Genomic DNA, 109,849 nt, shown 5'->3' with positions numbered 1-109,849 from the left:
GCCGGCTCGTCGGCCGTGGTCAGGTCGAGGTAGCCCTCCTCGCGCAGGGCGACGATGACGTCGTCGAGGGCGTCCTCGATCGTCCGGCCCGTGGTGTCGACCCGCACGCTCGCGTCGTCCGGCTCCTCGTAGGGGGAGGAGATGCCGGTGAACTCCGGGATCTCGCCGGCGCGGGCCTTGGCGTAGAGGCCCTTGCGGTCGCGGCGCTCGCACTCCTCGAGCGGGGTCGCGACGTGGACGAGGAAGAAGGCGCCGCCGGCGTCGTCGACCATCTGACGGACCTGGGCGCGGGTCTCGGCGAACGGCGCGATCGGGCTGCAGACCGCGAGCCCGCGGTGGCGCGAGATCTCCGCGGCGACCCAGCCGATCCGGCGGATGTTGGTCTCGCGGTCCTCCTTGGAGAAGGTCAGGCCCTTCGAGAGGTGGCGGCGGACCACGTCGCCGTCGAGGGAGGTGACCGGGCGGTCGGTCTCCTCGAGGATCCGGTCCATCAGCGCGCGGGCGAGCGTCGACTTGCCGCTGCCGGAGAGGCCGGTGAAGAAGAGGACCAGGCCCTGCTCGTCGGGGGCGGGGCGGTCGGCGTCGACGATGGCGGCGATCTCGGGTCCGAGCTCGCCGGTGCCCTCGGTCAGGGCGTGGACCGGGTCGCCGGCGGCGTACGTCGCGACGACGCGGACGCCGAGCTCGTGGTCGGCCTCGGGGTCGTCGTGGGCGGCGAGCGGGACTGCGACGACCGCGGCGTCCGGCAGCTGGACGGCGGCGGCGAGGCTCGCGCGGAGCAGGGCCGTCGGGGTCAGCTCGGCGGTGCCGTGGCCGGTCAGTGCGAGCAGCACGAGCGGACCGAGCCCGCGCAGCTCGTCGAGCTGGGTCGTGTCGAGCGCGTCGACGACCGGGACGAACGTGCGCCCAGCGTGGTGCTCGCGCACCTGGGCGGGGGAGAGGTGGAGCCGGCGAAACGCGCCGTACTGGTGGTGGGTCAGGACCTCGACCTCGCCCGTCGCCGTGGTGAGGCGCGCGAGCGGCAGTCCCTCGGGGTCGACCAGCTCGACGACCTCCTCGCCGGCGATGTCGGAGGGAAGCGTCAGCGTCACCGGGCTGCCGGGCTCGCCGAACCGCGTCGTCGGGGCGAGGGCGCCGGTCGTGAGCAGCTCGAGGTCGTCGAGCTCGCGCGGGGTGGGGCAGTGTTGAGGCACGGGCACGGCGTCATCCTGCCACCGTGATCGGGCTCTCGGAGCGGTGGCTAGGGTCGGGCCCATGCGTCCCGTCGTCGCCGAGATCGTCCGCTCCGGGTTCGTCGAGGGCCGTCACTACGGCTCCCTCGTCGCCCTCCGCTCCGACGCGAGCGTCGACTGGTCGGTCGGTGACGTCACCTCGCCGGTCCTGCCGCGGTCGTGCAACAAGCCGCTCCAGGCGCTCGCGATGGTCGAGCTCGGGCTCGACCTGAAGCCGGAGCTGCTGGCGCTGGCCTGCGCCTCCCACAGCGGGGAGTCGTTCCACGTCGAGGGGGCCCGCGCGATCCTCGAGTCGGTGGGGCTCTCCGACGACGCGCTCCAGACGCCGCCGGACTACCCGCTCGACGACGCGGCTCGGGACTCGCTGCTGCGTGAGGGCGGCTCACGGCAGTCGATCCTCATGAACTGCTCCGGCAAGCACACCGCGATGCTTGCGACCTGCGTCATCAACGGCTGGGACACCGCGACCTACCGCTCGCCCGACCACCCGCTCCAGGTCGCCATCGCCTCGTCCTTCGCGTCGATGACCGGCGAGCCGGTGTCGCACGTGGCCGTGGACGGATGCGGGGCGCCGCTGCTCTCCACCTCGCTCGTCGGGTTGGCGCGCGCGTTCTCCCGGCTCGCCCTCGGGCGCGACGGCTCCGACCAGCCGTCCGACCACGCGGCCCGCATCGCCGACGCGATCCGCTCCCACCCGGCGTACGTCTCGGGGAGCCGGCGCGACGAGCGCGAGCTCCTCACCGCGATCCCCGGCTCGATCGGCAAGGCCGGCGCGGAGTCCTGCTATGCCATCGCCCTGCCCGACGGGCGGGCGTTCGCGACCAAGACCGACGACGGCGCGGCTCGCGTCCGGCCCGTCCTCATGGCGGCGGCGCTCCAGCGGTCGGGCGTGCTCGACGAGCCCGGGGTCGACGCCGACGCCGTGCGGCGTACGGGGCACGTCGCGCTGCTCGGTGGCGGGGAGCCGGTGGGGGAGATCCGCGCGGCGTTCTGACGCGAGTGTGAACAGGTTCACGCTTGCTGTGCTTGCAATCTGCTAACTCCAGCTAGCACACTGGAGACATGGCCAAGAGCAACGTCACCAACGTCGGCAAGAAGGTCACCAAGACCGTCGACGGTCTCGGTGACTACCTCAAGGAGCAGCGCACCGCCGCGCGGCTCTCGCTGAGGCAGCTCGCCGAGCAGGCCGGGGTCTCCAACCCCTACCTGAGCCAGATCGAGCGAGGCCTGCGCAAGCCCTCGGCCGAGGTCCTCCAGCAGATCGCGAAGGCGCTGCGGATCTCCGCCGACCAGCTCTACGTCCGGGCAGGGATCGTCAGCCCGGAGCCGACCGGGGGCTCCCCGGAGCGGTCCGTCGAGCTGGCCGTCCTGCACGACCCCCGCCTCAACGAGCGCCAGAAGCAGTCCCTCCTCGACGTCTACGCGTCGTTCTTGGCCCTCAACCAGTCGTCCACAGAGAAGGAGTGAGCCACATGGCCACCACGTTCGACACCCTCAAGACCCAGGCCTCCAAGCCGCTGTACGCCGGCGTCGGCGTCACCGACCGCGTCGTCGAGGTCGTCCGCGACGTCGTCACCGAGGCCCAGAAGACCGCGCAGAAGCGCTACGCCGAGGTCCAGAAGTCGGTCCAGAAGATCGACCTCGAGCCCAAGGCCCTCCGCGACCAGGCGACCACCGTCGTCAACTCGCGCGTCGACGCGATCAGCAAGGACGCCAAGGCCCGCCGTACGGCCGTCGAGAAGCGCGTCGCCGAGCTCCAGGCCGAGGCCCTCGCCCTGCCGGGCAAGGTCCAGGCCCAGGTCACCGACACCTACGGCGACTTCGTCGTCCGCGGCGAGGGCCTCGTGACCCGGATCCGCAAGCAGGAGTCGACCCAGGCGACCAAGACGGCCGCCAAGACGACCACCACCAAGGCCAAGACCACGACGACCCAGGCGAAGAAGGCCACCAAGAAGACCGCCTCCACCGCCAAGAAGTCGGCCTCGACCGCGAAGAAGACCGCGGCGAAGAAGTCGGCCCCGGCCAAGTCCAGCGCCAAGGCGACCGCCACCGCGGCCAAGAAGACCGCGGAGAACGCGACCGCCGCTGCCGCGGACGCCGCCGAGAAGGTCGGCGACTGACGCACGCCCCTCGAGACCCCCGAGCCGCTCTGCGGTTCGGGGGTCTCGTGCGTCCTGCCGCTGCTAGGTTGCCGCTGCGGCCGACCGGCCGCACCACAACCACATCACGGGGGAACCTTTGATCTCGTCTGCTCGCACGAGCCGCTTCGTCGCGCTCGCCGCCGCCACCGTCCTCGGCCTCTCGGTCGCCACCGCCGCCCCGGCCTCCGCCGACTCCCGCACGATCAAGGACGGGAAGGGCGACACCTGGAACATCGCCTCCGAGACCCCGAAGAAGGCGAGCGGTCATCCGGAGGGAGACCTCCGCAAGGTCACCTTCAACCACACGGCCCGCAAGGTCGTCATCACGGCCCGGATGCAGAACCTGAAGAAGTCCGGTGAGGGCGTCGGCGTCTACATGAACATCGACACGCCCGACGACACCAGCTACGGCGCCGACCTCATCGGCACCCCCGACAACTGGCGTGGCGAGGCGAGCGTCTACGGCTCCGCCAGCGAGTGCTCGCCGACCGGGTCGCTGAACTACAAGAAGGACGTCGCCAAGCTCTCGATCCCGCGGTCCTGCCTGGGCCGGCCGGACTGGGTCCGCTTCCAGCTCGCGGGCGCCTTCGCGAAGAGTGAGAACAAGATCTTCTACGACGACGCCACCGGCAAGAAGGTCGAGTTCGCCTTCACCCGCCGGGTCGCGCGGGGCTGATCGTCTCGTCGGCACGCGTCCACGGGTCGGCTACCGTGGACGCGTGCCGAACGTGTTCCAGATCGAGGGGACGATCATGCTGGTCGTCTCCCTCATCGTGATGGCGGTCAAGATCTTCTCGCTCGTGACCGCCCTGATGTTCAGCCCTGAGCACTATCGCGCGGCGGACAAGCTGACCAAGCAGGCGTGGGTCGCGATCCTCGGCCTCGGCGTGCTCGCCGCGATCCTGATGCCCTACAGCCCGCTCGGCCTGCTCAACCTCGCGTTCCTGATCGCGGCGTTCGTCTACCTCGCCGACGTGCGGCCGGCGCTCAAGGGGCTCTACCAGCGCTGACGCCCGAGCTCACTGCCCCTTGGCGGCGTAGCCCTGCTCGACGGCCTCCTTGTGGGGGCGCCACCAGTCCTCGTGGTCGCGATACCAGCCGATGGTCTGTTCGAGGCCGCTCTCGAAGTCCTCGTAGCTCGGGCGCCAGCCGAGCTCCTCGCGGAGCTTCGTCGAGTCGATCGCGTAGCGGAGGTCGTGGCCGGCGCGGTCGGTGACGTGGTCGAAGTCGTCCTCGGCGCGGCCCAGCAGCCGCAGCACCATCCGGACGACGTCGAGGTTGTTCTTCTCGCCGTCCGCGCCGATCAGGTAGGTCTCGCCGGCGCGGCCGCGTTCGAGGATCGCCAGGACGGCCGAGGAGTGGTCCTCGACGTGGATCCAGTCGCGGACGTTCTCGCCGGTGCCGTAGAGCTTCACCCGGCCGCCCATCAGCAGGTTGGTGACCTGGCGGGGGATGAACTTCTCCACGTGCTGCCACGGGCCGTAGTTGTTCGAGCAGTTCGAGATCGTGGCGTGGACGCCGAAGCTCCTCACCCACGCCCGGACGAGGTGGTCGGAGCCGGCCTTGCTGGCCGAGTAGGGCGAGCTCGGGCGGTAGGGGGTCTCCTCGGTGAACCGCTGGGGGGCGTCGAGCTCGAGGTCGCCGTAGACCTCGTCGGTCGAGACGTGGTGGAGCCGGACCCCGTGGCGGCGTACGGCCTCGAGGAGGGTGAAGGTCCCGACCAGGTTGGTCCGGATGAACGGGCTCGGGTCGTCGAGGGAGTTGTCGTTGTGGGACTCGGCGGCGAAGTGGACGACCGCGTCGACCCCGGAGACCAGCCGGTCGACGACCTCCGGGTCGGCGACGTCGCCGACGACGAGCTCGCAGCGCGCCGGATCGGCCTCCGCGAGGGAGGCCTCGCTCGCGGCGTAGGTCAGCTTGTCGAGGACCGTGACGCGGGCGTCGGTGTGGGTGAGCAAGTGGTGGACGAAGTTGGCGCCGATGAAGCCGGCGCCGCCGGTGACCAGGACGTGCTGCATGCCGGGGAGTCTAGGGAGGCCCTAGGGTCGTCGCATGCGCGGCATCATCCTGGCCGGGGGGACCGGCACGAGGCTCCACCCGATCACGCGGGGCGTGAGCAAGCAGCTGGTCCCGGTCTACGACAAGCCGATGATCTACTACCCGCTCTCGACGCTGATGCTGGCCGGCATCCGGGAGATCCTGGTCATCACCACGCCCCACGAGGCCCACCAGTTCGAGCGGCTGCTCGGTGACGGCTCGGCGCTCGGGCTCACGATCACCTACGCGGTCCAGGAGAAGCCGGAGGGTCTCGCCCAGGCGTTCCTCATCGGTGAGGACCACATCGGCGACGAGGCGGTCGCGCTGATCCTCGGCGACAACATCTTCTACGGCACCGGGCTCGGCCAGCACCTGCGGCGCTTCCGCGACCTCGACGGAGCGGCCGTCTTCGGCTATCGCGTCAGCGACCCCACGGCGTACGGCGTCGTCGAGTTCGACGAGGAGGGGACGGCGATCTCGCTGGAGGAGAAGCCGGAGAAGCCGAGGAGCAAGTACGCCGTCCCGGGGCTCTACTTCTACGGTCCCGACGTCGTCGAGCGGGCCCGGGCGCTGAAGCCGTCTGCCCGCGGCGAGCTCGAGATCACCGACCTCAACAAGACCTACCTCGCTGAGGGCCGGCTCAAGGTCGAGATGCTGCCGCGGGGCTCGGCCTGGCTCGACACCGGGACCTTCGACGACCTCAACGACGCCAGCGACTTCGTCCGCACCGTCGAGAGCCGGCAGGGACTCAAGATCAGCTGCCCCGAGGAGATCGCGTGGCGGCTTGGGTTCATCGACGACGACCAGCTCAGGACGGTCGCGAAGGAGCTCGAGAAGAGCGGCTACGGCGACTACCTGCTGGAGCTGCTCGAGCCCTGACCTGTGTCAGTAGGCGCCGTCGGAGCCGAGCACGGCCTTCGCGGTCTTCGCCAGGATCGAGATGTCCTGGAGCATCGACCAGTTGTCGACGTAGTAGACGTCGAGCCGCACGGTCTCGGCCCAGCTCAGGTTGGAGCGACCGGAGACCTGCCAGAGACCGGTGAGGCCCGGGCGGACGCGGAGCCGCCGCGCCGCGGTCACGTCGTAGGTCGCGACCTCGCTCGGGAGCGCTGGCCGAGGGCCGACCAGGCTCATGTCGCCCTTGAGGACGTTGAACAGCTGGGGCAGCTCGTCGACCGAGAACCGGCGCAGCCAGCGGCCGGGGCCGGTGATGCGCGGGTCGTCCTTCATCTTGAACAGGCCCTCGTCATGACCGGTCTCCTCGTGGAGCGCCGCGAGCCGGGCCTCGGCGTCGACGACCATCGTCCGGAACTTCAGGCAGTCGAAGGTCGACCCGCCCTGGCCGACGCGCTGCTGGCGGAACATCACCGGACCGCGGTCGTGGAGCTTGACCCGGAGCGTCGCGAGGACCAGCAGCGGCAGCGCGCAGAGGATCAGGAGCGAGGAGCCGACGATGTCGAAGCCGCGCTTCATCTGGCTCAGCGCCTGGAGGCTGCGGGGCTTGCCGAGGTGGATCAGCGGCAGGCCGCCGACCGGGCGGACCCGCACCCGCTCGCTGGAGATGTCGGTGACGCTCGGGGCGACCACGACGTGGACGTCGTGGTGCTCGAGCTCCCACATGACCGCGCGCATGTGGCTGTTGGAGGCGACGCCCCCGTCGGCGAAGAAGACCAGGTCGGCGCCGAGCGCCGGCGCCATCGACGCCGCGTCGTCGAGGTTGCCGACGACCGGCACGCCGTGGGGCGTCTCGACGGTCAGGTCGTGGGCCGGCGTGAGGGCACCCAGCACCTCATAGCCCAGCCAGGTCTCGCGCTGGAGGACCGAGGCGATGCCGTCGATGGCCGGCACGTTGCCGACGATGACGACCTTGCGGCGGAAGTGGCCCTGGCGGCGGGCGCGCTGGACGACCCGGCGCAGCACCCAGCGCTCGACCATCAGCAGCGGCAGGCCGATGAGGAAGGAGTAGACGAAGAAGCCACGGGAGAGGGGGTACTGCGCGAGGTAGCAGGCGATGCCGACCGCACCGGCGGCGTAGACCGTCGCGTTGAGGACCCGCTTGAACTCGTCGACGCCGGCCCCGAAGACCTCGATGTGGTGGCCCCCGCGCATCGCGATGATCGCGACCCACAGCACGCCCATCAGCGGCATCACGAGCCCGACCGAGCCGAGCGAAGCGGGCTCGTCGAAGAGGAAGCGGGTCTCGCGGAGCTGGGCCGCCGCCATCATCGCCAGGGTCACGACCCCGAGGTCGAAGGAGACAGCGGCGAAGGGCAGGACCTTCAGCATCCGTCGGAGGAACCCGACTCCGTCGCCGGTGGGGGTCGCCTGCCCCGAGGTGGTGTCCGGCTGCGAGATGTGGTTGGTGAGCGACATACCTGTTTCTGGATCCCCCGTACGTGTCAGTGGTCTGGTCATCCCTGACAACGAGAGTTGTATCCCGAAGGTGGGACAAACGGGGGTAAAAATTTCAAGATGTAACAAAACTCGCGATTTCAGGCGGGCGTCACACGATCGAAAGGTCGTGTTCCACCATCATCGCGACGAGCTGGGAGAAATCTACCGTGGGCCGCCACCCCAGGACCCGCTCGGCCTTGCTCGCGTCACCGACCACCCGGTCGACCTCGGCGGGCCGCATGAAGCGCTTGTCCTGGCGCACGTAGGGCGTCCAGTCCTCGATCCCGACGTGGCCGAAGGCAAGGTCGAGGAAGTCGCGGATCGAGTGGCTCCGCCCCGTCGCGACGACGTAGTCGTCGGGGAGGTCCTGCTGGAGCATCAGCCACATCGCCTCGACGTAGTCGCCCGCGAACCCCCAGTCGCGCTCGACGTCGATGTTGCCGAGCGTGAGGTGGTCCTGGAGACCGGCGTGGATCCGGGCGACGCCCTGGCTGATCTTCCTGGTCACGAACTCCGGGCCGCGCCGCGGCGACTCGTGGTTGAAGAGGATCCCGGTGCTGGCGTGCATGCCGTAGGACTCGCGGTAGTTGATCGTCATGTAGTGGGCGAAGACCTTCGCCACGCCGTACGGCGACCGCGGCCACAGGAGCGTGCGCTCGTCCTGGACCGCGGCCTGGGCCTTGCCGAACATCTCCGAGCTCGACGCCTGGTAGACCCGGATCCGGCCGGGGTCGGACTCGGTGTGGAGCCGGACCGCCTCGAGCAGGTTGAGCGCCCCCATCCCGGTCACCGAGCTCGTCTCGTGGGCGTTGTCGAAGCTGTAGGAGACCGAGCTCAGCGCGCCGAGGTTGTAGACCTCGTCCGGCTCGCAGCGGCGCAGGGTGCGCATCAGGCTGGCGAGGTCGGTGAGGTCGCCGCGGTGGAGGTGGGACTCCTCGACGAGCCCGTCGAGCTCGCCGGTCGCCTCACCGCGGGGGCTGACGAGCCCGTGCACGGCGTAGCCCTTCGCCAGCAGGAACTCCGTCAGGTAGAGGCCGTCCTGGCCGGTGATGCCGGTGATGAGGGCTGTGCGCACCGGCTGAGTCTAGGGTGGCTCCCCGTGAAGGTTCTCGTGAGTGGTGGTGCCGGCTACATCGGGTCGCACACGGTCGTGAAGCTGGTCGAGGCCGGCCACGACGTGGTGATCGTCGACGACTTCAGCAACGCGGTCCCCGCGGTGCTCGGGCGCCTCGAGGCGCTGACCGGCAGGGCGATCGAGTGCCACTCCTTCGACCTCTGCGACCACGACAAGACCGAGCACCTCTTCGCGACGACCGACTTCGACGCGGTCATCCACTTCGCCGGCTACAAGGCCGTCGGCGAGAGCGTCGCGAAGCCGCTCGACTACTACGAGAACAACCTCGGCTCGACCTTCTCGCTGCTCCGCGCGATGGAGAAGTACGACGTCGACAAGCTCGTCTTCTCCTCCAGCGCGACCGTCTACGGCACCGACCAGGCGGGCGCGACCGAGGACCGGCCGACCTTCGCGACCAACCCCTACGGCTGGACGAAGGTCATGCAGGAGCAGATCCTTCGCGACGTCGCGGCCGCCTCGCCGCAGCTGCGGTTCGCGCTGCTGCGCTACTTCAACCCGGTCGGCGCCCACCCCAGCGGCACCATCGGCGAGGACCCGTCGGGCATCCCCAACAACCTGATGCCGTTCATCGCCCAGGTCGCGGTCGGCAAGCGGGAGAAGCTCTCGGTCTTCGGCGACGACTACGACACCGTCGACGGCACCGGCGTCCGCGACTACATCCACGTCGAGGACCTCGCCGCCGGCCACGTCGCCGCGCTCGAGAAGCTCGCCACCACCGATGTCGCGGTCAACATCTGGAACCTCGGCTCCGGCCGGGGTACGTCGGTGCTCGAGCTGCTCCACGCCTTCGAGAAGGCCGTGGGCCACGAGCTCCCCTACGAGGTCGTCGCCCGCCGCCCCGGCGACGTCGCGACGTCGTACGCCGACCCGGCGAAGGCCAACGAGGAGCTCGGCTGGAAGACGGTCAAGACCGTCGAGGAGATGTGCGCCGACACCTGGCGCTGGCAGTCGCAGAACCCCAACGGCTTCTCCGACTGATCATGCGGTTCACCGAGCACGAGATGACGGTGGCGGTCAGGGCGGCGGCCCAGACGGTCGCGTCGGGCAAGCGGAAGCGGGCCGACTGGGACCAGCTCGACGCGATGCAGCGCTATCACGTCCTCGAGGCGGTCGGGGGCCAGGTGCTGCCCGTCCTGCTCGCGCTGCCGGACGTCGAGGTCGAGGCCGGGACCCGGCCGACCTTCACGACCGCGCAGGTCGCCGCGGCGGTCGAGTCGTCGCTGCCGGCCGGCCCCGGTGGCCGGATCCGCCGCAAGGCCGCGCTCGCCGCCCGGACCGCGCTGGTCCTGCAGGCGCTGGCGGCTCTCCCCATCCGGAACGACCCCGACGCGCTGACCCACGGTGACTAGGGTCGCGCCATGAGTGACTTCCCTCCCGGCGCGATCGTCTCCGTCCTCGGCGGCACCGGCCCCCAGGGCCGCGGCCTCGCCCGCCGGTTCGCCGCCGCCGGGATTCCGGTCGTCATCGGCTCGCGCTCCGCCGACCGGGCCTCCGACGTCGCGACCGCTCTTGCGGAAGAGGTGGGCGGCACCGTCTCGGGCGCCGACAACGCCACCGCCGCCGGGCAGGGCGACGTCGTGGTGGTCGCCGTCCCGTGGGACGGCCACGCCGACCTGCTCCGCGACCTGAATGGCCAGCTCGCCGGCAAGGTCGTCGTCGACTGCGTCAACCCGCTCGGCTTCGACAAGCAGGGCGCCTACGCGCTGCCGGTCGAGGAGGGGAGCGCGGCGATGCAGGCTCGCGCGATCCTGTCCGAGTCGACCGTCGTCGGCGCCTTCCACCACGTCAGCGCCGTGCTCCTCGAGGACCCGACCGTGGTCGAGATCGACACCGACGTCCTCGTCCTCGGCGACGACCGCGAGGCGACCGACCTCGTCCAGGCGCTCGCCAGCAGCATCCCCGGCGTCCGGGGCGTGTACGGCGGCCGGTTGCGCAACTGCCACCAGGTCGAGGCGCTGACCGCCAACCTGATCAGCGTCAACCGCCGCTACAGGGCCCACGCCGGGATCCGGGTCACCGACCTGTGACCACCCTGGTCGTCGTCCGGCACGCGAAGTCCGACTGGTCCGGGTCGCACGCCGACCGCGACCGGCCGCTCGCGCCGCGCGGGCGCCGCCAGGCCGCCGAGGCGGGTCGCTGGCTCGCCGCCCACGGACCGGCCCTGTCGCTGGCCGTCGTGTCGCCGGCGGAGCGCGCGCGGGCCACCTGGGGCCTGGTGTCCGCCGAGCTGGCCGCGCCGCCGGAGGTCCGGGTCGAGGAGGCGGCGTACACCTTCGACGGTTCCGCTCTACACACGCTCGTCGCGGGAGTCGAGGCGTCGTGCTTCGCGCTGGTCGGGCACAACCCGGCGGTCGAGGAGCTGGTCCTCCTGCTCACGGGTCACGCCCGGCCGATGCCGACGTCCAGCCTCGCGGTCATCGACGTCGATGCCGGGACGCTGCTCGCCCACGGACGGCCGCCGTCGTGAACGTCCGACCGCGGACCGAGCGGGACCTGCCGGCGCTGGTCGAGGTCCTCGCCGCGCAGCGGGACGAGGCGCGCTATCCGCTGCGCTGGCCGCTGCCCTTCCCGACCGAGGACTTCATCCGCCGGACCAGCGACCTCGAGGCGTGGGTCGCGGAGGTCGACGGCCGGGTCGTGGGCCACGTCGCGGTCCAGGCCGTCGACGACGTCTTCTCGCCCGGCGACCTCGGGCGGGCGTGGTCGGCGGGCCACGGCCGGCCGGTGGCCGAGCTCGGGATCATGGGCACCCTCTTCGTCGACCCCGCCGTCCGCGGCCGTGGCGTCGGACGCGCGCTCCACGACGCGTCGGTCGGCTGGCTGCGCTCACGCGATCTCGCGCCCTGCCTCGACGTCGTCCCCGTCCACGCCGCCGCCCTCGTGATGTACGAGCGACTCGGCTGGACCGAGGTGGCACGCGTACGCCCGCCGTGGCTGCCCGACGCCGAGCCCGACGTCGTCGCGATGGTGCTGCTCAGCTGAGGTCACCCGCCCGTTCGTCGTACCCGACATGAGCGTCGTGAATCGTGCGGATCGCGACGCTCATGTCGGGTACGACGCTCAGCCGCGAGCCGCTCAGCTGACCTCGAGCAGGTCCATCGCCCGGAGCACGGTCGCGACGTGGTCGATCTCGTGGATCCGCAGCAGGTGGACGCCGCCGAGCGCGGCGAGGACCGCGAAGAAGCCCTCCGCCTTGCGGAACTGGTCCTCGAAGATGTCGAGGTTGTGGGGCAGGACGCTGGCGGCGGGTACGCCGAGCGCGCGGAGCCGGAAGGTCTGGGTGATGACGCGCGTCTGGAGCCGGGTGCGGTCGAGGCTCGCGAGATTCTGGTAGCTGAAGCCCATCCCGGGGTCGACGACCACCTTCGTGACCCCGAGCGAGCGCGCGTGGTCGAGCCGCTCGGTGAAGTGGTCGACGAGGAACGGGGCGAGGTCGGTGTCACGGGGGAGCTCCTCGGCCTCCCGCACGTTGGCCGCCGTACCGAAGCACATCAGCAGCGTCGCGTCGTGCTCGGCGACCGAGGCGAGCATCTCGTCCTCGTCCTCGCGGCCGGTCAGGTTCACGACCTTCGCGCCGGCCTCGAGGGCCGCCTTCACGACCAGCGGGCGGTAGGTCTCGACGCTGACGACGGTGTGGGGCGCGAGCCCCTCGATGACGGGGACGAGCTGGTCGACCTGGCGCTGGGCATCGACCCGGCCGGCGTCGTCGTTGCTGGCCTCGGCGCCGACGTCGATCATCGCGGCGCCCTGGGCGGCCTGCACCAGCCCCTTGCGGACCGCCGCCTCGGTCGACGCCGCGATGCTCTCGCGGTAGGTCGAGTCCTTCGACAGGTTGACCACGCCCATGAGCGTCACGGACCCGTCGCCGACCACGACGTCGTCGCTCACCCGGACCGGCTCGACCGGCCGCGCCAGGTCGTCGGCGTACTGCTCGTGGAGCTCGGCGAGGGCCGCGAGGGTGATCACCTGATCGAGTCTAGAGAGGCGACCGTTAGCGTTTGCCCATGCGAGTGCTCGTCGGACCCGACGTATCCCTGCCCGAGCTGTACGCCGCCCCGGAAACCCCGTGGCTGCGCGTCAACATGGTCTCCACCGTCGACGGCGCCGCCACCGGCGAGAACGGGACCAGCCGCTCCATCAACAACGCGGCCGACCGGAAGGTCTTCAACCTGCTCCGGTCGCAGGCCGACGTGCTCGTCGTGGGCGCCGGGACGCTGCGCGACGAGGAGTACGGCCACAACGAGCTGCCGATCGTCGCGGTCAGCCGCAGCGGCAAGGTCCCGCCGACCCTGGCTGACAGCGAGCCCGGCAAGCTGCTCCTCGCCACGACGCGGAACGCGGAGGGCCTCGACAAGGCCCGCGAGCTGCTCGGCGAGGACAACGTCCTCGTCCTCGGCTCCCACCGCGTCGACCTCGCCGCGCTGCGAAAGGCGCTGGTCGAGCGCGGGCTGACCCGGATCCTCTCCGAGGGCGGGCCCCACCTGCTGCGGGACCTGCTCGACCAGGGCTGCGCCGACGAGGTCTGCATCACGACCGTCCCGCGCATGATCGGCGGCGGCAACCCGCGCATCAGCGACGGACCGCCCATCGACGCCCACCTCACCCTCCACTCGATGGTGGAGGAGGAGGGGACGCTGATGGCGCGCTGGCTCGTCAGCCGCTGAGCGACTCCAGCAGGGCCTTGTTGAAGGCCGGGATGTCGTCGGGGTTGCGGCTGGTGATGAGGTTGCCGTCGACGACGACCTCCTCGTCGACCCACTGGCCGCCGGCGTTGCGGATGTCGGTCTGCAGGCTCGGCCACGACGTCAGCCGCTTGCCGTCGAGCACGCCGGCCTCGACGAGCGTCCACGGGGCGTGGCAGATCGCCGCGACCGGCTTGCCGGACTCGACGAACGCCTTGATGAAGGCGACCGCGGCGTCGTCCATCCGCAGCGCATCGGGGTTGGCGACGCCGCCGGGCAGCACCAGCGCGTCGTAGTCGGCGACGTCGGCGTCCTTGACGACGACGTCGACCTTGCGGGTCTCGGCCTGGTCGAGGTGGTCGAAGAGCTGCACCTCGCCGGGCTCGGGGGAGAGCAGCTCGGCGGTGTGGCCGGCGTCGGACACGGCAGCCCACGGGTCGGTCAGCTCGACCCGCTCGATGCCCTCGGAAGCGGTCAGGAAAGCGATCTTGGTGGTCATGCCCTCGACGCTACGAGCCACCCGAAAGGACCATCACCACCCCTGTGGATGACGCCCGGCGGCGTACGCCGGGACGAGGCAGGGTGGCGGCGTGGTCGACCTCAGCCAGCCCTTCACCTCGCGCATGGTGTGCGACGTGCTGGCCTGGTCGACCGTCCGCGGGCCGCGCTTCCGCCGTCTGCTGCCCGGCGTCTATGTCGCTTCGGACGTCGCCGTGACGCCTGAGCTCATGGCCCGCGCGGCCCTGCTGGCGGTGCCCGCCACGGCCTGGCTGTCGCACACCACCTCGGCGTCGCTCCAGGGCATCCCGGTGCCCACCGACCCGCGGCTGCACGTGTCGGTCCCGACAGCGGGCGACCGTCGGCTGAAGGGGACGCTCAAGCTCCACGTGCGTCCGACTCCGCTCACGACGACCGCGCGGGGATTGCGCGTGAGTGCCGGCGCCGATCTCTTCCTCGAGCTCGCGGAGGTCCTCGGCCTGGTCGACCTCGTGGTCGCGGGCGACGCGATGGTCCGGGCGCGGATGGTCAGGCCCGAGCAGCTCCTGCGCGCGGCCGCGGCCGTCCGCGGCGAGGTCGGCTCCCACGTCCGACGGGCGGCGTCCCTGGTGCGGGCCCGGGTCGACTCGCCGATGGAGACCCGGCTGCGACTCCTGATCGTCCTCGCTGGACTACCCGAGCCGGAGGTCAACCCGGTGGTGGGCGACGGTCGCTTCACCACCCGCCTCGACCTCGCCTATCCGGGTCTCCGTCTGGTCATCGAGTACGACGGGCAGCAGCACCGCGCCGACGACCTCAACCAGTGGGACCGCGACAACGAGCGGCTCGCCTGGTTCGCCGACCACGACTGGGAGCTGCTGCCCGTGGTGGCCCGCGGCATCTACCGCCGGCCCGGGGAGACCCTGACCCGGGTGTGCGACGCGATCCGCCGCCGCGGTGGCGTCGTACCCGCGCTCAACCCGGGGTGGCAGCTCTACTTCCCGGGCACGGGGTGAGAGCCAGCATTGGTCACCATGACCGATTCTGGCTGCTGCTCGGCCCCGTGACAGCCAGATCCGGTCACGGTGACCGGTTCTGGCGGCGGTGCACCGGGTCAAAGCGCGGCGAGGTGGTCGAGGACGGCCTCCCAGGCCTCGGCGCGGGCGAGGCCGGTCGCCTGAAGGTCCTCCCCGGCGGCCCGACCGGCTCCCCCCGCCCCGGGGACGGCGAGACCGATCTCGTGGCCGACGCCCTCGAAGGACAGCAGCGTGGGCGCGGGCTCGCCGCGGTAGGCCAGCTGCGTGGCGATGTCGTCGGCCTGGGAGCACGCTGGCCACAGCCGGTCGGCCGCACCGCACACGAGCAGGATCGGGCCGTCGACGTCCCACACGTCGATGACGGCGTCGCCCGGCTCGTACCACCACTCCCGTCGCGTCATCGCCCACGGCACCGGTTCGCCGTCCCACAGCCAGGCTGGGTCGGTGATGTCGGTGGGCGACCCGACCGCGACGCCGTTGGGGGCGAACGCGATCGCGCCGTCGGCGTACGCCGGGGAGAGCGACGCGACCAGCAGGGCCGCCTCGCTGCCCCGAGACGCCGTAGGGCACGACCCGGTCGGGGTCGACGCCCCGCCGTCGCCCGGTCCACTCCAGCGCGCGCTCGAAATACTCGATCGGGATGTCGGCCAGCCGCCGGGAGATGCCGGGGGCGTCGAAGTAGGCCAAGGAGAGCGCGGGGTAGCCGTGGGAGGCGAGCAGCTGCGCCTCGCCGTCCATCGTTCGCCCGCCCTCCGAGCCGCCGAACAGCACGACCGCGGGACGTTCCACGCTCGTGTCGGACGGGAAGAAATAGCGCCCCGAGAGGCCGTCGAGGACCGGCCAGAGACGGCGCTGCCTCACGTCGGGGGTCCGCAGCAGCCAGACCTGCTCCAGCTCCTCGACCACGTCACCGGCCACCGACACCGTGACCGTGACCCGATCCATCCCGTCGCCGAGCGGCAGCTGCCAGAGCAGACCGAAGCCCGAGGCCTCGGAGTAGGACGACCCGTCGGCCGGAGCGTCGCGCTCGAGGTCGACGGTGCCGTTGCCGGCGGCCGCGTAGTCGGCCTCGACGGTCTGGCCCTGCCGGCCGCCGCGCACGGTGACGGTCACGTTCTCGCCCGGCTCCACGCCGTCGATGCGCAGGGCCAGCGGCTCGTCGGCCAGCACCGGTCCGGCGGGAAGGGTCGCGGTGACCTCGTCCGGCCCGGACTCCGACGTGCACGCCACCGTCGACAGCACCAGGGCCAGCGTGACCCCGAGCCGCGCCGTCCGTCCCCGTGGCGACGCATCAGAGGTGGGTGACGGAGCCGCCGCCCTGGGCGAGGCTGCGGGAGATCACCATCCGCTGGATCTGGTTGGTGCCCTCGAAGATCTGCATGACCTTCGCCTCGCGCATGAACCGCTCGACCGGGAAGTCCTTGGTGTAGCCGTAGCCGCCAAGGACCTGGACGGCGTCGGTGGTGACCTTCATGGCGTTGTCGGTCGCGACCAGCTTGGCGATGGAGGCCTCGCGGCCGAAGGGGAGGCCAGCGTCCTTGAGGCGCGCGGCGTGGAGCGTCGTCGCCCGGGCGGACTGGACGGCCGCCTCCATGTCGGCGAGCAGGAAGGCGAGGCCCTGGTGGTCGATGATCGGGACGCCGAACGTCTCCCGCTCCTTCGCGTACGCCGTGGCGTGGTCGAGCGCGCCCTGGGCCAGGCCGGTCGCGACCGCGGCGATGCCGAGGCGGCCGGAGTCGAGGCCCTCGAGGGCGATCCGCAGCCCGTCACCCTCCTCGCCGAGCCGGCGCTCGGCCGGGACCCGGACGCCGTCGAACCGCATGGTCGCGGTGGCCGAGCCGGTCAGGCCCATCTTCCGCTCGGGGGCGTCGGCGACGAGGCCCTCGGAGTCGGCGGGGACGAGGAAGCAGGAGATGCCGTTGCGGTCGCCTGGCTGACCTGCGGTCCGCGCCATGACCTTGTAGAAGTCGGCGTGCCCGCCGTGGGTCGTCCACGCCTTCGCGCCGGTGATGACGTAGTCGTCGCCGTCGCGCTTCGCCGTGGTCCGCATCGCCGCCGGGTCGGAGCCGGCGTGGGCCTCCGAGAGGCAGTAGGCGCCGAGCAGCTCGCCGCCGAGCATGTCGGGCAGCCAGCGCGTCTTCTGCTCCTCGGTCCCGCGGGTCACCAGGCCGAAGCACGACAGCGCGTGGACCGAGACCCCGACCCCGACGCTCGCCCACACCGACGCGATCTCCTCCAGGACCTGGAGGTAGACCTCGTAGGGCTGACCGCCGCCGCCGTGCTCCTCGGCGTAGGGCAGCCCCAGCACACCCAGCTCGCCGAGCATCGCGAAGACGTCGCGCGGGAAGTCCTCGTCGGCCTCGGCGGCGGCGCTGCGCGGCAGCAGCTCCTTGGCGGCGAAGTCGCGGACGAGCCGGATCAGCTCGGCGGACTCCTCGGTGGGCATGACCCGGGTCGCGGGCATCTCGTCCTCCTGGAGTGGGGGGTGTCACAAGCGGTGGGGACACCGTAGGCGACACCCGCGACCCGGCCCGAACCCTCAGGGAGCGGGGTAGTCCACCACGTAGCTCGGCACGCCCGGCTCGTCGCTGTCGACCCGGTCACCCGTGTCGTTGACGACGTGCTCGATCGAGCCGGCCTCGAGGTTGACGGTCATGACGTGGTGGAGCCGTACGCCGGGCCGCTCGGGCACCTCGAACCCGCTCTCGGTCGTGATCGAGGGGTCGTTGCGGTTGAAGACGTAGACCCCGCCGCCGAACAGCTCGTGGCGGCGTACGTCGTCGGCGACCTTGAAGCCCGCCCAGCCGAGCGTGCCGTCGGGGCGGGTCCAGTCGGCCTGCGACGGCGGGTCGTAGGGCAGCTCGTTCTGGTAGAGCACGACGTGGCCGTCCTCGCCCTCCCAGACGGTGTTGAACTCCTGGAAGTGCTCGACGAAGAGCCCGGTCGCGTGGACCCGGTCGCCCGTCACCACGAGACCGACGCGGCCGGTATTGGTGTTCCACCGGTCGGTGTCGCCGCTGACCCCGGCGCTGAAGTCCTCGACGCCGTGGTCGGCGCGCCAGACCCACGCGTGGTCGACCAGCACGTCGTCGGCGTCGATCCGGAGCGCGGTGTCGACCTTGCCGACGTGGGGGCCGCCGACACGGAAGTAGACGTCGTTGAGCGTGGTGGTGGGGGTGGTCCGGGCCGGACGCCTCCCGGGCGTCCCCTCGATGTGCAGCAGGTGGCGCGACGCCTCGAGCCCGGCGTCGAAGGTGACGCCGGCGACGACTGCTCCCTCGACACCGTGGCGGACGACCATCGGGGTGGCGCCGCCGGCCGAGGTCAGGGTCGCCTGGCCGAGCCCGAGGACGACCGTGTCGTCACGGCGTACGACGAGGGTGCGGTCGATGTCGTAGACGCCGGGCGTCAGCAGCAGGTGGCGGCCGCGGTTCAGCGCGCGCACGAGCTCCTTCGTCGGCTGGTCGGGGGTCGCGACGTGGAACGCGGACAGGGGCAGGTCGCGGCCGGCGGTCTCGCCGCCGGTCCAGCTCGGCCCGCGGGTGCCGGTCCGCGCGTCGGGGACCCGGACCTGCCAGGCGCCGTCGTCACCGGTGTGGAGGTAGGGCTTCTCCCGGCTGACGGGCGTCTCGTCGAGGGTCGTGTAGGGCGGGGTCGGGAACCCGGCCTCGGAGGGTGCGCCGACCGTGCCGGAGAAGACCTGGTTCCAGACGCCGTTCGACCAGGCGCCGACCTCGGAGTTGCGGGTCAGCCACTGCTGCTGGGAGCCGTTGATGACCTCGCCGGCGACGCGGGAGTCGGCGAGGTAGCCGCCGCTGGCGTACTGCGGGCCGTCGGTGCAGTAGTCCATCAGCGAGAGGGGGCCGCCGCGGACGTCGACGCGGCGGAGGGCCGAGGCCTGGGAGGCGGCCCAGAAGTTCGCGGTGGTGCGGCAGCCGTCCTGGCCGGCGCCGTCGACCTCGATCGTCAGGTTGGACAGCGAGCGCCAGAAGTTGTTGAGCGCGACGCAGTAGGGCTGGGTCGGACCGTCGGTCAGGCAGCGGTTGTAGACCTCGACCTTGCCGTGGACGACGGTGTCGCCCGGCGAGGTGCCGAGCCCGGCGACCTCGGTGTAGTAGCCGACCTTGATCTGCAGCGGCTCGGCCGCGCTGCCGTAGGTGCCGGGCAGGAACAGCAGGCTCCACCGGTCCGAGGACATCTCGGCGTCGACCTGCTGCTCCCAGATCCGGTCGGCCTCGGCCTGGATCTCGGCGACCGGCATCGAGTCGTCGAACACGACGACCCGGGGGCCGAGGTCAGGGGAGGCGGGGGAGCCGGGCGGGGAGGCCGCCGCCGCCGCGGGTGGCGGGGCGGCCGTGGCGGGGGCGGTGAGGGCGGTGACCGCGAGGGCGAGGGCCGCGAGGGCGGCGAGCAGCGACGTACGCATGAGGACCTTCCGAGACGAGAGGGATGGAGCGTGAGAGCGCTTCCACTCCTAGCCTGCCCTATGCGTGTGACGAGCGCCACGCCGCCTCCGCGGCGGGCGAGGTCAGTGGTGGTGCTCGATCTCGCCGCAGAGCGCCGGCATGCTGATCTCGTTGTCGGCCGCCTGGTCGCCGTCGCCGTTGACGTCGGCGTTGGACACGACGCCGTCGTCGTCGAGGTCCACGCCGTGCACGACGATCGCGTACTGCGACAGGTCGCCGAGGGCGGCGATGGCACTCCCGTCGTCGAGCGCGGTGAAGTCGCGGCGGTAGCGCAGGCGGCGCCCGACGTCGTCGAGCCCGACGCTGAGCGTGCGCTGCACCGGCCCGTAGGACGGCAGCCCCTCGACGAGGTCGACGAATCCGTTGCCGTCCGCGTCGGCGTCGAAGCCGGGGCACTCGTTCTCCGCCTGGCGGATCCCGTGGATGTGGGCGATGTGCGGCCCGTCGTCGAGCCCCTTGACCCGGAGCCGTACGTGCAGCGTGGCGTCCTCGACGCGCAGGCGGACCCGGCCCTCCGAGCCGGGCTTGTTGAGCGGGTCGAGCCGGGTGCGGTAGTCCGCGCGGTCGTCGTCGTGGCCGGACGCCGGGGCCGAGGCGAGCGCCAGGGTGGCCGCGGTCGCGGCCACGAGCAGCAGGGTCGTGGATCGGGTGGTGCGCATCAGCTGTCCTCTCGTCGGGGTGGGTGTCCCCGAAGGGCAGTACGACGGGGCGCGGCGTGCGGTTCAACGGCGTGGCCCGCTGGTCCACGCCGATAGGTTCGGCGCATGAGCACCGCGACCGCCGACCCCACCCGGTCCTGGGTGCGCGCGTTCGTCGCCAGCCTCGGCTTCGTCGCCGTGCTGTGGGTCGTCGAGATCGCCGACGCCGTCACCCCGCGCCAGTCCCTCGACCGCTTCGGCATCGAGCCGCGCAGCGAGGACGGCCTGGTCGGCATCGCCCTCGCACCCCTGCTCCACGGCAGCTTCGCCCACCTCGAGGCGAACTCGGTCCCGCTGCTCATCCTCGGCTTCCTGGTCGCGACCGTCTCGACCGCGCGCTTCGTCGCGGTGCTCGCGTGGTCGTGGGTCGTGAGCGGGGTCGGTGTCTGGCTGGTCGCGCCGGCCGACTCGATCACGGTCGGCGCGTCCGGCCTGGTCTTCGGGCTGCTGACCTACCTGCTGGTCGCCGGGTTCCTCGAGCGCAGCGCGGTCCGGATCCTGATCGGCATCGGCGTCTTCTTCGTCTACGGCGGGATCCTGCTCGGGGTCCTGCCGGGCACGCCCGGCGTCTCGTGGCAGGGCCACTTCTTCGGCGCCGTCGGGGGAGTGCTCGCGGCCTTCCAGCTCGCGGACCGTCGTCGGTAGAGGACATCGTGAAGGCCGACCTCAAGAAGGAGCTGGCGTCCTACCGGGCGCGGAAGGGCGTCGTCGAGGAGGTCGACCTGCCGCCGCGCCGCTATCTCATGGTCGACGGCAGCGGCGACCCCAACACCGCCCCGGCCTACGCCGCCGCGCTGGCCGCGATCTACCCGGTCGCCTACCGGCTGAAGTTCGCCGCGAAGGCCGCCGGTCGCGACTACGTCGTCCCGCCGCTCGAGGCGCTGTGGTGGGCCGACGACATGGACGCCTTCACCCGCCGCCGCGACAAGGACGCCTGGCGGTGGACGGTGATGCTGCTGGTCCCCGACTGGGTCGACGACGCGACGGTCGCGGCCGAGCTCGTCGACCCGGTCCGGCTCGAGACGCTGACCGAGGGCCGCTGCGTCCAGACCCTCCACGTCGGTCCCTACGACGCCGAGGGGCCGACCATCGAGGCACTCCACGCCGGCCGGACCCTGACCGGCCGCCACCACGAGGTCTACCTGAACGACGCGCTGCGTACGGCGCCCGAGCGGCTGCGCACCATCCTGCGCCAGCCGGTCAGCGACTGAGGTCCGGAGGTCTCGACAGCCGCTCGCTGACGCTCGCTGCTCGACCACCGACGGTCCAGGTGGTCGAGCCGTCCGAGCCGCCAGGCGAGGGCGAGTCGAGACCTCCGGTCGGAGTGCGCCGTCAACTACCGGGGAGGTCTCGACAGCCGCTCGCTGGCGCTCGCTGCTCCGGAGTGCGCTGCTCGACCACCGACGGCCCAGGTGGTCGAGCCGTCCGATCCGCCAGGCGAGGACGAGTCGAGACCTCCGGGGTCAGCGGCTGAGCGCCCGGGCTGCCGCTTGGAGCTGTGGCACTGCCCGGTCGACGATCTCGTCGGTCATCCGGGTGACCGGGCCCGACACCGAGACGGCCAGCCACGGCATCGGCTCGCCCACGGCGACCGCGACGCAGCGGACGCCGACCTCCTGCTCCTGCTCGTCGAGGGCGTAGCCGCGCTCGCGGACCAGGGCGAGGTCGGCGAGCAGGGCCTCCTCGGTGATCAGGGTGTGGTCGGTGCAGCGGGCGAGGCCGACCCGGCGGACGTGGTCGAGTGCCTCGTCGTCGTCGAGCCGGGCGAGCAGCGCCTTGCCGACGCCGGTGGAGTGGAGGTCGACCATCCGGCCGACCTCGGTGAACATCCGCATCGTGTGGCGGCCCGGCACCTGCGCGACGTACTGGGCACGGGAGCCGGACATCATCGCGAGGTTGGCGGTCTCGCCGAGGTCGTCGACCAGGCCGGCCAGGACGGTCTCGGCGTCGACGCCGACCAGCGACCCGGCGAGCGTGCCGAGCGGGACCAGGCGGGCGCCGAGGGCGTAGCGGCGGTCGGGGGTCTGGTGGACGTAGCCGCGGTCGAGGAGCGTCCGGAGCAGGCGGTGGGTCGTCGGGACCGGCAGCCCGGCACCGGTCGCGATCTCGCCGATGGTGGAGCGTCCGCCCCGGGCGGCGACGGCCTCGAGGACGTCGAGCGCGCGGTGGAGCGACTGCACGCCTCCACTCACCGGACCTCACCCCCTGTGACGGTTGACACTGTGCCGAGCCGCTGACTAGTTTCGAGATGTAGAGCCAGTCTTCCACGATGTGAAATTCCGGGCAAGCAGGAGGAGCGACATGGCAGACCGAGTGAACGCAGGCGGCCTCCAGGTGGCGGCCGAGCTCCACACCTTCGTGGAGTCCGAGCTGCTCCCCGGCACCGGCCTCGAGAGCGGCGCCTTCTGGGACGGCCTCGCCGACCTCCTCGCCGACCTCGCGCCCCGCCAGCGTGCGCTGCTCGAGCGCCGCGAGGAGCTCCAGTCCCAGCTCGACGACTGGCACCGCGCCCACCCCGGCCGCCCCGACCCCGACGCCTACCGCGCGTTCCTGCGCGAGATCGGCTATCTCCTCGACGAGCCCGAGCTGGTCAGCGTCACGACCGAGGGCGTCGACGACGAGGTCGCCCGCATCGCCGGCCCCCAGCTGGTCGTCCCGTTGCTCAACGCCCGGTTCGCGACCAACGCCGTCAACGCCCGCTGGGGCTCGCTCTACGACGCCCTCTACGGCTCCGACGTCGTCCCCCACGACGGCGACCTCGCCCCGGGCGAGGGCTACAACAAGGTCCGCGGCGACGAGGTGATCCGGCGGGGACGCGAGCTCCTCGACACCCACTTCCCGCTCGACGGGGCCTCCCACGCCGACGCCGAGCTCTACGCCGTCGACGACGACGGGCTCGCGGTCACGGTCGGCGGCGGCGTACGACGGCTCGCGGACGCGGCGCAGTACGTCGGCCACCGCGGCGACCGCGACCGGCCCGAGGCCGTCGTGCTGCGCCATCACGACCTCCACGTCGAGCTCCAGGTCGACGCCGACGACGCCATCGGGAAGACCGACCGGGCCGGCGTGAAGGACCTGCTGCTCGAGTCGGCCGTCTCCACGATCATGGACCTCGAGGACTCCGTCGCCGCCGTCGACGCCGAGGACAAGGTCCTCGGCTATCGCAACTGGCTCCAGCTGATGGACGGCACCCTCGCCGAGGAGGTCACCAAGGGCGGGGAGACCTTCACCCGTGCGATGAACCCCGACCGCACCGTCACGGGCCCGGACGGGGCCGAGGTCACGTTGCGGGGCCGCTCGCTGCTCTTCATCCGCCAGGTCGGCCACCTGATGACCACCGACGCGGTCCTCGACGCCGACGGCCACGAGGTCCCCGAGGGGATCCTCGACGCGGTCATGACCGCGCTCGGCAGCCTGCGCGACGTCCGCGGCGACACCCGGCGCGAGAACTCGCTCACCGGCTCGATGTACGTCGTGAAGCCGAAGATGCACGGCCCCGACGAGGTCGCGCTCGCCGTCGAGCTCTTCGCCCGCGTCGAGCAGCTGGTCGGGATGGACCCGCTGACGATCAAGGTCGGGATCATGGACGAGGAGCGGCGGACCTCGCTCAACCTCAAGGCCTGCATCGAGCAGGCCCGCGACCGGGTCGTCTTCATCAACACCGGCTTCCTCGACCGCACCGGCGACGAGATCCACACCTCGATGCAGGCCGGCCCGGTGGTCCGCAAGGCCGCGATGAAGGGCGAGACCTGGATCGCCGCCTACGAGGACCTCAACGTCGACATCGGCCTCGAGTGCGGACTGCTCGGCCGCGCCCAGATCGGCAAGGGGATGTGGGCGGCGCCCGACTCCCTCGCCGCGATGTACGACGCCAAGGTCGGTCACCCGGAGGCGGGAGCGAGCTGCGCCTGGGTGCCCTCGCCCACGGCCGCGACCGTCCACGCGCTCCACTACCACCAGGTCGACGTCCACGCGCGGCAGGAGGAGCTCGCCAAGGCCGGCCGCCGTCGCGACCGCGACGACCTGCTCGCGATCCCCCTCGGCGACCCCGGTGACTGGTCCGAGGAGGAGCGTCAGGAGGAGATCGACAACAACCTCCAGAGCCTGCTCGGCTACGTCGTGCGCTGGGTCGACTCCGGGGTCGGCTGCTCGAAGGTCCCCGACATCACCGGCGAGGCGCTGATGGAGGACCGGGCGACGTGCCGGATCTCGGCCCAGCACGTCGCCAACTGGCTCCACCACGGTGTCGTCACCGCCGACCAGGTCGAGGAGACGCTCCGCCGGATGGCGAAGGTCGTCGACGAGCAGAACGCCGGCGCCGACGGCTACGAGCCGATGGCACCGGCGTACGACGGGCAGGCGTTCCGCGCCGCCCACGACCTGGTCCTCGAGGGGCTGGCCCAGCCCAGCGGCTACACCGAGCCGATCCTCCACTCCCGTCGCGCCCTCAAGAAGCAGGAGCTCTGAATGGACCTCGAGACCGCTCGCACCATCGTCGCCGCGGCCCGCGCGCACGGCCAGGAGGCCGGCCTCAAGCCGCTCACCGTGGTCGTGCTCGACCCGGGCGGCCACGTCGTCGCCGCCGAGCGTGAGGACGGGGCGTCGATCGGCCGGTTCGAGATCGGGTTCGGCAAGGCCTACGGTGCGCTCGCGCTCGGCCAGGGCTCGCGCGCGACGATGGCCCGCGCCGAGCAGCAGGCCTACTTCGTCGGAGCCGCCGGCGCCGCCATCGGCGGGGCGCTGGTGCCCGTCCCCGGCGGGGTGCTGGTGCAGGACGGCGACCGGCTGGTCGGGGCCGTCGGCATCACCGGCGACACCTCCGACCACGACGAGGCGGCCGCGGTCGCCGGCATCGAGGCCGCCGGACTGACCGCCCGGGTCGACTGAGGCCGGCGCGATGACTCTCGGGATCGACGCCGTCACGGAGGCCGCCCGCCGGGTCCTGCCCGACGACGCGGTGATCACCGACCGCGCGCGCCTGCGCACCTACGAGTGCGACGGCCTCGCCCACTACCGCGTCACCCCGGCGCTCGTGGTCATCCCGCCCGACGCCGCCTCGCTCGCCGCCGTCGTCCGGGCCTGCCACGAGCACGGCGTCCCGTTCGTCGCCCGCGGCTCCGGCACGGGCCTCTCCGGCGGCGCTCTGCCCCACGCCGAGGGCGTCCTCGTCGTCACCTCCCAGATGCGCGAGATCCGCGAGGTCCGCCCCGACGACCAGCGGGCCGTCGTCGACCCCGGCGTCATCAACCTCGACGTGACGCGCGCCGCCACCCCCGGCGGCTACTACTACGCGCCCGACCCCTCCAGCCAGCAGATCTGCTCGATCGGCGGCAACCTCGCGGAGAACTCCGGCGGCGCCCACTGTCTGAAGTACGGCTTCACCACCAACCACGTCCTCGCCGCCGAGTTCGTCTCGCCGCAGGGTGACGTCGTGCGCCTCGGCACCGAGGCCCCCGACGCCCCCGGCTACGACCTGCTCGGCGCGGTCATCGGGTCCGAGGGCACGCTCGGCGTCGTCACCGAGGCCACGCTCCGGCTGGTCCGGCTGCCCGAGGAGGTCCGCACGATCCTGGTCGGCTTCGAGTCGACCGACCAGGCCGGCGCGGCGACGTCGGCGATCATCGCCGCCGGCATCGTGCCCGCCGCGATCGAGATGATGGACGCGCTCGCGATCGAGGCCGCCGAGGCGGCCGTCCACTGCAACTACCCCGACGGGGCCGGGGCGGTGCTCGTCATCGAGCTCGACGGGCCCGCGGTCGAGGTCGAGGCGGAGTACGCCGAGGTCGAGCGGCTGTGCGGCGAGCACGGCGCCTTCGAGCAGCGGCTCGCCACCGACCCCGCCGACCGCGCCCTGATCTGGAAGGGCCGCAAGTCCGCCTTCGCGGCCGTCGGCCGGATCAGCCCCGACTACATCGTCCAGGACGGCGTCATCCCGCGCACCGCGCTGCCCGAGGTCCTCACCGCCATCGCCGAGGTCTCCCGCAGCTCCGGCGTCCGGGTCGCCAACGTCTTCCACGCCGGCGACGGCAACCTCCACCCGCTCGTGCTCTTCGACGACTCCGTCGAGGGCGCCGGCGACGCGGCCGAGGAGGTCAGCGGCGCCATCCTCGACCTCTGCATCCAGCACGGCGGGTCAATCACCGGCGAGCACGGCGTCGGGATGGACAAGGCGAAGTACATGCCGCGGATGTACGGCGAGGAGGACCTCGACACGATGCAGCTGGTCCGCTGCGCGTTCGACCCCGGCGGCATCGCCAACCCCGGCAAGGTCTTCCCGACGCCGCGGCTCTGCGGCGAGGTCCCGGGCCGTCACCAGGGCCCCCACCCGCTCCAGGCGGCCGGGCTGGCGGAGGTCTTCTGATGGCCACCGACCTGCTCGAGGCCGGCCCCGACGACGCCGTCGACGGCGTCGCCGCCCGCTTCGTCGCCCGCCCGTCCAGCACGGCCGAGGTCGCGTCGGTCATGACCGCCGCCGCCGAGGAGGGGCTGACGGTGGTGCCCCGCGGAGGCGGCACGAAGCTCGGCTGGGGACCCCCGCCGACCACCGCCGACGTCGTCCTCGACCTGTCCGCGATGGACGCCGTCCTCGACCACCAGGCCGGCGACCTGATCGTCGAGGCCCAGGCCGGGGCCACCCTCGCGACGGTCCGGGAGACCGTCGGCAAGGAGGGCCAGCGGCTCGTCGTCGACGAGACGCTCCCCGGCGCGACCGTCGGCGGCTCGCTCGCCGCCCACGCCTCCGGCCCGGAGCGGCTGCTCGTCGGCACTGTCCGCGACCTGCTGATCGGCGTCACGATGGTGCGCGCCGACGGCGTCGTCGCGAAGGCCGGCGGCCGGGTCGTGAAGAACGTCGCCGGCTACGACCTCGGCAAGCTGCTCGTCGGCTCCTTCGGCACCCTCGGCGTGGTCACCGAGGCGATCTTCCGGCTCCACCCCGTCCCCGAGGCGCAGGCGTGGGTCACCGCGCCGGTCGCCGACGCCGACGAGGCCCACCGGCTCGCCCACGCGGTCGTCCACGGCCAGTCGGTCGCCGCGGCCGTCGAGGTCGACCTCGACGAGTCCGGGCGCGGCACGATCTGCGCGTTGCTCAACGGCCGCCACGACGGCGTCACCCAGCGGGCGTCCGCGGTGGCCGCGACCCTCGGGTCGGCCGCCGACGTCGCCACCGCGCCGCCGGCCGGCTGGGCGGCGTACCCGTGGGGGAGCGGAGCGGTCGGCCTCAAGCTGACCTGCGTCCTCTCCGGGCTGCGCGACGTGCTGACCGCAGCGGCCGAGGTCGGCGCGAGCGTCCGCGGCTCGGCCGGTGCCGGTGTCCTGTACGCCGCCCTGCCGGCCGGCGACGAGCAGGCCGTGGCCGCGGCGACCGACCGGCTGCGGCAGGCCTGCACGGCCCACGGCGGCTCGACCGTCGTCGTCGAGGCGCCGCCCGGGCTCGAGCGGTCGCTCGACCTCTGGGGGCCGGTGCCCGCGCTCGACCTGATGCGCCGGGTCAAGGACCAGTTCGACCCCGACCACCGGCTCGCGCCGGGACGCTTCGTGGGAGGCATCTGAATGACCACGCACCCCGACCAGCCCGGCAGTCAGCCCGACGCACCCGCGACCGGCGGCGTCGTCGACGTCGACGGCCCGGTCCCCGGCGGCGCCTTCGACGACCACCACCCGCCCGACGCGGCGCTGGTCGGCGACTGCGTCCACTGCGGCTTCTGCCTGCCGACCTGCCCGACCTACGTCCTGTGGGGCGAGGAGATGGACTCCCCGCGTGGCCGGATCTACCTGATGAAGGAGGGTCTCGAGGGCGAGCCGATGTCCGACTCGATGGTCGAGCACTGGGACGCCTGCCTCGGCTGCATGGCCTGCGTGACCGCCTGCCCGTCGGGCGTGCAGTACGACACCCTCATCGAGCAGACCCGCGCCCAGGTCGAGCGCCGCCACGAGCGCAGCCGGTCCGACCGGGCGCTGCGCCGGCTGATCTTCGAGATCTTCCCCCACCCGCGCCGGCTCCGGCTGCTGCGCGGCCCGCTCCGCGCGCTGCAGGCGACCGGCCTCGACCGGCGGCTGCGCTCCACCGGGCTGCTCGACCGGATCTCGCCGCAGCTCGCCGCGATGGAGGGGCTCGCCCCGCCGCTCGGCAAGCCGCAGCCGCTGCCGCCCCACATCCCCGCGACCGGCGAGCGCCGCGGCGTGGTCGGGCTGCTGACCGGCTGCGTCCAGGGCGCCTTCTTCCCCGGCGTCAACGCCGCGACCGCCCGGGTCCTCCAGGCCGAGGGCCTCGACGTCGTCGTGCCGAAGGCGCAGGGCTGCTGCGGCGCGCTGTCGGCCCACAACGGCCGCGAGGAGGAGGCGCAGGACTATGCCCGCCGGCTCGTCGACACCTTCGAGGGCACCGGCGTCGACCACGTCGTCGTCAACGCCGCGGGCTGCGGGTCGACGATGAAGGAGTACGCCGCGCTGCTGGCCGACGACCCGGCGTACGCCGAGCGGGCCCAGCACTTCGCCGACCGCGTCCGCGACGTCTCGGAGGTCCTCGACGAGCTCGGTCCGGTCGCGGTGCGCCACCCGGTCGAGGCGACCGTGGCCTACCACGACGCCTGCCACCTCTCCCACGCCCAGGGCGTGCGCGCCGAGCCGCGACGCCTGCTCGAGGCGATCCCCGGCGTGCAGCTGCGCGAGATCGCCGAGAGCGACCTGTGCTGCGGCTCGGCCGGGATCTACAACATCCTCAACCCCGAGCCGGCGCGCGAGCTCGGTGACCGGAAGGCGCGCAACATCGTCGCGACCGGCGCCGACCTGCTCGTCACCGCCAACCCCGGCTGCCTGATGCAGGTCGCCAGCGCGATCGAGCGGTCGGGCCACCCCATGCGACTCATGCACACCGTCGAGCTGCTCGACGCCTCGCTCAGCGGACGCGGCCTCCCCGTGCGCTGACCATCTCGGAAAAGGAAGTGCGATGTTCCAGCAAGACCTCCAACCCGTGGGTGACTCCCTCGCCCTGAGCGCGCTGTGCGCCGCCCTGCCGCTGCTGACGTTGTTCGTCCTGCTCGGCGGCCTGCGCATGAAGGCATGGCTGGCGGGCCTGATCTCGCTGGCGGTGTCCCTCGTCGTCGCGGTCGCGCTCTTCGGCATGCCCGTGGGTCAGTCCGTGGTCGCCGCAGTCGACGGTGCGGCGTTCGGCTTCTTCCCGATCCTGTGGATCGTCATCAACGCGATCTGGGTCTACAACCTCACGGTCGCCTCAGGACACTTCGACGTGCTGCGCCGCTCGTTCGAGAAGGTCAGCCCCGACCAGCGGATCCAGGCGATCATCATCGCCTTCTGCTTCGGCGCGCTGCTCGAGGCGCTGGCGGGCTTCGGCACCCCCGTCGCCATCACCGTGGTGATGCTGATGGCGCTGGGCTTCCGGCCGATCAAGGCGGCCGCGGTTGCCCTGATCGCCAATACCGCACCCGTCGCCTTCGGCGCACTCGCCACCCCGGTCGTCACGCTGGCCCAGGTCACCTCCGCCGTCAGCGACGACCCGCGGCTGACCGTCGACGACCTCGGCGGCATGGTCGGCCGGCAGACGCCGATCCTGGCCGTGATCGTGCCGCTGATCCTGGTCTTCGTCGTCGACGGGCGCCGCGGCGTACGCCGGACGTGGCTGCCGGCGCTGGTCTGCGGCCTGGCCTTCGGCGTCGCCCAGTTCGTCGCCGCCAACTTCATCTCCGTGCCGCTGGCCGACATCGTGGCCTCGCTCGTCGGGGCGGCCGCGGTCGTGCTCCTGCTGCGTGTGTGGTCGCCGTCGGAGGTGCTCACCGCCGATCAGGCGGGTGCCGAGGAGGACGAGCGGGTCGGGGCCACGGCCGCCGCCGGCTCGCGCCGGAGCCCGAGCGGGGTGTCGACCTCGGTGACGTCGTCGACCGGCCGCGCCGCCCACGGCGGCGGGTCGTCGGAGGTCGTGCACGACAGCGGGTCCGATGTCCTCAAGGCCTACGCGCCCTACCTGATCATCATCGCGATCTTCTCGGTCATCAGCATCCCGGCCGTGGTCGAGGCGCTCGCCGAGGAGCCCTTCACCTACGTGTTCACCGTGCCGGGGCTCGACGTCCTCAACCCCGCGGGCGACCCGGTCGTCACCGAGTTCAAGCTCAACTGGCTGCCGGCCGCCGGCACGCTGATGATCTTCGCCGGCATCCTCACCGCGCTCATCCTGCGGATCTCGCCGGCGAGGGCGCTCAAGACCTACGTGGCGACCTACGTCGAGCTGCGCTCGGCGATCGCCACGGTGATGGCCGTGCTGGGCCTCGCCTACGTCATGAACCTCTCGGGCCAGACGACCACGCTCGGCGCGCTGCTCGCCGGCACCGGGGAGTTCTTCGTGGTGCTCTCGCCGATCCTGGGCTGGATCGGCGTGGCCGTCACCGGCTCCGACACCTCGGCCAACGCGCTCTTCGGGGCGCTGCAGGTGCAGGCGGCGCGTGAGGCGGGCCTCGACCCGCTGCTGCTCGCCTCGGCCAACACGTCCGGCGGCGTGCTCGGCAAGATGGTCAGCCCGCAGAACCTGGCGATCGCCGCCGCGGCCGTCGGCATGGCCGGTCGCGAGGGCGACATCTTCCGCAAGGTCATCGGCTGGAGCCTCGGGCTGCTCGCGCTGATGTGCGTGCTCGTGGCCCTGCAGTCCACGCCGATCCTGGGCTGGATGGTGCCGGGCGCCTAGCCCCCGCGGAATCAACCGGTGGCCGTCGGCGTTGGGAGACGTCGATGGCCACCGTCTCCTCCACCGCGACCGATCCCGACACCCGCGACGACTCCCGCCGGGTGTCGATGCTCCTGGGACTCCTCTTCGGGCTCGCGGGGATGGGCTCCTCGAGCGCGGCGGTCACGCTGCCGCTGCTCGGCCCCGACCTCGGCGTCTCGCCGGGCCTGGCCGCGTGGACGATCAGCCTCTACGTCCTGATGCTGGCGGTGACCACCGCCGTCTACGGCCGGATCTCCGACCTCGTCGGCGTCCGTGCCCCGCTGCTGGCCGGGCTGGTGCTGATGTCGGTCGGTGCGCTCGTCGCGGCGCTGGCCCCGACCTTCGGGTCGCTGCTGGCCGCGCGCGTCCTGCAGGGCGCCGGTGCCGCCGCCGTCCCCACCCTGGGCGTGACGATCCTGAGCCACCGCTACGAGGGCCGGGTCCGCGGCCTCGCCTTCGGCCGGCTCGCCGGCACCGCGGCCGCCGTCAGCTGCCTCGGTCCGCTGGTCGGTGGCGCCGTCGAGGCGGCGCTGGGCTGGCGTGCGGTGATGGCGCTGCCGATCCTCGGCCTCGCGCTCGTGCCGTTCCTGTGGCGCGCGCTCCACGCCGGGGGCAGCGGCGCCCGCCTCGACGTCCTCGGCGCCGTGCTCGTCGCGCTGACCGCGGCCGGGATGGTGCTGCTGGTGCAGTCGCCGTCGGCCGGCCTCACGGTCGCCGTCGTCGGCGCGGGCCTGCTGGTGCTCGGCGTCCCCGCCGTCACCGCGCAGGTACGCCGTCGGCCGCGCGGCTTCCTGCCGCTCGAGGTCGTCCGCAACGCGGTCGTCGTGCGCAGCGCCGTCGCCGCCGCGGCCGTGCCGGCGTCGTGGTTCGCGATGCTGATCGCGCTGCCGGCCGTGCTGCTCGGCGTCGGCTGGGAGGCCTGGCAGGTGGGTGTCGCGATGGTCCCGAGCGCGGTCGTCGCGATGTTCGTGCCGCGCGTCGCCGGGCCGCTGCTCGACCGGATCGGTGCCGGCTGGTCCCTGGTCGTCGCCGGTGTCACCTCGTCGGCGGCGCTGCTGGTCGCCTCGCTCGGTGCCCACCTCACCAGCGCACCGCTGCTGGTCGCCTCGATCGTGCTGGTGACCTTCGCCTTCGGGCTCGGCCAGCCCGCGCTGAGCGCCGCCGTCGGTGACGCCGTCGCCACGGAGGTCCGCGGCGTCGCGCTCGGCATCTCGACCCTGCTGTTCCTCGTCGGGGGCAGCGTCGGCTCGGCCGTCGTCGCGGGCCTCAGCGGCGTGATCGGCATGGGCGGGGCGCTGCTCGTCCTCGCCGCGCTGCCGGTCCTCGGCCTGGTCGTCCTCGCCCCCACGCTGCGGACGCGGACTGCCACTCCGTAGGGTCTCGGCCCATGCGGTCGCTGGTCTACTACGTCGCCGTCACGCTGGACGGCTTCATCGCCGACACCGACGGCGGTGCCGACGTCTTCGTGCAGACGCCGGAGCTGCTCGGTGCGCTCTTCGAGGACTATCCCGAGACCTGCCCGGCCCACGTCCGCGACCTGCTGGGCGTGACCGGGGAGGCGCGCCACTTCGACACCGTGGTGATGGGCGCGAACACCCACCAGCCGGCCCTCGACGCCGGGCTGACGAGCGCCTACCCCCACCTCGCGCAGTACGTCGTGACCCACCGCGCGCTGCCCGACGACCCGACCGTGACGGCGGTCGTCGACCCCGTCGCGACGGTGCGGGAGCTCAAGCAGCAGGACGGCCTCGACCTCTGGCTCTGTGGCGGCGGTGACCTCGCCGCACAGCTCGCGGACGAGATCGACGAGCTCCACCTCAAGGTCAGCCCGGTCGTGCTCGGCGCGGGGGTGCCCCTGGTCGGGCGCGGTGCGTCGCTGCCGCCGATGGAGCTCGCCGGGTCGCAGCAGCTGCCCGGCGGGGTGCTGCTGAACCGCTACGTGCGCGCCTGAGCCAGCGGCCCGGCCAGCCACGCCGCCGACTCGGCGTGGGAGCGGAGCCGGACCACGGGCTTCGCGGGGTCGCGACCGAGCAGGGCGTCGACGCGCTCCGCGGCGAGGTGGTGGGTCTGCCACGCCCAGCGGATGACGCCCTCCCGCTGGACCAGCGAGGTCCACGGGCTCGGCTCCCGGTTGCCGTTCCACAGCTCCTCACGGCGTACCCAGCGGCGGAGCGTGCGCCGCGTGACCTGGCGCATCACCCGGGCCCGCGGCAGGTCGAGCCACACGACGAGGTCGGCGCGCTCGGCCAGTAGTGGTCGGACGGACGAGTACTGCCACTCCGTCGTCCACGCCGGCTCGCTGGTGAAGGCGTCGACGTCTGCCTCGAAGGTCGGTCGCTTCTCCCAGCCTGGGCCGTGGTGGAGGGCGTCGATCTCGGTGTGGGGCACGCCGAGCACGTCGGCGATCCGCGCCGCGAGGGTCGTCTTGCCCGAGCCGGAGCAGCCGTTGACGAGGACGCGGCGGGGTTGCAGCGGGAGCGGAGCGTCGTGGGGGAGCAGCGGCACGCTCAGCCCCGTTCGGCCAGGCGGACGGCGGCGTGCTCGACCAGCGGCCGCTCGTCGGCGTCGCGCGCGGCCTCGTGGGGGACGGCGCCGCCGAGCAGCGCCGCGGGCGTCGTCAGCCACGACCACACCAGCCACGGATCGGTGCCGGCGGCGAGCAGCGGCTCGAGGACGGCGAGCAGCTCCGGCCGGACCTCGCCGTTCTCGTCGAGCTGGAAGACCGGGACCAGGGTCCGACCCTCGTCCTGCACCAGCAGCAGCGCGTGGCGCTCGTGGGCGCGGTGGACGGCGAAGCGGGCGGCGTTCTCGGAGACCCCGCGCCGCTCGCCGACGCCCGCGTAGGAGAGCCAGCCGCCGTCGAGGAGGGCGGCCCGCACCCGGGCCTGGCGGCGCAGCGCGACCAGTCCGACCGGCACGGCGTGGGACGGGTCGTCACCCTCGGCGTGCAGCAGCGCGTCGAGCTGCTCGAGCCGCTCGCAGCTGACCGGCGCGTCCGAGCCGGGCTCGGTCCACGTGACCGAGCCGTCGGCGCGGCGTACGTAGGTCGGCAGCCCGGCCGCCTCGAGCTGGCCCGCCAGCCCGAGGTCCTCGAGCCACGCGGCGAGCCGCGCGCCCCGCTCCGCCGAGTCGGACACGACCTACTTCGCGGCCTTCCGGGCCCGCGAGGCGATCTTGGCCCGCTCGTTCTGGTCGAGGATCACCTTGCGGATCCGCACCGACTCGGGGGTGACCTCGACGCACTCGTCGTCGCGGCAGAACTCCAGGCACTGCTCCAGCGAGAGGCGCTTCGGCGGGATCAGCTTCTCGAAGTTGTCGGAGGTGGCGGACCGGATGTTGGTCTGCTGCTTCTCCTTGGTGATGTTGACGTCCATGTCGTCGGCGCGGGAGTTCTCGCCGACGATCATGCCCTCGTAGACCTCGGTGGTCGGCTCGACGAACATCACGCCGCGCTCCTGCAGCGAGGTCATCGCGTAGGCCGTCGCGGCGCCCTTGCGGTCGGCGACGAGCGAGCCCGAGTTGCGCGAGCGGATCTCCCCGGCCCACGGCTCGTAGCCCTCGGAGATGTGGTGGGCGATACCGGTGCCGCGGGTGTCGGTGAGGAACTCGGTGCGGAAACCGATGAGACCGCGCGCCGGGACCAGGAACTCCATGCGCACCCAGCCGGTGCCGTGGTTGGTCATCTGCTCCATGCGGCCCTTGCGGCTCGCGAGGAGCTCGGTGATGGTGCCGAGGTATTCCTCCGGCGCGTCGATCGTGAGCCGCTCGACGGGCTCGTGGACCTTGCCGTCGACCTCCTTGGTGACCACCTGGGGCTTGCCGACGGTGAGCTCGAAGCCCTCGCGGCGCATCTGCTCGACGAGAATCGCCAGCGCCAGCTCGCCGCGGCCCTGGACCTCCCAGGTGTCGGGGCGCTCGGTCGGGAGCACCCGGAGCGAGACGTTGCCGACCAGCTCGGCGTCCAGCCGGTCCTTGACCAGGCGCGCGGTGACCTTGGCGCCCTTGACCCGGCCGACCAGCGGCGAGGTGTTGGTGCCGATGGTCATCGAGATCGCGGGCTCGTCGACGTGGATGAGCGGCAGCGCGACGGGGTCCTCGACGTCGGCGAGGGTCTCGCCGATCGTGATGTCGGGGATGCCGGCGACCGCGACGATGTCGCCCGGGCCGGCGGTCTCGCCCGGCTTGCGCTCGAGGCCCTCGGTGATGAGCAGCTCGGTGATCTTCACCTGCTTCTGCGAGCCGTCGCGGCGCATCCACATGACCTGCTGGCCCTTGCGCAGGTTGCCCTGCTTGATGCGCAGCAGGGCGAGGCGGCCGAGGAACGGCGAGGCGTCGAGGTTGGTGACGTGGGCCTGGAGCGGCGCGCCCTCGTCGTAGGTCGGCGCGGGGATCGTCTCGAGGATCGTGCGGAACAGCGGCTCGAGGTCACCGCCCTCGGGGAGGGTGCCGTCGGCGGGCTGCTCCAGCGAGGCGATGCCGGCCTTGCCAGAGGCGTAGACGACCGGGAAGTCGAGCGCGTCCTGGCTGTGGGACTCGTCGAGCAGGTCCATGAACAGCTCGTAGGTCTCGTCGACGACCTCGCTGATGCGGGCGTCGGACCGGTCGGTCTTGTTGACCACGAGGATCACCGGCATGTCGGCGTTGAGCGCCTTGCGCAGCACGAAGCGGGTCTGGGGGAGCGGGCCCTCGGAGGCGTCGACGAGCAGCACGATGCCGTCGACCATCGAGAGGCCGCGCTCGACCTCGCCGCCGAAGTCGGCGTGGCCGGGGGTGTCGATGATGTTGATCGTCATCGGCTTGCCCTCGGCGGCCGGCCCGGCGTAGTGGACCGCGGTGTTCTTCGCGAGGATCGTGATGCCCTTCTCGCGCTCGAGGTCGCCGGAGTCCATCACCCGCTCGGCGACGCCCTCGGCCTGGTGGGCCGTGAAGGCGCCGGCCTGGTGGAGCATCGCGTCGACGAGGGTGGTCTTGCCGTGGTCGACGTGGGCGACGATCGCGACGTTGCGCAGGTCAGAACGAGTCGTGGGCACCGACGGATTCTACGGAGCGGGTTGCCCGGTCCACGATTCCTCGCAAGGCTGGACAAAGGTTGGACGACGGGTCTATGTTCAAACCTGAACACGTTGTCGAGATTTCGGGGTGGGACATGACGCTGGCGCAGATGACCGACTTGTACGACGCCACCGTCGACGACGTGTGGCGCACCGCCCGCGGCTGCGGAGCTTCCGTGGACGCCGCGAGCGAGGCCGTGACCGAGGCCTACGTCGCGCTGTGGCAGGTCGGCGGCGACGTCGACCACCCGCGGCTCTGGCTGATGTCGCGGGTCCACCGCACCCTCCACCCGGAGGCTGTCGCCGCCTAGGGTTGGCGGCATGCCCTCTGTCGCCACCAACACCGAGGTCGGGCTCGACGAGCTGCTCGACTTCGCCCGCAGCCGCCACCAGTACGTGCTGGTCACCAGCCGCAAGGACGGCCGACCGCAGCTCTCGCCCGTGACCGGCGGCGTCGACGCCGACGGCCGGTTCGTGGTGTCGACCTATCCCGAGCGCGCGAAGACCCGCAACCTCCGCCGCGACCCGGCCGCCTCGATCATGGTGCTGTCCGACGAGTTCAACGGCCCGTGGGTCCAGCTCCACGGCACGGCCGAGGTCCTCGACATGCCCTCCCAGGAGGCCGAGGACGGGCTGGTCGACTACTTCCGCTGCATCGCCGGCGAGCACGACGACTGGGACGAGTACCGGGAGGCGATGCGCCGTCAGGGCAAGTCCCTGATCCGGGTCACCCCCGAGTCGTGGGGCCCGATCGCGACCGGTGGCTTCCCGGCGCGGCTGGTGGAGGACTCCGAGTGACCCTGGTGGCGGCCGCCGACGGGTCCGCGCTCGGCAACCCGGGGCCCGCCGGCTGGGCCTGGTACGTCGATGACGACCGCTGGGCGAGCGGCGGCTGGCCCCACGGCACCAACAACATGGGCGAGCTCACCGCCGTGCTCGACCTGCTCCAGCAGACCGCCGACCTCGACGACGACCTGGTCGTCTACTGCGACTCGACCTACGCCATCAACGCGATCACCAAGTGGATGGCGGGCTGGAAGCGCAAGGGGTGGAAGAAGGGCGACGGCAAGCCGGTCGCCAACGTCGAGATCATGAAGGCGCTCGACGCGGCCATGCGCCCCAACGTCACGTTCCGGTGGGTCAAGGGCCACGCCGGCCACGAGCTCAACGAGAAGGCGGACGAGCTCGCCAACGCCGCGGCCCGCGCCCACCAGGCGGGGTCTTCGCCGGCCGCCGGTCCGGGGTTCTCCTCTCGTCGTTCCTCGCACGACTTCTCGGTCACCGCCCCGCCCGAGCCCGACCCGGACCTGTTCTCGCTGGTCGACGAGCTCTCCGACGAGGACCAGGTCGTCGCGCTCGAGCGGTCGCTGCTGACCGACGAGGTCCGCTCCGACCCGGCCGCGGTCGCCGCGCTCCTCGACGCCGCGTGGTCCGAGGTCGGTCGCTCCGGGCGGGTCTGGACGCGGTCGGAGATCCTCGGCGAGATCGGACCGCTGACCTCGCCCGTGGAGCTGGACGTCCTCGGGGTCGACCGGGTCGCCGAGGGGGTGCTGCTCCTGCGCTGGCGCGGCACGTCGGCCGCCGGTGAGGGGACGCTGCGCAGCTCGCTCTGGGTCCGCTCGGGTGGCCGCTGGCTCCAACGCTTCCACCAAGGGACCCCCGAGGGGTAGGAAGAAGCATGACGGCTCTCGGGATCCACTGCTTCGTCCCTCCCTACCTGCTCGCCGAGCTCGCCCGGCGCGGCACCCTCGACGCGGGCTACGTCGATGCCTGCCTGCGGGTCGACACGACCTTCCGCGAGCGCCGCGGCCCCGGCCGCGACGGGGGTACACCGCCACGCGCGGGTGACGCCCGCTGGACCGTCCACACCTCCGACGGGTCCGAGCGGCTGCCGGGGGAGCCGGTGCGACGCGAGGGCGAGCCGGCGACCGGCGACGAGGCGGTCGACGAGGCCGCCGCCGGGATCACCGCGACGCTCGACCTCTTCCGCGACGACTTCGCCCGTGACTCCTACGACGCCGCCGGGGCCAAGCTGCTGCTGACGGTCCACTACGGCCGCGACTACGCCAACGCCTTCTGGGACGGCACCCACCTCGTCTTCGGCGACGGCGACGGTCGCGTCTTCCGCCGGTTCACCCGCGCGATCGACGTCCTCGCCCACGAGTTCACCCACGCCGTCACCGAGCACACCGCCGGCCTCGTCTACCGCGGCCAGTCGGGCGCGCTCAACGAGTCGGTCTCCGACGTCTTCGCGATCTGCCTCAAGCAGCGGGTCCTCGGCCAGGACTCCTCGTCCGGGTCGTGGCTGATCGGCGAGGAGATCTTCGTCCCCGGCGTCGAGGCGCGCGGCCTGCGTGACATGGAGCGGCCCGGGACGGCCTACGACGACCCCCGGCTGGGGAAGGACCCGCAGCCGGCCCACCTGGACGACTACGTCGAGACCTCCGACGACAACGGCGGCGTCCACCTCAACTCCGGCATCCCCAACCGTGCCTTCGTGCTGGCGGCCCGGGCGATCGGCGGCGACACCGCGACCGGGGCCGGGCGGGTCTGGTACGACGCCCTCACCTCGGGCGACCTGACGCCGACGTCCGACTTCGCGGCCTTCGCTGCCGTGACGGTCGCGGTCGCCGGCGACCACGCCGATGCGGTCACCGCCGCCTGGGAGGGAGTGGGCGTGACCCCGGGGCGGTCGTCCACCACCCCCTCACCCGGCGAGGCGCCGCGGCCGGTCGCCGGACCCGTGGTCGTCCGGCGCAGCGGCGGCATCGTGGGGCAGGTGGTCGAGGGGGCCATCGACCCCTCGGCCGACGACGACGTCGCGCGGGAGGTGCGGACGCTGGTCGACCGGGTCGACCTCACGGCCGCCGCGGCGGCGTACGGCAACCAGGCGGACCGCTACACCTACCGGGTCCGCGTCGGCGACGGCGACGGCGCCCAGGAGGTCGACGTCCCCGAGGGTGCCCTCACCGACGACCTCCGCCGCCTGGTCACCCTCGTCCTCGGCGGCCGCTGACCCCCCTCAGGCGCTTTTGCTTGACGTCAAGCAACGGCCGCCGACCAGGGCGTCGAGGTGGTGCGCCACCGTCAGGTCGAGCTGAGCGCTCTCGTCACCCCTCGACGCGCGGCACGCCCTGATGCGAAGCCCCTCGACCGTCGCGAGCAGCGCGGAGGTGGTGGCCGGGAGGAGGCTCACCCGGACGTCGTGGTCCGCAGCCGCCCGCGAGGACAGGTGGTGCCCGAGCGCCGTCGCCTCCTCGCGGCGGAGGTGGGCGACGAGGGCGCCGAGGTCGTCGTCACGGGCCGACTGCTCGACGAGGGCCAGCCAGACGCGCGCCCACCGCCGGGTCTCCTCGGAGGTCGGCAGCAGGCCCCGGTGACCGTGGGCGTAGACCCGGACGTCGATCCAGCGCTCCCAGCGGCCGGCGAAGTGTCGTGCGAACACCAGGCGCAGGGCCTGCTGGTCGCCGAACCACTGGTGGACGGCCTGGCGGGTCAGCCCGAGGGACTGGGCGAGCGACGCGGGGGTGAGGGCGGCCCACCCCTGGTCCCCGACGATGGTGATGCCCAGGTCGGTGACCATGGCATGCCGGGAGGAGGAGTCCGGCTCCAGCATCAGGTGGCGAAGGTCGTCCAGGTCGGGCACAGCGCCACCTCACCACGTCGCGAGGCCGCGTGCGGCGACTCGTCCACAGGCGCCCCGCGGGGCGCGTTGCTTGACGTCAAGCAAGCGCGCGGTCGAGGGCGGCCGCGACGTGGAGGGTTGTGCAGGGGAAGGCGGGCAGGTCGATGTCCGACTGCGAGATCAGCAGCTCGAGCTCGGTGCAGCCGACGAGGATGCCCTGGGCGCCCGCGTCCCACAGCTCGTCGACGATGGAGACCACGCGGCGGCGCGTGGTGTCGACGACCCGGCCGTGCACGAGCTCGTCGTAGATCGCGGTGTTGAGGAAGTCGTGGTGGGCGGCGTCGGGGACGACGACCTCGACGCCGTGCTCGGCCATACGCTCGGCGAAGAACGGGTCGGTCATCGCGACGGTCGTGCCGAGCAGCCCGACCTTGGTGATCCGGGCCGCCTTCACCGCCTCCGCGACGACGTCGCCGAGGTGGAGCAGCGGGATGTCGACGGCAGCGGCCACCTCGTCGGCGACCTTGTGGAACGTCGTGGTGCACAGGACCAGGAAGTCGGCACCCGCGCGCTCGACACCGCGGGCGGCGTCGGCGAGCAGCTCGCCGATCCGGTCCCACCGCTCGGCGTCCTCCAGCGCGGTGAGCTCGGCGAAGTCGACGGCCGAGAGGACCAGCTTGGGCGAGGAGAGGCCGCCGAGCCGTTCCTGCACGCCGACGTTGAGGTCGCGGTAGTAGACGAGGCTGGATTCCCAGCTCATGCCCCCGACGAGTCCGATGGTCTGCACGCCGCGCAGTCTCTCAGACCCGGTGGACCTTGTGCTGGGCTGCTTGCGCCCGCGGACGGATGACCAGCTCGTCGACGTTCACGTGGGAGGGACGGGTCGCGATCCAGGCGATGGCGTCGGCGACGTCCTCGGCGACCAGTGGGTCGGGCACCCCGGCGTAGACCGCGTCGGCCTTCTCCTGGTCACCGCCGAACCGGACGGTCGAGAACTCCTCGGTGCGCACCATCCCCGGCGCGATCTCGGAGACCCGGATCGGCTCACCGCACAGCTCGAGCCGCAGCGTCTCGGTGAGGACCTGGGTGCCGTGCTTGGCGGCGGTGTAGCCGCCGCCGCCCTCGTAGGCGATCCGGCCGGCCGTCGACCCGACGTTGAGCACGAGGCCGTCGCCGGAGGCGCGCAGGGCCGGAAGCAGCGCCTGGGTGACCTGCAGCGTGCCGAGCACGTTGACGTCGTACATCGCGCGCCACTGCTCGGGGTCGGCGGTGGCCACGGGGTCTGACCCGAAGGCCCCGCCCGCGTTGTTGACCAGGACGTGGAGGGTGTCGCCGACCGCCTCGGCCAGGCCGGCGACCGAGGCCGCGTCGGTCACGTCGCAGGCGACCGCCTCACCACCGATCTCGTCGGCGAGGGCCTCGATCCGCTCGAGGCGGCGGGCGGCGCAGAAGACCCGGAACCCCTCGGCGGCCAGGGCGCGCGCGGTGGCGGCCCCGATCCCGCTGCTGGCTCCGGTCACGACGGCGGTGCGCTGGGGAGTCATGCCCCCATCCTGCCTGCCCTCGCAACAGGGTCCACCGACTGGCAGAATGCTGCGCCATGTCGCTTCGGGTCCTGGCTGCCGCTGTCGGTGTGCTCGGTGGCGGGTGCTGGATCGCCCGCTGGGCCGCGGGTGACCCGACGTGGGGCGACGCCACCCACTGGGCCGGGCTCGTCCTGCTGGCCGTCGCCCTCGCCGTCGTCGGAGCCGGGCTCGTCAGCCGGTCGGCCCTCTGGCTGCGGGTCATCGTCGCGATCGCCTTCCCGGCCCTGGTGTGGTCGGTGTACGCCGTGGTGCGCGGCAGCGGCGACGCGTTCGCCCTCGACGGGGTCGTCGGTGCGGTGGCGGTGGTCTGGAGCCTGGTCGTCCTGGTGCTCGCCCTGCGCTCCCGCGGGGGTGACGGCGGCGAGGAGGTCGGGCCCGCGAAGCCGCCCAAGCCGGTCAAGCCGGTCAAGCGCAAGCCCGGCTCCCACGCCCGCTGAGGCGCTCGATCGCCCGGTCGGCAGCGCAGAGGGGCCGCCGATCGCCCGGTCGGCGTCAGCCGAGCCAGGCGGGGAAGCGGGAGCGGTTCGCCGCCACCCAGGCGTAGGCGCGACGGGAGAGGGGCGCGACCGGTCGGCTGGCCACCACGCGTCCCAGCAGCCTCACGGGCCACCAGCGTGACGTCCGCAGCACGCGGGCGACGGCCTCGTGGCCCCGCAACAGGGCTCCGTCCGGCTCGACCCACCATGCGGCCTCGGCGAGGTCGCGGGCGCTGAGCCCCAGCGCGGCGGTGTCGACCTCGCTCGCCGGGGCGGCGTCGAAGCGGCCGCCGGCGGCGTACGCCCAGCGCAGGCTGCGGCGGCAGAAGCCGCAGCCCCCGTCATAGATCAGCACTCCTCGAGCCTAGTCCGGAATGATCCGGCGCCCCCCGTGGTTCTCCCGGGTGGCCGTGGACGGATTGTCGAACGACGAGAAGAGGCGATGACGTGGGCGAGGGACGCAACCTGCGCAGGGTGGCGATGGTCAGCCTCCACACCTCCCCGCTCGACCAGCCCGGCACCGGCGACGCCGGCGGCATGAACGTCTACGTGGTCGAGCTCGCGAAGCGGCTCGCCACGCGGGGCGTCGAGGTCGACGTCTTCACCCGCGCGACCACCTCCGCGCAGGAGCCGGAGGTGCTTGCCGCCGACGGCGTCCTCGTCCGCCACATCACGGCCGGTCCGTTCGAGGGCCTCGGCAAGAACGAGCTGCCCGGACAGCTGTGCGTCTTCGCCCGCGAGGTGCTGCGCGCCGAGGCCCAGCACCCGGTCGGCCACTACGACGCGGTCCACAGCCACTACTGGCTCTCCGGCCAGGTCGGCGCGCTCGCCCGCGACCGCTGGGGCGTCCCCCTGGTCCACTCGATGCACACCATGGCCAAGGTCAAGAACAGCGCGCTCGCCGAGGGCGACACCCCCGAGCCCGAGGGGCGGATCATCGGTGAGGAGCAGGTCGTCGAGGCCGCGGACGCGCTGATCGCCAACACCGACCTCGAGGCCAAGCAGCTGATCGAGCTCTACGACGCCGACCCCGGCCGCGTCGACGTGGTCCACCCCGGCGTCGACCTCGACGTCTTCCGGCCCCACGACCGCGCCGACGTACGCCGCGAGCTGGGCCTGCCCGCCGACGCGGCCGTCCTGCTCTTCGCCGGCCGGATCCAGCCGCTCAAGGCGCCCGACGTGCTGCTCCGCGCCGTGTCGGTGCTGCTCGACCGGCGACCCGACCTGCGCTCCCGCCTCGTCGTCCCCGTCGTCGGCGGCCCGTCGGGCTCCGGCCTCGAGCACCCCACGGCGCTCGCCGACCTCGCCGCCGAGCTCGACCTCGACGACGTGGTCCGGTTCGTGCCCCCGGTCGCCCAGTCCGAGCTGAGCCGTTGGTGCTCGGCGGCCGACCTGGTCGCCGTCCCGTCCTACAACGAGTCCTTCGGCCTCGTCGCGGTCGAGGCGCAGGCCTCCGGCACCCCCGTCGTCGCCGCGGCGGTCGGCGGACTCACCACGGTCGTCCGCGACGAGCGCTCCGGGCTGCTCGTCGACAGCCACGACCCCCGCGACTGGGCCTCGACCCTCGAGCGGGTCGTCTCCGAGGAGGGCCTGCGCGACCGGCTGGCCGCCGGCGCGGTCGAGCAGGCCCGCGCGTTCTCGTGGGAGCACACCGCCGACCACACCCTCGCCGTCTACCGTCGGGCGTGGGAACGGATGGAGGTGCTCGTGTGAGCGACGGAGACCATCGCGCGGCCGAGGTGCTGCGCACCTATCTCGCCGACGCCGAGGTGGAGCACGAGGAGCTCCAGCCCGGCGTCTTCAGCGTCACGATGCCGGGGGAGCGCAAGCTCCAGGTCCCGGTCCGGCTCGACGTCGGACCCCACGCGCTCGGCGTCCACGCCTTCGTCTGTCGCCGTCCGGACGAGAACGCCGAGGGTGTCTACCGCTGGCTGCTCCAGCGCAACCTGCGGATGTATGCCGTCGCCTTCGGCATCGATCCGCTCGGCGACATCTACCTCGACGCCCGGCTCCCGCTCGCCGCGGTCACCCCCGAGGAGCTCGACCGGCTGCTCGGCTCGGTCCTGACCTACGCCGACGAGTCGTTCAACACGATCCTCGAGCTCGGCTTCGCCTCCTCGATCCGCAAGGAGTGGGAGTGGCGTACGTCGCGGGGCGAGTCGACGCGCAACCTCGACGCGTTCCGGAGCTGGCTCGAGGCCGACGCCGCGCGGGCCGCTGCCGACCAGGCCTAGGCGAGCGCGACCGCGGCCAGGGCGAGCGCGGCGGGCAGTGCCTGGACGAGCAGGATCCGCGAGCTGACCGTCGCGGCGCCGTAGCCCCCGGCGACGACGACACAGGCCAGGAAGAAGACCTGCACGTCGGTCCGGTCGGCGACCAGCCCCCAGCCCAGCCCCGCGGCGAGGAAGCCGTTGTAGAGGCCCTGGTTGGCGGCCAGCGCCTTGCTGCGCTCGGCGAAGTCGGCGTCGAGGCCGAAGGTGCGGCGGCCGACGGGCGCCGTCCAGAGGAACATCTCGAGCACGAGGAAGCCCAGGTGGAGCACGGCCACGAGGGCGACGAGCACGGACGCGACGACGGTCACGGGTCCAGCCTGACACCTGCGTCGTTCAGGCGGGCACCGACTCGCGCACCCGGCCGCGCGGCTTGCGTCGGGCGACGGCCACGCCGACCAGCGCGAGCGCGCCGCCGACGTAGGCGATGGCCGGCGGCGCCTCGTCGAGGAACACCAGGCCCAGCACGATCGTGATCGGCGGCACCAGGTAGGTGGTGACCCCGAGGCTGGAGGCACTCATGTGCTTGAGCGCGAAGCCGTAGGTGGTGAAGGCGAGGGCGGTCGGGAAGACCCCGAGGTAGACCAGCCACCACAGCGAGGAGGCGGGCGCGGTCGCCGCCTGCGACCACAGCTGGCCGGCGAAGGGCAGGCACGCGATCGCCCCGATCGTGCAGGCCAGCCAGACGACGTGCACCGAGCGCAGGGTCGCCATCAGCGGCTTCTGCAGCACGGCGCTGACGGCGTAGACGACGGCCGAGACCAGGACGAGGACGACGCCCAGCGGATCGCGTTCGCCGTCGGGCGACGTCGACAGCGCGATGAGCGCGACGCCGCCGAAGGCGAGCGCGAGGCCGAGACCGAGGTAGGCGGTGAACCGCTCGCCGAGGAAGATCGTCGCCAGCAGCGCGATGAGCACCGGGGAGACCTGGATCAGCATCGAGGCCGTGCCGGCGTCGACGCGCTGCTCGCCCTCGTTGAGGGCCACGTTGTAGACGGCGAACCAGAGCAGCCCGATCACCACGATCGAGCGCCACTCGGCCGCCGTCGGGCGCGGCAGCCCGCTGGCCAGCGCCACCACGGCGAGGCAGGCCGCCCCGACCAGCAGCCGGCCGAGGGACAGCGCGCCGGGGGAGAAGTCGTCACCGAGGTGGCGGATCGCCACGAACGCACTGGCCCAGAACACCAGCGTGCAGGCGACGGCGGCGAGGGGCAGCCAGGGGCGGGTCGTCACACGTCAAGCGTACGGACGCCGATGACGCCGATCGAGCGGTTTTCGGACAGCGAGGCGTCAGTTCCGGCCAGTCTCCCGGCGACCCGAGCGCACCCGGGTCCCGACGACCACGGCGGCGACGGCGATGGCCTGGGCAGCGGGGATCCACGGTCCGACGACATCGGGCCGGGCGAACGTGCAGGCGGTGACCGCGATCGTCGCGACGAAGGGCACGAGCTGCTCGAGGCAGCCGAACCCGCCCCGCACCCAGATCAGCGTTGCCGCGACGGCCGTGAGGGCCACGTCGAGCCACAGGGCGACGAGCCAGACACCGACCCCGAACACCCAGGTGTAGGCCGAGAGCGTCACCAGCAGCAGGGCTGCCGCGCTCAGGAGGATGAAGCCCCAGCCGGCGTCGCCCGGCCCGGTCGCGGAGTCAGGCGTGCTCATCGGCCGGGTCCTGCTCAGCGACCACGGCCGAGCCCATGACGGCGTCGAAGAGCTGCGTCATGGCCTCGTCGTGCTCGACCAGCGGGGTGGAGCACGCGACGTGGACCAACCGGTCCCCGTCGACGATCACCCAGTAGTCGACGGCGAGGGAGGCCAGGTCGTCCGACCGCTCCCCGACGGCCGGTTGGCGCGTGCGTACGGTGCGGGCCACCCGGCCCACCGGGAGGGTGAAGCGGTCGGCGTCGACCCCGACGACCTCGTCCCAGGCCGGCGAGTCCTCCGCGACCCGGTGGCGGGTCGGGGTGACGACGAGCGAGCCGCTCAGGGGAGCGCTGCGGGGCCCGGCGATCGCGAGGTAGGTCGCACCGCTGTCCCGTGCGCGGTCGCACTGGGCGAGCAGGTCGTCGCGCAGCTCGCGGCGCATCCTGGCGCCCTGGCCGTCGTCGAGGGGGAGCGCCCGTACGGCGCGCTGGACCTCCCGCTCGCAGGCGGGGGCGTCGTGGAGCGGGAAGCCGACCCAGCCGGGCGGCAGGACGAAGCGCAGCCTCACCGGCCGCCCCCCGGACCCAGCTCGACGGTGAGGGACTCGGCGATGTCGCGGGTGGCGACGGCGAACTCCTCGAGGAGGTGGAGCGAGGTCGTGGTGAAGGCCAGCGAGATCGCGTCGGTCGTCCCGTCGGGGAAGACCACGAACTGGAGATACTGCTCGATGGTGCCGTCGACGACGCCCTGGTGGTCGACGAGGACTGCCGGCCCGGCCGGCAGGTCGACCCGGAGCGTCTCGAGGTGGAGCCGCTCCTGGCCCTCCGGTGGGTCGGCGGCGTGGACGAGGGACTCGAAGCCGTCGCGGTCGGCGTCGGTGAGCAGCTCGGCCTTCATCACCGCGAGAGGATCGCCGGCCTCCCGGTCGGGGACCCAGACCCCGAGCAGGAGCAGCTGGTCCTCCAGCAGCCTCGGCTGGACGGCGACGAGGAAGGCGGTCAGCCGCGCCTGCGCCTCCTCGCCGTCGGCGAGGTCCTCGGCGACGTCGCGCAGCGCGGCGAGAACGGCCTGGCCCTCGGGTCCGTCGACCGATGCCAGGGGCAGGGACGCCCAGTCAGGCGGCGCGCCGACGTCCCACGCCGCGATGAGCTGGTCGCGGGTCTTCCGGGTCAGCGGGCTCACCGGGCGAGGGCCCCGTCACCGGGCAGGTCGAGCTGGTCGGCCGGGCTGTTGAACCACTGGTCCCACAGGTCGCTGGTCGCGAACTGGTAGGAGTCGAGGCCGAAGCTGACCCCCGTCGCCCCGAAGCCGACCCCGGTGAGCGCCGTCGCGCGCGTGAAGAGGTCGCCGTTGCGTACCGCCGCATCGATGCCGCTGGAGAAGTTGACGTGCGCCAGGGCGTCGGCGTTGCCCGTGAACCGCGCCAGCGCCTCGGTCATCGACGCGCTGTTGCGGATCGCGTTGAACGCGGCAGGGGTCTGCGACCACGCGGCGCTGAGGTTGGCCCGGTTGAAGACGGTCGCCAGGTTGGAGGGAAAGGCCCTGACGTCGGCCAGCGCACTGGTGAACGGCGCGGTGCCGCTGAACATCGGGACGTTGCGGCCCGCCTGGGCCATCGAGCGGGCCTGGGCGCGCGACAGGTTCGAGATCGCCGAGTTGCCCCCGAGCATCGAGCGGATCGCGGACGCCGAGGAGCCGCCGGGCAGGCCGGCGGCGATGCGCGAGGCCGGGGAAGTCGCCGCGAGCCGGCCCGCGTTGAGCCGCGCCAGGCCCTGGGCGCCCCGGGCGGCGCCGCGGGCGCCGGCGATCACCGCGCGACCGATGCCGAAGGACAGCACTCCGACGAGGTCGAGGATCACGCTCTTGAGCGAGCCCTTGCCGCCGATCAGGAGCGCGACGTTGCACACGAGCGACACCAGGCCGGCGATGAGCGCGACGGTGCCGAGGACGGCGGCCAGCGCCTGCCCGATCACCGGGATCCAGCCCACGGCGAGCGCCAGGATGCCGCAGACGGCGGCGATCATGCCTGCGAAGTCGGCGATCTTCTTCAGCACACCCGCGATGTTGTCCCACTTCGAGTCGTTGAGGTCGCCGGAGTCCTTGACGTCCTCGATCGCCTCACGCGCCGTCCGAGCGGCCCGCTCGGCGTCCTCCCGGGCCTGCTGGGCGTCGCCGATCGCGCGCTGCCACGCACCCTCGGCCTCGGCGACGTCGCCCTCGGTCCGCGTGACGATGACGTAGTAGCCGCTGAGGTCGGCCGGCGGCGCCTCGGGCGGCGCGGCCGCGTCGTCGTCCTGGGCCTGCTGGAGCCGCTGGCGGGCCGAGTCGAGGCGCTGGCGGGCGTCGTGGGTGTCCTCGCGGGCGCGGATGCCGCGCCGGAGGGCGTCGTCGGCGTCGTCCTGGGCGCGACCGAGCGCGAAGCCGTAGGTGTAGAGGGCGTCGCCGACGCCCTGGTAGCGCTCGTGGGCGCGCTCGATGTCGCGCGCGACCTCCTCGGCCTTGCCGACGAAGACCTCGACGGCCTCGCTCTCCATGTCGGGAGCGGCGGCGATCTCGCGCAGCCGGCGGGCGGCGGTCTGGATCGCGTCGGCGACCTCGCGGTAGTGGCGACCGGCCGCGATGGTCGCGTCGGCGTCGCCGGGTGTCGGGTCGGTGTGCAGCTCGACTGCGTACCAGTCGGACGGGCGGCCGCTCACACCTCCTCCCCGCGGATGAGTCGGGCGAGGTCGCGGTCGAGCTCGGCGAAGGCGCGGCCGCTCTCGCTCGCGGCGGTCGCGAGGGCGGCGATGTTGCCGAGCATCTCCCCGCGCCGGTCGTTCCAGTTGTGCGCGAAGTCGCGCACCCGGTCGGCGAGGTCGTCGTTGCCGACGGCCTCCGATGCGCGGTCGCTGTTGTCGTCGGCGTGCTCGAACTCCGTGGCCACCAGGCGCAGGCTCTCGCCGGCTTCCTGGAGCACCTCGGTGTCGACGCTCAGGCGGTCTCCCACGTGACATCCCCCGTTGATGACGTGCTTCTCGGTCCGGGCCCACGCCGGACAGGACAATCCTAGGCGAGGCGTACGGCGCCGCGCAGTCGGACCTCAGAGATCCAGCTTGTAGCCCAGCCCGCGCACCGTGACGAGGTAGGCCGGCTCCGACGGGTTGGGCTCCAGCTTCGCCCGCAGCCGCTTCACGTGGACGTCGAGGGTCTTGGTGTCGCCGACGTAGTCCGAGCCCCAGACCCGGTCGATCAGCTGACCGCGCGTGAGGACCCGGCCGGGGTTGCGGAGGAACATCTCGAGGAGCTCGAACTCCTTGAGCGGGAGCCGCTGCTCGGTGCCGTTGACGGTCACGACGTGGCGCTCCACGTCCATCCGGACCGGCCCGGCCTCGAGCGCGCCCTCGTCGACGTCGCCCTCGCCGGCACCGCGGCGCAGCACCGCGCGGATCCGGGCGACCAGCTCGCGCGGGGAGTAGGGCTTGGTGACGTAGTCGTCGGCGCCGAGCTCGAGCCCGACGACCTTGTCGACCTCGTCGTCCTTGGCCGACACCATGATCACCGGGACGTTGGAGGTCGCCCGGATCTGGCGGCAGACCTCGGTGCCGGGCAGCCCCGGCAGCATCAGGTCGAGCAGCACGATGTCGGCGCCGTTGCGGTCGAAGTCGGTCAGCGCGTCGGGGCCGGTCGCGGCGATCGACACCTCGTAGCCCTCCTTGCGCAGCATGTAGGCGAGGGCGTCGCTGTAGCTCTCCTCGTCCTCCACCACCAGTACGCGGGTCACTGCTCGTTCTCCTGCTTCCTGCGGGGCAACGTGAGGGTGAAGGTGGATCCCTGCCCCTCGACGGACCACACCCTGATGTCACCGCCGTGGGTGGCGGCGACGTGCTTGACGATCGAGAGGCCGAGCCCGGTCCCGCCGGTCGAGCGGTGGCGGGCGGGGTCGACCCGGTAGAACCGCTCGAAGATCCGCTCGACCTCCGACTCCGGGATGCCGATGCCCTGGTCGACCACCGAGATCTCGACGGTCTCGGGCAGCGCCTTCGTGGTCACCAGGACCGTCGAGCCGTCGCCCGAGTAGGCGATGGCGTTGGCGACCAGGTTGGCGACGGCAGCCGTCACCTGCTCGGTGCTGCCGTAGACCTCCAGGCCCTCGGTGCCGCCGGAGACGACGGAGATGTGGCGGGAGTCGGCGTCGATCGCGCTGGTGTCGACGGCGGTCTTGACGACGTCGTCGACCGACACCGGTGCGGGACCCTCGATCGGCTCGTTGGCCTGGAGACGGGAGAGCTCGATGATCTGCTGGACCAGCCGGCTGAGCCGGTCGGACTCGGTCAGCATCCGGCCGCTGAAGCGGTGGACGGCCTCGGGGTCGTCGGCGGCGTCGGCCACCGCCTCGGCGAGCAGCCGGATGGCGCCGACGGGTGTCTTGAGCTCGTGGCTGACGTTGGCGACGAAGTCGCGGCGCACGGCCTCGACCTGCCGCTCCCGGGTGCGGTCCTCGACGAGCGCGAGCACGAGCCGGCTGCCGAGCGGAGCGACCCGTGCGGTGACGTGGCGCGGCGAGAGACCCGGCCGGCCGAGCAGCAGCTCGGTCTCGCGGATCGTGCCGTCGCGGCGTACCTGACGGACCAGGTCGGCGAGCTCGTCGGAGACCAGCGCGCCGTCACGTACGAGCCCGAAGGCGTAGGCCGGGGCGCTGGCCTTGAGGACCGCGTCGTCGTCGCCGACGACCACGGCGCTGCTGCGCAGGACCGAGAGCACGGTCGCGATCCCGGGCGGGACCGGCGACTCGGGAGCGGGGGGCGTCTTCTGCTGGATCCGGTCGCTGACCGCCCACGCGAGCACGGCCGAGCCCGCGACGGCAGCGCCCAGCACCGCCGCCAGGAGCGCCTGGGTCGTCGGATCCACGACTCACAGGGTACGGCGCCATTCACCGGGGATTCCGCTCCCGGACGTCATGCCGCCCAGTGTTCACCGCTCGTTCATGCATCGACCCCGTCCCGTCACCTCGCCCACTTAGGGTGGGGTCCATGCGTGAGGCTTTCCATGACCAGCTCGACTCCATCTTCGACGACCTGGCCGGCATCTGCCGCCAGGTCGAGACCGCGGTCCGCGACGCGTCGACGGCGCTGCTGACCGGCGACGCCGAGATCGCGGAGCGGGTGATCACCTCCGACGCGACCATCGACACCGCGCGCGAGAAGGTCGAGGACGACTGCTTCATGCTGCTCTCGCTCCAGGCGCCCGTCGCCGGCGACCTCCGGGTCGTCGTCTCCGCGCTGCGGATGGTGAGCGAGCTCGAGCGCATGGGTGACCTCTCGGTCCACGTCGCGAAGATCGCCCGGCTGCGCGTGCCCGAGGTCGCCGTGCCCGACGAGGTCCGGCCCACGATGTCCCAGATGGCCGAGGTCGCCCAGGACATGGTGTCCCGCGTCGCCCAGATCATCACCAGCAAGGACGTCGAGGCCGCGATCGCCCTCGGCCGTGACGACGAGGTGATGGACCGGCTGCGCCGCCAGAGCTTCCGCGAGCTGCTCGCCGACGAGTGGGCCCACGGCGTCGAGGCCGCCGTCGACCTCGCCCTCCTCGGCCGCTACTACGAGCGCATCGCCGACCACGCCGTCTCCGTCGCCAACCGGATCGTCTTCGTCGTGACCGGTCAGCAGCCGGTCGACGCCTGAGGTAGCTGCAGCTGCAGGAATCCCCGGCCGTCCGGGGATTCCTGCACTTGTCAGGGGAAGCAACCCCTGACAAGTGCCAGATTCCCCGGTCAGCCGGGGATTCCGTCACCCCCGCATCAGCAGTCCCGCGTCGCCGAACTCGTGCCAGAGGTAGCCCGAGGTCGAGGCGGCGTCGTAGGCCGCCTGGGTGACGGCCGGTCCCGCGACGGCCTCCACCAGCAGCAGGTGGGAGGCGCCAGGGTCGTGCCAGCCGGTGACCAGGCCGTCGACCACGGCGGGCGGTTCGGCGGGGGTGACGACCCGCTCGGTCCAGCCCGACGACGGACGTACGGCGCCGGTCGGGTCGACGGCTGACTCCAGGGCCCGGGTGACCGTCGTGCCGACCGCGACCACCCGGCCTCCCGCCGCGCGGGTCGACGCGACGGCTCGCGCGGTCGCGTCGGGCACGTCGTACCACTCGGGCTGCGGCGCCTCGCCCGCCTCCTGGGAGGAGAAGCCGGTGTGGAGCGTGATCGGCGCGACGGCCACGCCGCCGGCGACCAGCCGGGTCACGAGCCCGGGCGTGAACGGCCGTCCGGCCGACGGCATCTCCGCGCTGCCCGGCACGGTCGAGAACACCGACTGGTAGTCGTCGAGGCCGTAGCTGCGGTCGAGGTAGCCATAGCTGATCGGCCGTCCGTGTCGTCGCAGCGCGGCGTCGAGGTCCCCGGTCACGCCCGCCCGCCACAGCCGGTTGCCGTGGCCGGTGGGCGACGACCCGTCGCGCGGGTACGCCGCCAGCAGCTCGACCTCGGCCCCGCGTCCGACCCGCACCCGCTGGCCGCGCTCGGCGTCCAGCACCGCGCGGGCGGCATCGGGTGCCGTGCGCAGCTCGACGACGCGATCACCCCCGGGCAGCAGGGTGCCCACGTGGAGGACGACCGGACGACCGGCGCCGGCCCCGCGCAGGTGGGCGTCGAGCTGGCCCGCGACGGTCGCGGAGTTGTTGACGACCAGCAGGTCGCCGGCGCGGAGGTGGGCCGGCAGGTCCCGGAACCGGGCGTGCTCGACGCCGTCCGGTCCCGCGACGAGCAGCCGCACGGCGTCCCGGGCGAGGCCGCGGGCCTCGGCCGGGGCCGGGGCGAACGCGTCGGGCGGCGCGGTGAAGGTCGTGGTCGGGCGCTCGGCGAGGAGGCTCATGCCGGCACCACCTCGACGGCCCGGTAGCGCCCCGACGGGGGTCGCTGCTCGACGAGGGCCAGCAACCGGGGTGCGACGGTCTCGGGCAGCGGTCGGTCGGTGATGTCCTCCCCCGGGAAGGCGTCCTGGTGCATCCGGGTCCGCATGTCGCCGGGGTCCACCGCGTAGGCCGCCAGCCCGGTCTCGGCCCCGAAGGTCTGGACGAGGTGGTCGAGCGCGGCCTTCGCGGCGCCGTACGGTCCCCAGGTCTCGTAGTGCTCGACCGCGGCGTCGGAGCTGATGCCGACCACGGCGCCGTGGCGGCGCAGGAGCTGGTGGGCGAGCTCGATCATCAGCGCGGCGTTGGCGTCGGCGGTGCCGCGGATCGTGTCACCGAGCTCGACGGCCGTGAGCTCGCGCAGCGGGCGCATCGGCAGTGGCCCGAGCGTGCTCGCGTTGAGCACGAGCAGGTCGAGGCCGCCGAGGCGGTCGACCGTGGCGACCAGGTCGGCGCGGTGGGTCGCGTCGGCGACGTCGCCGGGGATCGTGGTCACCCCGGGCAGGTCGCCGACGGCCTCGCGCAGCCGTGGGGCCGTCCTCGCGTCGGTCACGACCTGCCAGCCCTCGGTCACGAGCAGCCGCACCAGTGCGAGCCCGAGCCCCTCCGAACCCCCGGTGACGAGGGCGTTCCTCTTGATCTCCTGTGTCATGTCGACCAGTATTGAAGTTCAAGTGAACTTGAGTTCAAGGGGAAGACGGATGGACAGCCACGACCTGATGTCGGTGGGGGACGTGTCGCGCCGCAGCGGCTTCGCCGCCTCGGCGCTGCGCTTCTACGAGGCCGAGGGGCTGATCCACGCCCAGCGGTCCGCCGGTGGTCGACGCCTCTTCGAGCGCAGCACCCTGCGCCGGCTCGCGTTCATCCGGGCGGCCTCCAACGTGGGGCTGACGCTCGGCGAGATCCGCGACGAGCTCGGACGGCTGCCCGACAACCGCACGCCGACCAAGGCCGACTGGACCCGGATCTCACGTCACTGGCGTGCCCGCCTCGACGAGCAGATCGCCGCCCTGGAGCGGCTGCGCGACGGTCTCGACGGTTGCATCGGCTGCGGCTGCCTCTCGCTCCAGCGGTGCTCGATCTACAACCCCGGCGACGTCCTCGCCGCCTCCGACGACGCGCCCGGCGCCGCCCGGCTCCCGGCGGTGCTCAGGAGGGGATGACGCGGTAGTCCGGTTGATATGTGTCGCGATCCGCCCGGATCGCAGCACAAATCAACCGGACTACCGCGACGACGGCGTCAGCGGCCCTGGTTGGCGACGGCGGCGGCGGCCTCGGCGGCCGCCTCGGGGTCGAGGTAGCGGCCGCCGGTGACGGTCGGACGCATCTCGTCGTCGAGCTCGTAGACCAGCGGCATGCCGGTGGGGATGTTGAGGCCGGCGATGTCGTCGTCGCTGATGCCGTCGAGGTGCTTCACGATCGCCCGCAGGCTGTTGCCGTGGGCCGCGACGAGGACGGTGTGGCCGGCCTGCAGGTCCGGGACCACGCCGGACTCCCAGTGGGGGAGCATCCGGGCGATGACGTCCTTGAGGCACTCGGTCCGCGGGAGCTCGTCGCCGAGGTCGGCGTAGCGAGGGTCGCCCGCCTGCGAGTAGTCGTCGGAGTCGTCGAGCGGCGGGGGCGGCACGTCGAAGGAGCGCCGCCAGGTCATGAACTGCTCCTCGCCGTACTGCTCGAGGGTCTGCTTCTTGTCCTTGCCCTGCAGCGCGCCGTAGTGGCGCTCGTTGAGGCGCCAGGACCGGCGCACCGGGATCCAGTGGCGGTCGGCCGCGTCGAGGGCGAGGTGGGCGGTGGTGATCGCCCGCCGCTGCAGCGAGGTGTGCACGACGTCGGGCAGGATCCCGGCGTCGACGAGCTGCTGGCCGCCCGCGACGGCCTCGCCGCGACCCTTCTCGGTCAGGTCGACGTCGACCCACCCGGTGAACAGGTTCTTGGCGTTCCACTCGCTCTCGCCGTGGCGGAGCAGGACCAGCGTGTGTGTCATCAGTGCTCTCCCACCGGCTCGGCCTCCTCGCAGTCCCCGCCGACGCCGTCCAGCCCCGCGTAGTCACCGCAGTTCGGGACGACCAGCACGTCCACCCGCACGACCTGGCCCCCCGAGATCTCGACGGTCATGGGGATCACGTTGCCGGCCGCGACGCCCTCACCCTCGACGGCGACGTCCGTGACGTCCTCGGCCGCGAGGTTGACGTAGGACCCGGGCGCGACCTCGATCGGCGAGAAGTCGCCGACCTCGCCCTCCTCCGGGTCGTCGACCGAGAGCGACTCGAGCGTCGTCGGCTCGGCGGGGTCGTTGTTCGACAGCGTCGCCACGAAGACGCCGGAACCGTCCTCGGCGGAGACGATGATCGCGTTGAGGACGTCGAGCGTCGCGTCGCGCTGGGTCGCGCCGTTGGCGACCGTGTTGACCCGGTTGGTCGCGAGGTCGAAGCCGCACGAGGTGAGGGGGGCGGTCAGCAGGACCGCGCCGAGCGCGAGACGTACGGCGGCGGGGCGTCGCAGGTGCATGCCCGCATGCTATCGGTCGTCCGCGCCGGCTCCTCACGGCGGCTGAGGCTCCGCGCCTCGCGTCACTGCCGCAGGCCGACCTGCGACCCGGCGAGGAGCAGCGCGCCGAGGGTGAGCGCGGTGAGCACGCCGGTGATCCAGAGCAGGCGCGGCGCGCCGACCCGGAGGGCGATCCGCAGCGGCAGGTGGCGGCGGCCCGCCTCGTGGTCGGCGACCAGTCCGGGCAGCGACGTCAGGACGTGGACGAGGACGCCGAGCACGGCGGCGAGGACGGTGACCGAGATCTCCGGGGGCGTCTCGGCGCCGTCGCCGGCCCAGCCGCCGTAGGCGAGGAACGCCGGGTAGAGGGCCCAGGACGCAGCCCACGGCAGCCAGGAGAGCCAGCCGTGGCGCAGCACGACCAGGCCGAGCAGCGCGATCGCGAGCGCCGCGAGGTAGGAGGCGCCCGCCCACAGGCCGTGGGACATGGCGAGGGGTACGACGAGCAGCAGCCCGCAGGTCAGGGCGAAGCCGAGGTCGCCGGCTGCGAGGAGGTCCTGCGCGACCGGCTTGTCGGCCCGGCCCTCGGCGGTGTCGCGACGACGGTCGACGAGGTCGTTGGCCCAGCCGAGCACGCACTGGCCGACCAGGGCGGTCAGCAGCACCATGCCGACCTCGCGGGCCGGGCGCCCGCTCAGGGTCGCGGCGAGCGCGAGGCCGGCGGCGGTGGCCATGCCGACGCGGGGATGGGCGGCCGCGAGGAGCAGGGACGGCAGGCTCGCGCGGTCCGCCACGGGGCTCGTCGAGGACATGCCCCGCAGTATCGACCACGGCGCCGCCAACGGCCCGCAACCGCAGGAAATCGCGCGCGCCACCACACGATCTGCAGTTCTGTCAAGCCCGGATATCGGCCCTGACCTGCGCAAACGCATCGGAGGCACTCTCCGGAGCGTGATATGATCGACATCTGGAAAGGGGTACTTCACATATGACTTTCACCGTCGGCGAAACGGTTGTCTATCCAAATCACGGGGCCGCAGTCATCGAGGACATCGAGATGCGGAAGATCAAGGGAGAGGACCGTCAGTACCTCGTTCTGAGGATCGTCGCCCAGCAGGACCTGGTGGTCCGGGTCCCGGCCTGCAACCTCGATCTCGTCGGGGTCCGAGACGTCGTCGACAAGGAGGGCCTCGACCGTGTGTTCGACGTCCTTCGTGCCGCCCACGTCGAGGAGCCGACCAACTGGTCGCGCCGCTACAAGGCGAACCTCGAGAAGCTCCACAGCGGCGACGTCATGAAGGTCGCCGAGGTCGTGCGCGACCTGTGGCGCCGCGAGCGTGACCGCGGCCTGTCGGCCGGCGAGAAGCGGATGCTGGCCAAGGCGCGCCAGATCCTGGTCTCCGAGCTCGCGCTCGCCGAGAAGACCAACGAGGACAAGGCCGAGGCCATGCTCGACGAGGTCCTGGCTTCCTGATCACCCGCTGAACCGTCCGCGAGGCCCCCGCCGCCACCAGGCTGCGGGGGCCTCGTGCGTCCGGGCTTGTCACACACGCGAAACACGGCCCGATGGTCGCTGAAACACCTGATTCCTAGGTTCACGCAGGTGAGCGCCACCGACCAGGACTTCCTGCCGGTGTGCCGCGTGGAGGACCTCGAGGTCGAGCGGGGGGCGACCGCGCTGGTCCACGGGCAGGCGATCGCACTGTTCCGCACGCCGGACGGACGCGTCCACGCGCTCTCCAACCACGACCCCTACTCCCACACCACGAGCCTGGCGCGCGGCATCGTCGGCCGCCGCGGGGACGTCCCCTTCGTGGCCTCGCCGCGCCACGGCCACGCCTTCGACCTCCGCACCGGCCGCTGCCTCGACGACGCCGGCGTCGCTGTCGCCGTCTACGAGGTCCGGGTCCGCGGCGGGATGGTGACCGTCGGCCCCCGCCGCCACCTCTGAGCGCGCCGCGTCAGTCGGCGACCAGCAGGGCGGTGGCGATGGCGGCGACGCCCTCGCCGCGGCCGGTCAGGCCGAGGCCGTCGGTGGTGGTGGCCGAGACCGAGACGGGCGCACCGACGGCGGCGGAGAGGGCCTGCTCGGCCTCCTCCCGGCGCGGACCGAGCCGGGGCCGGTTGCCGATGACCTGGACCGCGACGTTGCCGACGCCCCAACCCGCGGCCCGCACCCGGCGTACGGTCTCCTCGAGGAGCACGACGCCCGCAGCGCCCGCCCACTGCGGCTCCGACGTCCCGTAGTTGCTGCCCAGGTCGCCGAGGCCGGCCGCCGACAGCAGGGCGTCGCAGGCGGCGTGGGCGGCGACGTCGGCGTCGGAGTGGCCCTCGAGCCCCTGCGGCTCGTCGGGCCACGCGAGCCCGGCGAGGTGCATCGGGACGCCGTCGACGAGGCGGTGGACGTCGGTGCCGACGCCGACACGGAAGGCAGGGGCTGGACCGGTGGAGTGCACGAGGTGATCATGCCTGAGGGACAATCTCACCCATGAGGACGAACCGGGGCGCGTGGATGCTCGCCGGACTGGTCGCCGGAGCGGCCGGGCTGGCGACCAGCTATGCGGTCGCCGCCGTGATGGCGGTGCGTGACTCGCCCGTGGTCGCGGTCGCGGAGCTGGTGATCCGGCTGGCGCCGGGCGCAGCGGTCGAGCGGGCGATCGACTCGCTCGGCGCTGCGGACAAGCCGCTGCTCGTCGGCGGCATCCTCGTCCTGCTCGCCGTCGCCTTCGCGTGGGCAGGCCTGCTGGCCAGACGTCGCTGGTGGGCCGCGTCGCTGGTCTTCGGCGGGCTCGCCGCCGTCGGCGTCGCCGCCGTCGCGATCCAGGACCAGCCCTCCGCGATGTCCTACCTGCCGATCGCGGCCGGCCTGGTCACCTGGTTGGGGGTGCTGAGCATCCTCGCCACCCGGCTCCGCGCGCTGGAGGACCCGCAGCCCGGCTTCGGCCAGGGCCCGCCGATCGACGCCGCCGCCGGCCGCCGCGGCTTCCTCTTCGGGGTCGGGTCGGTCGTGCTGGTCTCCGCCGGGCTCGGCGTGCTGGGCCGGTTCTGGGGGCGCAGCCGGCGTCGGGTCGAGGAGAGCCGCAGCCTGCTGCGGATCCCGCGGGTCACCGAGCCCAAGGTGCCCGGGAGGGCCCGGGTCGGCCTGGCGGGCGTCTCGTCGTGGCAGACCTCGGAGGAGGACTTCTACCTCATCCACACCGCCATCGCGCTGCCGACGATCGAGCCGGAGGAGTGGTCGCTCCGCATCCACGGCATGGTCGACCGCCCCGTCACCCTGACCTACCAGGACCTGCTCGACCGCAAGCGCTCGGAGGCCTGGATCACGCTCAACTGCGTCTCCAACGTCGTCGGCGGCGACCTGATCGGCAACGCCTGGTGGAGCGGCGTACGGCTCGCCGACCTGCTGGAGGAGGCAGGCGTCCGGCCCGGCGCCGACGCGCTGCTGCAGACCTCCGACGACGGCTGGACGTGCGGCACGCCGATCTCGGCGGTCACCGACGGGCGCGACGCGATGCTGGCGCTGGCGATGAACGGCCGGCCGCTGCCGGTCGAGCACGGGTTCCCGGTCCGCACGATCGTGCCGGGGCTCTACGGCTTCGTCTCGGCCACGAAGTGGCTGGTCGACATCGAGGTGACCACGTTCGACGACTTCGACGCCTACTGGACGACCAAGGGCTGGTCCGAGCAGGCGCCGGTCCGGCTCGCCTCGCGGATCGACGTGCCGCGCGGCGGCAGCGACGTCGAGGCCGGCCAGGTCCGGGTCGGCGGCGTCGCGTGGCAGCAGCACGTCGGGATCGCCGGCGTCGAGGTCTCCGTCGATGGCGGCGCCTGGCAGTCGGTCGAGATCGCCGCGCCGCCCACCGACGACACCTGGGTCCAGTGGGCCGGCACCGTCGACCTCGCCCCCGGCGACCACGTCCTCCGGGTCCGGGCGACCAGCAAGGACGGCGAGGTGCAGACCGGCACCGAGCGCAGCGTCCTCCCCGACGGCGCCACCGGCTGGCACGAGGTCGAGGTCACCGCGCGCGAGGCCTGATCACCGGGCCTGATCACCAGTTGCCGGAGGGGCTCCTCGGCAGCGGGTGGTCGGCGTCGGTGATGACGTAGACCAGGCCGCCGGACGTCGGCAGCCAGACGTCCTCGAACTGGCCGCGGTCATAGGTACGCCGCACGCCGCTGGTGGTCTGGGCGGCGGGGTCGTTGACGACGACGTCGCCGCTGCGCGTGAAGCCGCGGATCACGAGCAGGTGACCGGCGGTGCTGGAGATCGGCGCGCCGTCGAGCTCGCCCGGCGAGAACGACACCGACGCGACGACGGGGATGCCCGCGGCGACCAGCCGCTCCGCCTCGCGCAGGCTGCGCAGCCGGGTCACGAACGACGGGCCGCCGGTCAGCGAGGCGGCGTACGCCGTGTTGAACGGCCAGTTGCCGGCGCCGTCGTAGCGGTAGTCGTAGACCGAGCGCGCGGCGTGGTCGACCCACGGCTGCGGGTGGCCGTCCCCGACCCACGCATAGGCACGTCGCTTCGGCAGCGCGCCGTAGCGGCCGAGCACCATCGAGGTCGACGTCGGGGAGCACCACGCCTGACCGCCGTTGCCCCACTGGGGGTAGTGGCCGGAGTGGACCATCTGGGAGTACCTCGGGACCTCGAGCACGACGTTGTCCTCGCCCGAGGCGACGCCCGGGGCCGAGGTGGTCACGCCGTCGACGTCGGGGAGCCGCGAGGCCATCGCGCCGACGGCGCGGACGTTCGGCTGGGCGTCACCGGCCCGCAGGAGGGTGACCCGCAGCTGCCACGCGACCGCACCGCCGGGCACCTGCCAGGTGTCGACGTTGACGTCGGCGAGGTCGTCGCCCTGCCCGCCCACCGACGTCCGCCGGACGTGGGAGTCGCCGGCGGCCCAGCGGGCGAGCGTGTCCCAGCTGGAGGTGCGGCCGGCGGCGTTGCGGCCGCGGACCTGCACCTCGACCAGGCTGTTGCCGGGCGTCCGGGCGGTCCACGAGGCGATCAGCTCGGTGAGGGCGAAGCCCGGCTCGGTCCACGGCGACGCCCACCGCCCGAGGTCGTAGGTGGTGCCGCCCATCGTGCGGGTGCCGGCGGGCTTGCCGATCCGGAGCCGGCCCTGGCGCATCCGGGTGCCGTGGAAGGCGCCGTCCTTGAGCCCGGCCTGACGCCACTCGTCGTAGCGGACCTTCCGGGGGTTCGCGGCCGGGGCGGCCTCGGCGGGCGCGACCGCGGTCAGCGGGAGCGCGAGGGCGAGGGCGAGCAGCAGCCGGGGAAGCATGCGGTCGAGGGTACGTCGCTTCGTCACTCCTGTCCCACGAGTCACATGATCCGTCGATGCCGGGGAGTGACCCCGGTTTCCCTAGAATCGGCGGGTGACCCTCCGACTCCACGACACGGCGACCCGCGACGTCCGCGACTTCGTCCCGCTCCGGGACGGACACGCGAGCATCTACGTCTGCGGCCTCACCGTGCAGTCGGAGCCCCACGTCGGCCACGTCCGCTCGGCGGTCAACTTCGACGTCCTGCGCCGGTGGCTGGAGCACCGCGGGCTCGAGGTCGACTTCATCCGCAACGTCACCGACATCGACGACAAGATCCTGCGCAAGGCCGAGGAGCAGGGCCTCCACTGGTACGAGCTCGCGCAGCGGATGCACCACGAGCTCGACGACGTGCTCGCCTCGATCAACGTCCGCCGGCCGACCTACGAGCCCGGTGCGACCGGCCACGTCCCCGAGATCCTCGAGCTGATCGACGTGCTCGTCGAGAAGGGCCACGCCTACGCCGCGGAGGACGGCTCGGGCGACGTCTACTTCGACGTCCGGTCGTGGCCGTCGTACGGCGAGCTGACCCGCCAGGCGCTCGACGACATGGAGCCCGCCGGCGACGCCGACCCCCGGGGCAAGCGCGACCCGCGCGACTTCGCGCTCTGGAAGGGCGCGAAGGAGACCGAGCCCGCCACCGCCTCCTGGCCCTCGGCCTACGGCCGCGGTCGTCCCGGCTGGCACATCGAGTGCTCGGCGATGGCCCGGAAGTACCTCGGCCCCGCCTTCGACATCCACGGCGGCGGCGTCGACCTGCGCTTCCCCCACCACGAGAACGAGCAGGCCCAGTCGCGTGCGGCCGGTGACGGGTTCGCGGCCTACTGGCTCCACAACGCGTGGATCACCACCGCCGGCGAGAAGATGAGCAAGTCGCTCGGCAACTCGCTGCTGGTGCCGAACGTGCTCGAGCGGGTCCGCGGCGTCGAGCTGCGCTACTACATGGTCAGCGCCCACTACCGCTCCACCGTCGAGTTCTCCTTCGAGGCGCTCGAGGAGGCGGCCGGCGCCTTCCGGCGGGTCGAGTCGTTCCTCGACCGGGTCGGGGCGACGGTGGCCGGTGAGGTCCCCGACGCGTTCGCCGCGGCGATGGACGACGACCTCGGGACGCCCGCGGCCCTGGCCGTGCTGCACGAGCAGGTGCGCGAGGGGAACCGGGTGCTGGCCGCGGGCGAGCCCGCCGACGCGATCGCCGCCGCGGTCCTCGCGATGCTCGACGTGCTCGGGCTGAACCCGGCGGACTTCGCGACCTCCGGCGGTGACGAGAAGCTGACCGGCGTCGTCGACGTGCTCGTGCAGGGCCTGCTCGAGGAGCGGACCACCGCGCGCGCCGACAAGGACTGGGCGCGCGCCGACGCGATCCGTGACCGGCTCAAGGCCGCCGGCGTCGAGATCGAGGACACCCCCGACGGCCCGAAGTGGAGCGTGTGACCAGTGGCAGGTAACAGCCAGCGCAAGGGCTCGATCCGCAAGAGCTCGAAGAAGCCCACCGCGGGCTCGGGAGGGCGCGTCAAGCGCGGTCTCGAGGGCAAGGGGCCGACGCCGAAGGCGAAGGACCGTCCCAACCACAAGGTCTACAAGGCGAGGCAGGCGGCCGAGAAGCAGCAGCAGCGACGCCCGAAGCGGCGTACGTCGAGCGACGCCGAGTGGGTCGCGGGGCGCAACTCGGTCGTCGAGGTGCTGCGCGCGGGCATCCCGGTCTCCGGGGTCTACGTCGCCGAGGGCACCGAGCGTGACGGCCGGCTGCGCGAGGTCTTCCGCCTCGCCGCCGAGAAGGGCATCAGCCTGCTCGAGGTCACCAAGAACGAGCTCGACCGCCACACCGACGGCGCCGTCCACCAGGGCCTCGCCGCCCGGCTCCCGTCCTACGACTACGCCCACCCCGACGACCTGCTGGAGCGGGCGCGCGAGGCGGGCGAGCCGCCGCTGATCGTCATGCTCGACTCGGTCACCGACCCGCGCAACCTCGGCGCCGTCGTCCGCAGCGCGTCGGGCTTCGGCGCCCACGGCGTCGTCATCCCCGAGCGGCGCGCCGCCGGCATGACCGCCTCGGCGTGGAAGACCAGCGCCGGTGCGGCGGCCCGGATCCCCGTCGCCCAGACGGTCAACCTGACCCGCCAGCTCAAGGCCTACCAGGACGCGGGCTGCATGGTCGTGGGCCTGGCCGCCGACGGCGACGTCTCGCTGCCCGCGCTGGTCGCCCCCGGTGGGCTCGCCGACGGGCCGCTGGTGGTCGTCGTCGGCGCCGAGGGCGACGGGCTCTCCCGGCTGGTCGCCGAGAGCTGCGACCAGCTGGTCTCGATCCCGATGGCCAACGACCTCGAGTCGCTCAACGCCGGTGTCGCCGCCTCGGTGACCCTCTACGCGATCGCGCAGGCCCGGGCATCCGCCTGACCCGTCCGAACCGGCGCACCCTCGCCCACGGCCTGCTGCTGGCCGTGGTCTGGGCGGTCACGTCGGCGATCGCGGGCTGGGGCTTCTTCCTCGACTCCGAGCGTGAGGTGGTCGTGGCCAGTCACGACGCCGTCGTACGGCCGACCGTCGACGGGCTGGTCACCGTCCGGACCGGGCCGGTGCTGCCGGACCTCCGGCTCGACTCGGGGCAGACGCTCGGCGTCGAGGTCACGCTGGGCAAGACCACCGCGACGACCACGGGCGAGCTGGTCCAGCGCTACGCGCTCATCGCCAGCCAGCCCGAGGGCTCGATCGCACGGGTCGAGGCCGCGGTGCGGGAGATGGCGATCGGCGCCGCCCTGCGCGGCGGGCTGGTCGGGCTGGTGCCCGTCGGTGTGTGGCTCCTCCTCGGACGCCGCCGGCGCCACGAGCTGTGGACGCTGGCGCGGTCGCCGCGCAGCGTCGCCGTGGTGACCGTCCTCGCGGTGACCGGCGTCGTGATCTGGGAGCCGTGGGCCGACCAGACCCCGGCGGTCGAGGACCAGCAGACCTGGCTCACGCTGCAGCAGTTCGTCGGCCGCGACTTCCTGGTCCCCGAAGCCGCGGCGGCCGTCGAGATCCGCAGCGACCCGACGGCCCTCGACACCCGCCGGCTCGTCGAGAGCGCGATCTCCACCTACGAGAAGTCCCTCGACTTCTACGACCAGGCGGCCTCACGGGCCGCGGACCTCGAGCTGCGCGAGCCCGCCGAGGACGAGACCGTCGCGGTGCTGGTCTCCGACCGCCACGACAACATCGGCATGGACCGGGTCGCCCGCGCGATCGGCGACCGCGCCGGGGCGACCGCGGTGCTCGACGCCGGCGACGACACCTCGACCGGCTCGTCGTGGGAGGCCTTCAGCCTCGACTCGCTCGCCGCGGCCTTCGCCGAGGGCTACGAGCGCTACGCCGTCACCGGCAACCACGACCACGGCGACTTCGTCGGCGACTACCTCACCGACCTCGGCTGGGAGGTCCTCGACGACGAGATCGTCGACGTCCCCGGGATGGGCCGGCTGGCCGGCATCCCCGACCCGCGCTCCAGCGGGCTGGGCAACTGGCGCGACGAGACCGGGCTCGGGTTCGGCGAGGTCGCCGCACGCTTCAGCGACGCCCTCTGCGACGCCGACGACCGGGTCGCCACGGTGCTCGTCCACGACACCGACCTCGCCCGCGACGCGCTCGACCGCGGCTGCGTCGACCTCGTCGTCGGCGGCCACGTCCACGTGAGGATCGGGCCGACGCGCGTCGCGGCCCCGGACGGCCGGGTGGGCTACGACTACACGACCGGGACGACCGGCGGGGCGGCCTACGCCATCGCGATCGGGAGCAAGCCGCGACGCGACGCGATGGTCTCGCTCATCACCTACCGCGACGACCGGCCCGTCGGGATCCAGTCCGTGACCCTGCAGACCAACGGCGGGTTCGTCGTCGACGCCTGGGAGCCGCTCGACCTGTCGCCCTCCGAGCCGCCCTCGGGGCCGCCCTCGAGCGCTACTCGGGAGCGACGGCCGTGACGGCCTCCTCCGGCTTCGCGCTGAGGATCTTCTCGATGTAGTCGCGGGCGGTCTCGGTGAGGCTGACCTCGCGGCCGGCGCGCTCGGAGAGGTACCACCGGTGGACGAGCAGCTCGTGGAAGATCTCGGCGGGCTCGAGCTTGCCGCGGGCCTCGGGTGGCACCATCGCCATCAGCGGCTCGTAGACCTCGGTCAACCAGCGGTTGGCGACCAGCGCCCGGTCCTCCCGGCCGAGGTCCTTGGCGGCGGTGTAGGCCGCGATGTCGTTGAGCATCCGCCGCGCCTGCGCGTCCTCGGCGTACATCCCGGTCAGGCCCTGCAGCTCCCGCGAGTGGTGGCCGAGCTCGACGACGCGCGGCTGGATCCGGATCTGGTCGCCGTCGAAGTCGGTCACGATGTCGATCTCCTCGACGTCGAAGCCGAGGTCGTTGAGCCGCTCGATGCGCTGCTCGATGCGCCACATGTCGCCGGAGGGGAACTCCTCCTCGCCGGTCAGCTCGTCCCAGAGGGCGTTGTAGCGCTGCTCGACCATGTCGACGATCTCCCACGCGTCGACCTGCTCGTCGAGCTGGCCGCTGGCCTGGAGGTCGAGCAGCTCGGCGTAGACGTTCTCGCAGCCGACGCGCACGTCGTACTCGCGCATCGACTTCGACAGGCTGTCCTTGAGCTCGCCGGTCTCGGCGTCGACGAGGTAGGCGGCGAAACCGCCCGCGCTGCGCCGGAAGAGGACGTTGGAGAGCGAGACGTCGCCCCAGTAGAAGTCGGTGAGGTGGAGCCGCACGAGCAGCACCACCAGGGCGTCGACGAGGTTGGGCAGGCTCTCGGCGGAGAGGCCGTGGCAGAAGAGGCTGCGGTAGGGGAGCGAGAAGCGGAGGTGCTCGGTCAGGAGCGCGGCAGGCAGCTCCTCGCCGTCGGCGTCCTCGCGGCCGGTGACGACGCCCTGGGGGACGACCGCGGGCAGGCCCATGCGCTGCAGGTCGCGCAGCAGGCGGTACTCCCGGAAGGCGATGTCCTCGACCGTCTCCTTGACCGCGTAGACGCGGTCCTTGAGCCGCACGATGCGCACGACGTGGCGCGACAGGCCGCGGGGGAGCGGGACGACGTAGTCGTCGCTCCACTCCTCCAGCGGCACCGACCACGGCAGCGTCACGATCGCCGGGTCGGGCCGGCTCGCCACGATGCGGAGGGCCATGGGAAGAGACTAGGGCTGCGAGAGCCGGGCCGCGAGGTCGCGAGCCCGGGCGGAGGCCGGCAGGTCCTCCAGCAGCAGCGGCTCGCCGTCGGGGCCGGAGAGCGGGACCCGCCAGTTGGGGTACTCCCGATGGGTGCCGGGCTGGTTCTGCGTACGCCGGTCGCCGACCAGGTCGCTGACCATGACGCCGAGCAGCCGGCTGGGGGAGCGGGCCAGCAGCTCGTGGAGCGCGGCGACGGTCTCCTCCTCCGACGCACCCTCGGTGAGCATCCCGCGGCTGCGGAGCTCGGCGAGGAAGGTCTCGCGCTCCCGCTCGCTGACGGCGAGCTCCTCGGTGACGGTGCGGGTCAGCAGGCCGAGCGAGTCGCGCAGCCGGACGTGCTCACCGGCGAGGTAGCCCGCCGTCGGGGGCAGGTCGTGGGTCGTGACGGTGGCCAGGCAGAGCTCGCGCCAGGTCTCGGGCGGCCGCGGCCGGTCGCCGTCCATCTCGAACCACAGGATGGACGTGCCGAGCACGCCGCGGCCCGCGAGGTAGTCGCGCACGAACGGCTCGACGACGCCGAGGTCCTCGCCGACGACGAACGCGCCGGCCCGCTCGGCCTCGAGCAGCAGGATCGAGACCATCGCCTCGTGGTCGTAGCGCAGGTAGGCGCCTTGCGAGGCGGCGTCACCGTGCGGGATGCACCAGAGCCGGAAGAGCCCCATGACGTGGTCGATGCGCAGCCCGCCCGCGTGCCGCAGCGCCGCCCGCAGCACGGCCCGGTAGGGGGCATAACCGAGCTCGGCGAGGACGTCGGGACGCCACGGCGGCTGGGACCAGTCCTGGCCGATCTGGTTGAACGCGTCGGGTGGGGCGCCCACGGTCAGGCCACGCGCGAGCGCCGGTCCGAGGGTCCACACCTCGGCCCCGGCCGGGTGGACCCCGACCGCGAGGTCGGTCACCAGCCCGACGGACATGCCGGCGTCGATCGCGGCGGCGTGGGCGGCGGCGAGCTGCTCGTCGGCGACCCACTGGAGCCAGCAGAAGAAGTCGACCCGGTCGGCCAGCCGCCCGGCCGCCGCCGCCACCTCGGCCGACGCCGGGTCGCGCAGCCCCTCGGGCCACTCCTGGCCGTGGAGGTCCTCGGCGAGCGCGCACCAGGTCGCGAACTGGCGCAGCTCCGGGCCCTGGTCGGCCAGGAAGGCCTCGTAGGCGGCCTGGCGCTCCGGCGACCGGGCGACGTCGTGGACGAGGTCGAGGGCGGCCAGCTTGGCGGCGTACGACGCCTGCCGGTCGAGCAGGCCGTCGGCGTCGTCGACGGCGTCCTCCCGGAGCGCGTCGACCCGCTCCCGGTCAGACGCGGGGAGCCCCGCGAGCTCGGGGACGTCGGTGACCCGGACGTAGAGCGGGTTGAGGTAGCGGCGCGAGGTCGGCAGGTAGGGGGAGTCCTCGACCGGGGGCACGGGCTCCGCCGCGTGGAGCGGGTTGACCAGCACGAAGGCCGCCCCGAGGTCGCCGCCCCACTCGCCGAGGGCCGCGAGGTCACCGAAGTCGCCGATGCCCCACGACGCACGGGAGCGCACGGAGTAGAGCTGGGTCATCAGTCCCCACGCCTGGCGGCCGAGGGCCGGGGGCAGCTCCAGCCGGTCGGGGGCGAGCACGAGCAGGCCCTCCTGGCTCGCGGCGCCGCTCGTCGCCCGGATCGTGTGGTAGCCGGTCGGCAGGTCGTCGGGGAGGACGAACCGCGCCTGGCCGGTCAGGACGCCGTCGACCTCGCGCGGTTCGACGTGGTGGTCGACCTGGCGGGCGTCCACGACGGCGCCGTGCTCGGTCACGACCTGCACCGCCAGCGGCTGGCCGTGGGTCACGTGGGCGACCACGTCGACCGGGTGGCCGGCGCGACCGACGGTCACCGGCGCGACCATCCGCCGCCACGGCGCCAGGTCGTGGGCCGCCAGCGCGGCCCGGACCGACTCCTCGCTCGACGCGTCGACGTCGAGGGCGCCGAGCAGCGCCTGGGCGGTCGAGACCTGGACCGGCACGTGGTTGCCCTGCCAGTCCCAGTAGTCGCGCGACACGCCGTACCGGTCGCAGAGCTCGGCGAGGGCGGGCCAGTCGTCGACACGGGTCACGAGGAGAGCCTAGGCACTCCGGGCGGTTAGCATGTGCGCCGCCCCCGCCGCGTTAGCTCAGCTGGTAGAGCGCTCGCCTTGTAAGCGAAAGGCCGTCGGTTCGATCCCGACACGCGGCTCCACCTGGCTCGTCCTGCGTTCGGCCGGCGACACGCCGTACGCGACCGGCCGAACGCAGGACGCAGCGTCAGTCGAGGAGCTTCTCCATCTGCTCGACCTCGGCGGCCTGGGTCGTCGCGATCTGCTCGGCCAGCTCGACGGTGTCGTGGAACTCCCCGTCGTCGGCCTCGGCCTCGGCCATCTCGATCGCGCCCTCGTGGTGCTCGACCATCATCTCGAGCCACATCTCCTCGAAGGCGTCGCCGTCGGCGTCCTCGAGCATGCCCATCTCGTCGTCGCTCATCATCCCCGGCATGTCGGAGGCCATGTCCTCGGCCTCGTCGTGGTCCATCCCGCCGTGGCTGCGGGGGTTGTTGGGCACCGGCTGGCCCCAGTCCTCGAGCCAGTCGGTCATCAGCTCCGCCTCCTGGGTCTGGGCGTTGCGGATCTCCTCCAGCAGCGCCATCAGCTTCGGTGACAGGCCCGGGCGGGGTGCGGCCAGGTCGACCATCGTGAGCGCCTGGGAGTGGTGGATGATCATGTCGGTCGCGAAGTCGACGTCGGCCTGGTTGAAGGGCTGGGACTCCGGGATCGACGACGCCGCCTCGTCGGTGTCGTCACCGCAGGCGGACAGGGTCAGGGCGGCGGCCGCGAGCACGGCGGCCACCCGTCGGGTGGTGTTCATCGGGGGTGTTCCTCTCGGTCGGTGCAGGCTGGTGGGGAGCGGGTGCTCCTCAGCAGCGGCACACCGAGAGGTCCCAGCGGCCGGGTGGTGCGTGGGCGCGCCCCGTGGCCCGCAGCCGTACGCCGCCAACCGCCCCGCGGGGCAGCACGACCAGCGGCCGCGACCCGCGGCGGCGTACGGCCGTGGCGAGGAGCCAGACGCCGGCTCCCGCGAGCATCGCCAGGCAGAGCGTCAACGCACCGTGGTCATGGGAGTCCGCCGGTGCGGACTGGTGGTGATCGGCCGCGTGGTCGTGGTGGGAGACGGCCGCCGTGGCCGACGGGAGGTGCTCACCGTGGTGGCTCAGGGCGTGGAGCGCGAACAAGCCGGCCACCAGCGCCACGGCCACGAGGGCCGTGCGCCAGGTGATCCGGCGGGGGCGCGTCATCGGACCCGCGTCACCTCGAACTCCTCGGCGGGGGAGGCGATGGCGTCCTGGGCGGCGACGAGCCGCAGCTCGCGCTCACCGGACTCCAGCGTGTCCCTGAGGACGGCGTAGACCGAGGAGACGGTGCGCCCCACGGCGACCGCGGCGGAGCCGGAGTCGTGGAGGTGGGCGGTGAAGAGGGCCGCGGTGATGTCGCCGGACCCGTTGGCCTTCATCGGCAGCAGGGGCGTCTCGACCAGCCACGCACCCTCGTCGTCGACGGCCATCAGGCCGATCGTGCCCTCGCCGGTCTCGACGCTGGTGACCAGGATCGTCGACGGCCCCATCGCCCTGGCCTTGTCGGCGCTCTCCAGCACCTCGTCGAGCGTGTGAGGGTCGGTGTCGGTCATGAAGCCGAGCTCGAACTGGTTGGGCGTGAGGATGTCGGCGACCGGCACGACCTTCTCGCGGATGATCGGCGGGATCTCGGGGTTGACGAAGCACCCCGACTTGGCGTTGCCCATCACCGGGTCGCAGGTGTAGGTCGCCTCGGGGTTGGCCTCCTTGACGCGGCGTACGGCGTCGACGATGACCTCGGCGATCGCGGGGCTGCCCTGGTAGCCCGACAGCACGGCGTCGCAGGCGGTGAACGCCCCGCGCTCCTCGATCCCGGTGATCACGTCGGTGACGTCGGCGGGCGCGATGAGCGGGCCGCGCCACGCGCCGTAGCCGGTGTGGTTGGAGAAGTTCACCGTCAGCACGGGCCACACCTCGTGACCGAGCCGCTGGAGCGGGAAGACGGCGGCGGAGTTGCCGACGTGCCCGTAGGCGACGTGGGACTGGATCGACAGGATGCGCACACCCCGATCGTAGGCTCGTCGCGTGAGCATGAACTACCGCCCTCTGGGCGACTCGGGACTCGTGGTCAGCGCGGTCGGCATCGGCTGCAACGCCTTCAGCAGGCGCGTGGACCTCGACGGGGTGAAGGGGATCCTCGCGGCCGCCCGCGACACCGGCGTCACCTTCCTCGACACCGCGGACGCGTACGGCGACCCGCCGGGCGGGTCCGAGGAGCTGTTGGGCGAGGCGCTGCGGGGGCAGCGCGACGAGTTCGTGCTGGCGACCAAGTTCGGCATGGGCCAGAAGCGGCTGTTCGGGCACGACCGGGACGCCCACGGCTCGCGGCGCTACGTCGTCCGCGCGGTGGAGGAGTCGCTGCGCCGGCTGCGCACCGACCACCTCGACCTCTACCAGCTCCACCTCCCCGACGACGTCACGCCGGTCGAGGAGACCCTCTCGGCCCTGACCGACCTCGTGCGCGACGGCAAGGTCCGCTACGTCGGCTGCTCGAACTTCGCCGCCTGGCAGCTCGCCGACGCCGACTGGACCGCGCGGACCGCCGGGCTCGAGCGCTTCGTCTCCGTGCAGAACCGCTACTCGCTGCTCGACCGCACCGTCGAGGACGAGGTGATCCCCGCCTGCGAGCAGTACGGGGTCGGGATGCTGCCGTTCTTCCCGCTCGAGTACGGGCTGCTCACCGGGAAGTACCGCCGCGGCGAGGCCGCACCCGAGGGGTCGCGTGCGGTCCTCGACCCGTCACGGGCCCAGTGGCTCCAGACCGCCGACTGGGACCGGATCGAGGCGCTGACGGCGTACGCCGGGGCACGCGACCTCAGCGTCCTGGACGTCGCGATCGCGGGCCTGGCGGCGCAGCCGATGGTCGGGTCGGTCATCGCGGGCGCGACCAGCGGCGAGCAGGTGCGGACCAACGCGGCGGCGCTGCGCTGGGAGCCGACCCCGGAGGACCTCGCCGAGCTCGACGAGGTCACGGGCGGCTAGGTCAGGCGACCTGCAGCGAGCGCTTCGACAGTCCCATCCAGAAGCCGTCGATCACCTGGGTGCCGGGCTCGTCGGGCGTCGTGGCGGCGCCGAGGGTGACGAAGAGCGGCGTGTAGTGCTCGACCGTCGGGTGGGCGTAGGGCATGCCCGGCGCCTTGGAGGCGTAGGCCGCGAGCGTGTCGACGTCGCCGCGCGCGAGTGCGTCGGCGGCCCAGGCGTCGAAGTCGCTGGACCAGCCCGGGGCAGCCGCGTCGATGCGGAACTCGCGCAGGAACGGCAGGCCGTGGGTCAGGAAGCCGGAGCCGACGATGAGCACGCCCTCGTCACGCAGCGGCTTGAGGCGCTCGCCGAGCCGCATCAGCCGCTCGGGGTCCTGGGTCGGCAGCGACATCTGCAGGACGGGGATGTCGGCGTCGGGATACATGATCTTCAGCGGGACCCACGCGCCGTGGTCGAGGCCGCGGGAGACATGCTGGTGCACCGGCTCGGTGTCGGGCATCAGGCCCGCGATGCGCGTCGCGAGCGCGGTCGCGTCGGGGGTCTCGTAGGTCATCCGGTAGTACTTCTCCTCGAAGCCGCCGAAGTCGTAGACGAGCGGGGCGCCGCTGGCGCTGAGCATCACCGGCGCCGACTCCCAGTGGGCGCTGACGATGAGGATCGCCCTCGGGCGCGGGAGGTCGGCGGCCCAGGCCGCCAGCTGCCCCGACCAGATCGGGTCGTCGAGGAGCGGCGGGGCGCCGTGGCCGATGTAGAGGGCCGGCATGCGATCGTTCACAGGCACCATAGTAGTTCAACCTTCAACATCATTCCCACCCCTGCGCCCAGTCGACCGGCTCGCCGCCCTGCTCCTGGAGCAGGTGGTTGACCCGGCTGAAGGGCTTCGAGCCGAAGAACCCGCGGTAGGCGGCGAGCGGGGAGGGGTGGGCCGACTCGACCCACGGCACCGGACCGAGCAGCGGCTTGAGCGTCTGGGCGTTGCTGCCCCAGAGGATCGCGGCCAGCGGGCCGCCCCGCGCGGCGAGCGCCCGGATCGCGCACTCGGTCACCTCCTCCCAGCCGCGCCCGCGGTGGCTGTTGGGCTGGCCGGGCTGCACGGTCAGGACCCGGTTGAGCAGCATCACCCCCTGGTCGGCCCAGGCCGTGAGGTCGCCGTGCTTCGGGGGTACGACGCCGAGGTCGTCGCGCAGCTCGACGTAGATGTTGCGCAGGCTGGCGGGGATCGGCCACACGTCGCGCGCGACGGCGAAGCTGAGCCCGATCGGGTGGGTCGGGTTGGGGTAGGGGTCCTGGCCGACGACCAGCACCTTGACGTCGGCCATCGGCCGCTCGAACGCGCGCAGCACCCGGTCGCCGGCCGGCAGGTAGCCGCGCCCGGCCGTCTGCTCCTCGCGCAGGAACCGGCCCAGCGCCGCGATCCGCTCCTCCACCGGCGCCAGCGCCTCCGCCCAGTCCGGCGCCACCAGCCGCTTGTCCACCAGGTCCGCGAGCGTGCCCATGCCGCGAGGCTAGCGGGGCATGTAACGCCGGGTTAGGACATGTTCCACCCAGGGTATTCCCCAGTGGCACAGCCCCTAACCCGGCGTTACAAGCGGTCGGCCGGTCGCGACAGCCGGTCGAGGAAGGCGACGAGGAGCGCCTCACGCATCCGGGGGGAGGCGACGTCGAGGAGGGCGTTGACGCCGGCCATGCGGTCGGGGAGGGCGAGGCCGCCGTCGTCGGACGCGCCCACGAGTCCGGACGCCGCGAGCAGGCCGTCGAAGTCGTCGTCGGTGAGTGCGGTGGGGTCGAGCGCCTCGATGAACGCGACCACCTCGGGGTCGACCGTCACCGGTCCGGCCGCGACGGCGGCGGCGACAGCGTCGGAGAGTGCGGCGAGGAAGCCGTCGGCGTCGGTGGCCGCGCTGAGCGAGAGGTGGAGGGTCGGGGGGCGGCCGGCGTAGGACATCTGCGGCTGGACGTACCAGCCGCGGGCGGCCATCTCGTCGGCCACGGTGAAGACGTCGCAGCTGCCGTCGGTCTCGAGCGCGACCAGCGTCGACTCGGGCGGGGCGACCACGCTCAGCGAGGAGGGTACGCCGCGCACGACCGCGTCGGTCGCGGTCAGTGCGGCCTCGGCCAGCCGGAGGTAGCCCTCGTCGCCGATCTCCCGGGTCACCGCCCACGCTCCCGCCAGCGGGCCGCCCGACTTCGTCGACTGCATCGTGGAGTTGAGCATCGTGTAGCCCGGCCAGTCCGCCCACGCGAAGTACTGCGGTCGCCGGAGGGCGGCGGTCCGGTGGAGCAGCAGCGAGGTGCCCTTCGGCGCGTAGCCGTACTTGTGGAGGTCGACCGAGATCGACGTGACCCCCTCGACCGCGAACGTCCACGGCGGCACCCGCCGCCCCAGCCGCGCGGCGTAGGGCAGCACCCAGCCGCCGATGCAGGCGTCGACGTGGCAGCGGACGCCGCGGGCGGCAGCCGCCGCCGCGACCTCGGTCACCGGGTCGACGACGCCGTGCGCGTAGGACGGCGCGGACACGACCACGAGCACCGTCGTGGCGTCGAGGGCCGCCGCCATCGCGGCGGCGTCGGCCCGGAAGTCGCCGCCGACGGGCACCACCACCGTGCGGAGCCCGAAGTAGTGGGCCGCCTTGTGGAAGGCGGCGTGGACGGTGTCGGGCACGACGATCGCGGGGTCCGTCACCTCCGGGTGGGCGTCGCGCGCGGCCTGCACCGCGAGCAGGCACGACTCGGTGCCGCCGGAGGTGACGGTGCCGACCGCCCCCTCCGGGGCGTCGAGCAGGTCGCACGCGGTCGCGACCAGGTCGTTCTCCATCGCCAGCAGCGAGGGGAACGCCGTCGGGTCGAGCCCGTTGCTCCCGGCATAGGCCGCGACCGCGTCGCGCCCGAGGGCGTCGACCTCGGCGAGCCCCGAGTCGTAGACGTAGGCGAGCGTGCGCCCGCCGTGGACGGGCAGGTCGCCCTCCTGCATCGCCGCCAGTCGGGCTCGTACGTCAGTCATGGTCGACCGCCTCCGCGTCGAGGGTGTAGCTCCGCAGCCAGAGCAGGCTGAGGAGGACGAGTGCTGCGGGGAGCAGCGAGAAGCCCAGGGTGATCGCCGTGAGCGCCGAGTCGGGCTGGTCGGTGCCGCCGGTCGTGGACGCGACGTAGCCGCCGGCCGCGAGGACCACCGCGAAGACGCCGGGACCGAGCGCGAGGCCGAGCGTCTCGCCCGCGGTCCAGACGCCGGTGTAGACGCCGGCCCGGTTGGAGCCCGTACGCCGCGCGTCGACCGCGGCCGCATCGGGCAGCATGGCCATCGGGAAGACCTGGCAGCCCGCGTAGCCGACCCCGACGAGGGCCACGGCCGCGAAGACGACGCCCGGCGGTGCGACCCGCGCGACCGCCGCCCCCGCGGCGCCGGCGGCCAGGACGAGCGACGCGAGGGTGTAGCCCTGCCGCTTGCCGATGCGTTCGCCCACCCGCGCCCAGAGCGGGGTCAGCAGCAGGGCGGGTCCGACGAAGCAGACGAAGAGGATCGTGCTCGCGCCCTGGCGGCCGAGCACGTCGCCGGCGAGGTAGTCGACACCGGCGAGCATGCAACCCGTCGCCAGGGCCTGCAGCACGAAGGTCGTGAGGAGGGCCCGGAAGTCGCGGGCGGTCGCGACGATCCGCAGCTGGTCGCGCAGCGAGCCGGCGCCGGGCTCGACCGCCCCGACGGGGGCGGCGCGCGTGCCGCGGTAGGCGAGGATCACCCCGAGCAGGATCACCAGCGCCATCACCACGCCCATCGCGCGATAGCCGCCGCGGCCGCCGACAGCGTCGCGGATCAGAGGTGCGCTCGCGCCGGCGAGCATGATCGTGAAGGCCAGGATCGCCACCCGCCAGGTCATCAGCCGGGTGCGCTCGTCGTAGGAGGAGGTCATCTCGGCCGGCATCGCGACGTAGGGCACCTGGAAGAAGGCGTACGCCGTCGCCGTGGCCAGGAAGAACGCCAGCACCCAGCCGGCCTCCGCCCAGCGCGAGCCCAGCTCCGGGGCCGCGAAGATCAGCGCGAACCCGATCGCCAGCGCGATGCCGGCCTTGAGCAGCCACGGCCGGCGCGGGCCGCGGGCATCCGTCGTGCGGTCGCTGACCCGGCCGGCGACCGGGTTGAGCACGACGTCCCAGGCCTTCGGCAGGAACACGATGACGCCGGCCCACAGCGCGGCGATGCCGAGCTGGTCGGTGAGGTAGGGCAGCAGCATCAGGCCCGGCACGGTGCCGAAGGCGCCGGTGGCGACCGAGCCCGACCCGTAGCCGATGCGGACCCGGCGCGGGAGGGACTCGGTCGCCGTCATGCAGCGGAGGCTATTGCCTCTAGATGCCGCAGGAGGGAGCGCTCCAGGCACGAGACGTCCTGGTGTCGACGTGGGTGTGGTCGTCGTGGCCGGGGTAGCCGGGCCCGAAGATGCCGCCGAAGCCGGCGTGACGGGCGTTGGAGGCGATCGTGCAGAACGACGGCGAGCCACCACCGGCGGGGACCAGGTCGATCGCCGTCCCGTAGGTGTGCTGGCCCGAGCCGCTGCCGCCGACGGACTGGTCGCACGCCTTCGAGCGGAAGCCGGAGGTGACCCGCAGCGGCTGGTCGCCCATCCGGTGGCGCAGGGCCTCGGCCCGCCACATCGCACGCAGCAGGTTGGTCCGGACGGTCGCGGCCGACACCGACCCGCCGCTGTAGCCGCCCTGGCCGCACCCGCCGTCGACCTCCGCCCACGAGAAGTGGACCGGGGTGCAGTCGGCGTCCTGGAGGGCGTAGATCGTGCTGAAGGTCGCCGGGCCGGCGACGCCGTCGGCGGCCAGGCCGTAGGCCGACTGGAAGCTGGCCACGGCCGCACGTGTCTGCGGTCCGAACTGGCCGTCGATCGCCATGTTCACGCCGTAGCCCGCCCAACCCGCGACGCGGACCTGGAGCTCGGCGACGTCGGAGCCCGACGCCCCTTCGGAGAGGGTCCGGCCCCACGAGTAGCACTCGTCGGCCTGGGCCGGTGCGGACGTGGCGGTGACGACGAGCAGGGACGAGAGGACCAGCGCGAGGCTGGCGAAGAGCGCGCGAAGACGCATGAGAACTCCTGATTTCCCGAGAGTGGAGTGGTCAGGAGAGAGACTTGCGGCGCGCCCCGGCGGGGGTCAACCCCCCCCGCCCGGCGTACGCCGGTCACCGGGCGAGCGAACGCGACCCGGCCGAGCCGTAGCGGCGGCGCGGGTTGGCGCCGATCGAGCCGGGCGCCCCGTCGGCCGCCGGGGTCGGCGCGGTGGGTGCGTCGGGAGTCGCGGTGGCGTCCGAGGACCACTGGTCGACCCACTCGTCGAGGACCTGCCAGGTCGTGCCGCGTGCGGCACGACCGGTGAGCATGCCGAGGTGGCCGCCGGGCACGACCTCGAAGCGCACCTCCGGCGAGCCGGCCAGGAGCGGCACGACGGCCTTCACCGCCGCGATCGGGGCGATCCCGTCGGTGGCGCCGCCGAAGACCAGCACCGGCTTCTCGACGTCGGCGATCCGGATCGTGCGCCCGCCGAGCTCGAGCTCGCCGCCGACGAGCCCGTTGCCCTTCACGAACCGGTGGTAGAGCTGGCCGAAGGTCCGGCCGGGGTAGGCGATCATGTTGTCGGTGAACCGGTCGACCGCCTCGATCTGGGCGAGGAACTCGGTGTCGTCGATGTTCTGGGCCAGCGCGAGCGGCTTGGTCACCAGCTTCTGGAACGAGGAGAGCTGGAAGGCCCAGCGCACCAGCGGCTTCGGCGCACCCCCCATCGCCTGGTAGGCGCGGGTGATCGCGCCCCGGCCCTGGGTGACGTTGAGGTGGAGCAGCGGCCGGATCGGCGCGACCAGCGGGACCCGCGAGACGTCGAAGGGTGAGCCGACCACGGTGAGGGACGCGATCGGGAGGTCGGGGGAGTCGGCGGCGGCGAGCAGCGCGAAGATCCCGCCGAGCGACCAGCCGACGACGTGCACGGGCCGGCCGCCGGCGTGCTCGGACGCCACCCGGACCGCCTCCGGGACGACCTCCTCGACCCAGTGCTCCATCCCGAGGTTGCGGTCCTTGAACGACACCTCGCCGTACTCCACGAGGTAGGTGGGCCGGCCCTCGGTGACGAGGTGCTCGACCAGCGAGCAGCCGCGGCGCAGGTCGTAGCACAGCGACGGCGCGGCGAGCGGGGTGACGAGCAGGACCGGGTCGCCCTGCTCGCGCACGGCGGCCGCCGGCCGGTAGTGGTAGACCTCGCGCAGCGTCCCGTCGTCGATGAGGGTGCGCGGCATCGGGCGCAGGTCGGCCAGTCCCCCGTAGAGCACCTTGTGGGCCACGTTGCCGGCCGCGGAGACGACCTGACCGGGCTTGGGGATCAGATCCATGGGGCCGAAAGTACCCCGTCCTCGACAGGTCGGCGCGGGGCGACTACAACCGGGACATGGGGCAGAGGTCGAGCACGTCGAGCCGGTGGGCACGGGCGGGGGCGGTGACGGCGGCGGCGCTGGGGGCGGTCGCGGTGCGCGACCTGACCCAGAAGCAGCACGCGATCCGGCGGAACTTCCCGCTGATCGGGCACCTGCGCTACCAGCTGGAGAAGTTCGGGCCCGAGCTGCGGCAGTACATCGTGACGTCGAACGACGAGGAGCGGCCGTTCAGCCGCGACCAGCGACGCTGGGTCTACGCGAGCTCCAAGCTGGAGAACAACTACTTCGGGTTCGGCACCGACAACGACTACGAGAACACCGCGGGCTACCCGATCATCAAGCACCGCACCTTCACGGGGCCCGGTGCGCCGACACCGAGCCACGCCCACGAGGGGTCGCCGCTGCCGTCGGCCAAGGTGCTCGGCGGCCCGCGGCGGCGTACCCACGCGTTCCGGCCGGCGTCGGTCGTCAACGTGTCGGGCATGAGCTTCGGCGCGTTGTCGGGCCACGCGATCGAGGCGCTCAACAGGGGCTCCCTGGCGGCGGGGTGCCTCCACAACACCGGTGAGGGGGCGATCTCGCCCCACCACCGCCACGGCGGTGACCTGGTCCTCCAGCTCGGCACGTCCTACTTCGGCTGCCGCGACGGCGACGGACGGTTCGACCTCGCGCGGCTCCAAGAACTCGTCGCCTCCGCGCCGGTCCGCGCTCTCGAGATCAAGCTGTCGCAGGGCGCCAAGCCGGGGCTGGGCGGCATGCTCCCGGGAGTCAAGGTCAGCGAGGAGATCGCGAGGATCCGGGGGATCGAGCCCGGGGTCGACTGCGCGTCGCCGAGCCGCCACACGGCCTTCACCGACGTCGACTCGATGCTCGACTTCGTCGAGCTGCTCGCCGCCGAGACCGGGCTGCCGGTGGGGATCAAGTCGGCGGTCGGCAACCTGGAGTTCTGGGACCAGCTGGTCGCGCAGATGGGCGACGGCGAGCGGGGCGTCGACTACGTCGCGGTCGACGGGGGCGAGGGCGGCACGGGGGCCGCGCCGATGATCTTCGCCGACTCCGTCGCCTACCCCTTCCGGCTCGGCTTCGCCGAGGTCTACCGCCGGTTCGCGGCGGCCGGGCTGGCCGACGACGTGACCTTCGTCGGCGGCGGCAAGCTCGGGATCCCGGAGAACGCCGTCCTCGCCTTCGCCCTCGGGGTCGACATGATCGCGGTCGGGCGCGAGGCGATGCTGTCCATCGGCTGCATCCAGGCCCAGAAGTGCCACACCGACCACTGCCCGGTCGGCATCGCCACCCAGAACCCCCGCTACGCCCGCGGTCTCGACCCCACGCTGAAGAGCGAGCGGCTGGCCAACTACGTCCGCACGCTGCGGCGCGACCTGCTCAAGGTGTCCGAGGCGATCGGCGTGGTGCACCCCGCCCTGATCAGTGCCGACGACGTCGACCTCGTCGAGCACCTCACCTCGGCGAGCCCGGTGCGCGAGGTCTACGGCTACGACCCCGGCTGGGGCGCGGTCGGACCTGGCCTCGCCTCCGAGGTCACGGCGCTGATGGCCTGACTCAGGCCGGGCGGGGGCTCTTCTCGTGGGGGCTGACGTCGGAGAGGCCGTCGAGGAAGCGGGTGGCCCAGGCCGACACATCGTGCTTGCGCACGGTCTTGCGCATCGCCTTCATCCGGCGCGCGGCGTCCTTCTCGGAGGCGTGGTAGGCGTCGAGCAGGGCCGCCTTCACGCCGTTGATGTCGTAGGGGTTGACCAGCCACGCCTGGCGCAGCTCGTCGGCCGCACCGGCGAACTCCGAGAGGACCAGGGCCCCGTCGTCGTCGTAGCGGCACGCGACGTACTCCTTGGCGACGAGGTTCATGCCGTCGCGGTAGGGCGTGACGACCATGATGTCCGCGGCGCGGTAGAGCGCGGCCATCTCCTCGCGGGGGTAGGAGGAGTGGAGGTAGTGGATGGCGGGACGGCCGATCCGGCCGAGGTCGCCGTTGACGTGGCCGACGAGGCGTTCGATCTCCTCGCGGAGGATCCGGTACTGCTCGACCCGCTCGCGCGACGGCGTCGCGACCTGGACGAAGACGGCGTCGTCGACGTCGATCTCGCCGTCCTGGATCAGCTCGGCGAAGGCGCGCAGGCGGGCGTGGATGCCCTTGGTGTAGTCGAGCCGGTCGACGCCGAGGAAGACCTTCCTCGGGCTGCCCACCGCGCTGCGGATCTCCTCGGCGCGGTCGAGCACCGACTCCTCGCGGGCGAGCGCCTCGTAGCCCTCGGTGTCGATCGAGATCGGGAACGCCGCCGCGCGCACCGTACGGCCGTCCGGGAGGTAGACGAGGTCACGGTGGGTCTTGTGGCCGACCCGCTGGCGGACCAGCCGGACGAAGTTCTGCGCGCCGCCGGCCATCTGGAAACCGACCAGGTCGGCCCCCAGCAGGCCCTCCAGGATCTGGCGCCGCCACGGCAGCTGGGCGAAGAGCTCGGCCGGCGGGAAGGGGATGTGGAGGTAGAAGCCGATGCGCAGGTCGGGCCGCATCTCGCGCAGCATCGCCGGCACCAGCTGGAGCTGGTAGTCGTGGACCCAGACCGTCGCGCCCTCCTCGGCGACCTGGACCGCCTTCTCCGCGAAGCGGCGGTTGACGGTGACGTAGCTGTCCCACCACTCGCGGTGGAACTCCGGCTTGGCGATCACGTCGTGGTAGATCGGCCAGAGGGTCGCGTTGGAGAGCCCCTCGTAGAACTCCTCGACCTCGTCGGCGCTCAGCGACACCGGCACGAGCTTGAGGCCGTCGTCCTCGAACGGCTCGAGGTCCTGCTCGGTGCCACCGGGCCACCCGATCCACACGCCGTCGTTCCTGCGCATGACCGGGTCGAGCGCGCTGACCAGGCCGCCGGGCGAGCGACGCCAGCCGGGGCTGCCGTCCGGGAGCTCGACGCGGTCGACCGGGAGCCGGTTGGCGACGATGACGAGCTGGCTGGACGGCGGCACGGTCACGACCCTAGTCGTGGTGCGGTGGGCCACGACCCACCCCGAGGGGTCAGCGGCCGTCGGCGGCGTAGGTCACGCCGACCTGGCGGCGTACGTCGTCCATGACGGCCGCCAGCCGCAGTGACATCGCGTGGGGCACCAGCGGGCTCTCGCGCAGCCCGCCGCGCAGGCAGTGGGCGACATGGAGGGCCTCGTTGCCGAGGCCGCTGCCGAGGACGGGCTCGAGGCCCTCGATCCGCTCGGGCTCGCCGCCGGTGGGGGTCCACGTGACGTGGGTCGGGTGGTGGAAGGAGTCGGGGAAGTCGAGCCGACCGGTGTCGGTCGCGACGTGGGCCGTGCGCGGCGACGCCGAGGTCATCGACGCGGTCAGCGCGCCCAGCCCGCCGCCGGCGTGGCGCGTGGCGACCGAGACGTCCTGGTCGACACCGCGGTCGTCCACGTCCGCGACGGCGACCGCCTGTTCGACCGGGCCGAGCGTCAGGTCGGCGAGCGTGAGCGGGTAGATGCCCATGTCGAGCAGCGCGCCGGCGCCGAGGGCGGGGTCGAACATCCGGTCGTCGGGGGTGCCCTCGACGCGGAACCCCAGCGAGGCGTGGACCTGCCTCGGGATGCCGAAGCGGCCCTCCTCCAGGCCCGACACGACCGCCCGGACGACCGGGTGGCAGGCCGTCCACATCGCCTCCATGAGGAAGCGGTCCGCCTCACGTGCCGCTGCGACCAGCTGCTCGGCCTCCGCGACGTTCATGACCAGCGGCTTCTCGCACAGGACGTGCTTGCCGGCGGCCAGGGCGAGCAGCGCGTGCTCGAGGTGGAGGGCATGGGGGGAGGCGACGTAGACGACGTCCACGTCGGGGTCGGCCACCAGGTCGGCGTACGACGCGTGGGTGCGCGCCCCGTCGAGCCCGTGCTCGGCCACGAAGCGCTCGGCCCCGCCCGCGCTCCGCGAGCCCACGGCTGCCACGCTCGCTCCCGGGACGTCGCGCAGGTCGGTGACGAAGCTGCCGGCGATCCGGCCGGTCGCGAGGATGCCCCAGCGGGTGGGGACGGGCTCGGTGCTCATGCCCACCAACCTACGGCCCGTGATGGTCGCCACGACTCGCCGGAGAGCGAATGACACCGTTGTGGTTCGTCGCCTATCCTTGAGGTCCAGCAGCACCTACCTACCTCTGGGGAGACTCCGATGGACGCCGCGAACGCCCTCCACGGCCAGCCGGCCGGCGAGCAGCCGGGCCTGAGCGACCGCGACCGCGACATCCTGGAGTTCGAGCGCCACTGGTGGAAGTACGCCGGCGCCAAGGAGACCGCGGTCCGCGAGAAGTTCGACATGTCCTCGACCCGCTACTACCAGGTGCTCAACGCGCTGATCGACCGTCCCGAGGCGCTCGAGGCCGACCCGCTGCTCGTGCGGCGGCTCCGCCGGCTCCGGTCCGCCCGCCAGCGCCAGCGCTCCGCGCGCCGCCTCGGCTTCGAGCTCTAGGCCGACCGTGCGCATCCGCAACCAGCGCGGCGTCGCCTTCCCCTCGCCGGTCGCCATGCTGAGCGTCATCGCGGTGGCGATGGCCGGCATCGCCTACGTCGCGACCCGCGGCGAGGAGCCGACCGAGCGCGAGGTCACCGCGGTCGCCCAACCGGCGCCCGAGCCCGAGGTCGAGCCCTCCGGCACGCCCGAGAAGGCCGACAAGATCCGTGAGAAGAAGCCGAAGGTCGTCCGCGGCGACGTCTACGTCGAGGTCTACAACAACTCCGGCATCACCGGCCTCGCCGGTCGCTACGCCGCCCGCGCGGGAGACGTCGGCTGGCAGGTCGTCGGCGAGGACAACTGGATGGGCACCATCCCCTCCTCGACCGTCTACTACCCCGCCCGGCTCCAGGCAGCCGCCGAGCAGCTCGCCCTCGACCTCGGCATCAACCGGACCATGCCGGCCGTCGGCGAGATGCGCCTCGACCGGCTGACGGTCGTCCTCACCGCCGACGCCGCCTGACCGGTCCCGCTCCCGGTCTGGTGAGATGGGGGCATGGACTTCACCTCCCGTGAGGCGGAGCAGCGCTACGCCGAGCTGGCGGCCGCCGCCGCCCGGAGCGTGATCGGGCTCGACTTCGACGGCGTGCTCTCGCCGATCGTCGACGACCCGGCCGAGGCCCACATCCACCCGGACGGACGGGGGGTGCTGGTCGACCTGGCCGAGGTCGTGCGCGCCATCGCCGTCGTCACCGGCCGGCCGGCACGACAGGCGCTCGCCCTGGGCGACCTCGACGAGATCGGTCGCGAGATCGCCGACCACGGCAAGGAGCTCTTCGTCTTCGGCCAGTACGGCAACGAGCGGTGGAGCTCGACCAACCGGCGCGTGGTCTCGCCGCGCCCGCCGCAGGGGCTGTCCACCTTCGAGCGCGAGCTCCCGCGTCTGCTGCGCCGCGCCGACGCGGGCGAGGCCCACGTGGAGGAGAAGGGGCTGGCCGTCGCCGTCCACACCCGCCGGCTGCCGGAGCCGGGGGCCGCGCGCGACCGGCTCCTCGAGCCGATGCAGCAGCTGGCCGACCGCCACGGCCTGGCGCTCGAACCGGGCCGCAACGTGATCGAGGTGCGCGCGCCGGGCATGAGCAAGGGCAACGCCGTCCGCACCCTGGTCGAGGAGCAGGACGCCGGGGGCTTCCTGTTCGCCGGCGACGACCTCGGCGACCTCGACGCGTTCGACGCGGTCGAGGAGCTGCGCGACCAGGGCATGCCGACCCTGCTGGTCTGCTCGCTCTCCGAGGAGGAGTCGGCGCTCGCCGAGCGCGCCGACGTGCTGGTCGAGGGTCCCGACGGCGTCCTCGAGCTGCTGCGCCGGCTCACCCGCGACGCCGGCGAGTAGGCGGTCGGCCGGACCGCCCCGCACCAGCCGGGCCTCCGGGCGCCGGCCGGTCGGGGCGGCCGCGACGAGCGACCGCAGGCGCGCGGCTCCCCCGACGTGGATCGGCCCGTCGCGCGACGACGAGTGCGTGGCCACTGTCGCAGCGCCCGCTCCCGGTGACACCCCTTCGTCCGGTTGTCCCGCGTTCTGGGGGAAACAGGGCTTATCGTCCGATCATGAAGCGGGGGGCTCCCGCCGCCGTGCTCGACGACACGACGGCACTGTTCGGTGCGCACGTCGACGTCGCGGTGCGGATCGGCTGGACCGCGCGGATGGTCCGGCTGGCGGCCCCGGGCGGAGCGCCCAGCATGCAGTCGGTCGCGACGGAGATCGGCACCAGCCCCACGACCCTCCACCGGCTCGAGCTCGGGCAGCTGCGCCACGGCGCGCTGCTCGACCGGATCGAGCCGGCGCTCGGGCTGGTCCCGGGATCGCTGCGCGCGCCGGTCGACGTCACCTGCCGCACGTTCCCCGGCGTGAGCCCGGCCGACCAGGACGCCTCGCCGGGCTGGCGCACGGTCCGGGAGGTCTCGGAGGCCACCGAGCAGCTGCTCGGGGGCGAGAGCACCGGGGGACTCTGGCTGGCCTGGGCGCGGGCCCTGGCGCAGCCCGGCGCCGTCGGCCTGCCCGAGAGCCTGGCGCGCGAGCTGGTCTCGCGGCTGGTCGGTGAGCTGGCCCGCGCGGTCGGGGCGGCCTACCCCGCCCGCTACGAGGCGCTCGCCCTGCTGCGAGGCAGCGGCTACGGCCACGTCGTGCTCGAGGTCGCCCGCGAGATCGTGGCGGATCCCGAGGTCCAGGTCCTCAACGACCTGATGAGCGCCGTCGGGGAGGCCGTCGACGCCGAGGCGGTCGAGTGGTGCACCGAGCTGCTCGCCGACCCGCGCGACCACGTCGTGGTCGGCGGTGCGCTCGCGCTGGAGAACATGGCCCAGATCGCTCCCGACGCCGGCGTCTGGCGCACCGTCGCCCCTCCGCTCGTCGAGCAGCTCAACGCCAGCCCCGACGGGTCGGCGCGCCACGAGTGGCTCTCCCACCTCGTCCGGCTGATGCCGGCGCCGGCGCGCGAGAAGGTGCGGCGCGGCGTCCAGCGGCCGCTCGCGCCGGTGCCCAGGGTCAGCCACCCGACGAAGTCGCGGGTCAACGCCGAGTGGAACGACGCCCAGGAGCGCGCGCGAGCGGTGACCGGCCCGCTCGGGCTGCCGGACCAGCCGGTCCTCGCCCGGCTGCTCTTCGACATCGCCCACTCGCCGCTGGAGAGCCGGGCCGTCACCTCCTACATGCTGCTCGGGGCGATCCCGTCCCTCGGGACGCCGGCCGTCGCCCAGCTCGCCGCGCTCGTCGACGCCCACGCCGACCAGCTCGTACGCCGCCGGGTGGCGCGACGGCTGGCGGGGTCGCGGCTGCCCGCACCCGCGCGCGCGGCCGGGCGCTGGCTCGAGGGCGCGACCGACGAGCGGCTCCAGGCGGGGCTGCTGCTCGCCGGCACCACCGGCGAGCCGGTCGAGAGGCGCGTGCTCGACGCCGCGTGGAAGGCGGCCGACGGCACCGCCCAGGCCGCGCTCTTCGCGCTCGGCATGGCCGGCGACCCGGTCCTCCACGACCTCGCCCTCGACACCGCCCACCCGGCCGGTCCGGGGGCGCGCTGGTGGCTGCGGCAGGGCGCACGGATCGCCCACTGACCATCCACATGGCGGGACTGGCCGACGCATCGTGAGACACGGCGGCGTACAGTTCCAGACAGCTCATCGAGAGGGACTGAGGGAACGGCCCGTCGACGTCCCGGCAACCGCCACCACGCAGCCTCCGGCTGCCCGGTGGAAACGGTGCCAATTCCGGCCCGGGGCGAGAGTCGCCACGGGGAAGATGAGGAGGAGGAATCCGTGAGCGCACCGACGATCGAGACGTCGACCACCACCCCGGCCACCGCCGGTCCCCGCGAGGGCGCGTTCGGCCACGCCGTCGCCCTTGCCTGCCGCGAGTGCGGCCACCGCACCGAGCTCGGACCCCACTACGCGTGCCCGGAGTGCTTCGGCCCCCTCGAGGTGGCCTACGAGTTCCCGGCCGTGACCCGCGAGGAGATCGAGGCGGGACCGAGCAACATCTGGCGCTACAAGGCGCTGCTGCCGGTGCCCGACGACATCGAGCAGAGCCCCAACACCGAGCCCGGCTTCACCCGGCTGCTGCCCGCGAAGAACCTCGCCGCCGAGCTCGGCCTCGACCGCCTGTGGGTCAAGGACGACTCGACCAACCCGACGAACTCCTTCAAGGACCGCGTCGTCGCCTGTGCCCTGAGCGCGGCCCGCGAGCTCGACGCCAAGGTCTTCGCCTGTCCCAGCACCGGTAACCTCGCCAACGCGGTCGCCGCCGCCGGCGCGCGTGCCGGGATGAAGACGGTCGTGTTCATCCCGAGCAACCTCGAGCACGCCAAGCAGGTCAACTCCGCGGTCTACACCGACTCGCTGGTCGCCGTCGACGGCAACTACGACGACGTCAACAAGCTCGCCTCGGAGATCGCGGGGGAGGAGGACGGCTGGGCGTTCGTCAACGTCAACGTCCGCCCCTACTACGCCGAGGGCTCCAAGACGCTCGGCTACGAGATCGCCGAGCAGCTCGGGTGGCGGCTCCCCGACCAGGTCGTGATCCCGGTCGCCTCCGGCTCCCAGCTGACCAAGGTCGACAAGGCCTTCCAGGAGCTCATCACCCTCGGGCTCGTCGAGGACAAGCCCTACCGGATCTACGGCGCCCAGGCCGAGGGCTGCTCGCCGGTCTCGGCCGCCTACAAGGCGAAGGTCGACGCGATCCGCCCGGTCAAGCCGGACACGATCGCCAAGAGCCTGGCCATCGGCAACCCCGCCGACGGCATCTACGTCCTCGACATCTGCCGGCGTACCGGCGGTGCGGTCGAGGACGTCACCGACGACCAGGTCCGCGAGGGCATCCTGCTGCTCGCCCGCACCGAGGGCGTCTTCACCGAGACCGCTGGTGGGACGACCGTGGCGGTGCTGAGGAAGCTGGTCGAGACCGGCCAGCTCGACACCTCGCTCGAGACCGTCGTCATCAACACCGGCATGGGCCTGAAGACCCTCGACGCGGTCGCCGACCGGGTCGGCCCGGCCGCGACGATCGCGCCGTCCTACGACGCGTTCACCGCCACCGGCATCGCCTGACACCCCCAGAGCCCGAGAGGAAGAGCACCCCATGAGCGTCTCCGTCCGCATCCCCACCATCCTGCGCACCTACACCGGTGGTGAGTCGGAGGTGAGCGCCGACGGCGCCACGCTGGCCGACGTCCTCGACGACCTCGACGCGTCCTACTCCGGGATCAAGGGCCGCATCCTCGACGAGCAGGGCGAGCTGCGGCGCTTCGTCAACGTCTACGTCGGCAACGACGACGTCCGCTTCCTCGACCACCTCGCCACCCCCACACCCGACGGCACCCAGGTCTCGGTCATCCCGGCGGTCGCGGGGGGCTGAGCCGCTTCACCGGCCGTTCACCGTGGTCGGCTCCACTGGGGCCGTGAGGACACGGTGGTGGGTGGTGGCCGGGGCGTCGGCCGGCGGCGTGCTCGGGCTGGCGGCGTACGGCGCCCGCGTGCTGCTGCAGCGGCAGGCGGCGGTCGCGCGCCGGATCATCGGCAAGCCGCTGGGTGAGGACGCACCCGACTCCGACCGGGTGTGGAAGAAGTCCTACGGCGAGACCGTCGAGCTCGTCGTCCTCGGCGACTCGATCGCCGCGGGGCTCGGGGCGGAGCGGCGCAAGGACACCCTGGGCGGCCGGCTCGCGCGCGGGCTGGCGAAGGCGACCCACCGCTCGGTGCGACTGCGGACCGCGGCGGTGGTCGGCTCGGAGTCGTCGGCACTGCGCGGCCAGCTCGCGACGCTGCCGGCCGACTACCGACCCGACGTGGCCGTCGTCGTCGTGGGCGGCAACGACGTGACCCACCGGGTGCCCGTGGCCGAGTCGGTCTCCCACCTCGCCGAGACGGTGGAGGCACTGCGGGCCCGGGGCGCCGAGGTCGTCGTCGGGACCTGCCCGGACCTGGGTGCGCTGCGGCCGGTGCCGCAGCCGCTACGCAGCCTCGGCTCGCGGGCGTCCCGGCTGCTGGCCACCGCCCAGCGCGAGGCGGCACTCGACTCCGGGGCCTTCGCCGTCTCGCTCGCCGACGTCGTCGGTCCCTTCTTCTGGGCCAACCCCGACGAGATGTTCAGCTCCGACCGGTTCCACCCGAGCGCGGCCGGCTACCAGCGCACGGCGAAGGCGATGCTGCCCTCGCTGCTCGCCGCCCTCGGCCACCACGACGCCCGCCTGCCCTTCGGGCACCACGCTCCCGGTGCCCCGTCCCGTCACCACGCCCCCGACCCGCACGAGGCGAGGTCGGGGGCGTGATCGGTCGTGCGGTCGGCGCTCAGCCGCCCGGCGGCGGGACCGGGGTCCCGTCCACGGTGAAGGTCCCGCCGTCGTTGTAGACGTCGGGGCCCTCGGGGGCGGAGTTCCCCTCGATGGTCACCCCGGCCACCGTCATGGTGCCGGTCGCGGAGTTCCACAGGCCGCCGCCCTCGTTGGTGGCGGTGTTGCCGGTGGCCTCGCCGTCGGTCCAGCTGACGGTGCCCGCGCCGGTGAGGTGCAGGGCGCCACCGTTGCCGGGGTTGCTCCCGGTGTCGTTGCCGGTCATCACGACGTCGAGCAGGGTCGTGGTGCCGACGTTCGCCTCGAGGCCGCCGCCGGCCCGCACCGCGGTGTTGCCGGAGAGGGTCGAGCCGGTGACGGTCAGCGTGCCGAGGTTGTTGAGGATGCCGCCGCCGGAGCCGGCGGCGCCGGTCGCGTCGTTGTCGGCCACGGTCGAGTCGGCGACCGTCAGGGCACCGCCGTCGTTGAACAGCCCGCCGCCGCCCTGGTCGGCCGCGGCACCGGCGGCGACGTTGCGCCGCAGGACGCTGTCGGACACGTCCATCTCGCCGGTGGCGGAGTTCCAGAGCCCGCCGCCCTCGGCCGCCGCGGTGTTGTCGAGGACCTGCGAGCCCTCGACGGCGACGGTGCCGGCTCCGGTCAGGTGGAGGCCGCCGCCGTTGCCGGGTGCGGCGCCGGTGCTGTTGCCGCTGAGCACGGACCCGGTGACGGTGGTCGTGCCGACGTTGGCCTCGATGCCGCCGCCGGCGCGGGAGGCGTCGTTCGCCTCGAGGGTCGACCCGGTCACCTCGAGCGTGCCGAGGTTGTTGAGGATGCCCCCGCCCGAGCCGGCCTCGCCGGTGGCCCGGTTGCGGCGGATCGTGGAGTCCGAGACGGTCATCGTGCCGCCGTCGTTGAACAGCGCGCCCCCGCCGTTGTCGGCGGCCGCGCCCGCAGCCCTGTTGTGGTGGAGCAGGGTGTCGCGCACCCGGAAGGTGCCGACGGCCGAGTTCCACAGGCCGCCGCCCTCGGCGGAGGCCGTGTTGCGCACGACCTTCGATCCCGTGACGGTGACCGTGCCGGCGTCGGTCAGGTGGAGCGCGCCGCCGTTGCCGGGCTCGGCCCCGGCCGTGTTCTGCTTCATGAGCGTGCCCCGCACGACCGTGCGGCCGGCGAAGGCCTCGATCGCACCCCCGGCACGGACGGCGTCGTTGCGGAGCAGGCGGGCCCCGATCACCCGGAGCACCCCGCCGTCGTTCATGAACGCACCGCCAGAGGCACCGGTCCCGGTGGCCGAGCCGCCCACGACCGCGCCGCCCTTGAACCGGACCGTGCCCTGCGAGCGCACGGCGCCGCCGCTCTCGCCCTCGGCCGGGGCCCCGTCGACGAGCCACAGCCCGGTCAGCCGGAGCGAGGTCTCGGGGCGTACGTCGAAGACGCGGTCGACCCCGTTGGCGTCGATCTGGTGGCGACCGAAGACCCGCAGGTCGTCGGTGACATCGAGGTCACCCTTGAGCGCCCCGCCGCCGGTGGGCCGTGAGGGGTCGAACGTGATGTCGGCGGCGAGCCGGATCCGGTCGATCCCGTCGCGGTGGTTGGCCTTCAGGACCGCGCGCCGCAGCTGGCGCTCGTTCCGGACCGTCATCAGCTTCCCGACCGGCGCCTTCTCCGCGCGGTCGCCGCCGCCCTGGGTCGCGGTCGCCGGTGCCGGCGTGGCCACGAGCGCGCCGAGCACCAGCGCCCCCGTCGCGGTCCCCGTGAGGAGCCGCCTCCTGCCTCGTGTCACGTGCGTGGTCATCTGCCTGCCCTTCGTGTCGGTCGGCCGACGGACGGGTGTCCGCCGTGGTGGTGGTTACGGGGCTCGCCGTGACCGCGTTCACAGCGGCTCGGGCGGCGGGCGTGGGACGGGCGGGGACGGTCCGTGAACGCGCGGCGCGCGTGCGCCGTACCCACTGCCGTGACGGACAGACTGGGCACCATGGCCGGAGGCGAGGTGGGGGGCGCCGGACTGGCCGACGAGGCGGGCATCCGCGCGGCCTACCGGCTGCACGGCGGAGAGGTCTACCGGTTCCTGCTGCGGGGCCTGGGTGACCCGGCGGCGGCCGAGGACGTGACCCAGGAGACGTTCCTCAAGGCCTGGCGCAACGCCGACCGGTTCGACCCCGACCTCGGCTCGTTGCGGGTGTGGCTCTTCGGGATCGCCCGCAACGCGATGATCGACCACGCCCGGGCACGGGACGTCAGGCCGTGGCACGGCCGGGACAGCCTGCGCGAGCCCGAGCTGGTGCCCGAGCCCGGCGACGTCGGCGACCCTGACGTCGCCGACCGGGTCCTCGACGGGTGGGTGGTCGAGGAGGCGTTGCGGCGGTTGGCCGACCACCACCGCGAGGCGCTGGTGGAGACCCACCTGCGCGAGCGGCCCTACGACGAGGTCGCCGCGGAGCTGGGGATCCCGGTCGGCACGCTGCGGAGCAGGGTGTTCTACGGGTTGCGGGCCCTGCGGGCCGCGATGGACGAGATGGGAGTGAGCCTGTGAACGGGCACGACGAGCTGCGGATGATGCTGGGCGGCTACGCGCTGGGCCACCTCACGCCCGCGGAGGAGGACCGCGTCCGCGCGCACCTCGACGGCTGTGCGGAGTGCCGCGCCGAGCTCGCCGAGATCCAGCCGGTGGCCGACCGGCTCGGACTCGTCGACCCGGCGGCCCACGCCGACCGGCCGCTGCCGGCGCCCGACCTCGGTGACCGGATCAGCCGTGCCGTCGCCGACGAGATCGAGCGTGAGGGGCGTGACGACCTCGCCACCGCCCGGGACCGACGGCGCCGGGTCGCCCGCTGGGGCGCGGTGGCGGCCGCGGCCGTGCTGGTGGCGGCGCTGGCCGGCGGCGTCGTGGGTCGCGCGACCGTGCCGCAGGCGGCTCCGGTCCCGACCGAGCCGATCGCGGTGGAGGTCGAGGACGGCGGCGTGACGGTCGAGAGCGCCGCGTTGGTCGCCCACACCTGGGGCGTCGAGCTCCGGCTGGTCGGGGAGGGCTTCGCGGACGGCGAGACCTTCCGGGCGGCGTTCCGCACGACCGGCGGCGACCTGGTCCCGGCCGGCGAGTTCCGGGGCGTGGGGGACGCCTCGATGAGCTGCTTCCTCCAGAGCTCGGTGCTCCGGGAGGACGTCACCGAGGTCGTCGTGACCGACGATGACGGAGCCTTGGTCCTCGCCTCCACCCTCGCCGACGGCTGAGCCCGCCCACCCGGCGGTGGTCTGCACCGCAGGGCAAAGAAATCCCCGTCTTCGGGACAGGCAGGTAAGGCTTCCCTAATTTCGTGCGTGGACGTGCGCCGGGAGGGGACCCGGCGCAGCGGCGAACGGGGATGCTCCATGACCACACATCGGCCTTGCGGGGCACGGGCGGGGACACGCACGGGGAACAGTGAGCGCGGCGCCGCGGCGGTGGAGTTCGCCCTGGTGGTGCCGCTGCTGGTGGTGCTGCTGCTCGGCATCCTGGAGATGTCGTTCCTGATGCGCGACTACGTGTCGATGAGCAGCAGCGTGAGGGCGGGGGCGCGCACGGCCTCGGCCGCCGCGGACGCCGGGCCCGGCACCTGCCAGGCGAGCGCCGACCCGCCGCCGTGCTCGCCGCAGTCGGTGCCGGCGTTCGCGCAGGCCGCCGCCGACACCATCCAGAAGGCGGGCACGGCGATGCCCGCCGACCAGATCGACTGGTTGATGGTCTACGAGGCGGGGACCAACGGCTACCCGGTGGGTCGCAGCGACCTCCAGTGCTCGACCAACTGCGTGCTCTACGTCTGGGACGACGGCCTCGACCGGTTCCGCTACTCGTCCGGGTCGTGGGCGTCGGCGGGAGTCAACGCCTGCGTCAACGATCCCGATCGCGACGTGGTCGGGATCGGGCTCCAGGCACGCCACGGCTGGATGACGGGGCTGTTCGGCGACGGCCTCACCATGCGGGAGCGGACGGTCATGCAGTTCGAGCCGCTCGAGGCCGACCGGTGCAAGCCCGGCACGGCCAACGCGCACCAGTGAGCCCGCGATGACCACCCCACGTCGTACGCCGGAGCGCGGCGCCTCCGCGATCCTCGTCGCTGTCTTCTTCGCGGTGATCGCGCTGCCGCTCGCGGCGATCTCCGTGGACGTCGCGCGCTGGTACGTCGAGCTGGAGCGCGTCCAGGCGGCCGCCGACGCCGCGGCGACCGCGGGCGTCACCTACATGCCCGACGACCTCGCGAAGGCGCGGGACCGGGCGATCGAGATCGCCGAGGACAACGGCTACCCGAACGGCGGCGAGACCCGGGTCGACGTCAGCGTGGGCGACAAGCCGACCCAGCTGCGGGTCACCGTGAGCTCGCGCATCGGCAACAGCTTCGCGGCGTCCTTCGGGATCACCGACACCGTCCTCAGTCGCACCGCCGTCGCGGACTACAACGGTCCGGCGCCGATGGGGAGCCCCTGCAACACGATGGGCAACGAGCCGCCCGGCACCACGACGCGACCGCCCGTGACGAGCACCCTCTCGGTGCCCGCGGGAGCCAACTGCACCTCGAACCCCCAGTTCTGGGCCAACATCGGCGGCCCCGACTGGCCCAAGGGCAACGGCGACCAGTTCATGACCCGCACCTGCGCGACCGGGGTCGACGGGTGCATCGGCGGGAAGAACACCGACTTCGACCCGCAGGGCTACTTCTACCTCGTGCACGTCGCGGACACGGCCGTCGGGCGGCCGGTCTCGGTGCAGATCTACGACCCGGCGTTCGTGGCGCACGGCGACTACTGCGAGCGCGGGCCGAAGGGCAACGCGGTCGACAACAACCGCTGGAACCCCTACGCCAACAGCGACGCGATCGCGCGCTACGCCAAGCTCAACCAGACGACGACCAACCAGTTCTGCAGCGGCGACGTCCCGACCACGTCGGTGCCGACCGTGACCTCCTTCGGGCTGCGCGCGCCGACCGACACCGGCGAACCGCGGCTCGCACCGCCGGTGCCGTCCTGCGTCCGGCAGTACCAGGGGTGGGGTGAGGACGACCTGCACAACCAGTCGCTGAAGGAGGGCCACCCGAAGTACGACGCGCAGCTGGCGCAGGTCTTCCACCAGTGGGTGCCGTTCTGCACCTTCACCCCGGCCGCGGAGGGCGACTACTACCTCCAGGTCCGGACCAACGTCGCGCTCAGCACGGCCAGCCCCGACGGCCAGGGCGGCTATGCCAACAACCAGAAGGTCTTCACCCAGACCGGCGACGACACCGCGGTCGGCGGCGGCGGGGCCAACCGCTTCGCGCTGCGCGCGTTCTCGCCGGGCGTCGCCCCGGGCTCGATCGCGGTCTCGGCGTGGGAGCGGATGCCGATCTATGCGAACGCGACCGGGGCGTCCTCGGACTTCAACCTGGTCCGCGTGATCCCGGCCGCCCAGGGCAAGACCCTGGTCTTCGGGTTCTTCGACGTCGGCGAGGCGGCGAGCAACGGGACGATGCGGGTGATCCCCCCGACCGACTCCAACCTGCCGCCGACCCTGACCGGGTGCACCGGGACGGGCAAGGTGACCGGGTCGCTGACCGGCTGCCAGATCACCGGCATCAACGCCAGCGGGTGGAACGGGCGCAGCCAGCAGATCCGGGTCCCGATCCCGAGCACCTACACCTGCGACACCACGACCCCGGGGGGCTGCTGGTTCCGCGTGGCGGTCGACTTCGGCAGCGGCAAGGCGGTCAACGACTCGACCACCTGGACGGCCAAGATCGAGGGCGAGCCGGTCCGGCTGATCGAGTAGCGTTCCGGGGCCCGGGAGCTGTTTGCACTCGCCCACCCCGAGTGCTAATACTTGGGTTGGCACTCGTAGCATGAGAGTGACAACAGTGAGACCACTGACGCGGTGACGTTGAGGTCCGCGCCCGTACGGCGAGCAGGGTTCGCCGTCCGGACGGGCCGTCCGTCGCGGGCAACCCACCACGTCGACCACCACGACTCCCGATAGGAATCACAGGAGTTATGCCGAAGCTGATTGCTTTCAACGAGGAGGCCCGCCGCGGGCTGGAGAAGGGCATGAACACCCTTGCCGACGCGGTCAAGGTCACGCTCGGCCCCAAGGGCCGCAACGTCGTCCTCGAGAAGAAGTGGGGCGCCCCCACGATCACGAACGACGGTGTGTCGATCGCCAAGGAGATCGAGCTCGAGGACCCCTACGAGAAGATCGGGGCCGAGCTGGTCAAGGAGGTCGCGAAGAAGACCGACGACGTCGCCGGTGACGGGACGACGACCGCGACCGTGCTCGCCCAGGCCATGGTCCGCGAGGGCCTGCGCAACGTCGCCGCCGGCGCGAACCCGATGAGCCTCAAGCGGGGCATCGAGGCGGCCGTCGAGGCCGTGTCCGAGCAGCTGCTCGGGATGGCGAAGGACGTCGAGACCAAGGAGCAGATCGCCGCGACCGCGTCGATCTCTGCCGCCGACGCCACCGTCGGCGAGATCATCGCCGAGGCGATGGACAAGGTCGGCAAGGAAGGCGTCATCACCGTCGAGGAGTCGAACACCTTCGGCCTCGACCTCGAGCTGACCGAGGGCATGCGGTTCGACAAGGGCTACATCTCGGCCTACTTCGTCACCGACCCCGAGCGCATGGAGACCGTGCTGGAGGACCCCTACGTCCTCATCGCCAACTCCAAGGTCAGCAACGTCAAGGACCTGCTGCCGCTGCTCGAGAAGGTCATGCAGTCCGGCAAGCCGCTGGTCATCATCGCCGAGGACGTCGACGGCGAGGCCCTGTCCACGCTGGTCGTCAACAAGATCCGCGGCACCTTCAAGTCCGTCGCCGTCAAGGCCCCGGGCTTCGGTGACCGCCGCAAGGCCATGCTCCAGGACATCGCGATCCTCACCGGCGGCCAGGTGATCTCCGAGGAGGTCGGCCTCAAGCTGGAGAACGCCGGTGTCGAGCTGCTCGGCCAGGCCCGCAAGGTCGTCATCACCAAGGACGAGACCACGATCGTCGAGGGCGCCGGCGACGCCGCCCAGATCGAGGGCCGGGTCAACCAGATCCGCGCCGAGATCGAGAAGTCCGACTCCGACTACGACCGCGAGAAGCTCCAGGAGCGCCTCGCCAAGCTGGCCGGCGGCGTGGCCGTCATCAAGGTCGGCGCGGCCACCGAGGTCGAGCTCAAGGAGCGCAAGCACCGCATCGAGGACGCCGTCCGCAACGCGAAGGCTGCCGTCGAGGAGGGCATCGTCGCCGGTGGTGGCGTCGCCCTGCTCCAGGCCGCCGAGTCGGCCTTCGAGAAGCTGGACCTGTCCGGCGACGAGGCCACCGGTGCCGCCATCGTGCGGGCTGCCACCGAGGCCCCGCTCAAGCAGATCGCGGTCAACGCCGGCCTCGAGGGCGGCGTCATCGTGGAGAAGGTGCGGGGCCTGACCCCGGGCCACGGCCTCAACGCGGCCACCGGCGACTACGTCGACATGATCGAGGCCGGCATCCTCGACCCGGCCAAGGTGACCCGCTCGGCGCTGCAGAACGCCGCATCGATCGCCGCGCTGTTCCTCACCACCGAGGCCGTCGTGGCCGACAAGCCCGAGAAGGCTGCTGCCATGCCCGGCGGCGGCGACATGGGCGGCATGGGCGGCATGGACTTCTGACCGGAGCGCGGGGCGGCCCGCAGGCGTGAGCCTGCGGTGTCGCTCCGGGCGAAGGGAAGAAGTCCATCCAGGATGGACTTCTGAGTCCACCCGCTCCCCGTACGACGCAGGGCCCCGACCACCGCGAGGTGGTCGGGGCCCTGTCGCGTGTCCGCACCTGCTAGGCGGGCGAGAGCCAGTCGAAGCCGGGGAGGTTGCGGACCACCCAGAAGACGGTGATGGCGGCCAGCAGGCCCCAGATCACCGCGGGTGGCAGCGAGGTGGAGCGCGGCGCGGGGTGGCCGGCGGACCTGCGGAACCAGGTCACCAGCGCGAGCAGCAGGTAGGGCAGGGCGAGCAGCACCGCGGGGTTGCGGGCGAGCGCCCCGGCGACGTCGCCGTGGAGCAGGTCGTGGGTCGCGCGAAGCGTCCCGCAGCCCGGGCAGTAGAGACCGGTGGCAGCGAGGAACGGACAGGTCGGGTAGTGACCGGGCTCGTTCGGGTCGACGGACCACAGCACCGCCGCTGCCGAGGCGGCGGCGACGGTGACCGCCGTCGGGGCGGCCCAGGAGGGAAGCCAGGCGGGCAGGACCCCGGACGGCCGGCGGGTGCCGGCGGTCGCGGGGTCCTGCTCGAGGTCCTGCAGCGTCATCGGGTCAGTACTGGTTGACCGTGGTGTCCATCGACATCACGCCGGCAGCGAACAGGATGATGTAGAGCACCACGAAGACCGCACCGATGATCGTGCTCCAGAGGGCGAAGGTGCGCGCCTTCCGCGAGGACTCCTGGGCGCCGGCGGCGTCGCCGGAGGTCCACTTGGAGTTGACCTGGGCTGCGAACACGATCGACACGATGCCGAGCGGGAGGCAGCAGAACAGGGTGCTGAGGATCGCCCACACGAGGTGGTTGGGGGGCGGGGTGCCCTGCGGGCCGCCACCGCCGTAGCCGTACTGCGGGCCGCTCGGCGGTGCGCCGTACGCGCCGCCCTGGTTGTTCGAGTCGTCGCCCCCGTAGGAGGGAGGTGTCTGCGACATCTCCGGTGTTCCCTTCGTCGTTGGCGCACGCTCCGAATACGCGCGCTCGTGCGGGACCCTATCGGCGATCGGTGCGCCTGTCGTGGCGAACGGCCGGTGGGCCATCCCAGCGGGTGATGCTGCGGGTCGCGCCGCCGTGACAGGCTCGTCCTCCGTGACCTCCCCCCGATCACGCGCTGGCGCGCGCGACTACATCGAGCGCCTCGACGGCGCCTGCGGCGACCTCAACGGTCCGCGGTTCAACGGGGCCTGGCACGACGCCGTCGTCGACCTCGGCATCGTCGACGCGGTCCGGGACGTCCTGCTGCCCTACCTGCGGATGCTGGGGGAGCAGTGGGAGGACGGCTCACGCAGCGTCGCCCACGAGCACTTCGCCAGCGGCCTCTCGCGCGAGCACCTGATCCGGGCCATCGGGGCCGATCGCGCCCCCGATCCCGCTGACGACCGACCGATCGTGATCGTCGCCTGCCCGCCGGGGGAGCGGCACGACCTGGGCCCGCTCGCGTTCGCCACGCTCCTCCACGACCACGGCTGGCGCGTGGAGTTCCTCGGCGCCGACACCCCGCTGGCGGTGCTGGCCCGCGCCTGCCAGCTGACGCAGCCGGACCTGGTCGTCGTCTCCGGCACCCGGACGACGGTCCTCGAGGCCCGGACCAGCGCCTGGCGCCGGCTCGCGCAGGACACCCGGGTCGTCCTCGGCGGCGCCGGTGCGACGCCCGACCTGTCCGCGACGACCGGCCTGGTGTGCCTCGACCCCGACGTCGCGGTGGCCCTCGGACAGGTCCGTACGCTCCTCGGCGACCAGCCCGCCGCCGGCTGAGCCGTTTGCGGCGCCCGGTCAGACTGGAGCGCATGCAGACCCGGCTGGCGGTGGCCGTCGTCCTCGCGACCCTCGTGGTCGGGGGCTGCTCCGCGCAGCCCGACCCCCGACCCGAGCCGGACGCCGCCCCGACGTCGGAGTCCGCCTCGGAGTCCGGGGAGTCACCGGAGCCCTCGGCCGAGCCGTCGCGCGAGGCGCGCGAGGACCGGCTGCCGAAGGTCACCGGCCGGCTGTCCCTGCCGACGCTGATGCGGGAGCAGCCGTCGGGCGGACGACCACGGATCACCTCGACCGAGTACGAGACCGACGCCTACACCCGCCACCGGGTCCTCTACCGCAGCGGCGACGTCGACGTCTCCGGCGTGCTGCTGGTCCCGAAGGGTCGCGGTCCGTTCCCCGCGATCGTGCTCAACCACGGCTACATCGACCCCGCCTACTACGTCACCGGCCAGGGGCTCGCGCGCGAGCAGGACGCGCTGGCACGGGCCGGCTACGTCGTGCTCCACACCGACTACCGCGGCCACGCGGCGTCCGATCCCGTCTTCCCGCTCGAGCGCGAGACGCGGATCGCCTACACCCGCGACGCGATCAACGCCGTGCCGGCGTTGCGGAAGCTGCCCTACGTCGACGACGACCGGCTCGCGATGCTCGGCCGCTCGATGGGTGGCGGCGTGACGATGAACGCGATCGTCGCCCAGCCCGACCTCGTCGACGCGGCCGTCATCTACGCCTCGGTCAGCTCACGGCTCGACGAGAACGTCGAGCACTTCACCGAGCCCAACCGGCCCGAGGAGGCGCGGTCGGTCTACGACACGCTCGGGACGCCGCGCGAGGAGCGGGCGGTCTGGCGCGGGCTGTCGGCACGCTCCTACTTCGACCGGATCGAGGTGCCGGTCCTCAGCCACCACGGCCGGGTCGACGCGACCTGCCCGCCGCGCTGGGCGACCGAGACCCAGCAGGCGATGCGGGCGGCCGGGGTCGACTCCACGCTGGCCTGGTATCCCGGTGAGGACCACGCCTTCTACGCGCTGTGGCAGCAGTCGATGAACCGCACGATCGCCTTCCTCGACCGCGAGCTGAGGGTCTGAGGCTCCTGCCCCGACCGCTGTGGGACGGTGGTGGCGTGGACGGGGCGCGCTTCGAGGAGCTGGTGCGGCAGGAGCTGCTCGAGCCGCTGCGGCGCTACCTCGCCCGGCGTACGGACCCCGCCACCGCGGACGACGTCCTCGCCGAGACGCTGCTGGTCTGCTGGCGCCGGCGCGACGACGTCCCGGAGCCTGCGCTCCCGTGGGCCTACGGCGTCGCGCGGAACTGCCTGGCCAACGCCGAGCGGTCCGTACGCCGCCAGCGCCGCGCGGCCGGTCGGCTGGCCGTGGTCGACCCGCCGGTCGAGCGCTCGCCCGCGCCGGGCAGCCGCGACGACGCGCTCCACGACGCCCTCGCCCGGCTCTCCCCGGACGACGCCGAGCTGCTGCGGCTGTGGGCGTGGGAGCAGCTGACGCCCGCCGAGATCGCCACCGTGCTCGACGTGACCGCCAACGCCGTCAGCATCCGGCTGACCCGGGCCCGCGCCAAGCTGCGCGAGGAGCTCGGAAAGGTCGAGGCCGCTGCCGGACATGAGGAGCCAGGAGGAGGTGCCACATGACCGACGACCACGACGAGCAGCTGCTCGCGCGGCTCCGCGCGGCCGATCCCGGCGCCGACCTGCCCCCCGCCGACCCGACCCGGGCCGACCGACTCCTGGAGGACGTCATGAGCGACACCGACACCGAGACCCGGACGCCGCGCCGCAGCCCCCTCACCTGGCTGGTCGCGGCCGCCGCCGTCGTGCTGATCGCGGTCGCCGGCGGCCTGATGTTCCTGCCGGGCTCCGACGGCCCCGAGGCCCCGACGGCCGCCGAGGCCCCGACGGACGCCGGCGCCCCGACCGTCACCGAGCTGACGCTGAGCGGCGACGGCGCCGGGCGGTGCATGGTGCCGACCCCCGAGGTGCTCGGCGGGGCGGCCTCCGCCGTCGACGCGGAGGTCACCGCGGTCGAGGACGGTCGCGCGACGCTCGCGCCGACGACCTGGTACGCCGGCGAGGAGACCGACGAGGTCGAGGTCGCGGCCGGCTCCGCCGACCTGGCCGCGCTGATCGGCGCACCGCAGTTCGAGGAGGGCCAGCGCTACCTCGTCGCGGCCAACGAGGAGGGGAAGGTCATGGTCTGCGGGTTCAGCGGCCCCTACGACGAGGAGCTCGCCGACCTCTACGCCGAGGCGTTCGGCCGGCCGTGACCGCCCGGGGCCTCCTCCTCGCGGCCGGCGCCGGCTCGCGGATGGGCCGGCCGAAGGCGCTGGTCGACGGCTGGTTGGCCCACGGCGCCGCCACGCTGCTCGACGGCGGCTGCTCCGGCGTCACGGTCGTCCTCGGAGCCGCGGTCGACGACGCACTCGCGCTGCTGCCGGCCGGTCCGGTGGACCACGTCGTGGCCGAGGACTGGGCGGAGGGGATGAGCGCGTCGCTGCGGGTCGGGCTCTCCCTGCTGTCGGGGACCGACGCCGAGGCCGCGGTCGTGCTGCTCGTCGACCTGCCCGACGTCGGGCCGCCGGTGGTGTCGCGGCTGCTGGCCGGTGGCGCCGGTCACGGCACGCTCGCGCGGGCGGCGTACGCCGGGAAGCCGGGCCACCCGGTGCTGCTCGGACGCGACCACTGGGACGGGGTCGTGGCCACCGCGCGCGGCGACGAGGGCGCCCGTGCCTACCTCGCCGCCCACGACGTCGCGCTGGTCGAGTGCGGCGACCTCGCGACCGGTGAGGACGTCGACCGGCCGCTTGCTTGACGTCGAGCAACGAGACCAACCTGTCGCCAACGAACGGGTGCGTACGCTCGATCACATGGAGCACAGCCCGGCCAGCGCGGCCGACCTCGCGGAGCGCCTCGGAGCGACCGGCTACCTCGCCGACGGCGAGCTGGCCACGGTGGGCTTCCTCGCGCTGCGGATGCAGCGGCCGCTGCTGCTCGAGGGCGAGCCCGGCACCGGCAAGACCGCCCTGGCCGAGGCGCTGGCGGAGTCGCTCGACCTGCCGCTGATCCGGCTCCAGTGCTATGAGGGGATCGATGCGACCCAGGCGCTCTACGACTGGGACTTTCCGCGCCAGATCCTCCACCTGCGCGCCCTCGAGGCCGTCCACGGCGAGACCGACGGCACCGTCGAGGAGGCCGAGAAGTCGCTGTACGACGAGCGGTTCCTGCTGGCGCGTCCCGTGCTGCAGGCGCTCCAGCAGGCCCCGGCCGTGCTGCTCGTCGACGAGGTCGACCGCGCCGACGACGAGTTCGAGGCCTTCCTGCTCGAGGTGCTCTCGACCTACCAGGTCTCCATCCCCGAGCTCGGCACCGTGGCCGCCGCCGAGCCGCCGGTCGTGGTGCTGACGTCCAACCGCACCCGCGAGCTCCACGACGCGCTCAAGCGCCGCTGCCTCTACCACTGGATCGAGCACCCCGGCCTGCAGCGCGAGCTCCAGATCGTCCGCAGCCGCGCGCCCGAGGTCAGCGAGGCGCTGGCCCAGCAGGTCGTCGGCATCGTCCAGCAGCTGCGCACCCGCGACGACCTGCTCAAGCCTCCGGGGGTCGCCGAGACGCTCGACTGGGCGCGCGCCCTCCAGCACCTCCAGGCCGACGAGATCGACCTCGAGTCGGCTGCGGCGACGCTGGGCGCGCTGGTGAAGTATCGCGAGGACAGCGACCGCGTGAAGGCGGCGCTCGACCGGATGCTGGCGGGATGAGCACCGTCCGCGAGCGCAGCGCCGACGAGGTGCTCCTCGGCTTCACCCGGGCGCTGCGGGCGTCAGGCGTCGGCGTCACCCAGGACCGGGCGCAGGAGTTCCTCGTCGCCGCCTCGCTGCTCGGCGTCGGCGAGCGGCGCGAGACCTACTGGGCCGGCCGGGCGACCCTGTGCGCCGGCCCCGACGACCTCGAGCGCTACGACCAGGTCTTCGACGCCTTCTTCAACAGCCGCGACGGGCTGCCGCGGCGCCGCGAGGCGCAGCCACCGTCCCAACCGGTGTCGGTGCTGCCGGAGCAGGAGCCGGGCGGCGGCGGGGCCGAGGCCGACGACGACGACGCGGTCCGGGCCGCGGCCAGCGGCGTCGAGGTGCTGCGGCACCGCGACGTGGCCGCCCTGACGGCGGGCGAGAAGCGACGGCTCGACAGCATGTTCGCGACGCTCGACTGCCGGCCCCCGCGGCGGCGTACGGCGCGCCACCGGAGGTGGCACCGCGGCACGGTCGACGCCCACCGCACGCTGCGCGAGAGCCTGCGCCGGATGGGCGAGCCCTCCGACATCGCCTGGCGGCGCCGCTCGGAGCGACCGCGCCGGGTCGTGCTGCTCGTCGACGTGTCCGGCTCGATGAGCGGCTACGCCGACGCGCTGCTGCGGCTCGCGCACCGCTGGACCCAGACCGCCGGCCCGTCCGTCGAGACCTTCACGGTCGGGACGCGGCTGACCCACGTCACGCGGGCCATGCGGCTGCGCGACCCCGACCGGGCGATCGTCGCCGCGGGCGACACGGTCCCGGACTGGTCGGGCGGGACCCGGCTGGGGGAGACGCTCCAGATGTTCCTGACCCGCTGGGGGCAGCGGGGGATGGCCCGCGGTGCCGTCGTCGTCGTCTTCAGCGACGGCTGGGAGCGTGGCGACCCCACGCTGCTGGCCGACCAGCTCGAGCGACTGCGGCGGATCGCCCACCGCGTGGTGTGGGTCAACCCGCACCGCGGCAAGACCGGCTACGAGCCGGTGCAGGCCGGCGTCGTCGCCGCCCTGCCCCACTGTGACGACTTCGTCGCCGGCCACTCGCTGGCGACCTTCGCCGAGCTGACGGAGCTGGTGTCCCGTGCGTGACGTGATGGACGAGCTGATGACGTGGTGGGAGGCCGGCGAGACCGTCGGCGTCGGCACCGTGGTGGCGACCTTCCAGTCGGCCCCACGACCTGCGGGTGCCTCGATGCTGGTGGGCCCGGACGAGTCGGCTGTCGGGTCAGTCTCCGGCGGCTGCGTCGAGGGCGCGGTCTACGAGCTCGCGCAGTCGGTCGTCGAGTCCGGTGAGCCCGTCCTGGAGCGTTACGGCGTCTCCGACGACGACGCCTTCGCCGTCGGCCTGACCTGCGGCGGGATCCTCGACGTCTACGTCGAGAAGGTGAACCGCGAGACCTTCCCCGAGCTCGGCGACATCGCCGACGACGTCCGCGCCGGCCGACCGGTCGCGCTGGCCACCGTGATCGAGCACCCCGACCCGGCCTGGCTGGGCCGGCGGCTCGTCGTCCGGCCCGACGAGTCGGTCTCCGGGACGCTGGGGTCGCCGCGCGCCGACGACGCCGTCCGGGACGACGCGCTGGGCCAGCTCGCCCAGGGCCACAACGCGACGCTGTCCTACGGCCCCGACGGCGAGCGGCGCGGCGAGGGGATGCGGGTGTTCGTGTGGGCGTTCGCGCCCAAGCCGCGGATGCTGGTCTTCGGCGCCATCGACTTCGCGGCCGCGGTCGCGCGGGTCGGCAGCTTCCTCGGCTACCACGTCACCGTCTGCGACGCCCGGCCCGTCTTCGCGACGAACAGCCGGTTCCCCGAGGCCGACGACGTCGTCGTGGACTGGCCTCACCGCTACCTCACCGCCGAGCTCGAGGCCGGTCGGATCGACCGGCGGACCGTGCTGGCCGTCCTGACCCACGACCCCAAGTTCGACGTACCGCTGCTCGAGGTCGCGCTCCGGCTGCCGGACGACCAGCGGCCGGCGTACGTCGGGGCGATGGGCAGCCGCCGGACCCACGACGACCGCCTCGAGCGGCTGCGCGAGGCGGGCCTCACCGACAAGGAGATCGACCGGCTCTCCAGCCCGATCGGTCTCGACCTCGGTGCCCGCACGCCCGAGGAGACGGCCGTGTCGATCGCGGCCGAGATCATCGCGCTCCAGTGGGGCGGCAACGGGGGCCGGCTGGCCGCGGCGGAGGGGCGCATCCACCACTGATCCGCGGCCGGGCTAGGACCCGTCGCCGGCCCGGCGCTCGAAGAGCACGTAGTCGCCGTCGGTGCCGACGACGCCGTAGCCCGCGCGCTCGTAGAGCGCCCGCGCCGGGTTGTCCCGGTGGACGCCCAGCTTCAGCACCCGCGATCCGCCCGCCGCCGCCCGGGTCTCGAAGGCCTCCAGCAGCAGTCGGCCGAAGCCCGACCGTCGGTGGCGGGGAGCCACGTGGATCGTCACCAGCGTCGCGGCCTCGCCCTCGACCAGCCACATCGCGAGCCCCGCCGGATCCGCGTCCTCGGAGCCCGCGACCTCCAGGACCACCGTGGTGGACAGGCACTCGATCCACAGCTGGAGGTTCTGGTCGATCGACTCGGTCCAGCCCCTCAGGGCGTGGGGCTCGATGGTCCTCACGTAGTCCCGCTCGTAGCGGAGGATCGTCGGGAGGTCGGCGGTCGTGGCCGGGCGCAGCATGCCGAGCAGACTAGTGACGAGCACCCGTGCGCCCATGCCCCGAAGGCGTCATTGATGGGAGGGGAATCGCGGGCTACCGTGACCGGCATCACTCAAGGGGCGGACATGGGATCGAACGACCTCCAGTCGCGCCGGCTCGAAGCCGTGCGGGCGTGGACGAGCTTCGTCGAGCACGGCGACAGCGCGAGCGTGCGCCCCGAGATCCTGCGCTCGTGGGAGCTCTCCGGCGCGGTCGGCACCGACCTGCGGGAGGCGCCGCTGGCCGACGAGGCCGAGACCGAGGCGATGTTCCGCGACTCGCCGCTCCAGGTCGCGGTCGACCGGGTCGAGGCCGACCTGCGGCGCACGGCCGAGGACGGCGACCTGGTCCTCGCGGTCACCGACGCCGAGACCAAGATCCTGTGGACCTACGGCGGTCGCGTGATGCGCCGCAAGGCCGAGACGGTCAACTTCGTCCCTGCCGGCCGGTGGGACGAGGCGAGCGTCGGCACCAACGCCCTCGCCATCGCGTCGCGGACCGGCGAGCCGTCGATGGTCTTCAGTGCCGAGCACTTCGCCCCGATCGTGCACAACTGGGTCTGCTGGGCGGCCCCGCTCCACGACCCCGTCTCGGGGGAGCAGATCGGCGTCGTCGACCTCTCGACGACCTGGGACCGCACCCACCCGATCGGCCTCGCCACCGCGCGCGTGCTGGCGCGGCTGATCGAGGGTGCGATGCCGACCTCCCACCAGTGGGGCCGGGCGGCCACCGCCACGGCCCGCACCGAGCCCGGACTCGACCTGTCGTTGCTCGGCACCGCCGAGGCCTGGCTCGACGGCCAGCGGCTCCTGCTCAACCGCCGCCAGACCGAGATCGTCGCGCTGCTCGCGCTCCATCCCGAGGGGCTCTCGCTCGAGCGGCTCCACGCGATGGTCTACGGCGAGCAGGCGGTCACGCTGTCGACGCTCAAGGCCGAGGTCTCCCACCTCCGCTCGGCGGTCGGCGGCCAGCTCGCCTCCCGCCCCTACCGGCTGATGATGCCGGTCCGGACCGACGTCGAGGACGTGCTGACGCTGCTCGGTCGCGGCGACGTCAAGCGCGCGGTCGCGGCCTACGGCGGCGACCTGCTGCCCGGCACCAACGCGCCGGCGCTCGCCGAGCTCGGCGACTACGTCGCGGTCAGCATGCGCGAGGCCCTGCTCGCCGCTCCCGACCCGGCCGCCGTGCTCCGCTACGGCGAGCTCGCGCCCTACGACACCGAGGTGGTGGAGCGCTGTCTCGCCGTCCTGGGCGACCGCGACCACCCCGCCAAGCCGCTGCTCAAGGGTCGGCTCGCGGCGGCGGGCCGCTAGCCGATCGAGCCCAGCAGGAGCCCGAGCCCGAAGGCCAGCCCGCCGGCGAGCAGCGTCGTGACCACGTAGGCGATCGCCGTGCGCAGCGGGATCGAGACGGCCTCGAGGGCGAAGGTCGAGTAGGTCGTCAGCGCACCCGCCATGCCGGCGCCGAGGAGCGTGACGGCCCAACCGGGCCCGGCCGTGACCACCACGCCGAGCAGCAGGCTGCCGGCCACGTTGGCGGCGACGGTCGGCCACGGCGCACGCCCGAGCAGGGTCAGGCCCCAGCGCAGCAGCGCACCGGCCGCTCCGCCCACGGCCACCAGAAGCAGCTCTGTCACCGCAGCCTCCGCCCGGCCCGGAGGCCCAGTGCGGCGAGGGCCAGGCAGCCCACCAGCGTCCCCGCGACGTACGCCGTTGCCGGCCCGGCCGCCAGCTCGTGACCCTCGAGCAGGTGGGTCGAGAACGTGGTGAAGCCGCCGAGGAAGCCGACGCCGACCAGCAGGCGCAACCGTGGCCGCGCCTCGAACATCCAGCCGGCCAGCAGCCCGATGACCAGGCAGCCGACGAGGTTGACCGACAGCGTCGCCCACGGGCTCGGGACGACGAGCGCGAGGGCCCACCGCGAGACGCTCCCGAGGGCCCCGCCGACGGCCACGAGCAGGGCGGCGTCGCGGCGGCGGATCACGTGCCGAGGCTAGGGCACGCCAGCCAACCGTCTGCCAACCCTCCGATTCCTACCGTGACCCCAGTCACAGGTTCGTCATACCTCCAGAAGGAGTCGTCCATGGCACGGATCAACCTCAGCGTCGACGGGAGCAACGTCTCCGACGACGTCGAGCCCCGCATGCTCCTCGTGCACTACCTGCGCGAGAAGCTCGGCAAGACCGGAACGGTCGTCGGCTGCGACACCAGCAACTGCGGTGCCTGCACCGTCCACCTCGACGGCCGCAGCGTGAAGTCGTGCAACGTCCTGGCCGTGCAGGCCGACGGGCACGAGGTCACCACGATCGAGGGCCTGTCGGACACCGTCGACGGCGACCTCCACCCGGTGCAGGAGGCCTTCCGCGAGTGCCACGGCCTCCAGTGCGGGTTCTGCACACCCGGCATGATCATGCAGAGCGTCGACCTGCTCAACGACAACCCGGACCCGACGGAGGAGGAGGTGCGGCTCGGCCTCGAGGGCAACCTCTGCCGCTGCACCGGCTACCACAACATCGTCAAGAGCGTCCTCCACGCCGCGAAGAGCTCGAGCGGAGAGGGGGCCAACGCATGACCGCCGTCCAGGACGCCCCGTCCAAGGAGATCGGCCGCGACCGCCGCCGCAAGGAGGACCAGCGCCTCATCACCGGCCGCACCCGCTGGACCGACAACATCACGCTGCCGGGCATGCTCCACCTCGCGATGGTGCGCAGCCCGTTCGCCCACGCGACGATCACCTCGATCGACACCGAGGCCGCCAAGGCTGCGCCCAACGTGGTCGCGGTGCTCAGCGGCAAGGACTTCGGCGACGAGCTCGGCGTCTGCATCAACGCCTGGCCGATCACGCCGGACCAGAAGGCGCCGGGCCACTCGCCGATGCCGGCCGACCGGGTCGCCTTCGCGGGCGAGATCGTCGCCGTGGTCGTGGCCCGCTCGGCCGCGGAGGCACGTGACGCCGCCGAGCTCGTCGACGTCGAGTTCGACGAGCAGCCGGCCGTCATCGGCATCAAGAACGCGCTCCAGGACTCGGTCCTCGCCCACCCCGACCTCGGCACCAACAAGTCGGCCCTGTGGGTCTTCGACTCGGCCGACGCCGGCACCGGCAGCGACGTCGAGGAGGCGATCAGCAAGGCCCGCGCCGACGGCATCGTCATCGAGCGCGAGTTCCGCCAGCAGCGGCTGATCCCGGCCTTCATGGAGCCCCGTTCGGTCGTGGTCGACCCGACCGGCGAGCAGATCACGATGTACTCGGCGACCCAGATCCCCCACATCCTGCGGTTCGCGCTCGCCGCGACCACCGGGGTGCCGGAGTCGAAGATCCGCGTGATCGCCCCCGACGTGGGCGGCGGTTTCGGCGGCAAGCTCCAGACGACGCCGGAGGAGTGGATCGCCTGGGCGGTCGGCCGCCGGCTCGGCAAGCCGGTGAAGTACACCGAGACCCGCAGCGAGAGCCTGATGTCGGCCCACCACGGCCGCGACCAGGTCCAGACGCTGACGCTCGCCGCCGACAAGGAGGGCAACGTCACCGGGTTCAAGGTCCACCTCGACGCCGACCTCGGCGCCTACGTCGCGATCGTCGGCGGCGGTGTCCCGGTCCTCGGCGCCTTCATGTTCAACGCGATCTACAAGTTCCCGTCCTACCGGTTCGAGTGCCAGACGGTGCTCACGAACACCACGTTCACCGACGCCTACCGGGGTGCCGGACGGCCGGAGGCGACCTACGCCGTCGAGCGGATCATGGACGACCTGGCCGCCGCGGTCGGCGTCGACCCGCTCGAGATCCGCGAGCGCAACTGGATCAAGCACGAGGAGTTCCCGTTCACCACGGTGGCGGGCCTCGAGTACGACTCCGGCAACTACGAGGCCGCGACCGCGCGCGCCAAGGAGGTCTTCGGCTACGACGAGCTCCGGGCCGAGCAGAAGCGTCGGCGTGACGAGGGCGACCGGGTCCAGCTCGGCATCGGCGTCTCGACCTTCACCGAGATGTGCGGCCTCGCGCCCTCCCGCGTGCTCGGCAGCCTCGACTACGGGGCCGGCGGCTGGGAGCACGCGAGCGTGAGGATGCTCGCGACCGGCACCGTCGAGGTCGTCACCGGGGCGAGCGCCCACGGCCAGGGCCACGAGACGGCGTTCAGCCAGATCGTCGCCGACCGGCTCGGGGTGCCGTTCGAGGACGTCGAGGTCCTCCACGGCGACACCCAGATCGCCCACAAGGGCCTCGACACCTACGGCTCACGCTCGCTCGTGGTCGGCGGCGAGGCGCTGGTGCGGGCGGCCGACAAGGTCATCGAGAAGGCCAAGCACCTCGCGGCCCACCTGCTCGAGGCCAGCGAGGACGACCTCGAGTTCGCCGGCGGCCGGTTCTCGGTGCGCGGCACCGACTCCGGGGTCGCGATCCAGGAGCTGGCGACGGCGGCCTTCGCGGCCCACAACTACCCCGAGGACATGGAGCCGAGCCTCGACGCCGAGGCGACCTTCGACCCGGTGAACTTCAACTACCCGCACGGCACCCACCTGTGCGCCATGGAGGTCGACACCGAGACCGGGGAGGTGAAGATGCGGAAGTACACCTGCTGCGACGACATCGGCAACATCATCAACCCGCTGATCGTCTCCGGGCAGGTGCACGGCGGCCTGGTCCAGGGCATCGCGCAGGCGCTGTGGGAGGAGGCGGTCCACGACGAGTCCGGCACGCTGGTGTCCGGGTCGTTCGTCGACTACCTGCTGCCGACCGCGGCCGACACGATCTCCTTCGACGTCGTCCACACCGACCAGCCCAGCGTCTGCACCACCAACACGCTCGGCACCAAGGGCGTCGGCGAGGCCGGCACCATCGCCTCGACCCCGGCCGTGGTCAACGCGGTCGTCGACGCGGTGCGCCACCTCGGGGTCGACGACATCCAGATGCCCTGCACCCCCGAGCGGGTCTGGCGCGCCATCAACAGCGGCGGCAAGGGCGGCTCCACCGAGGGGGCGGCCATGCCCCACTTCGGCGACGACGCAGGTGGTGGCAACCAGGAGATGCCTGGCACCTCGAGCACGGAAGGAGCGGGCGCATGATCCCGGCACAGTTCGACTACGTGGCACCGACCACGGTCGAGGACGCCCTCGCGGCGCTCGCCGAGCACGGTGACGACGCGAAGATCATCGCCGGCGGGCAGAGCCTGCTGCCGGTGCTGCGGATGCGCCTCAACGCGCCGGAGACCGTGATCGACCTCGGTCGCATCGACACCCTCCGGGGCGTCCGTGACGACGGCGACGCGATCGTCGTGGGGGCGATGACCACCCACCACGACGTGCTCACGAACGATCTCGTGAAGGAGCACGCCGCGATCGTCCACCACGCCGTGACCGAGCTGGCCGACGCCCAGATCCGCCACCGCGGGACCTTCGGCGGGGCGCTCGCCCACGCCGACCCGGCCGGCGACATGGGCGCCCCGGCGCTCGCTCTGGGCGCGGAGTTCGTCATCGCCGGCAGCGAGGGCACCCGGACCGTCCCGGCCTCGGAGTTCTTCGTCGACCTGTTCGAGACCGCCATCGGCGAGGACGAGATCCTCACCGAGGTCCGGATCCCGAAGCACACCGGCTGGGGCGCGTCCTACGAGAAGTTCGTGCGGATCAAGCACCAGTGGCCGATCGTGGCGGTCGCCGCGACGGTGCGGGTCGAGGGCGGCACCATCGCCGAGGCCCGGGTCGGGCTGACCAACATGGGCAACACCCCGCTGCGGGCGACCGCGGTCGAGGAGGCCCTGGTCGGCGCGCAGGCGACCGAGGACGGCGTCCGCGAGGCGGCGTCCAAGGCGGCCGACGGGACCACCCCGCCCGCGGACCTCAACGGTGACAGCGACTACCGCAGGCACCTCGCGACGGTGCTGACCCGTCGCGCCGTGCTCAAGGCGGCCGGCGGCTGATGGTCGAGCTCCAGCACCAGTTCACGGTCCCCGCGAGCGTCGAGGAGACCTGGGCGCACTTCAACGACATCGCCAGCGTCGCGCAGTGCTTCCCCGGCGCCCAGGTCACCGAGGCCGACGAGGAGTCCTTCACCGGCACGGTGAAGGTCAAGCTCGGCCCGATCGCGCTGGTCTACAACGGCTCCGGCACGTTCGTCGAGAAGGACGAGTCGGCCCACCGGATGGTGATCGACGCCAAGGGCAAGGACAAGCGCGGCAACGGCACGGCGGGTGCGAAGGTCACCGCCGTGATGACCGAGACCGAGCCCGGCTCGACGGAGGTGTCGGTGACCACCGACCTCGCGATCACGGGCAAGGCCGCGCAGTTCGGCCGCGGCAACGTGATGAAGGACGTCTCGGACAAGCTGCTGGGCCAGTTCGTGAGCTGCCTCGAGCAGCGCATGGACACCCCGGCGGAACCGGCGGCCGAGCCGGAGGCCGCCCCACCGGCTCCCCCGGAGGAGAAGTCCGCCCCGACCGCTCCTCCGGGGGACACCACCACCGCGGCCGACACGGAGCCACGGCCGGCGGCCGCCGTCCCCCCGACGGCCGCCGCGCCGGCGCCGAAGCCCGCGCCCCGGCCCGCACCGAAGCAGGACGACGAGGCCCTCGACCTCGGCGCCACGGTGCTCCCGGTCCTGG

At 72.9% G+C, this 109,849-nt stretch carries 118 protein-coding genes, 1 tRNA gene, 1 pseudogene and 1 riboswitch (1 of these 121 running past the window's edge); of the genes and pseudogenes, 66 read left to right on the top strand and 54 right to left on the bottom strand.

What is annotated here, in order from left to right; genetic code table 11:
* Positions 1-1,199, bottom strand: the 5' portion of a protein-coding gene (gene cysC / locus ABD091_RS06530) for an adenylyl-sulfate kinase (protein ID WP_343916604.1). 535 nt of this gene lie to the left of the window's left edge; only the first 1,199 of its 1,734 coding nucleotides appear in the window; the start codon lies at positions 1,197-1,199; its stop codon lies beyond the left edge, outside the window.
* A gap of 55 nt (positions 1,200-1,254) precedes the next feature.
* On the opposite strand from cysC, the gene ABD091_RS06525 reads away from it, so the two are divergent.
* From ABD091_RS06525 to ABD091_RS06505, 5 genes are all read left to right on the top strand, one after another.
* Entirely contained in the window at positions 1,255-2,226 is a 972-nt protein-coding gene (locus ABD091_RS06525; RefSeq protein ID WP_343916602.1) for an asparaginase, read from the top strand.
* Positions 2,227-2,294: 68 nt separating this feature from the next.
* Complete coding sequence (locus ABD091_RS06520; RefSeq protein ID WP_343916600.1) at positions 2,295-2,699, top strand: helix-turn-helix domain-containing protein; 405 nt, start codon at positions 2,295-2,297, stop codon at positions 2,697-2,699.
* A 5-nt stretch (positions 2,700-2,704) separates the two neighbouring features.
* Positions 2,705-3,352, top strand: coding sequence for a hypothetical protein (locus ABD091_RS06515; protein ID WP_343916598.1), 648 nt, complete (start codon positions 2,705-2,707; stop codon positions 3,350-3,352).
* 118 nt (positions 3,353-3,470) lie between these two features.
* Positions 3,471-4,049, top strand: coding sequence for a hypothetical protein (locus tag ABD091_RS06510; protein ID WP_343916596.1), 579 nt, complete (start codon positions 3,471-3,473; stop codon positions 4,047-4,049).
* A gap of 43 nt (positions 4,050-4,092) precedes the next feature.
* Entirely contained in the window at positions 4,093-4,383 is a 291-nt protein-coding gene (locus tag ABD091_RS06505) for a DUF2516 family protein (protein ID WP_343916594.1), read from the top strand.
* 9 nt (positions 4,384-4,392) lie between these two features.
* Here the strand turns inward: ABD091_RS06505 and rfbB are convergent, their stop codons facing one another.
* Positions 4,393-5,391: a dTDP-glucose 4,6-dehydratase gene (gene rfbB, locus ABD091_RS06500; RefSeq protein WP_343916592.1), complete on the bottom strand. Its 999-nt coding sequence runs from the start codon at positions 5,389-5,391 to the stop codon at positions 4,393-4,395.
* 34 nt (positions 5,392-5,425) lie between these two features.
* On the opposite strand from rfbB, the gene rfbA reads away from it, so the two are divergent.
* The gene (gene rfbA / locus ABD091_RS06495) at positions 5,426-6,289 is read left to right on the top strand and encodes a glucose-1-phosphate thymidylyltransferase RfbA (protein WP_343916590.1); all 864 of its coding nucleotides are present in this window, start codon (positions 5,426-5,428) and stop codon (positions 6,287-6,289) included.
* Between the two features lie 6 nt (positions 6,290-6,295).
* On the opposite strand, the gene ABD091_RS06490 is transcribed toward rfbA, so the two are convergent.
* Complete coding sequence (locus ABD091_RS06490; RefSeq protein WP_343916588.1) at positions 6,296-7,783, bottom strand: sugar transferase; 1,488 nt, start codon at positions 7,781-7,783, stop codon at positions 6,296-6,298.
* A gap of 130 nt (positions 7,784-7,913) precedes the next feature.
* Positions 7,914-8,879, bottom strand: coding sequence for a GDP-mannose 4,6-dehydratase (locus tag ABD091_RS06485; protein WP_343916586.1), 966 nt, complete (start codon positions 8,877-8,879; stop codon positions 7,914-7,916).
* A 24-nt stretch (positions 8,880-8,903) separates the two neighbouring features.
* Between ABD091_RS06485 and galE the strand changes: the two genes are divergently transcribed.
* The 5 genes from galE to ABD091_RS06460 are packed head-to-tail and all read left to right on the top strand — an operon-like array spanning position 8,904 to position 11,921.
* Entirely contained in the window at positions 8,904-9,917 is a 1,014-nt protein-coding gene (galE, locus tag ABD091_RS06480) for a UDP-glucose 4-epimerase GalE (protein ID WP_343916584.1), read from the top strand.
* A 2-nt stretch (positions 9,918-9,919) separates the two neighbouring features.
* Positions 9,920-10,288, top strand: coding sequence for a hypothetical protein (locus tag ABD091_RS06475; protein WP_343916582.1), 369 nt, complete (start codon positions 9,920-9,922; stop codon positions 10,286-10,288).
* A gap of 9 nt (positions 10,289-10,297) precedes the next feature.
* Positions 10,298-10,966 (top strand): NADPH-dependent F420 reductase, encoded by a 669-nt coding sequence (gene npdG / locus ABD091_RS06470; RefSeq protein ID WP_343916580.1) that lies wholly within the window; start codon positions 10,298-10,300, stop codon positions 10,964-10,966.
* The gene (locus ABD091_RS06465) at positions 10,963-11,406 is read left to right on the top strand and encodes a SixA phosphatase family protein (protein ID WP_343916578.1); all 444 of its coding nucleotides are present in this window, start codon (positions 10,963-10,965) and stop codon (positions 11,404-11,406) included. Before npdG ends, ABD091_RS06465 begins: the two co-directional genes overlap by 4 nt.
* Complete coding sequence (locus tag ABD091_RS06460) at positions 11,403-11,921, top strand: GNAT family N-acetyltransferase (RefSeq protein WP_343916576.1); 519 nt, start codon at positions 11,403-11,405, stop codon at positions 11,919-11,921. The genes ABD091_RS06465 and ABD091_RS06460 overlap by 4 nt, the downstream gene beginning before the upstream one ends.
* 93 nt (positions 11,922-12,014) lie before the next feature.
* Here the strand turns inward: ABD091_RS06460 and ABD091_RS06455 are convergent, their stop codons facing one another.
* The gene (locus ABD091_RS06455) at positions 12,015-12,905 is read right to left on the bottom strand and encodes a dihydropteroate synthase (RefSeq protein ID WP_343916574.1); all 891 of its coding nucleotides are present in this window, start codon (positions 12,903-12,905) and stop codon (positions 12,015-12,017) included.
* 38 nt (positions 12,906-12,943) lie between these two features.
* On the opposite strand from ABD091_RS06455, the gene ABD091_RS06450 reads away from it, so the two are divergent.
* Complete coding sequence (locus ABD091_RS06450) at positions 12,944-13,603, top strand: dihydrofolate reductase family protein (protein WP_343916571.1); 660 nt, start codon at positions 12,944-12,946, stop codon at positions 13,601-13,603.
* Here the strand turns inward: ABD091_RS06450 and ABD091_RS06445 are convergent.
* Positions 13,593-14,120 (bottom strand): type 1 glutamine amidotransferase domain-containing protein, encoded by a 528-nt coding sequence (locus ABD091_RS06445; protein ID WP_343916568.1) that lies wholly within the window; start codon positions 14,118-14,120, stop codon positions 13,593-13,595. The genes ABD091_RS06450 and ABD091_RS06445 overlap by 11 nt on opposite strands.
* A 91-nt stretch (positions 14,121-14,211) precedes the next feature.
* On the opposite strand from ABD091_RS06445, the gene ABD091_RS06440 reads away from it, so the two are divergent.
* Complete coding sequence (locus tag ABD091_RS06440) at positions 14,212-15,114, top strand: endonuclease domain-containing protein (protein WP_343916566.1); 903 nt, start codon at positions 14,212-14,214, stop codon at positions 15,112-15,114.
* A 98-nt stretch (positions 15,115-15,212) separates the two neighbouring features.
* Here the strand turns inward: ABD091_RS06440 and ABD091_RS06435 are convergent, their stop codons facing one another.
* The 5 genes and pseudogenes from ABD091_RS06435 to ABD091_RS06420 all read right to left on the bottom strand — a co-directional run bounded on the left by ABD091_RS06435 (position 15,213) and on the right by ABD091_RS06420 (position 20,260).
* Complete coding sequence (locus tag ABD091_RS06435; protein ID WP_343916563.1) at positions 15,213-15,536, bottom strand: acyl-CoA thioester hydrolase/BAAT C-terminal domain-containing protein; 324 nt, start codon at positions 15,534-15,536, stop codon at positions 15,213-15,215.
* 568 nt (positions 15,537-16,104) lie between these two features.
* Positions 16,105-16,305 (bottom strand): annotated as a pseudogene (locus ABD091_RS20225) (acyl-CoA thioesterase/BAAT N-terminal domain-containing protein); the annotation flags it as partial.
* A 121-nt stretch (positions 16,306-16,426) separates the two neighbouring features.
* A complete protein-coding gene (locus ABD091_RS06430) occupies positions 16,427-17,599 on the bottom strand; it encodes an acyl-CoA dehydrogenase family protein (RefSeq protein WP_343916561.1) in 1,173 nt (390 codons plus the stop codon).
* A 75-nt stretch (positions 17,600-17,674) separates the two neighbouring features.
* The gene (locus ABD091_RS06425) at positions 17,675-19,561 is read right to left on the bottom strand and encodes a hypothetical protein (protein ID WP_343916559.1); all 1,887 of its coding nucleotides are present in this window, start codon (positions 19,559-19,561) and stop codon (positions 17,675-17,677) included.
* 102 nt (positions 19,562-19,663) lie between these two features.
* Entirely contained in the window at positions 19,664-20,260 is a 597-nt protein-coding gene (locus tag ABD091_RS06420; protein WP_343916557.1) for a hypothetical protein, read from the bottom strand.
* 105 nt (positions 20,261-20,365) lie between these two features.
* On the opposite strand from ABD091_RS06420, the gene ABD091_RS06415 reads away from it, so the two are divergent.
* Both ABD091_RS06415 and ABD091_RS06410 read left to right on the top strand, forming a co-directional pair.
* Positions 20,366-20,944, top strand: coding sequence for a rhomboid family intramembrane serine protease (locus tag ABD091_RS06415; RefSeq protein WP_343916555.1), 579 nt, complete (start codon positions 20,366-20,368; stop codon positions 20,942-20,944).
* An 8-nt stretch (positions 20,945-20,952) separates the two neighbouring features.
* The gene (locus ABD091_RS06410; RefSeq protein WP_343916553.1) at positions 20,953-21,510 is read left to right on the top strand and encodes a GyrI-like domain-containing protein; all 558 of its coding nucleotides are present in this window, start codon (positions 20,953-20,955) and stop codon (positions 21,508-21,510) included.
* 252 nt (positions 21,511-21,762) lie between these two features.
* Here ABD091_RS06410 and ABD091_RS06405 read toward each other — a convergent pair whose 3' ends face one another.
* Positions 21,763-22,479, bottom strand: coding sequence for an IclR family transcriptional regulator (locus ABD091_RS06405; RefSeq protein ID WP_343916551.1), 717 nt, complete (start codon positions 22,477-22,479; stop codon positions 21,763-21,765).
* 121 nt (positions 22,480-22,600) lie between these two features.
* Here ABD091_RS06405 and ABD091_RS06400 point away from each other — a divergent pair, with 121 nt between their 5' ends.
* The 8 genes from ABD091_RS06400 to ABD091_RS06365 are packed head-to-tail and all read left to right on the top strand — an operon-like array spanning position 22,601 to position 32,964.
* Positions 22,601-24,766, top strand: a complete 2,166-nt coding sequence (locus tag ABD091_RS06400; protein ID WP_343916549.1) for a malate synthase G — start codon at positions 22,601-22,603, stop codon at positions 24,764-24,766.
* The gene (locus ABD091_RS06395; RefSeq protein ID WP_343916547.1) at positions 24,767-25,186 is read left to right on the top strand and encodes a GlcG/HbpS family heme-binding protein; all 420 of its coding nucleotides are present in this window, start codon (positions 24,767-24,769) and stop codon (positions 25,184-25,186) included. It abuts the gene before it with no gap.
* A gap of 10 nt (positions 25,187-25,196) precedes the next feature.
* Positions 25,197-26,660: an FAD-linked oxidase C-terminal domain-containing protein gene (locus tag ABD091_RS06390; protein ID WP_343916545.1), complete on the top strand. Its 1,464-nt coding sequence runs from the start codon at positions 25,197-25,199 to the stop codon at positions 26,658-26,660.
* Positions 26,660-27,850 (top strand): FAD-binding oxidoreductase, encoded by a 1,191-nt coding sequence (locus ABD091_RS06385; protein ID WP_343916543.1) that lies wholly within the window; start codon positions 26,660-26,662, stop codon positions 27,848-27,850. The genes ABD091_RS06390 and ABD091_RS06385 overlap by 1 nt, the downstream gene beginning before the upstream one ends.
* Positions 27,851-29,224 (top strand): glycolate oxidase subunit GlcF, encoded by a 1,374-nt coding sequence (glcF, locus tag ABD091_RS06380; protein ID WP_343916541.1) that lies wholly within the window; start codon positions 27,851-27,853, stop codon positions 29,222-29,224. It begins immediately after the preceding gene.
* Between the two features lie 22 nt (positions 29,225-29,246).
* Positions 29,247-30,992, top strand: coding sequence for an L-lactate permease (locus ABD091_RS06375; RefSeq protein ID WP_343916539.1), 1,746 nt, complete (start codon positions 29,247-29,249; stop codon positions 30,990-30,992).
* A gap of 44 nt (positions 30,993-31,036) precedes the next feature.
* Entirely contained in the window at positions 31,037-32,389 is a 1,353-nt protein-coding gene (locus tag ABD091_RS06370) for an MFS transporter (protein WP_343916537.1), read from the top strand.
* Between the two features lie 11 nt (positions 32,390-32,400).
* Positions 32,401-32,964, top strand: coding sequence for a dihydrofolate reductase family protein (locus tag ABD091_RS06365; RefSeq protein WP_343916535.1), 564 nt, complete (start codon positions 32,401-32,403; stop codon positions 32,962-32,964).
* Here ABD091_RS06365 and ABD091_RS06360 read toward each other — a convergent pair.
* From ABD091_RS06360 to typA, 3 genes are read right to left on the bottom strand one after another with little or no spacing between them, the layout of a single operon-like run.
* Positions 32,949-33,518: a P-loop NTPase family protein gene (locus ABD091_RS06360; RefSeq protein WP_343916533.1), complete on the bottom strand. Its 570-nt coding sequence runs from the start codon at positions 33,516-33,518 to the stop codon at positions 32,949-32,951. The two genes, ABD091_RS06365 and ABD091_RS06360, sit on opposite strands and share 16 nt — an antisense overlap.
* Positions 33,519-33,520: 2 nt before the next feature.
* On the bottom strand, positions 33,521-34,150 hold the full coding sequence (locus tag ABD091_RS06355; protein ID WP_343916531.1) for a hypothetical protein: 630 nt from the start codon (positions 34,148-34,150) through the stop codon (positions 33,521-33,523).
* A gap of 3 nt (positions 34,151-34,153) precedes the next feature.
* Positions 34,154-36,043, bottom strand: coding sequence for a translational GTPase TypA (gene typA, locus ABD091_RS06350; RefSeq protein ID WP_343916529.1), 1,890 nt, complete (start codon positions 36,041-36,043; stop codon positions 34,154-34,156).
* A gap of 131 nt (positions 36,044-36,174) precedes the next feature.
* Here typA and ABD091_RS06345 point away from each other — a divergent pair, with 131 nt between their 5' ends.
* From ABD091_RS06345 to ABD091_RS06330, 4 genes are read left to right on the top strand one after another with little or no spacing between them, the layout of a single operon-like run.
* Positions 36,175-36,375: an RNA polymerase sigma factor gene (locus ABD091_RS06345; RefSeq protein ID WP_343916527.1), complete on the top strand. Its 201-nt coding sequence runs from the start codon at positions 36,175-36,177 to the stop codon at positions 36,373-36,375.
* Positions 36,376-36,385: 10 nt separating this feature from the next.
* Positions 36,386-36,862 (top strand): PPOX class F420-dependent oxidoreductase, encoded by a 477-nt coding sequence (locus ABD091_RS06340; RefSeq protein ID WP_343916525.1) that lies wholly within the window; start codon positions 36,386-36,388, stop codon positions 36,860-36,862.
* Complete coding sequence (locus ABD091_RS06335) at positions 36,859-37,734, top strand: RNase H family protein (protein WP_343916523.1); 876 nt, start codon at positions 36,859-36,861, stop codon at positions 37,732-37,734. Before ABD091_RS06340 ends, ABD091_RS06335 begins: the two co-directional genes overlap by 4 nt.
* Positions 37,735-37,742: 8 nt before the next feature.
* Positions 37,743-39,080: a protealysin inhibitor emfourin gene (locus ABD091_RS06330; RefSeq protein WP_343916521.1), complete on the top strand. Its 1,338-nt coding sequence runs from the start codon at positions 37,743-37,745 to the stop codon at positions 39,078-39,080.
* Positions 39,081-39,086: 6 nt separating this feature from the next.
* Here the strand turns inward: ABD091_RS06330 and ABD091_RS06325 are convergent, their stop codons facing one another.
* The 3 genes from ABD091_RS06325 to ABD091_RS06315 all read right to left on the bottom strand — a co-directional run bounded on the left by ABD091_RS06325 (position 39,087) and on the right by ABD091_RS06315 (position 41,233).
* Positions 39,087-39,710 (bottom strand): TetR family transcriptional regulator C-terminal domain-containing protein, encoded by a 624-nt coding sequence (locus tag ABD091_RS06325; RefSeq protein ID WP_343916519.1) that lies wholly within the window; start codon positions 39,708-39,710, stop codon positions 39,087-39,089.
* A gap of 76 nt (positions 39,711-39,786) precedes the next feature.
* Complete coding sequence (locus ABD091_RS06320; protein ID WP_343916517.1) at positions 39,787-40,476, bottom strand: aspartate/glutamate racemase family protein; 690 nt, start codon at positions 40,474-40,476, stop codon at positions 39,787-39,789.
* Positions 40,477-40,489: 13 nt separating this feature from the next.
* Positions 40,490-41,233 carry an SDR family NAD(P)-dependent oxidoreductase gene (locus tag ABD091_RS06315; RefSeq protein WP_343916515.1) on the bottom strand — a complete coding sequence of 248 codons (744 nt, stop codon included), beginning with the start codon at positions 41,231-41,233 and terminating at the stop codon, positions 40,490-40,492.
* Positions 41,234-41,289: 56 nt separating this feature from the next.
* On the opposite strand from ABD091_RS06315, the gene ABD091_RS06310 reads away from it, so the two are divergent.
* On the top strand, positions 41,290-41,712 hold the full coding sequence (locus ABD091_RS06310) for a hypothetical protein (RefSeq protein WP_343916513.1): 423 nt from the start codon (positions 41,290-41,292) through the stop codon (positions 41,710-41,712).
* Positions 41,713-41,767: 55 nt separating this feature from the next.
* Here ABD091_RS06310 and ABD091_RS06305 read toward each other — a convergent pair whose 3' ends face one another.
* Positions 41,768-42,106 carry a thiol-disulfide oxidoreductase DCC family protein gene (locus ABD091_RS06305; protein ID WP_343916511.1) on the bottom strand — a complete coding sequence of 113 codons (339 nt, stop codon included), beginning with the start codon at positions 42,104-42,106 and terminating at the stop codon, positions 41,768-41,770.
* A gap of 92 nt (positions 42,107-42,198) precedes the next feature.
* Here ABD091_RS06305 and mshA point away from each other — a divergent pair, with 92 nt between their 5' ends.
* Together mshA and ABD091_RS06295 are read left to right on the top strand one after the other, a co-directional pair.
* On the top strand, positions 42,199-43,464 hold the full coding sequence (mshA, locus tag ABD091_RS06300) for a D-inositol-3-phosphate glycosyltransferase (protein WP_425571486.1): 1,266 nt from the start codon (positions 42,199-42,201) through the stop codon (positions 43,462-43,464).
* Complete coding sequence (locus ABD091_RS06295; RefSeq protein ID WP_343916509.1) at positions 43,461-43,985, top strand: type III secretion system chaperone family protein; 525 nt, start codon at positions 43,461-43,463, stop codon at positions 43,983-43,985. Before mshA ends, ABD091_RS06295 begins: the two co-directional genes overlap by 4 nt.
* Here the strand turns inward: ABD091_RS06295 and ABD091_RS06290 are convergent.
* The 9 genes from ABD091_RS06290 to ABD091_RS06250 form a co-directional block, all read right to left on the bottom strand.
* A complete protein-coding gene (locus ABD091_RS06290; RefSeq protein ID WP_343916507.1) occupies positions 43,982-44,332 on the bottom strand; it encodes a DUF1304 domain-containing protein in 351 nt (116 codons plus the stop codon). The two genes, ABD091_RS06295 and ABD091_RS06290, sit on opposite strands and share 4 nt — an antisense overlap.
* A 25-nt stretch (positions 44,333-44,357) precedes the next feature.
* Positions 44,358-45,254, bottom strand: a complete 897-nt coding sequence (locus tag ABD091_RS06285; RefSeq protein ID WP_343916505.1) for a DMT family transporter — start codon at positions 45,252-45,254, stop codon at positions 44,358-44,360.
* A 57-nt stretch (positions 45,255-45,311) separates the two neighbouring features.
* Positions 45,312-45,683: a hypothetical protein gene (locus ABD091_RS06280; protein WP_343916503.1), complete on the bottom strand. Its 372-nt coding sequence runs from the start codon at positions 45,681-45,683 to the stop codon at positions 45,312-45,314.
* Entirely contained in the window at positions 45,670-46,233 is a 564-nt protein-coding gene (locus ABD091_RS06275) for a hypothetical protein (RefSeq protein WP_343916499.1), read from the bottom strand. The genes ABD091_RS06280 and ABD091_RS06275 overlap by 14 nt, the downstream gene beginning before the upstream one ends.
* The gene (locus ABD091_RS06270; RefSeq protein WP_343916497.1) at positions 46,230-46,847 is read right to left on the bottom strand and encodes a hypothetical protein; all 618 of its coding nucleotides are present in this window, start codon (positions 46,845-46,847) and stop codon (positions 46,230-46,232) included. Before ABD091_RS06270 ends, ABD091_RS06275 begins: the two co-directional genes overlap by 4 nt.
* Positions 46,844-48,361: an AAA family ATPase gene (locus ABD091_RS06265; RefSeq protein WP_343916495.1), complete on the bottom strand. Its 1,518-nt coding sequence runs from the start codon at positions 48,359-48,361 to the stop codon at positions 46,844-46,846. The genes ABD091_RS06270 and ABD091_RS06265 overlap by 4 nt, the downstream gene beginning before the upstream one ends.
* A complete protein-coding gene (locus ABD091_RS06260; protein WP_343916493.1) occupies positions 48,358-48,651 on the bottom strand; it encodes a hypothetical protein in 294 nt (97 codons plus the stop codon). Before ABD091_RS06260 ends, ABD091_RS06265 begins: the two co-directional genes overlap by 4 nt.
* A gap of 93 nt (positions 48,652-48,744) precedes the next feature.
* Complete coding sequence (locus ABD091_RS06255) at positions 48,745-49,425, bottom strand: response regulator transcription factor (protein ID WP_343916491.1); 681 nt, start codon at positions 49,423-49,425, stop codon at positions 48,745-48,747.
* A complete protein-coding gene (locus ABD091_RS06250) occupies positions 49,422-50,552 on the bottom strand; it encodes a sensor histidine kinase (protein WP_343916489.1) in 1,131 nt (376 codons plus the stop codon). Before ABD091_RS06250 ends, ABD091_RS06255 begins: the two co-directional genes overlap by 4 nt.
* Positions 50,553-50,674: 122 nt before the next feature.
* On the opposite strand from ABD091_RS06250, the gene phoU reads away from it, so the two are divergent.
* Positions 50,675-51,325, top strand: a complete 651-nt coding sequence (gene phoU / locus ABD091_RS06245; RefSeq protein ID WP_343916487.1) for a phosphate signaling complex protein PhoU — start codon at positions 50,675-50,677, stop codon at positions 51,323-51,325.
* Between the two features lie 105 nt (positions 51,326-51,430).
* Here the strand turns inward: phoU and ABD091_RS06240 are convergent, their stop codons facing one another.
* Together ABD091_RS06240 and ABD091_RS06235 are read right to left on the bottom strand one after the other, a co-directional pair.
* On the bottom strand, positions 51,431-52,504 hold the full coding sequence (locus tag ABD091_RS06240; protein ID WP_343916485.1) for an S-adenosylmethionine:tRNA ribosyltransferase-isomerase: 1,074 nt from the start codon (positions 52,502-52,504) through the stop codon (positions 51,431-51,433).
* Positions 52,501-53,193 (bottom strand): SDR family NAD(P)-dependent oxidoreductase, encoded by a 693-nt coding sequence (locus ABD091_RS06235; RefSeq protein ID WP_343916483.1) that lies wholly within the window; start codon positions 53,191-53,193, stop codon positions 52,501-52,503. The genes ABD091_RS06240 and ABD091_RS06235 overlap by 4 nt, the downstream gene beginning before the upstream one ends.
* Positions 53,194-53,242: 49 nt before the next feature.
* Here ABD091_RS06235 and soxR point away from each other — a divergent pair, with 49 nt between their 5' ends.
* On the top strand, positions 53,243-53,704 hold the full coding sequence (gene soxR, locus ABD091_RS06230; RefSeq protein WP_343916481.1) for a redox-sensitive transcriptional activator SoxR: 462 nt from the start codon (positions 53,243-53,245) through the stop codon (positions 53,702-53,704).
* Positions 53,705-53,781: 77 nt separating this feature from the next.
* Here soxR and ABD091_RS06225 read toward each other — a convergent pair whose 3' ends face one another.
* From ABD091_RS06225 to ABD091_RS06215, 3 genes are all read right to left on the bottom strand, one after another.
* Positions 53,782-54,525: a phosphoglyceromutase gene (locus ABD091_RS06225; protein ID WP_343916479.1), complete on the bottom strand. Its 744-nt coding sequence runs from the start codon at positions 54,523-54,525 to the stop codon at positions 53,782-53,784.
* Positions 54,525-55,049 carry a hypothetical protein gene (locus ABD091_RS06220; protein ID WP_343916477.1) on the bottom strand — a complete coding sequence of 175 codons (525 nt, stop codon included), beginning with the start codon at positions 55,047-55,049 and terminating at the stop codon, positions 54,525-54,527. Before ABD091_RS06220 ends, ABD091_RS06225 begins: the two co-directional genes overlap by 1 nt.
* 62 nt (positions 55,050-55,111) lie before the next feature.
* Positions 55,112-55,840, bottom strand: coding sequence for a UbiA prenyltransferase family protein (locus ABD091_RS06215; RefSeq protein ID WP_343916475.1), 729 nt, complete (start codon positions 55,838-55,840; stop codon positions 55,112-55,114).
* Between the two features lie 176 nt (positions 55,841-56,016).
* Between ABD091_RS06215 and ABD091_RS06210 the strand changes: the two genes are divergently transcribed.
* Entirely contained in the window at positions 56,017-56,502 is a 486-nt protein-coding gene (locus ABD091_RS06210; RefSeq protein WP_107771803.1) for a CarD family transcriptional regulator, read from the top strand.
* A 129-nt stretch (positions 56,503-56,631) separates the two neighbouring features.
* Complete coding sequence (gene nirD / locus ABD091_RS06205; RefSeq protein ID WP_343916471.1) at positions 56,632-56,979, top strand: nitrite reductase small subunit NirD; 348 nt, start codon at positions 56,632-56,634, stop codon at positions 56,977-56,979.
* Positions 56,980-56,989: 10 nt separating this feature from the next.
* On the opposite strand, the gene ispF is transcribed toward nirD, so the two are convergent.
* On the bottom strand, positions 56,990-57,484 hold the full coding sequence (gene ispF / locus ABD091_RS06200; protein ID WP_343916469.1) for a 2-C-methyl-D-erythritol 2,4-cyclodiphosphate synthase: 495 nt from the start codon (positions 57,482-57,484) through the stop codon (positions 56,990-56,992).
* A 32-nt stretch (positions 57,485-57,516) separates the two neighbouring features.
* Here ispF and ABD091_RS06195 point away from each other — a divergent pair, with 32 nt between their 5' ends.
* A complete protein-coding gene (locus tag ABD091_RS06195; protein ID WP_343916467.1) occupies positions 57,517-59,064 on the top strand; it encodes a molybdopterin-dependent oxidoreductase in 1,548 nt (515 codons plus the stop codon).
* A gap of 13 nt (positions 59,065-59,077) precedes the next feature.
* Here the strand turns inward: ABD091_RS06195 and ABD091_RS06190 are convergent, their stop codons facing one another.
* Positions 59,078-60,313, bottom strand: coding sequence for a C39 family peptidase (locus tag ABD091_RS06190; RefSeq protein ID WP_343916465.1), 1,236 nt, complete (start codon positions 60,311-60,313; stop codon positions 59,078-59,080).
* Positions 60,314-60,407: 94 nt separating this feature from the next.
* Here ABD091_RS06190 and cysS point away from each other — a divergent pair, with 94 nt between their 5' ends.
* Genes cysS through ABD091_RS06175 form a run of 3 tightly spaced genes read left to right on the top strand, consistent with a single transcriptional unit; the run spans position 60,408 to position 64,303 of the window.
* Positions 60,408-61,784, top strand: a complete 1,377-nt coding sequence (cysS, locus tag ABD091_RS06185; protein WP_343916463.1) for a cysteine--tRNA ligase — start codon at positions 60,408-60,410, stop codon at positions 61,782-61,784.
* 3 nt (positions 61,785-61,787) lie between these two features.
* A complete protein-coding gene (gene rlmB, locus ABD091_RS06180) occupies positions 61,788-62,747 on the top strand; it encodes a 23S rRNA (guanosine(2251)-2'-O)-methyltransferase RlmB (protein ID WP_343916461.1) in 960 nt (319 codons plus the stop codon).
* A 44-nt stretch (positions 62,748-62,791) separates the two neighbouring features.
* Positions 62,792-64,303 carry a metallophosphoesterase family protein gene (locus ABD091_RS06175; protein WP_343916459.1) on the top strand — a complete coding sequence of 504 codons (1,512 nt, stop codon included), beginning with the start codon at positions 62,792-62,794 and terminating at the stop codon, positions 64,301-64,303.
* Here the strand turns inward: ABD091_RS06175 and ABD091_RS06170 are convergent.
* Both ABD091_RS06170 and malQ read right to left on the bottom strand, forming a co-directional pair.
* The gene (locus ABD091_RS06170; RefSeq protein WP_343916457.1) at positions 64,281-65,495 is read right to left on the bottom strand and encodes a DUF4032 domain-containing protein; all 1,215 of its coding nucleotides are present in this window, start codon (positions 65,493-65,495) and stop codon (positions 64,281-64,283) included. The genes ABD091_RS06175 and ABD091_RS06170 overlap by 23 nt on opposite strands.
* Positions 65,496-65,504: 9 nt before the next feature.
* The gene (gene malQ / locus ABD091_RS06165) at positions 65,505-67,607 is read right to left on the bottom strand and encodes a 4-alpha-glucanotransferase (RefSeq protein ID WP_343916455.1); all 2,103 of its coding nucleotides are present in this window, start codon (positions 67,605-67,607) and stop codon (positions 65,505-65,507) included.
* Between the two features lie 46 nt (positions 67,608-67,653).
* On the opposite strand from malQ, the gene ABD091_RS06160 reads away from it, so the two are divergent.
* A tRNA-Thr gene (locus tag ABD091_RS06160) sits at positions 67,654-67,729 on the top strand.
* Between the two features lie 65 nt (positions 67,730-67,794).
* On the opposite strand, the gene ABD091_RS06155 is transcribed toward ABD091_RS06160, so the two are convergent.
* Genes ABD091_RS06155 through pdxY form a run of 3 tightly spaced genes read right to left on the bottom strand, consistent with a single transcriptional unit; the run spans position 67,795 to position 69,657 of the window.
* The gene (locus ABD091_RS06155) at positions 67,795-68,391 is read right to left on the bottom strand and encodes a DUF305 domain-containing protein (RefSeq protein WP_343916453.1); all 597 of its coding nucleotides are present in this window, start codon (positions 68,389-68,391) and stop codon (positions 67,795-67,797) included.
* A gap of 49 nt (positions 68,392-68,440) precedes the next feature.
* A complete protein-coding gene (locus tag ABD091_RS06150; protein WP_343916451.1) occupies positions 68,441-68,818 on the bottom strand; it encodes a hypothetical protein in 378 nt (125 codons plus the stop codon).
* Complete coding sequence (gene pdxY, locus ABD091_RS06145) at positions 68,815-69,657, bottom strand: pyridoxal kinase PdxY (protein ID WP_343916449.1); 843 nt, start codon at positions 69,655-69,657, stop codon at positions 68,815-68,817. Before pdxY ends, ABD091_RS06150 begins: the two co-directional genes overlap by 4 nt.
* A gap of 28 nt (positions 69,658-69,685) precedes the next feature.
* Here pdxY and ABD091_RS06140 point away from each other — a divergent pair, with 28 nt between their 5' ends.
* Positions 69,686-70,636: an aldo/keto reductase gene (locus ABD091_RS06140; protein ID WP_343920894.1), complete on the top strand. Its 951-nt coding sequence runs from the start codon at positions 69,686-69,688 to the stop codon at positions 70,634-70,636.
* 1 nt (position 70,637) lies between these two features.
* Here the strand turns inward: ABD091_RS06140 and ABD091_RS06135 are convergent, their stop codons facing one another.
* The 6 genes from ABD091_RS06135 to ABD091_RS06110 all read right to left on the bottom strand — a co-directional run bounded on the left by ABD091_RS06135 (position 70,638) and on the right by ABD091_RS06110 (position 77,009).
* Positions 70,638-71,420 carry a dioxygenase family protein gene (locus ABD091_RS06135; protein WP_343916447.1) on the bottom strand — a complete coding sequence of 261 codons (783 nt, stop codon included), beginning with the start codon at positions 71,418-71,420 and terminating at the stop codon, positions 70,638-70,640.
* Between the two features lie 19 nt (positions 71,421-71,439).
* Complete coding sequence (locus ABD091_RS06130) at positions 71,440-72,132, bottom strand: uracil-DNA glycosylase (RefSeq protein WP_343916445.1); 693 nt, start codon at positions 72,130-72,132, stop codon at positions 71,440-71,442.
* Positions 72,133-72,218: 86 nt separating this feature from the next.
* A complete protein-coding gene (locus ABD091_RS06125) occupies positions 72,219-73,637 on the bottom strand; it encodes a pyridoxal phosphate-dependent decarboxylase family protein (RefSeq protein WP_343916444.1) in 1,419 nt (472 codons plus the stop codon).
* Complete coding sequence (locus ABD091_RS06120) at positions 73,630-74,955, bottom strand: MFS transporter (RefSeq protein ID WP_343916443.1); 1,326 nt, start codon at positions 74,953-74,955, stop codon at positions 73,630-73,632. Before ABD091_RS06120 ends, ABD091_RS06125 begins: the two co-directional genes overlap by 8 nt.
* A gap of 19 nt (positions 74,956-74,974) precedes the next feature.
* Entirely contained in the window at positions 74,975-75,718 is a 744-nt protein-coding gene (locus ABD091_RS06115; protein ID WP_343916441.1) for a D-Ala-D-Ala carboxypeptidase family metallohydrolase, read from the bottom strand.
* 94 nt (positions 75,719-75,812) lie between these two features.
* A complete protein-coding gene (locus ABD091_RS06110) occupies positions 75,813-77,009 on the bottom strand; it encodes an alpha/beta fold hydrolase (protein WP_343916439.1) in 1,197 nt (398 codons plus the stop codon).
* A 56-nt stretch (positions 77,010-77,065) separates the two neighbouring features.
* Between ABD091_RS06110 and ABD091_RS06105 the strand changes: the two genes are divergently transcribed.
* Positions 77,066-78,610, top strand: coding sequence for a glutamate synthase-related protein (locus tag ABD091_RS06105; RefSeq protein WP_343916437.1), 1,545 nt, complete (start codon positions 77,066-77,068; stop codon positions 78,608-78,610).
* Position 78,611: 1 nt separating this feature from the next.
* Here the strand turns inward: ABD091_RS06105 and ABD091_RS06100 are convergent, their stop codons facing one another.
* A complete protein-coding gene (locus ABD091_RS06100; protein WP_425571485.1) occupies positions 78,612-80,039 on the bottom strand; it encodes an alpha,alpha-trehalose-phosphate synthase (UDP-forming) in 1,428 nt (475 codons plus the stop codon).
* A 43-nt stretch (positions 80,040-80,082) separates the two neighbouring features.
* The gene (locus ABD091_RS06095; RefSeq protein WP_343916435.1) at positions 80,083-81,093 is read right to left on the bottom strand and encodes a Gfo/Idh/MocA family protein; all 1,011 of its coding nucleotides are present in this window, start codon (positions 81,091-81,093) and stop codon (positions 80,083-80,085) included.
* Positions 81,094-81,213: 120 nt separating this feature from the next.
* On the opposite strand from ABD091_RS06095, the gene ABD091_RS06090 reads away from it, so the two are divergent.
* The 7 genes from ABD091_RS06090 (at position 81,214) to ABD091_RS06060 (ending at position 87,311) form a co-directional block, all read left to right on the top strand.
* Positions 81,214-81,510: a DUF3263 domain-containing protein gene (locus ABD091_RS06090; protein WP_343916433.1), complete on the top strand. Its 297-nt coding sequence runs from the start codon at positions 81,214-81,216 to the stop codon at positions 81,508-81,510.
* A gap of 7 nt (positions 81,511-81,517) precedes the next feature.
* Positions 81,518-82,015 carry a LytR C-terminal domain-containing protein gene (locus ABD091_RS06085; protein WP_343916431.1) on the top strand — a complete coding sequence of 166 codons (498 nt, stop codon included), beginning with the start codon at positions 81,518-81,520 and terminating at the stop codon, positions 82,013-82,015.
* Between the two features lie 33 nt (positions 82,016-82,048).
* Positions 82,049-82,885: a trehalose-phosphatase gene (gene otsB, locus ABD091_RS06080; RefSeq protein WP_343916429.1), complete on the top strand. Its 837-nt coding sequence runs from the start codon at positions 82,049-82,051 to the stop codon at positions 82,883-82,885.
* Between the two features lie 215 nt (positions 82,886-83,100).
* Entirely contained in the window at positions 83,101-84,603 is a 1,503-nt protein-coding gene (locus ABD091_RS06075) for a hypothetical protein (RefSeq protein WP_343916427.1), read from the top strand.
* A 60-nt stretch (positions 84,604-84,663) separates the two neighbouring features.
* Positions 84,664-84,794, top strand: a riboswitch (SAM riboswitch).
* A 10-nt stretch (positions 84,795-84,804) separates the two neighbouring features.
* Complete coding sequence (thrC, locus tag ABD091_RS06070) at positions 84,805-86,091, top strand: threonine synthase (RefSeq protein ID WP_379189319.1); 1,287 nt, start codon at positions 84,805-84,807, stop codon at positions 86,089-86,091.
* Positions 86,092-86,122: 31 nt separating this feature from the next.
* Positions 86,123-86,398 carry a MoaD/ThiS family protein gene (locus ABD091_RS06065; protein ID WP_343916425.1) on the top strand — a complete coding sequence of 92 codons (276 nt, stop codon included), beginning with the start codon at positions 86,123-86,125 and terminating at the stop codon, positions 86,396-86,398.
* A gap of 43 nt (positions 86,399-86,441) precedes the next feature.
* Positions 86,442-87,311, top strand: a complete 870-nt coding sequence (locus ABD091_RS06060; protein ID WP_343916423.1) for an SGNH/GDSL hydrolase family protein — start codon at positions 86,442-86,444, stop codon at positions 87,309-87,311.
* A 19-nt stretch (positions 87,312-87,330) separates the two neighbouring features.
* Here the strand turns inward: ABD091_RS06060 and ABD091_RS06055 are convergent, their stop codons facing one another.
* Entirely contained in the window at positions 87,331-89,109 is a 1,779-nt protein-coding gene (locus ABD091_RS06055) for a right-handed parallel beta-helix repeat-containing protein (protein WP_343916422.1), read from the bottom strand.
* 180 nt (positions 89,110-89,289) lie between these two features.
* On the opposite strand from ABD091_RS06055, the gene ABD091_RS06050 reads away from it, so the two are divergent.
* From ABD091_RS06050 to groL, 5 genes are all read left to right on the top strand, one after another.
* Positions 89,290-89,847, top strand: coding sequence for a sigma-70 family RNA polymerase sigma factor (locus ABD091_RS06050; protein ID WP_343916420.1), 558 nt, complete (start codon positions 89,290-89,292; stop codon positions 89,845-89,847).
* Positions 89,844-90,545 carry a zf-HC2 domain-containing protein gene (locus ABD091_RS06045; protein WP_343916418.1) on the top strand — a complete coding sequence of 234 codons (702 nt, stop codon included), beginning with the start codon at positions 89,844-89,846 and terminating at the stop codon, positions 90,543-90,545. Before ABD091_RS06050 ends, ABD091_RS06045 begins: the two co-directional genes overlap by 4 nt.
* 210 nt (positions 90,546-90,755) lie before the next feature.
* The gene (locus ABD091_RS06040) at positions 90,756-91,349 is read left to right on the top strand and encodes a TadE/TadG family type IV pilus assembly protein (protein ID WP_343916416.1); all 594 of its coding nucleotides are present in this window, start codon (positions 90,756-90,758) and stop codon (positions 91,347-91,349) included.
* A gap of 7 nt (positions 91,350-91,356) precedes the next feature.
* Complete coding sequence (locus ABD091_RS06035; protein ID WP_343916414.1) at positions 91,357-93,090, top strand: pilus assembly protein TadG-related protein; 1,734 nt, start codon at positions 91,357-91,359, stop codon at positions 93,088-93,090.
* Positions 93,091-93,308: 218 nt separating this feature from the next.
* On the top strand, positions 93,309-94,940 hold the full coding sequence (groL, locus tag ABD091_RS06030; RefSeq protein ID WP_343916412.1) for a chaperonin GroEL: 1,632 nt from the start codon (positions 93,309-93,311) through the stop codon (positions 94,938-94,940).
* Between the two features lie 160 nt (positions 94,941-95,100).
* Here groL and ABD091_RS06025 read toward each other — a convergent pair whose 3' ends face one another.
* Positions 95,101-95,571 (bottom strand): DUF2752 domain-containing protein, encoded by a 471-nt coding sequence (locus ABD091_RS06025; protein ID WP_343916410.1) that lies wholly within the window; start codon positions 95,569-95,571, stop codon positions 95,101-95,103.
* Positions 95,572-95,575: 4 nt separating this feature from the next.
* The gene (locus ABD091_RS06020; RefSeq protein WP_343916408.1) at positions 95,576-95,953 is read right to left on the bottom strand and encodes a CD225/dispanin family protein; all 378 of its coding nucleotides are present in this window, start codon (positions 95,951-95,953) and stop codon (positions 95,576-95,578) included.
* A 154-nt stretch (positions 95,954-96,107) separates the two neighbouring features.
* Between ABD091_RS06020 and ABD091_RS06015 the strand changes: the two genes are divergently transcribed.
* From ABD091_RS06015 to ABD091_RS05980, 8 genes are read left to right on the top strand one after another with little or no spacing between them, the layout of a single operon-like run.
* The gene (locus tag ABD091_RS06015; protein WP_343916406.1) at positions 96,108-96,773 is read left to right on the top strand and encodes a cobalamin B12-binding domain-containing protein; all 666 of its coding nucleotides are present in this window, start codon (positions 96,108-96,110) and stop codon (positions 96,771-96,773) included.
* A 32-nt stretch (positions 96,774-96,805) separates the two neighbouring features.
* Positions 96,806-97,861 carry an alpha/beta hydrolase family protein gene (locus ABD091_RS06010; RefSeq protein ID WP_343916404.1) on the top strand — a complete coding sequence of 352 codons (1,056 nt, stop codon included), beginning with the start codon at positions 96,806-96,808 and terminating at the stop codon, positions 97,859-97,861.
* A 35-nt stretch (positions 97,862-97,896) separates the two neighbouring features.
* A complete protein-coding gene (locus ABD091_RS06005) occupies positions 97,897-98,418 on the top strand; it encodes an RNA polymerase sigma factor (protein WP_343916402.1) in 522 nt (173 codons plus the stop codon).
* Positions 98,415-99,050, top strand: coding sequence for a hypothetical protein (locus tag ABD091_RS06000; RefSeq protein ID WP_343916400.1), 636 nt, complete (start codon positions 98,415-98,417; stop codon positions 99,048-99,050). Before ABD091_RS06005 ends, ABD091_RS06000 begins: the two co-directional genes overlap by 4 nt.
* Entirely contained in the window at positions 99,047-99,595 is a 549-nt protein-coding gene (locus tag ABD091_RS05995; RefSeq protein WP_343916398.1) for a nucleotidyltransferase family protein, read from the top strand. The genes ABD091_RS06000 and ABD091_RS05995 overlap by 4 nt, the downstream gene beginning before the upstream one ends.
* Positions 99,596-99,650: 55 nt before the next feature.
* On the top strand, positions 99,651-100,538 hold the full coding sequence (locus tag ABD091_RS05990; protein WP_343916396.1) for an AAA family ATPase: 888 nt from the start codon (positions 99,651-99,653) through the stop codon (positions 100,536-100,538).
* The gene (locus ABD091_RS05985; RefSeq protein ID WP_343916394.1) at positions 100,535-101,653 is read left to right on the top strand and encodes a vWA domain-containing protein; all 1,119 of its coding nucleotides are present in this window, start codon (positions 100,535-100,537) and stop codon (positions 101,651-101,653) included. The genes ABD091_RS05990 and ABD091_RS05985 overlap by 4 nt, the downstream gene beginning before the upstream one ends.
* Positions 101,646-102,773 (top strand): XdhC family protein, encoded by a 1,128-nt coding sequence (locus tag ABD091_RS05980; protein ID WP_343916392.1) that lies wholly within the window; start codon positions 101,646-101,648, stop codon positions 102,771-102,773. The genes ABD091_RS05985 and ABD091_RS05980 overlap by 8 nt, the downstream gene beginning before the upstream one ends.
* Before the next feature lie 12 nt (positions 102,774-102,785).
* Here ABD091_RS05980 and ABD091_RS05975 read toward each other — a convergent pair whose 3' ends face one another.
* Complete coding sequence (locus tag ABD091_RS05975; protein ID WP_343916390.1) at positions 102,786-103,241, bottom strand: GNAT family N-acetyltransferase; 456 nt, start codon at positions 103,239-103,241, stop codon at positions 102,786-102,788.
* Between the two features lie 105 nt (positions 103,242-103,346).
* Between ABD091_RS05975 and ABD091_RS05970 the strand changes: the two genes are divergently transcribed.
* The gene (locus ABD091_RS05970; RefSeq protein WP_343916388.1) at positions 103,347-104,573 is read left to right on the top strand and encodes a transcriptional regulator; all 1,227 of its coding nucleotides are present in this window, start codon (positions 103,347-103,349) and stop codon (positions 104,571-104,573) included.
* Here the strand turns inward: ABD091_RS05970 and ABD091_RS05965 are convergent.
* Positions 104,570-104,896, bottom strand: a complete 327-nt coding sequence (locus tag ABD091_RS05965) for a fluoride efflux transporter FluC (RefSeq protein ID WP_343916386.1) — start codon at positions 104,894-104,896, stop codon at positions 104,570-104,572. The two genes, ABD091_RS05970 and ABD091_RS05965, sit on opposite strands and share 4 nt — an antisense overlap.
* The gene (locus ABD091_RS05960) at positions 104,893-105,243 is read right to left on the bottom strand and encodes a fluoride efflux transporter FluC (RefSeq protein ID WP_343916384.1); all 351 of its coding nucleotides are present in this window, start codon (positions 105,241-105,243) and stop codon (positions 104,893-104,895) included. The genes ABD091_RS05965 and ABD091_RS05960 overlap by 4 nt, the downstream gene beginning before the upstream one ends.
* Before the next feature lie 99 nt (positions 105,244-105,342).
* Here ABD091_RS05960 and ABD091_RS05955 point away from each other — a divergent pair, with 99 nt between their 5' ends.
* The 4 genes from ABD091_RS05955 to ABD091_RS05940 form a co-directional block, all read left to right on the top strand.
* Entirely contained in the window at positions 105,343-105,831 is a 489-nt protein-coding gene (locus tag ABD091_RS05955) for a (2Fe-2S)-binding protein (RefSeq protein ID WP_343916382.1), read from the top strand.
* Complete coding sequence (locus ABD091_RS05950; protein ID WP_343916380.1) at positions 105,828-108,317, top strand: xanthine dehydrogenase family protein molybdopterin-binding subunit; 2,490 nt, start codon at positions 105,828-105,830, stop codon at positions 108,315-108,317. The genes ABD091_RS05955 and ABD091_RS05950 overlap by 4 nt, the downstream gene beginning before the upstream one ends.
* Positions 108,314-109,168: an FAD binding domain-containing protein gene (locus ABD091_RS05945; protein ID WP_343916378.1), complete on the top strand. Its 855-nt coding sequence runs from the start codon at positions 108,314-108,316 to the stop codon at positions 109,166-109,168. Before ABD091_RS05950 ends, ABD091_RS05945 begins: the two co-directional genes overlap by 4 nt.
* The coding region (locus ABD091_RS05940; RefSeq protein WP_343916376.1) for an SRPBCC family protein at positions 109,168-109,849 on the top strand (682 nt) is incomplete at its 3' end. The genes ABD091_RS05945 and ABD091_RS05940, both read left to right, overlap by 1 nt.

Origin of the sequence: Nocardioides aestuarii (genome assembly GCF_039527245.1) — a bacterium.
Taxonomy (GTDB): domain Bacteria; phylum Actinomycetota; class Actinomycetes; order Propionibacteriales; family Nocardioidaceae; genus Nocardioides; species Nocardioides aestuarii.
The sequence above is the reverse complement of the archived record's forward strand: the minus strand, read 5'-3'. Positions and strand labels throughout refer to the sequence as shown.

What these genes read in the sequence shown, in the direction of transcription:
- ABD091_RS06490 (WP_343916588.1), bottom strand. Translation starts at nt 7,783, where the DNA reads ATGTCGCTCACCAACCACATCTCGCAGCCGGACACCACCTCGGGGCAG.
- ABD091_RS05955 (WP_343916382.1), top strand. Translation starts at nt 105,343, where the DNA reads ATGGCACGGATCAACCTCAGCGTCGACGGGAGCAACGTCTCCGACGAC.
- ABD091_RS06225 (WP_343916479.1), bottom strand. Translation starts at nt 54,525, where the DNA reads ATGACACACACGCTGGTCCTGCTCCGCCACGGCGAGAGCGAGTGGAAC.
- ABD091_RS06370 (WP_343916537.1), top strand. Translation starts at nt 31,037, where the DNA reads ATGGCCACCGTCTCCTCCACCGCGACCGATCCCGACACCCGCGACGAC.
- soxR (WP_343916481.1), top strand. Translation starts at nt 53,243, where the DNA reads ATGGACAGCCACGACCTGATGTCGGTGGGGGACGTGTCGCGCCGCAGC.
- ABD091_RS06220 (WP_343916477.1), bottom strand. Translation starts at nt 55,049, where the DNA reads ATGCACCTGCGACGCCCCGCCGCCGTACGTCTCGCGCTCGGCGCGGTC.
- ABD091_RS06025 (WP_343916410.1), bottom strand. Translation starts at nt 95,571, where the DNA reads ATGACGCTGCAGGACCTCGAGCAGGACCCCGCGACCGCCGGCACCCGC.
- ABD091_RS06055 (WP_343916422.1), bottom strand. Translation starts at nt 89,109, where the DNA reads ATGACCACGCACGTGACACGAGGCAGGAGGCGGCTCCTCACGGGGACC.
- ABD091_RS06115 (WP_343916441.1), bottom strand. Translation starts at nt 75,718, where the DNA reads ATGCGTCTTCGCGCGCTCTTCGCCAGCCTCGCGCTGGTCCTCTCGTCC.
- ABD091_RS06315 (WP_343916515.1), bottom strand. Translation starts at nt 41,233, where the DNA reads ATGACTCCCCAGCGCACCGCCGTCGTGACCGGAGCCAGCAGCGGGATC.
- ABD091_RS06365 (WP_343916535.1), top strand. Translation starts at nt 32,401, where the DNA reads ATGCGGTCGCTGGTCTACTACGTCGCCGTCACGCTGGACGGCTTCATC.
- ABD091_RS06170 (WP_343916457.1), bottom strand. Translation starts at nt 65,495, where the DNA reads ATGGCCCTCCGCATCGTGGCGAGCCGGCCCGACCCGGCGATCGTGACG.
- ABD091_RS06415 (WP_343916555.1), top strand. Translation starts at nt 20,366, where the DNA reads ATGAGCACCGCGACCGCCGACCCCACCCGGTCCTGGGTGCGCGCGTTC.
- ABD091_RS06110 (WP_343916439.1), bottom strand. Translation starts at nt 77,009, where the DNA reads ATGGATCTGATCCCCAAGCCCGGTCAGGTCGTCTCCGCGGCCGGCAAC.
- ABD091_RS06125 (WP_343916444.1), bottom strand. Translation starts at nt 73,637, where the DNA reads ATGACTGACGTACGAGCCCGACTGGCGGCGATGCAGGAGGGCGACCTG.
- ABD091_RS06345 (WP_343916527.1), top strand. Translation starts at nt 36,175, where the DNA reads ATGACCGACTTGTACGACGCCACCGTCGACGACGTGTGGCGCACCGCC.
- ABD091_RS06280 (WP_343916503.1), bottom strand. Translation starts at nt 45,683, where the DNA reads ATGAGCACGCCTGACTCCGCGACCGGGCCGGGCGACGCCGGCTGGGGC.
- ABD091_RS06420 (WP_343916557.1), bottom strand. Translation starts at nt 20,260, where the DNA reads ATGCGCACCACCCGATCCACGACCCTGCTGCTCGTGGCCGCGACCGCG.
- ABD091_RS06520 (WP_343916600.1), top strand. Translation starts at nt 2,295, where the DNA reads ATGGCCAAGAGCAACGTCACCAACGTCGGCAAGAAGGTCACCAAGACC.
- ABD091_RS06140 (WP_343920894.1), top strand. Translation starts at nt 69,686, where the DNA reads ATGAACTACCGCCCTCTGGGCGACTCGGGACTCGTGGTCAGCGCGGTC.
- ABD091_RS06155 (WP_343916453.1), bottom strand. Translation starts at nt 68,391, where the DNA reads ATGAACACCACCCGACGGGTGGCCGCCGTGCTCGCGGCCGCCGCCCTG.
- ABD091_RS06310 (WP_343916513.1), top strand. Translation starts at nt 41,290, where the DNA reads ATGTCGCTTCGGGTCCTGGCTGCCGCTGTCGGTGTGCTCGGTGGCGGG.
- ABD091_RS06450 (WP_343916571.1), top strand. Translation starts at nt 12,944, where the DNA reads ATGCGAGTGCTCGTCGGACCCGACGTATCCCTGCCCGAGCTGTACGCC.
- rfbA (WP_343916590.1), top strand. Translation starts at nt 5,426, where the DNA reads ATGCGCGGCATCATCCTGGCCGGGGGGACCGGCACGAGGCTCCACCCG.
- ABD091_RS06390 (WP_343916545.1), top strand. Translation starts at nt 25,197, where the DNA reads ATGACTCTCGGGATCGACGCCGTCACGGAGGCCGCCCGCCGGGTCCTG.
- ABD091_RS06095 (WP_343916435.1), bottom strand. Translation starts at nt 81,093, where the DNA reads ATGAGCACCGAGCCCGTCCCCACCCGCTGGGGCATCCTCGCGACCGGC.
- ABD091_RS06090 (WP_343916433.1), top strand. Translation starts at nt 81,214, where the DNA reads ATGGACGCCGCGAACGCCCTCCACGGCCAGCCGGCCGGCGAGCAGCCG.
- ABD091_RS05945 (WP_343916378.1), top strand. Translation starts at nt 108,314, where the DNA reads ATGATCCCGGCACAGTTCGACTACGTGGCACCGACCACGGTCGAGGAC.
- ABD091_RS06475 (WP_343916582.1), top strand. Translation starts at nt 9,920, where the DNA reads ATGCGGTTCACCGAGCACGAGATGACGGTGGCGGTCAGGGCGGCGGCC.
- ABD091_RS06235 (WP_343916483.1), bottom strand. Translation starts at nt 53,193, where the DNA reads ATGACACAGGAGATCAAGAGGAACGCCCTCGTCACCGGGGGTTCGGAG.
- ABD091_RS06195 (WP_343916467.1), top strand. Translation starts at nt 57,517, where the DNA reads ATGAGGACGAACCGGGGCGCGTGGATGCTCGCCGGACTGGTCGCCGGA.
- groL (WP_343916412.1), top strand. Translation starts at nt 93,309, where the DNA reads ATGCCGAAGCTGATTGCTTTCAACGAGGAGGCCCGCCGCGGGCTGGAG.
- ABD091_RS06130 (WP_343916445.1), bottom strand. Translation starts at nt 72,132, where the DNA reads ATGGGCACGCTCGCGGACCTGGTGGACAAGCGGCTGGTGGCGCCGGAC.
- ABD091_RS05970 (WP_343916388.1), top strand. Translation starts at nt 103,347, where the DNA reads ATGGGATCGAACGACCTCCAGTCGCGCCGGCTCGAAGCCGTGCGGGCG.
- ABD091_RS05985 (WP_343916394.1), top strand. Translation starts at nt 100,535, where the DNA reads ATGAGCACCGTCCGCGAGCGCAGCGCCGACGAGGTGCTCCTCGGCTTC.
- ABD091_RS05990 (WP_343916396.1), top strand. Translation starts at nt 99,651, where the DNA reads ATGGAGCACAGCCCGGCCAGCGCGGCCGACCTCGCGGAGCGCCTCGGA.
- ABD091_RS06375 (WP_343916539.1), top strand. Translation starts at nt 29,247, where the DNA reads ATGTTCCAGCAAGACCTCCAACCCGTGGGTGACTCCCTCGCCCTGAGC.
- ABD091_RS06515 (WP_343916598.1), top strand. Translation starts at nt 2,705, where the DNA reads ATGGCCACCACGTTCGACACCCTCAAGACCCAGGCCTCCAAGCCGCTG.
- ABD091_RS06240 (WP_343916485.1), bottom strand. Translation starts at nt 52,504, where the DNA reads ATGAGCCTCCTCGCCGAGCGCCCGACCACGACCTTCACCGCGCCGCCC.
- ABD091_RS06525 (WP_343916602.1), top strand. Translation starts at nt 1,255, where the DNA reads ATGCGTCCCGTCGTCGCCGAGATCGTCCGCTCCGGGTTCGTCGAGGGC.
- ABD091_RS06445 (WP_343916568.1), bottom strand. Translation starts at nt 14,120, where the DNA reads ATGACCACCAAGATCGCTTTCCTGACCGCTTCCGAGGGCATCGAGCGG.
- ABD091_RS06395 (WP_343916547.1), top strand. Translation starts at nt 24,767, where the DNA reads ATGGACCTCGAGACCGCTCGCACCATCGTCGCCGCGGCCCGCGCGCAC.
- ABD091_RS06035 (WP_343916414.1), top strand. Translation starts at nt 91,357, where the DNA reads ATGACCACCCCACGTCGTACGCCGGAGCGCGGCGCCTCCGCGATCCTC.
- ABD091_RS06105 (WP_343916437.1), top strand. Translation starts at nt 77,066, where the DNA reads ATGGGGCAGAGGTCGAGCACGTCGAGCCGGTGGGCACGGGCGGGGGCG.
- otsB (WP_343916429.1), top strand. Translation starts at nt 82,049, where the DNA reads ATGGACTTCACCTCCCGTGAGGCGGAGCAGCGCTACGCCGAGCTGGCG.
- ABD091_RS06215 (WP_343916475.1), bottom strand. Translation starts at nt 55,840, where the DNA reads ATGTCCTCGACGAGCCCCGTGGCGGACCGCGCGAGCCTGCCGTCCCTG.
- ABD091_RS06340 (WP_343916525.1), top strand. Translation starts at nt 36,386, where the DNA reads ATGCCCTCTGTCGCCACCAACACCGAGGTCGGGCTCGACGAGCTGCTC.
- ABD091_RS06150 (WP_343916451.1), bottom strand. Translation starts at nt 68,818, where the DNA reads ATGACGCGCCCCCGCCGGATCACCTGGCGCACGGCCCTCGTGGCCGTG.
- ABD091_RS06210 (WP_107771803.1), top strand. Translation starts at nt 56,017, where the DNA reads ATGACTTTCACCGTCGGCGAAACGGTTGTCTATCCAAATCACGGGGCC.
- ABD091_RS05950 (WP_343916380.1), top strand. Translation starts at nt 105,828, where the DNA reads ATGACCGCCGTCCAGGACGCCCCGTCCAAGGAGATCGGCCGCGACCGC.
- ABD091_RS05975 (WP_343916390.1), bottom strand. Translation starts at nt 103,241, where the DNA reads ATGCTGCGCCCGGCCACGACCGCCGACCTCCCGACGATCCTCCGCTAC.
- ABD091_RS06065 (WP_343916425.1), top strand. Translation starts at nt 86,123, where the DNA reads ATGAGCGTCTCCGTCCGCATCCCCACCATCCTGCGCACCTACACCGGT.
- ABD091_RS06435 (WP_343916563.1), bottom strand. Translation starts at nt 15,536, where the DNA reads ATGACGCGACGGGAGTGGTGGTACGAGCCGGGCGACGCCGTCATCGAC.
- ABD091_RS06050 (WP_343916420.1), top strand. Translation starts at nt 89,290, where the DNA reads ATGGCCGGAGGCGAGGTGGGGGGCGCCGGACTGGCCGACGAGGCGGGC.
- ABD091_RS06135 (WP_343916447.1), bottom strand. Translation starts at nt 71,420, where the DNA reads ATGGTGCCTGTGAACGATCGCATGCCGGCCCTCTACATCGGCCACGGC.
- ABD091_RS06190 (WP_343916465.1), bottom strand. Translation starts at nt 60,313, where the DNA reads ATGCTTCCCCGGCTGCTGCTCGCCCTCGCCCTCGCGCTCCCGCTGACC.
- ABD091_RS06075 (WP_343916427.1), top strand. Translation starts at nt 83,101, where the DNA reads ATGAAGCGGGGGGCTCCCGCCGCCGTGCTCGACGACACGACGGCACTG.
- glcF (WP_343916541.1), top strand. Translation starts at nt 27,851, where the DNA reads ATGACCACGCACCCCGACCAGCCCGGCAGTCAGCCCGACGCACCCGCG.
- npdG (WP_343916580.1), top strand. Translation starts at nt 10,298, where the DNA reads ATGAGTGACTTCCCTCCCGGCGCGATCGTCTCCGTCCTCGGCGGCACC.
- ABD091_RS06400 (WP_343916549.1), top strand. Translation starts at nt 22,601, where the DNA reads ATGGCAGACCGAGTGAACGCAGGCGGCCTCCAGGTGGCGGCCGAGCTC.
- ABD091_RS06430 (WP_343916561.1), bottom strand. Translation starts at nt 17,599, where the DNA reads ATGCCCGCGACCCGGGTCATGCCCACCGAGGAGTCCGCCGAGCTGATC.
- ABD091_RS06000 (WP_343916400.1), top strand. Translation starts at nt 98,415, where the DNA reads ATGACCGACGACCACGACGAGCAGCTGCTCGCGCGGCTCCGCGCGGCC.
- phoU (WP_343916487.1), top strand. Translation starts at nt 50,675, where the DNA reads ATGCGTGAGGCTTTCCATGACCAGCTCGACTCCATCTTCGACGACCTG.
- ABD091_RS06385 (WP_343916543.1), top strand. Translation starts at nt 26,660, where the DNA reads ATGGCCACCGACCTGCTCGAGGCCGGCCCCGACGACGCCGTCGACGGC.
- ABD091_RS06010 (WP_343916404.1), top strand. Translation starts at nt 96,806, where the DNA reads ATGCAGACCCGGCTGGCGGTGGCCGTCGTCCTCGCGACCCTCGTGGTC.
- ABD091_RS06120 (WP_343916443.1), bottom strand. Translation starts at nt 74,955, where the DNA reads ATGACGGCGACCGAGTCCCTCCCGCGCCGGGTCCGCATCGGCTACGGG.
- ABD091_RS06330 (WP_343916521.1), top strand. Translation starts at nt 37,743, where the DNA reads ATGACGGCTCTCGGGATCCACTGCTTCGTCCCTCCCTACCTGCTCGCC.
- ABD091_RS06020 (WP_343916408.1), bottom strand. Translation starts at nt 95,953, where the DNA reads ATGTCGCAGACACCTCCCTCCTACGGGGGCGACGACTCGAACAACCAG.
- rfbB (WP_343916592.1), bottom strand. Translation starts at nt 5,391, where the DNA reads ATGCAGCACGTCCTGGTCACCGGCGGCGCCGGCTTCATCGGCGCCAAC.
- ABD091_RS06425 (WP_343916559.1), bottom strand. Translation starts at nt 19,561, where the DNA reads ATGCGTACGTCGCTGCTCGCCGCCCTCGCGGCCCTCGCCCTCGCGGTC.